Below are 115,343 nucleotides of genomic sequence, written 5' to 3'. Positions count from 1 at the left end.
AAATTACCTACCCACGGTTGAGTACCGGTACCACTACCAACCATCAGCCGAATGATTTCTTTATCATGGACCGCTCTTTTGTAAGGCTCAAAAACATAGAGCTGGCCTATAATTTCTCCGGTAGCTTGCTGAAAAAGGCTGCCATGAAAAACATCCGCGTATACGTAGGCGGCCAGAATCTCTTTACCTGGGATAAACTACGGATGAATCACCTGGACCCTGAAACCAACAGCAGTCTTGGTTATACCGTGACAAAGATGATCAACTTCGGTTTAAACGCTAGTTTCTGATTCCACAATATTCCAATTATGAAAAGGATATACATATACAGTTTACTCTTGTCGCTGCTGGCTATGGGGGCGTGTAAAAAGGCCCTGGATATGGCGCCCGACGGCAAGATCTCTATAAACGATGTTTTCGCAGACAGCGTGAAAGTGGGCGCTTTCCTGAATACCTGTTATGCCAATCTGCCGGTTAAAGGCACCCGCTATTTTTTCTGGAGCCGTGGTCCCGTGGCCTGGAGCGATGATGCATGGGATACCGATGCCGAGTCGGAACCTACATTGATGGCAGGCCGCCTGTACAACGGCGACGCTACAGCCGGAAATCATCCTGCGCTGGATATCAGTACAGATGCGGGCAACGGGAAGTACTGGGAACGTTACTGGACCTCTATCCGCAATTGCGCATTGTTTATCAGTCGCATTGATAGTGCGAACGTCAGCAACCCGACTGACCGCAAACGTTGGCGGGCAGAAGCCCACCTGCTCCGGGCATATTATTATTCAGAGCTGCTGAAATGGTTCGGCGCCGCAGTGCCCGTAGAACGCGAGCCGCACAACTTCACCGACGACTTCTCCAAACTCAAAAAAGAGAGCTACTACAACGTGGTGAAGTTTATCATGGAAGATTGTGATGCCGCGCTGGCTACAGAAGAACTGCCCTGGAGAATTACCATCTCGGCAGAATCAGGCCGGGTGACGAAAGCACTGGCAGAAGCCATCAAATCCAAAATGATGCTCTTTGCAGCCAGTCCTTTGTATAACGAAGGGAAGAACTACTGGGAGGAAGCCTACGCCGTAAATAAGGCATCACTGGCCAGTTTACGGGCCAATGGCTATGCGTTGTACAACAAGGTAAACCTGCCGCATATTTATCTCGCGGAAGAAGCTTACCTGGGACCGGATAAGAATCCGTATACTGCCTTATACAATGAATACTTCACCCAGGTAATGGCTTATGCCGATAACCCGATAGATAAGGAAACTATTTTCCAGAGCCGGGATGGACAAGGCAATATCTGGAACATTGATGGCATCGGCGCACAGGATGGTTATAAATCAGGTACCTGCCCCACGCAGGAACTGGTAGATGCATACGAAACCATCAACGGCCAGCCCATACTGAATCCGGATAATCCTTATCTCGATGAAAAGCATACCCAGCCTAATTATAACACCGCCAATACACAATACAATCCGGCTAAGCCATACGAAAACCGTGATCCCCGTTTTTATGCTTCTATCTATTACAACGGCAGCAAAAGAAAGGCATGGTGGGGTTTTTCAGAAGTAAAGGAGTCATACGAAAACTACCCTGCGCCTATCGGCAATCGTACCAGGGTGGTGGCTACTTACCTGGGAGAACCGCAAACCGGTATTTCTCCTTCGGAGAGAAAAGCCACGCGCACCGGGTACTTTGAGCGCAAATTTTTACATCCCAATTCCGGTAATGATAACCCCGTAGGAGGCGCCAATTACAAGTATTTCCGGCTGGGAGAAGTGATCCTCAATTTTGCAGAAGCCGCAGCAGAAGCAGATAAACTGGGAGAAGCCAGAACGGCAGTCAATGAAATCCGCGCCAGGGCCGGTATGCCCGATCTGCCTGATATGCCAAAGGCACAGCTGATCCAGCGCATCCACAATGAAAGAAGGGTAGAGCTGGCGATGGAAGAACACCGCTACTTTGATGTGCGCCGCTGGACATCACCTACCGGTGATCTTTCCAAAACAGGCAAATGGGTAACGGCGATGGAAATTACCCGCAAGCCCGATGGTACGTTTACGTATAAACGCCGCCCGGTCCGGGAAACAGAAAGAAGAAACTATACCAACCGTTTCCTCTGGTTGCCGGTGCCATTGGCGGAAGCCAACCGTCTGTTGTCTATCACCGGCGCTAACTGGCAGAACACCGGCTGGTAAGAAATCCTTTTGTAAATGCTTCGTAATACCAAATCAGATGAGATCAAAAATAGCTATCTATATTATTTGTATGGGCGCTTTCCTGCTGGGAGGTTCGCTACAGGCGCAACAGGTGTCGGTGGTGGTAACGGGTAAAGTGCTGGATAAATACAACCGCCCGGTGCCGGGTGTAACGGTTAATTCCGCGAACGGCCGGAATGGTACAGCCACCAATGCTGCCGGCGATTTTACCTTACAGGTAGATGATAACAGCGAACAGCTGCGCTTTTATGCGAAAGGTTACGCCAGGCAGTCAGTGTCCGTGGCCGGTGGCGCTCTGCCACCGGTGATCCTGCAAACGGATGCACATAAACAGGATGAAGTAGTACAACTGGGCTACAGTTCGCAACTCCGCCGGGAGGTAACCGGCGCGGTGGCAACTGTAACCGGCGACGTGCTGGAAAGATCACCCGTGGCCAATCTTACGCAAACGTTGGCTGGCCGTTTACCCGGACTCACCACCATGGAAACGTATTCAGAACTGTCCAGAGCCAATACCAACCTGTTTGTGAGGGGCATATCTTCCGCACGGCAAAATGGTCCGCTGGTGATCATCGATGGCATCATGTGCGCCTATAACAGCAACCAGACACTCGAATATATTTCTGCCAATGAAATTGAATCCATCTCCATACTCAAAGATGCCTCTACACAGGCCTTATATGGTATCCAGGGCGCCAACGGTGTGTTGGTAGTCACCACCAAAAGAGGACAGAAAGGCGATCTGAAAGTGAACGTAAGAATGGATCAGTCGTTCCAGGAAGTGACCACCAAACCCACTTTCTATCATTCATTTGATTATGCCTCCATGAGAAACCAGGCAGCAGAAAACGACGGACTGGGCAAGAACTACCTCTTCTCTGAAGAGCAGCTGAAAGGATATAAGGACGGTAGCAACAAAGAATTATATCCCGATAATAACTGGTACGAAAAGTACATGAACGATCTGGCAATGATGCAACGTGTAGCCGTGAACGTATCGGCGGGTAGTGATAAGGTGCAGTTCTTCTCCAATATCAACGTAATGCACCAGGGCGGACAGTTTAAGACAGACCAGACCAAATACAACCCCAACGCCAACAACGTGTGGGTGAACTACCGTTCCAACCTCGATATGACGCTGAACAAATACATCAAAGCATTTCTTCGTTTAAGCGGCAACGTTAAACGGGAACGTACTCCCGGCTCCGGTAACTCTACCATTTATGGCAGTTTCTTCCAGATGCCGCCTACTACCTACGGCCCATTGACACCAGTGGTAACAGACCCCGCTACCGGTAAGATCATTAATCCCGGCGGACAGGTAATCACCACCAAAAACGTTGGTGCGCCTACGTATGGCATGCTAAATCGCTCCGGGTATTACCGTCACACCGTAACCAATATCTATTCGCAGGTAGGACTGGATGTAGACATGAGCTTTCTTACCAAAGGGTTAAGTCTCACTGGTACCTTTGCGTATCAGACCAACTCCGTAGGCAGTCTGGGCACCACGCAGAACTATGAACGCTGGATGCGGACAGACGATCCCGACGAATTAACCTTTATCAGAAAAGGCAGTGAAAACAATACCCCGCTGGCATACGGTAAATCGCATTCTTACTACTATCACCTTACCTACAATGCAATGCTGAACTACCAGCGCAGCTTCGGCAAGCATAGCATTAACGCCCTCGGCTATATGTTTTTTCAGAACCTCACCAAAGCAGATGTAGGCGCGCCGGCATTGCTGCCTTACAACAGGGTAAGCTCAGGCGCGGAAGCCGCGTATGCCTACGATAGCCGGTACTTCCTGAAACTGGATGTAGGCTACTCCGGTTCTGAACAATACGCCCGGAATGCCCGCTATATTGCCACACCGGCAGTTGCGGTTGGCTGGGAAGTGGCCAATGAACATTTTATGTCGTCGCTGGATTGGCTCAGCCAGTTGAAGCTGCGCGCTTCCTGGGGACAAACCGGCAACGACCAGAGTGGCCTGGCCCGTTTTGCTTACCTGGATAATGTGTCGATCAGCGGTGGTGGCCCGATCGGCTATTTGCAATATGTCATCAAAGAAAATCAGACTGGTAATCCGAATGTTCAGGCGGAAGTATCTACTAAAACCAACGCCGGTATTGACCTCGGTTTGTTTCATGCGCTGACTATTTCAGTAGATGTATTTAAGGAAAAGATGACTAATATGGTAGTAGCCGTATCGTCCAAAGTGCCGCTCTACCAGGGCGTTCCGTTGGGTAACTATCCCCGGATGAATGCCGGCACCTTTGAAAATAAAGGCTATGAAATTGCCCTGAACTATACCAAAGACCTGAGCCGGGATCTCAATATCTCACTGTGCGGGCAGTTCAGCTACCAGAAAAATACCATCATCAACTGGAACGAGGCTAACAGAACTGCGGACTATGCCTACCGCAAAAGAGAAGAAGGCTTTTCTTTCGGTCAGGAATTTGGTTACCTCGTAGACTATAGCAATGGCAATGGTTTCTTTAACTCTGCGGAAGAAATTACCAGTAGTAAACTCAGTTACAGCATGGGGAAACCCAGGGTGGGAGATCTGATTTACAAGGATCTGAATGGCGATCATATTATCGACGACCGGGATAAAGCGCCCATCGGAAATGGCATGTTGCCACGGCAGGTATATGCTATCAGTGGTGGTGTACGGTACAAAGCTTTTGATCTGAATTTCCTGTTCCAGGGCACCGGTGAATTCTCTTCGATCTATGGCGGACAGGGTGTGTATGAAACCGACTATGATGGCGTGTTTGGAGCGCGGCATGCCAATGCCTGGACTCCGGAAAGATATGCCAACCAGGAGCCGATCAGCTATCCGGCATTGTCATTGAAAAAATCTGTGAGCCAGGAAGCGAACGACTTTTTCAGCTACAACCGCTCTTATATCCGGCTGAAAAATATCGAGATCGGCTATACGTTGCCGGCATCGGTTGCACGGCGCATTACTGCGGAAAAGATCCGGGTACTGCTGAGTGGACAGAACCTGTTTACCTGGCACCACATGAAATCGGATGATTTTGGCCCCGAAGGTGGCGGCTACACTTCTTTCCCGGTTTATAAAGTTTATAATATAGGCGTGAGCGTTGGTTTCTAATAAAATTAATTCTACTGGTATGAAAAAATATATCTTCCTGTTATTGGCTGTTGCGGGTTTATCGGCCTGCAATAAGCAACTGGATCTGCCCAGTGATGGCCGCATTACCATGAATGAGGTGTTTAATGATTACGACCGGGTAAGAGGCTATCTGAATTCCTGCTACGGCTATTGCCCGGGTCCTTATATGGATCGTTCGTCCTATACAGATGAGGCCCAGGATGCCGATGACATTACGCCCAACTCGAAATACAGCAACTGGTATGTAGGCAGTGTAACGGCACAAACTTATGTAAACGTGTCTATGGATGGAAGCCCCTGGGGCCGGCTGTATGAAGGCATCCGCAAGTGTAATTATTTCCTTAATAACATCGGTGCATCTAAAACGATTGCGTCGGATGCAGAGAAGGCTTCCTGGGTGGCACAGGCGCATGTGTTGCGCGCATTGTACTACCTGCAGCTGATCAAGCGTTACGGAGCAGTACCATTAATTGATCAGCCGCTGCTGGTGGATCATAATTTTTCGAAAGATAAGAAGGCCAGTTTCAGCGAAGTAGTCACTTTTATTCTCAAAGACTGCGATACAGCACTGATGGTACCGGCTACCCGGGTGGGTTTTCCCTGGGGGATTTATGATAACCAATATGGCATTATGTCGAGAGCCGTGGCCTATGCCATTCAATCACAGGCGGTGACCTATGCTGCCAGCCCTTTGTGGACAGACGGCACTTACAGCTGGGATAAGGCCAAAACCATCACTGCCAATGCTTTGGCGGAGTGCCTGGCCAATGACTATAAGCTATTTGATGAAAAACCGGCGGCAACGATTGCACAGAATGGCTATGCGCTCTATCATTTCATCACCTCCAACGATCAGCGTACCCGCGATAAGGAAACCATTCTGCAGGTAGCGGGACAAATGCAGGTCTGGAAATACGCAGGGTTGCCTACTACACCCGGCATGGATAAAGCGGGGCCTTGTCCTACCCAGGAGATGGTAGACCGCTACGAGATGGCCAATGGCGAAGCACCTGTTACCGGTTATGCCGATGCGGGCAGATTATCACCCATCATTAACCCGGCTTCCGGTTATAACCCGGCAGATCCTTATGCAGGGCGCGATCCACGGTTCTATGCGTCTATATATTATAACAATGCTGTCCGTAGCCTGGATCAGCCCAATGGTAAAAAAGTGGAAACGTTTGTTGGTGGAACAGAAGGGATATCGGCTACGAACAGAACGTTTACCCGTACCGGTTATTATCTCCGGAAATTCAACAATTATAAATCCGCACAGAACAATGACGCCGATGGTGCTATCCGCCTGTTCCGCCTGGCAGAACTATACCTCAACTTTGCGGAAGCAGCGTACCAGTCGGCCGGCCCCGATGCGCCTGTAACTGTTGGCAATTTCTCGATGAGCGCCCGCGATGCCGTGAGTGCCGTACGCGCCCGTGCAGGTATGCCGGCATTTCCATCAGGTATGTCGAAAGAGGCCTTTGAAAAGAAGTACCGCAATGAAAGAAGCGTGGAACTGGCTTTTGAAGAACACCGTTACTTCGATGTGCGCCGCTGGAAGATCCTGGATCAGACAGATAAATTTGTTACCGGTATGCGTATTACAAAGAGTGGCAGTACGCTGACGTATACACGTTTCCGGTTTACCGACCGGGCCACTTTCTCCGAACGTTTCCTCCTGTACCCGATCGATCAGTCGGAGATCAATAAAGTATTCGAGTCTACCGGCGAAAACTGGCAGAACCCGGGCTGGATGGACTAATTTTCAAAAAAGGAAAGGCGGCGCCGGATTTTGGGCAGCACGTAACAAAACATTTTGTACGTTTATCCGGTGCCGCTATTAGTGTTTCATTAAAAAGCGCTGCATAGTATAGTTATGAAAAAGATGTATTTCACCTGGCTGTTGCTGTTACTCGGCACAGCCATTGTTGCTGCTGCCGGTAAACCTTCCGTGCTGCCGGTCCGTTTACGTTGTGAATACCTGCTGAACCCCAGGGGAATTGATGAATTACAGCCCCGTTTAAGCTGGACACTGGCCGCCACGGATTCCAACGCCCATGCCCAAAGCCAGAAGGCATATCGTATACTCGTGGCAGTTACAGAACAGGAACTGCGCGAGAATAAAGGTTCCATATGGTCCACCGGCTGGGTCAATTCAGATGAAATGCAGCACATTACCTATAAGGGAAAGCCCTTACAGTCGGATCAGTCCTATTATTGGAAAGTAAGCGTAAAAGATGAACAGGGCCGTATCTCCGATTGGAGTGACGTGGCTTCCTGGACAACAGGGCTGCTACAGGCCACCGACTGGAAAGCTACCTGGATTGGCAGTGATGAATATTTCAAACCCGGAAAACAGGAGTGTAATATTTTTGATCCCTGGCTCCGCAAAACGTTCGACTTGAAAGCCGCGCCGGAGAAGGCCAATATTTTTGTGGCATCCGTTGGCTATCATGAGTTGTATGTAAACGGGAAAAAGATGGGCGACGGCGTAATGGCGCCGGCAGTCACCAATCATACCAAAAGGGCGAGGTATGTGGCCTATGATATTGCATCGGCGCTTCGTCCGGGCAGAAATGTGGTGGTACTCTGGCTCGGTGCTTCCTGGTCCATTTTTGGGCCGTATAACACACCGGATAAGCCAAAAGCACCCATCGTGATAGCACAGGCAGCTATTTATAATAAAGGCAATGTGGCGCCTGTAATGCTGCTTAAAACCGATGATTCCTGGCATACGCAGAACAGCCCGAACAGGCTGGCAGGTGTATGGGACTTCGGCCGCATGGGGGGTGAAATCTGGGATGCCAATCACGAAAACCCGGACTGGGACAAGGCATTATCGCCTGATGATAAGTGGCGCAACGCCACCGCCTATCATCCCAACCTGGTGTTATCTGCCCAGATGGTAGAACCCAATAAGGTGATGAAGGAAATAAAACCGGTGTCTGTAGAAGCCAGACCGGATGGAAGTTTTCGTGTAGACATGGGCGTGAACTTTGCGGGTTGGACTGCCGTCCGTGTAAAAGGACTGCCCGGCGAGCGGATTGATTTCCAGTATTCCGAAAGAGCGAAAGATGATATGACGTTCAGTTTGCACAGTGCGTATATCATTGGCCCTTCGGGAGAAGGCGAGTTCCATAACCGTTTCAATTACAGCTCCGGCCGCTGGATCACCATCCGTGGCCTGAAATACAAACCCTCCCTGGAGGATATCCGTGGCTGGCTGGTACGCACGGACTATGAAACAGCCAGCACCTTTGCCTGCTCCGATTCCCTGCAAAACTGGATCTATGACCGCGTACGCTGGACCTACGAAAATTTATCGCTGGGTGGTTACGTGGTGGATTGCCCGCAGCGGGAACGCCTCGGGTATGGCGGCGATGCGCATGCCACCTGTGAAACGGGGATGTACAATTATCACCTCGGTGCATTCTATACGAAATGGATGGAAGACTGGCGCGATGTGCAGGGCTCAGAATCTATCGTCGGCAATATGTTCGACACTACCTGGGCGCATAAAGGCGTGATGAGCGGCCGCGCGCTTCACAAAGGCATACTACCGCATACCGCACCTACGTATATGGGTGGCGGCGGCCCGGCCTGGGGAGGTATCTGTGTATCACTGCCCTGGTTCCTGTATCAGCAGGAAGGCGACCGCCGGGTATTGGAGAGGAATTTTGAGATGATCAAAAACTGGTTGTCCTTCCTGGATACCCAGACCAAAGATCATCTGCTTCAGCGTTTCGGAGGTGACTGGGACTTCCTGGGCGACTGGCTCTGGCCGGGCGCTACCGCCGAAGGAATGAATAATAACAAGCCACAAACCGTTTGTCTGAATAATTGTTACCGTGTATTTAATCTGCGCACAGCAGCGAAGATTGCGCGTGTGATCGGCAAAACAACGGAGGCCGCACAATGGGAGCAACAGGCAGCCTTATCCAGCAAAGCCATCAACGATAGGTTTTATAACGTGGCAGATCATAGTTATTCCGATAGCTCTATGGCCAACCTGGCAGCGGCTTTGCTGGCAGAGGTGCCACCGGCATCTTTAAGGGATAGCGTGATGGCGAGACTGGAAAAAGAGATACTGGTGAATCATAAAGGCCACATCAACGTAGGCATCACCGGTGGCGCCATCCTGTTTAAATTATTACGCAACGAAGGCAGAGACGACCTGATTTACAGCATGACTTCCCAAACTACGTATCCTGGTTGGGGTTATATGAAGGCCAATGATGCCACCACTATCTGGGAAATGTGGGAGAAGGATCTGCCGGGGCATTCCCTGCTGCATAGTTCCTACCTGTATCCCGGTGCCTGGTATATCAACGGGGTAGCGGGCATCCGCCAGGATCCGCAGTCAGGAAAAGGTTTCCGGCATTTTGTGATCCGTCCGCCATTGCTGACGGCTTCGCAGCTTAGTTGGGCGCATGCTTCCTTTGCCTTTTCGGCAGGGGAAATAAAAACGGCCTGGCGCCGCGATGGTAGCGGGTTGTCGCTGGAGGTAACGGTGCCGCCTAATTGTAGTGCCGTACTGGAATTGCCACAGCAGCAGGCGCAGCGAGTAACAGAGCCGAGTGGTTTTATGAAAGCGAAGGGAACGAAGAACGGCTTTGCATTGTTTGAATTACCGGCAGGAAAATACAGCCTGCGTACTTTATAATTTTTCCCTCATCATCATGATTAAAGCGCAGCATTTTTTAGTGCTGCGCTTTTTTATCTGCCGGAGGCAGTTTTACTGCTTTTACAATCCACGGTAGAGAAATACCTTGTCCGATCAGCGTAATCAGTACCACTACCACCGAAATAAAAATAATCGCATTGCGGCTGTCGCTTTCCACGGTCATCGGTAAGCCAATGGCAATGGCCAGTGAAACGATGCCGCGCATGCCGGACCAGCTGATGATCAGGCTGTTTTTGAAATCCAGCAGAGCGTTTTCAGTGATGCGTCCTTTACCTTTTTTAAAGGCCTGGTCTAAGTTGAGCTGTTGTGAAAACACCCTGCCCATGCGCAGGAGGAGGGCTACAAGTGTGATGAGAAAACCGTAACCGATATATGGCCAGATCAGGTTACTCGGAATATTTTTGATCACGTAAGGGAACTGTAATCCGATCAGGATGAAGATAAGTCCATTGAGCAGGAAGATGATAATATCCCAGATAGCGCCGGACTGTTGCTTTAATTTCTCCGGAAAAACCTGTCCGCTTAAACGGCCCATCCGGAGGCCCAGTACCACTACGGCGATCACCCCGGAAACATGAATTTCCTCCGCCAGCAGGTAGGTCACAAAAGGCATCAGCAGCATCAGGCTGATAACGACCATATCATTTTTACGGAGCATTCTCAGGAGCACGCCCAGCATTTTCGCCATCAATGCGCCCAGGAATATGCCTCCGGCCATGAGTACGATAAATTCGAAGGAAGCTTTCCAGAATACAAAAGCGGTACCAGTAACGGCCATAATGGCGAAGTGATAGGTTACCAGTGCAGAAGCATCGTTGATCAGGCTTTCACCTTCCAGGATAGTAATGGTTTTATGCGATAGCCCCAATCCTTTGGTGATGCTCATGGCGGCCACAGCATCCGTGGCAGACAGGATAGCGCCAAGTACAAACGCCAGGGGCCAGGTCATGCCGGGTATCAGGTAATGGGCAACCACCGCTATAGCCGCCGCCGTTAGAAACACAAGACCGATCGCCAGTGTACCGATGGTATTAAAGTTGGTCCTGAATTCTTCCGGGGAGATGTTGAACGCAGCGTCATACAGCAATGGTGGGAGAAACAACAGGAACACTACTTCCGGGTTCAGTTCTATGTTGGGCAGCGCCGGAATGAAGCCGATACCGATGCCCGCAGTAATGAGCAGTACCGGGTACGGCAGCCTGATCTTGTCTGCTACTGCAGACAACAGGATCATAAGTGCCATTATAAAGATGACGATGCTGTAGTTCTCCATACCATACATTTGTGTACAAATGTATACAAAACATGTTATGAAGCCTTACTGACCTGTTGCTCCCGCCATTTGATGAATTGGATATAGTGAGCAAGCTCCAGGTACAGGTGGTCTTCCAGCATTTCAAGCAATAACATTTTCCGGCTATCGCTGTCGGCTGCTGCGTGTTTGAGCCGGTCGTACAGCGCGAGTTGCTGCAATAAAGCGCTTTCCATATTTGCCAGTAAAGCCGGGAAAGCAGCGAAGGGGGTACCGGAAATCAGTTTTCCTTTAGGCGTTTGCGTTAGTTCCTGTATTTTTTCGTGGGTCAGTACCGGCATTTTAATGCCGGGGAGGTGAAATATATTGTTTGTTTTCATATACTGGATAAGTTGCTTAACCGGTTAAAAAAGAGTGCGCTGTTTATTAGAGTGAAAAAAATGAAGATGGTTACAAACTTTTTGTAACTTTTATTTTCTTTGATCATCCAATAATGAGAACCATGACCATACATCCGCAAACAGACGCAGAAATAGACAATGATTTAATCAATAAAGTACTGGCTGGAGAAAAACGATTGTTTGAACAGTTGATGCGCAGGCATAATACCAGTTTATTCAGAATTGGCATGGCGATGCTGGACAATGATGCGGATGTGGAAGACGTGATGCAGATTACCTATATCAATGCTTACCAGCACCTGTCCGGCTTCCGGCAGGAAGCCGCCTTTGGTACCTGGCTGAAAAGAATACTCATCAATGAGTGCAGTCAGCATCTGAAAAAACGGGGCCGGTTGGTTAGCGAGGATGTGGCGGTTTTAACAGATCATCATCCGGCAAATACTGCCGGCATAAAAGAATCACCGGTGGCCAAAGTTATTAATAAGGAACTGGGCAGGGTACTCGAACTCTCCCTCTTGCAGATTCCGGAGAAATACCGGCTGGTTTTCCTGTTGCGGGAAGTAGAAGGCTTAAGTGTCGCTGCCACGGCGGCAGCGCTTAATATTTCAGGGGTGAACGTAAAAGTCCGTTATATCAGGGCCCGGCTGATGCTACGCGGCAAGATCTCCGATTACTATAAAAACGACCTGGTATTTCCGTTTCATCTTACGCGCTGCGACAGAGTGGTGTTTGGTGTGCTGGGCAAACTGGGCATCGAATAGCAGCCCTAACGGGACGATTGTTCTACCAGGCTTATTTTGATACGTTTATACATGCTTCTTTCATCGAGGGATTTTTCCAGTTCGGAGAGCAGCTGTAAAAGATCTGCGCTGGCTTCGGCCAGCCATTTTTTATTTTCCTCCTTAATTACCAGTAGTACTGGTCCTATTTTTTTATGCATTTGTTTACCCGCAGGGGTCAGGGAAATGAGCCGTCTCCGTGCATCTTTCGGATCTACCGTGGTTTTTATCAGGCCATGGGTCAGCATCTGTTCGGTGAACTGTACCACTGCGGCATGGCTCAGCTGCAATGAGGTAGCTATTTCGGTAACGGCCATCACTTTTTCCCGGCTTAATAATTCCAGGATGAGATACCATTTGGCCTCAAAGTCGAGGTCTGATTCTTTGTAGATCTGGCTAACATCCTGCGACAGGCGTTCGCCTAATCGTTTTAAGCGGGTGGCCAGGGCCAGTTCTTCCAGTTCGGTGACTAAATTCATGCAATAAATGTATAAATTTTTAGCCTGCCCTGCGCTTTTCCTCTTCCGCACCGGTCTGCCTTTTGTTACCGGACGAGGAGCCACCGCCAAATTTATAATTGAAAGTAAGGGTGAGCACGCGGGTATCCCTTTTTTGCTTAAACGTTTCCCCGTATCCTGTTAAACGTGTTACCGCATTGGTTTGATTGGTGAAAAAGATATCGCTCAGATTCAGTTTGAGAGACGCTTTTTTATGCCATAACTGTTGTTGCACCCCGGCAGACACGAACCAGAAACTGTTTACATCAAGGAAACCATAGTAAGAGCGGCTTTCATAGCTGCCGGTAATTTCCATGGTGGTGAGTGGCCGGAGTGTAATGGTATTAACCGAGTTGAAATTAAAAGATACGCGGCTCACGTTCAGGTGGGTGTTTACCAGGTCGCCCTTATAGTTGCCATAGTAAAGGAGGGCCGTATTGGTGCTGCTGAGCCATTTACGGATCGTTACCGGAAAGCCAAAACTGAGATTGTAGTAATCGTACATCGCGAGGTTTCTGCCTGTTTGCAGAATGGTATTAGGTTCTGTATCCGGAGATAGCACGATGAGGATATTATCACGGGTACGGCTATATCCTATTTTAGTGGTGTATTGTTGCCTGAAAGTATGAGTGAGTTCAAACGAGTTGGTTGTTTCCGGTAGCAGGAAAGGATTGCCGGCCGCTGAGGTGAGCGGATCCAGGAACACTTTGAACGGATTCAGTTGCCGGTAAGAGGGGCGGTCGATGCGGCGGCTCATGGATAAACCAAGGTCGTGCGTAGTATTGAATTCATAACCGATGTAACCACTGGGAAACAGCTGCGTATAGTCGCGGTTGAATGTTTTGGCGCCGATTACCTGGAATCCGTTTGTCTGCGTGTTTTCAGCCCGGAGTCCCAGTTGCAGGCTCAGGTGGCTCCATTTTTTTGATACGTTTACATACGCGGCATTGATATTCTCTTTATAGATGAAGCGGTTGCTTTTGCCTTCATCCAGTACATTCCCGCCATTGCTTCTATCAAAAAACTGTACATCATTATCCGATTTTACCCAGCTACTTTTGATGCCGGCCTGCATGCCGGCGCCTATTATTTTTAATGGTTGCGTGTAATCGATTTTCACTGACCGGATGCTTAGGTCGCCATTCAGGTCTCCAAATAGGGCGTAGGGTGTTTTGTTTTCCCATTGCTGCGTATCAAAATAACGGGTCAGGTAATTTTGTGTTTCAGCAGAATTGAACCTTGCGTAATCCAGGTCAGCGGTGAGTTCCCTGCCGCTGGTGTCCAGCGTGTATTTATAATTGAGATTGATACTGGTGTTGTTCCTGTGCGGTTGATTGTTGCCCGTGGTAATAAATGATCCTGTATTTTCCTGTTGGGCATTCAGTGTTTGTGCTACGCTGTTGGTCGTGATATTACCCTGGTAGAATATACCATTGGCAGCAATGCCTATCATCATTTTTTTATTGATAGTGTAATCGGCGCCGATACGTGTATTATGGCTGTTGTTCCGGTATTTGAAGAGGTTCTGGTAATTATTTCCGCCGGTATATTTATTATCCGCATCATAAAATTGCCGGTAGATGGTCAGGTCGTTGATATCTTCCCGGTAGGCGTAATTATAGGAACCAAAGATATTGAGGTTTTTATGTTTGCTGTTGAAATTGAGAGATGGATTTAACTTCGGATATCTTCCCTGGCTCAGGCTGAGCGACAGGTTTCCATTGGTGCCGGAGGTTTTCCCTTTTTTCAGCCGTATATCAATAATGCCTGCATTACCGGCCGCATCGTATTTGGCGGAGGGGTTGGTGATCAGGTCGATGGTTTCGATCTGGCTGGCCGACATATTTCTCAGCATATTCGCCAGGTCCTGGCCCGTCATAGGTACCTGTTTGCCATCTATCATCACCAGTACGCCCTGGCGTCCGCGCATGGCAATGTTATCGTTCTGATCGATGGTAATGCCCGGTGCTTTTTCGAGCACTTCCAGGGCGGTGCCACCTGCGGCAGAAATAGAGCCGGATACATTGAGTACGGTTTTATCGTACTGCTGCTGTATGAATGGCTTTACCGCAGTTACCGCTGCTTCTTTCAACGCCGTAGGGGCAGGCGTAAGTGTAATAACGCCGAGCTGTGTTGTCTGCTGGTGGAGGAACGGGGCAGATTCATATCTCCCGAAAATCATACTCTGCGTAATAATCACATAGCTGCCTGCCGGAATTTGCTGAAAGGAAAAGGCGCCGAGGCTATCGGCATATTCAATTTTAACGAGCTTTTTATTGCTGGCCTGCACCAACTGAATAGCTACCTCTTTTAATAAGGCGCTTTCATGGGTAGTCAGCTGTCCGTTGATATTGAATGCTTTCGCCTGCGAAAAGCAGGTATTTATGTAAGTAGTAACGGAAATTAACAAGGCAATAAAAAAGAGCGATTTCTTTTTCATCTGAGGGGTTTTAGTACTACTAATGTAGATTATTGGCTGATTTTAGCGATGTTTTCAGATGGGTTTTACAGGAGATATAGGTAGTTGCTTACTGAATGTTTTAAATAAGGATAAGTGGTAGCATCTTCTTATCGGGTTGTGGGAACAGGGGTAGTCTGGCTGTTGGTTATATCAATCTCCACCCTCTGTAAGCCCTATCTTATAGGAACGGTTTATAGGGCGCCCGGATAGGGGGGAGATAGGGCTAGGATAGGGATTACCTGACAATTCGGTGACAGTATAAAGGGTGGTTTGGGCGTAAAAAGAACAGCCGGAAGAGAGGTTCTTCCGGCTGTCATTCGTTATTTTTTTATCAGGAAAGGTCAGGCTTTGGATTTGTGAGGTGCTTTGTATTTTAGATCTGTCAGAATGAGACCCATGATCTCCTGAGGTGTTACCTCAAATAAATCCGCTAATACAATGATTTCCTCAGCTTTCAAGAGGCCAGGTTGATAGATCTTTCTATGCAAGGTAGCATAATGGATGCGCGCATCGGTTTTTACGACCGTAACGGGTATAATTTTAAAGACTGCTTCCAGGCTTTTGATGTTGCCTGTTTGAATTAAATGCCTCACTGCTTCGTATCGGGAGTCTTTAGATGTCGCCATAGTTAGATTAAAACAGAAATATAATATTCATAACACTATTTTAATTCTTTTAATAATAAAATGGACATGTAAAAATTAATAAAAGATTATTTTTATAATAAAATTGACATAAATTGTTTATTATTGTGATGTGGAAATTGTAACATCCAATAACAATAAATATTTATTTATGAATGGTCATGTAAATACACCTGCGTGGCATCAACAAACATATTGCCTGACGCCTGAGGAAATATCAAATCCTGTTGAAGTATTAACAACTTTTTGTTGGGAGTATTCTCCTTCGGAAATACGGACGAAACTGAAGGATTGGTATGCTGCTTCTTTATCTGATGAGGAGGCCGACAGTAAATCTATTTTTGTCGTTTATGAGAACATTGAAAAGCTCATTGAGGCTGTTTATCTGATCAATGCTCAGAACAGCCTGTTGGTAAATAAATTATAGTCTTCTATCGCGTTGCATTCATTTGTCATTAATAATCATTTCAACCTTAAAATTATGGATAACGCGCAAAATGTTTTATTAAAGATTCATACTTTACTTTCCAGTACCTCTTTATCTTTCAGGCAGAAAGTTTGCGAAGAATGCAACTGGAGTATTCCTACTTTTTATAGGCGTATAAGATTGATAAATACGCCAGATAAGGAGGGCAAATTATCAACCGCAGTCAGTAGCGCCGAAGAGGCTATGATCATCAAAATAATGAATACGGTTTATCAGGAGTTGAGCAACGAACTTCAGCAGATTCAATAAAAGAGCATAACCGGGCTGATAGTCCGTCAGCCCGGTTATACTCTTTTACTGCTTCACATAATGCAAACACACCACACCCGAACTCTCCAACGAAGTGCTTTTCACAAGTTTCAGCTCTATATGTTCCTTAATCCCTTTAAAATAGGGCATTCCTTCACCCAGGATCACCGGGTTCACAAACAGCCAGAATTCATCTACAAGGCCATGCTGAATGAGTGACTGTGTTGCGCGGGGACTGCCAAATATCACGATTTCTCCTCCTGGCTGTGCTTTCAGTGCTTTGATTTGTTCCACGAAGTCATCGCCGATCACGGTGGTTTTATCCCGCTGCAATCCTTTCAGGGAATGCGACAGCACTATTTTATTTACTTTATTATACCAGGCGGAATGTTCTCTGTCGTGTTTGGAGGCGTTGGGTTTGTCGGCAGCGGTGGGCCAGTAGCCTTCCATCATATCATAGGTAACCCGGCCGTAAAGGGCGGTATCGGAGGCATTGGTGCGTTCAGCGGCAAAGTCGAATAATTCTTCATTGACATGGATCCAGTTCATTTCTCCGGCGGGTCCTGCTACGAAGCCGTCGAGGGAAAGGTGCATAAAGGAAACGATCTTTCTCATGGTATGTGCTGTTTTATGAAGCAAACATACCGCAGAAATTCTGTTTCTGATAGGTGCAATTAAGACATTTGTAGGGGGGATTCCGTCAGGGGGAAGGGAGGGTGCAAATGAAAAAAACAGCCTCCCCGCAGGAAGGCTGTTTGCAAGTATGACTTAGAGTAATTTCAATACTTCTTCACCCATGGCATCGGTGCCCAGGATTTTATCAGCAGGAGTAGACTTATCAGCGATATCTCCGGTACGGAAACCCGCTTTCAGCACACCATCCACTGCACTGATCACCGCTTCTGATTCTGCTTTCAGGCCAAAAGAAATATCCAGCAGCAGGGCGGCAGATAAGATAGAGGCCAGTGGGTTCGCTACCCCTTTACCGGTAATGTCGTGTGCAGAACCGTGGATAGGCTCATATACACCAGTACCGTCGCCGATAGAGGCGGAAGCGAGCATGCCCATAGAACCGGCAATCTGGGAAGCTTCATCGGTGAGGATGTCGCCAAACAGGTTGGCAGTTACCACTACGTCGAAGCGGCGTGGATCTTTGATCAGCAGCATGGCGGTGGCATCTACAAACTGGTGTTCTACTTCCACGTCAGGGTATTCCAGTGCTACTTTCTGTACCACTTCTCTCCAGAGACGGGAGGTTTCGATCACGTTGGCTTTATCTACAGAGCAAAGCTTTTTTCTGCGGGTTCTGGCCGCGTCAAAGGCTTTGCGGGCAATACGTTCTACTTCGTAGCGACTGTATTCCGCGATATCGTAAGCGGTATCGCCATCGTTCTTGCGGCCTTTTTCACCGAAGTAGATGTCGCCCGTCAGTTCACGGAAGAAGAGGATATCCGCGCCTTTTAATATTTCAGGTTTGATGCTGGAAGCACCCAGTAATTCATCAAATAATTTGATGGGACGGAGGTTGGCATACAGACCGAGTTCCTTGCGCATTTTCAGCAAACCCTGTTCTGGTCTTACTTTGGCAGAAGGATCGTTGTCGTATTTAGGGTGACCTACAGCGCCGAACAGTACGGCGTCGGAGTTACGCATTTTTTCGAGCGACTCATCCGGTAAAGGATTGCCGGTGGCTTCGATCGCTACGTGGCCGATCAGGGCTTCATCGTAGGTAAAGGTATGTCCGAATTTTGCAGCGATCCTGTCCAATACTTTTTTTCCGACTGCAGTTACTTCCTGTCCGATTCCATCACCTGGAACTATTAAAATATGTTTAGTTGCCATTCTGTTGTTATTGATAGTTTAGATTAGGTTCAGCATTTTTTGTGTGGCCTTGATCGCAGATACCGTCTGGTCGCTGTCCAGTCCCCTGGTTTTGAATTGTTTGTCGTTCAGGCTCCAGGTAATGATGGTTTCACACAACGCATCACTTTTACCACCGGGAGGTATCCGAACGGCATAGTCCGTGAGGACGGGAAGGTCCTGTTTCAGCTTTTTATATACCTTTTTCAGAGCGTTCATAAAAGCATCATACTGACCATCGCCCTGGGAGTGTTCCTCGTACATTTCGCCATTTACGGAGATCTGCACGGTCACGGAAGGGTTCAGATTTTTGGAGTGGGTGAGTACATAGTTTTCTACAGTCACCTTTTCCTCGATCCGGTTGCTGTCCAGTACATCCGAGATAATATAGGGAAGATCCGCCTGCGTAAGCACTTCTTTCCGGTCGCCCAGTTCGATGATGCGCTGCGTTACTTTTTTCAGATCGGGGTCCGACAGTTTGATGCCCAGTTGTTGCAGGTTGTTTTCTATATTGGCTTTACCGCTGGTTTTGCCCAGGGCATATTGCCGTTGCCTGCCAAAACGTTCGGGCATCAGATCGCTGAAGTAGAGCTTATTCTTTTTATCGCCATCTGCATGAATACCGGCGGTCTGGGTAAATACATTTTCGCCTACAATCGGTTTGTTGACCGGGATGCGGAAACCGGAAAATGTTTCCACCAGTTTACTCACGGTATACAGCGAGGTTTCTGCGACGGATGTTTTCACTTCGGGCAGGAAATCATTCAGCACAGCGATGGCGCTGGCCAGGGAGGCGTTACCGGCTCTTTCACCCATCCCGTTGATGGTGAGGTGAATGCCATGAGCACCTGCCTTTACGCCTTCAAGCACGTTGGCGGTGCCGAGGTCGTAATCGTTATGTGCGTGAAAATCGAAATGACTGTTCGGATAGCGTTCCACAATAGCGGTTACGAATTCCTTTACTTCGTCGGGCGTAAGTACGCCCAGTGTATCCGGCAGCATGATCCTTTTTACAGGTACCTGTTGCAGGAAATCGAGGTATTGAAAAACATACTCGCGGGAGTGGCGCATGCCGTTGCTCCAGTCTTCCAGGTACACATTGCATTCGAGGCCTTCTTTATTGGCCAGGGCCACTACGGCGGCTACTTCTGCAAAGTGTGCTTCCGGCGTTTTCTTTAACTGATGGGTTAAATGATTGAGCGAGCCTTTGGTGAGCAGGTTCATGACTTTAGCGCCGGCCTGCAGCATCCATTGCACGGATACATCGCCATCTACAAAAGTCAATACTTCTACCTTGTTTAAAAAGCCGTTTTCTGCGGCCCATCCGGTAATTGCCTTTACCGCAGCAAATTCACCATCCGAAACACGGGCGGAGGCAATTTCAATTCTGTCCACTTTTACCTCTGTCAGTAAAAGCTGTGCAATGGTTAGTTTTTCAGAGGGTGAAAAAGAAACTCCGCTGGTTTGTTCACCGTCACGGAGTGTGGTGTCCATTATTTCAACGTGGCGCTGGGTCACTGGCATAATACTTATAGAATGTTTAGTACATGCTCTTGTCGGCGAAAACTTTTATTTCGTCCTTCATGGCTTGTAAGTAATCAATATCATCAAAGCCGTTCATCATGTTATGTTTTTTGTAGCTGTTGATGGCAAAGGATTCGCTGTCACCGGTGGCCGGGATAGTGATGGTCTGTGTTTCCAGGTTCACTTCTACTTCCGCTTTGGGATCGGATTCTATCGCTGTGAATATTTTATCGAGGAATTCGGGGCTTACCTGTACGGGTAAGATACCGATGTTTAAGGAGTTGTTTTTGAAGATGTCGGCAAAGAAGCTGGACACGACACAACGGAATCCGTAGTCGTAGATAGCCCATGCCGCGTGTTCACGGCTGCTGCCGCTACCGAAGTTCTTACCCGCTACCAGTATTTTACCGGAGTAGATAGGATTGTTTAATACGAAATCTTTTTTAGGCGTGCCATCTGTTTCATAGCGCCAGTCGCGGAACAGGTTGTCGCCAAAACCTTTACGTTCTGTTGCTTTCAGGAATCGTGCAGGGATGATCTGGTCAGTGTCCACGTTTTCAATGGGCATGGGCACTGCGGTACTCTTTAATATGGTGAATTTATCGTAAGCCATTTTCTGTTGATCGTTTAAAGATGTTGTAATAAGGGGAATGATTAAGCAATCAGTTCTCTTGGGTCAGTCACTACACCGGTTACTGCGGCTGCAGCGGCTACCAGCGGACTGGCCAGCATGGTGCGGGAACCTGGTCCCTGTCTGCCTTCAAAGTTCCTGTTACTGGTGCTCACGGCGTATTTGCCGGCGGGCACTTTATCATCGTTCATGGCCAGACAAGCAGAACATCCGGGCTGACGCAGCTGGAAACCGGCTTCTGTCAGGATATCCAGGATACCTTCTTCTTTGATCTGCTGTTCTACGATGTGGGAACCGGGAACGATCCAGGCAGTCACGTGTTCTGCTTTTTTCCTTCCTTTTACAATAGAGGCAAAGGCACGGAAGTCTTCGATACGACCGTTGGTGCAGCTGCCGATAAATACGTAATCCACTTTTTTACCGATCATGGCTTCTTCCTCATGGAAGCCCATGTACTGCAATGACTTTTCGTAGCTGGTTTTGCTATCGCCGGCCAGTGCAGCAGGAATATGTTTGGTGATACCCATACCCATACCCGGGTTGGTACCGTAAGTGATCATTGGTTCAATATCCGCAGCGTCGTAGGTGTATTCCTGGTCAAACGCAGCGCCTTCTTCTGTGCGCAGTGTTTTCCAGTAAGCGAGGGCTTTATCCCATGCTTCTCCTTTAGGCGCTTTTTCGCGGCCTTTGATATAATTAAAGGTGGTTTCGTCCGGTGCAATAATGCCACCGCGCGCACCCATCTCGATACTCATGTTACAAACGGTCATACGACCTTCCATGCTCATGTTTTCAAATACATCGCCGGCATATTCCACGAAGTACCCGGTAGCACCGGCTGCAGTGAGTTTGGAAATGATGTAGAGCGTCACATCTTTTGGGGTGATACCTTTACCCAGCTGACCATTTACATTGATCCGCATTTTCTTTGGTTTGGGCTGCATGATACACTGGGAACTCAGTACCATTTCTACTTCAGAGGTACCGATACCAAATGCAATGGCTCCAAAAGCGCCGTGGGTGGATGTGTGGGAGTCGCCACATACGATGGTCATACCCGGGAGGGTAATACCGTTTTCAGGACCTACCACGTGCACAATACCGTTCTTCGGATTACCCAGTCCCCAGTGGGAAATACCATATTTATTGGAATTGGTTTCCAGGGCTTTCAGCTGGTTGGCGGAAAGCGGGTCCTGTACCGGTAAATGCTGGTTAATAGTTGGCGTATTGTGATCGGCTGTGGCAAACGTCTTTTCAGGAAACATTACCTTTAAACCCCTGTTTTCCATTCCAAGAAAAGCCACAGGGCTGGTTACTTCATGAATAAAATGGCGGTCGATAAAAAATACATCCGGACCATCTTCAATTTTCCTCACAACATGTGAATCCCATACTTTGTCAAATAAGGTAGCGGGTTTATTGCTCATTTTTTAAAATTTTAAAAGTAGCTACTTGATTGTTCAAATTTATTCATAAAATCTATTTTATTTCAATATTTTTTCTAAGGATACCCTGTAAATAGTGGTAAAACAGCAGGAGGGACGGGCGTTTGAGCCTGTTTTGAGGTGCATTTTGCTGATAGTCAGTGATTTGTAATTTTTATTGTTCTGACTTGGAAAGCATTTATTTTAATATCATAGGGAGATATATACATATAAAAATGTAATGTGAGGCAGGCGGTGGCACGGAATAACATGAAAAAAGCGGTGACCTTTTTAGGGAAGATCGCCGCTTAATGTCCTGTAAAATGACAGATGGATAATTTTTATGTCATCAGCTTGTCTTTCGGTAATTAAAAATAGCCCAGCCATTTAACCCCGCTGCAAACAGCAACAGGTACACCAGCTCTTTCTGTACATCGGCAAAACCGCTGCCTTTCAGCACAATCATCCGGATCACTTTAATGAAATGGGTGACCGGCGTCAGGTTGGCAATCAGCTTCGCCCAGGGCGGCATACTGTCTACCGCCGTAAACAGGCCACTCATCAGCATAAAGATCATGATGAAAAAGAAAGCCACAAACATGGCCTGCAACTGGTTACTGGTATAGGTAGAGATCAATAGACCAAAGCCCAGCAGGGCCACCAGGTAAATAGCGGCAAACACATACATGGTCACGAAGCTACCTACCGGCCAGATGCCGTATACGCCCCAGGCTACCCCCAGTCCCAGCGTAAATACAATCATCCCCACTACCCAGAAGGGGATCAGTTTACCCAGGATAAATTCCCATTTGCGTATAGGCGTTACGTTAATCTGCTCTATAGTGCCCACTTCTTTCTCCCGCACAATATTGAGGGCCGACATAAAGCCACCAATGAGCGTAAGCAGCAATACCAACACTGCCGGCACTACGTAGAAACGGTATTCCGCCAGGGGATTAAACCAGTTGGAATAGGTAATATCGATAGCCCCCGAAGGCATATTACGCCCGGCATTGACAGGGATCTGCTGGTTGAAATCATTGATCACAGACAGCAGGTAATTACCGCCTATCGCTGCCTTGGTGCCATTGATGGCATCTACGGTTACACCCAGTTTCTGGGTGCCTTCCCTTACCAGGTTGCTTTCAAAATCGGCTGGTATTTCCAGCACCAGGTCGGCTTTTTCCTTTTCTATATAGGTAATAGCCTGCTGGAAAGAAGGCTCAGCGGCCACGATATTAAAATAACCCGATGCACCGATCTTTGAAATGAGTTGCCGGGAATAGGAACTGTGGTCATGATCCACTACTGCCAGGTTCACGTGTTTTACGTCAAAGTTCATGGCCAGCGGAAGGATGATCAGCTGGATAGTGGGCATGGCAAACATCATGGCGATGATGGTTTTATCCCGGAAAATCTGTTTGAACTCCTTCTTCAGTATATAGCCCAGCACTATCATGATAACCTTGTTTTAAAGTTTTTGAGCGCAATAGTGAGTGCTACGGTAGTCATCCCCAGCAGTACCAGCGTTTCTTTCCAGATATAACTAAAGCCAAGTCCTTTCAGCATCACCGATTTTACAATCAGGAAATACCACCTGGAAGGGATCACATTGGAAATAATCTGGAAAGGCTTTGGCATATTTTCCAAAGGAAACATAAACCCGGTGAAGATCATGGTCGGGATCATCATACCCATCATAGATAACAGCAGCGCGGTTTGCTGGGAATTGGTGGTGTTGGAAATCATCAGTCCAAGCGATAAACAGGTAATAATAAATAACATGCTTTCCAGGAACAGTAATACAATGCTGCCCTTAATACCCACATCCAGTACAAACACCGCCAGTACGAGGATCAGGATGAAATTGGCAAGCGATAATATCAGGTAAGGGATCGCCTTTGCAATGAGTACCAGTAAGGGTTTAAAGGGAGATACCAGCAATATCTCCATAGTGCCCAGCTCTTTTTCCCGTACCACCGATACGGAGGTGAGGGCGGTACACACAATCATCAGTACCAGCGCCATCACACCGGGAATAAAGTTCAGCGAGCCGTTGCCTTCTTCGTTATAGAGCATTCGTGATTCTGTAACAATGGTGTAAGGCAGCCGGGGGCCCGGACTGATCTGTTGCTGATAGGCCGTAGTAATAGCGGTGATATAATTGATCACCGTTTTGGCGGTGTTGGGATCAGAGCCATCGGTAAGCAACTGTAGCTGCGCTTTGCCACCATGCTGCAGGTCGTTGCCGAAATTGGGCGGGAAGATCAGTGCGCTTTTCGCCGTACCTTTTTTAAACGCATCTTCTATCTCATTATAATCGACCGATGTTTCATTGACGATGAAATAGGAAGAGGATTTTATTTTACGGATCAGCTGTTGTGTATTTACATCTCCCGATTGGTCAATTACCGTAAGGGTAATATCTTTTACTTCACTGGTGAGCGCGAAGCCAAACAGTACAATCTGCGCTACGGGCAAACCAAACATGATGAGTAAGGTCCGCCTGTCGCGGAATACATGGAAGAATTCTTTCCTGATAAAAACAAGGAATTGTTTCATACAAATGTTTTAATCGCCCGACCGTTTGGCGCCACGGGCCAGCTGGTAAAATACTTCGTCCATATTATTGGCTTTGAACTGCGCTTTCAGGTTGGCAGGAGAATCCAGTGCTTCCACTTTTCCGTCTACCATAATAGTGACGCGGTTACAATATTCCGCTTCGTCCATGTAGTGAGTGGTAACGAAAATAGTGATGCCGGTGGCAGCCGCCTCGTAAATCATATCCCAGAACTGCCGCCGTGTTACCGGGTCTACGCCGCCGGTGGGTTCATCCAGGAATACAATCCTGGGCTGGTGAAAAATGGCCACCGAAAAAGCCAGCTTCTGTTTCCAGCCTAACGGCAGCGACCCTACGAGTTTCTTCGCTTCTGCTGTCAGCCCCAGTTTTTGTACCAGGTTGTCGCTGCGCTTGCGGATTTCAGCCGATGGTACGCCATAAACCCCACCAAAAAACTCGATGTTTTCCAGCACCGTCAGGTTCTCATACAGGGAGAACTTCTGACTCATATAACCGATATTCTTCTTGATGGCTTCTGTTTGTTTATATACATTGAAACCCGCCACCGTAGCTTCTCCGGAAGTAGGGTAGGAGAGGCCGCAGAGGATACGCATCGCCGTCGTTTTGCCGGCGCCGTTAGCCCCCAGAAACCCGAAGATCTCTCCTTTGTTTACCTCAAAAGAGATCTTGTTGACGGCGTAAAAATCGCCGAAACGTTTGGTGAGATCTTTACATACAATCACTTTTTCTTCCATAGCGCCTTATTTTGAGTCCTGGTTCATGAAGCGGATAAAACTATCTTCAATACCGGGCTGAATAACTTTAATGGTTACGTGGGTGTGTCCCCGTTGTTCAATGGCTTGCTGCAAAGCAGTGGTATCTGCCCGTTCATTCTTCAGCGTCAGATGGATGTACTCCCCGAAAGCAAAGCTGGTATCCACTTCCGGCATACTCCTCAGGTCTGTCAGCAGGCGGTAGATGTTGTCGGCCTTAATAGCATAGAGCTTCACCGGGTAAGCGGCAATAATTTTTTCCGGTGTATCCACCGACATGATCTTTCCATTCTGTATCAACGCAATCCGCTCACAGAGCATCGCTTCATCCATATAAGGGGTAGATACCACGATGGTGATGCCCTGTGTTTTCAGCTTTTTCAGCATATCCCAGAACTCTTTTCGGGACACCACATCCACTCCGGTAGTAGGCTCATCGAGGAACAGCACCTCTGGTTTGTGGATCAGCGCACAACACAGTGCCAGCTTCTGTTTCATGCCACCGCTGAGTTTACCGGCACGACGGTCATTAAAAGGCTTTATCTGGTCGTAAATATCTTTGATCAGGTCGTAGTTGCTTTCAATGGTGCTGCCGAAAAGTGTGGCGAAGAAATCCAGGTTTTCTTTAACGGTGAGGTCCTGGTACAGGGAAAAACGCCCTGGCATATAACCGATCCTGCTGCGGATTTCCCGGTAGTCCTTTACGCAATCGTAGCCCTGTACGGCAGCGCTGCCTTTATCCGCCAGCAACAGGGTGGTGAGGATGCGGAAGATGGAGGTTTTACCGGCGCCATCCGGACCTATCAGGCCAAACAGCTCACCTTCGGCCACCTGGAGGGAGACGTCGTCTACCGCCAGCACCTTGCCTTTGTCGTAGGTCTTGGTGATATGATCCAGTGTTACTGCACTCATTTGGTTGCGTTATTGATCAGCATTTCGCCATACATACCTATTTTCAGATAGCCGTCGTTCTTCACCCTTACTTTGATAGCGTATACCAGGTTGGCCCTTTCGTTTTTTGTCTGAATGGTTTTGGGTGTGAATTCTGATTTATCAGAGATCCAGGTAATTTCGCCGGGATAGGATTTGTATTGTTTTTCACCCTGGTCTATTCTCGCCGTCACTGCCTGTCCCAGCTTGATTTGCGGCAGGGTTACACCGGTTACATAGGCCTTCAGGTACAGTGTATCAATATTGGCTACCTTGTATAAGGGCTTGCCTACAGTGGCCATTTCGCCTTGCAGCGCGTATTTCAGCAACACCACTCCCTTGATCGGGTTAATGATTTCTCCTTTATGTATCTGCTCTGCATATTGTGCCAATGACTTTTCCAGTGGCGCTTTTTCGCTGAGAATAGTTCGGTTCTGCGTGGAGGTGTTAGAATCATTCAGCTTCAATTGCTGACGGGTAACGCTGAGTTGACGTTCCAGCTGCACGATCAGTGCGTTGATATCGTCCAGTTGTTTCTGGGTGGCGGCATCACTTTTAACGAGGTTTTCGGTACGCGTTCTTTCCCGGTATTGCTGTTGCAGCTGTGCTTCCTGTACCAGCAATTGTTTTCTCACCAGTTCTGTTTGCGGCACCGGGTCGTGGGTTTTTTCTTTCAACGCATTGATAGATGCCTGTACCTGCTCTTTTTGCAGGGTAGGGATGGTCACGTCTATTTGTCCGACGGTTTGACCGGCGTTCAGCTGATCGCCTTCTTTCAGTGTGAGCGACAGGATCTGGCCGGTTTGTTCTGCGGATACAATGACTTCATCTGCTTCAAAGTTGCCCGAAGCATCGTAATTGTTTTTGCCTTTGCCACAGGCGTTGATCAACATTATCGTAGCTATACCAAGTATCAGGTTGTATTTCATATACAATAATTATCAGTTGCCGGATGTGTTTTTATAATTGTATTGTGCCTGCAGCAGTTGAATGCTGTGAAGGATGCGCGATTGTTTTGCCAGGTTTTCTGCATTCAGCTGGGAAATGTATTCGTGTACGGTGATAACGCCGTTGTCCAGCTGCGCCTTCGCTGATTGGAGAACTGACGAGCGCAGGGTAATGGCATTATCATCCTGTTGTATCAGGGCGCCGAATTTATCGATGTCCTGGTGCTGCTGTTGCAGGCTCATACTGGTATTGAACAGGAAAGTTTCCTTATTGACATCGAGGTTTTGGCGGTTGATGTCCAGCAGTTGCCGGTTGTTTTTCAGGGAATACAAGCTGCCGAGCGACCAGTTCAGCCGAACGCCGCCGATCCACCAGGGACCGAATTTATTATCTACAATATTCAGGGTGGGGCGGCCATAGGCGCCTTGTATAAAGGCATTCAGTTTGGGCAGGTAGTTGGACTGCAACTGTTTTTCCTGTACATCAAATGCTTTTTTCTGTATATCGTAGTAAGTAATTTCCGGGCGATGGATACCTTCCTGTGGCGTTGCGGGCGCGGGCCATGCCAGGGCGGTACTGTCAGACAAAAGCTGATGAATAAAAGCGGCCAGCATTTTCATATAGGCCTGCCGGTTAGTACTGAACTCGGTGGCGGCCATTTCTGTATTTACGATCTCTGCTTTCAGTTCATCTACATTACTGCGATAGGCAACGCCGTTGGCGAGGGCTGCCTGGGCTTTATCGGCCGCGCTTTGCAGGTCTGCTCTCCTTAATCCGTTTTGTTTCAGTTGGGCTTCCATCAGGAGAATGCCGAAGTAGAGTTGCGTAATCCGGTCGCGGATCGCATACAGGTTCACTTCCAGCTGTTGCTCCTGTATCGCAGCATTCGCCCTGCTGCTTTCTTTCTGTAGTTTGCTGACGCCGCCATCATAGAGCTGCTGGGAGATCTCTGCCTGGATCTTGTACTGGTCTTTGCTCAGCGACGGGATCTGGATACCGGGAATAGTGGCGGGGATCACATCGCCGAAGTTAATGGTCTGCGACTGATACGTCGCCTGTCCGCTCACGCTGAGTTGCGGCAGGTATAACTTACCGGCATTTTCTACGGAATAACGGCTGCTGCGGGTGATCAGGTCGTATTGTTTTATCAGCGGGTAATTTTGTCGCGCCAGCGTATAGCACTCTTCCAGGGTAAGCCTGGTTTGCCCCGATGCGGCTCCGGATAAGGTGCCACATAAAAGTAAACAGCTCAACGCTTTTAATACATTCATAGCGTAATATTCAGTTTGAATGATTGTTTTGAAAAGTTGTTCAATTCCGGGGCAAAAAAAATGCGGCTATTTCAGCATGCCTTTAATCCATGCGGGGATCAGTTTTCTCCGTTCTTCCATCAGTGCCTGGAACTCATTGTTTTTTATCACCTTATTTCTTTCCAGCAGTGGCCTGGCAAGGAATGGCATTACCACAAACCCGATGAGGTTCATCATGATATGAAGTGGATGGATGCTGAGTTTCCCTGTTTTCTGTAAAGCAAATAACTGCTTAAAGAAATGCGACTGGAAGATGGCGTTTTTACGATTGTCTTTGAACAGGTCATCGGTGCCGGCAAAAATCTCATTGACCATAAATATCGGGAAGTCCGGATTCTTCAGGAGGAGGTTGATATAGTGATCTGCCACTTGTTCTATCTGCTGCTGCAGTGTGAGCTGTTCATTGTTGAGCACACCGATCACGGCATTGATCAATTTATCCACCACCTCAGCCATTACCAGCTGAAACAGTTTTTCTTTGCTGCGGAAGTAATAGTTGACGAGCGACAGGTTAATATCTGCTTGCGCCGCAATGTCCCGGACTTTGGTAGCCTGGAATCCTTTTTTGGTGAATACGATCCTGGCAGCGGCTTTGATCCGTTCTTCCGTAGAGGCATCCATATTTACTTTCTTATCACTGACCGGCATAATGAAGCTCCTTGTTTATGCAAATATACAAAATTGAACAACTTTTCAAAACAATTGTTCAATTTTGTAGCATACGCTATAAAAAGCACTGATAATGGGTTGGAAGATCGTTATTTGGAAAACCCTGATCCGTTTCCCGGCCTACGTTTGGAGAGGGAATCCACCGGAACTTTGGCGTGGAAGGATGTATCAGCTTCCTTTTTGCCAGAAGTCCCGCCGGGCGGATGCTTATAAAGATATACACCCAATCTGAAGAGAATTAAAATAAGCGCACCCAGGTAAATATATTTATTATTGTTACCCCGTTTTTTTTCGATGGTCATAATAGGAATAAATACTGCTTTATAAATATCATCGGCGTAAATATAATTTATTGTGAAAACGCGAAAGAGAATTAGATGCAGTTACTTTTCATGTAACCGTAAAAGTGTTAAAACATGACAGGAATAGCTTAACTTTAAGAATATCCTTACCTATATGAGACTTCCCGTTATACACGGTTATATAGACCGCCGCATCCTCGTAAATTTTGCTGTAGACCCAGCCGCTGTAAAAACATTACTACCGGCGCCTTTCCGTCCCAAACTTTTCAACGGCAAAGCCATTGCAGGTATCTGCCTGATAAGACTGAAACATATCAAACCCAAAGGCCTGCCCGATTTTATGGGCATCAATTCAGAGAATGGGGCGCACCGCATTGCAGTGGAGTGGGAGGAAAACGGTGTTACAAAAGAGGGCGTATATATCCCACGCCGGGATACCTCTTCCCGGTTGAACGCTTTTGCAGGTGGCCGGTTCTTTCCTGGAAAACATCATCATTCCCTGTTTCATGTGGAAGAGAAAAATGATCATTTTCATGTGGGCTTCACCAGTGAAGATAAAACCAGCATTTCCATTGAAGCCCGGCGCACAGAAGTATTCCCGGAGAATTCTGTTTTTGGAAGCCTGGAAAACGCTTCCGCTTTCTTTGCCGCCGGTGCTGTGGGCTATTCCCCCAATCCCCAGGATAGTCTGGATGGACTCATATTAAAAACCTATGAATGGAAAGTAAGTCCATTGCATTTGCTGCATGTAACGTCCAGTTTTTTTGAAGATACCCGCATCTTTCAGAAGGGTAGCGTGTCTTTTGATAATGCGCTGCTGATGACCAACACAGAACACGAATGGCATTCTGTTCCTGGCTGCCCCGGCGGTTTTTCCGGTCATAAATAATAACCTTGCATTATTGAGAATGTTTTTTATTTTGTTCGCGGAACAATGTAAAACCCACTCAATCTTGTTATAAATGGACTCACGCAGAGAATTTCTGAAAAAATCTTTCTTGTTATCAGGAGCTGCCGGTTTGTCGACCATGATGCCTGCATCCATTCAACGGGCACTGGCGATAGATCCTGCGCCCGGTAGTACTTTCCTGGATGCAGAACATATCGTTATCCTGATGCAGGAAAACCGCTCTTTTGATCATTGCTTTGGTTCACTGCAGGGTGTTCGCGGTTTCAATGATCCACGTGCGGTATGGCTGCCGGATGCAAAGCCGGTATGGTTCCAGACAAACGAAAAAGGTGATACCTATGCTCCCTTCCGGCTCAATATCAAAGATACCAAAGCCACGTGGATGGGCGCCCTGCCGCATTCCAGGCCCAGCCAGGTAGATGCTTACAACAACGGCCGCTACGATAAATGGCTGATTGCCAAAAGGCCGGGTAACAAGGAATACGCCGCGATGCCGTTAACAATGGGGTATTACACGCGCGAAGATCTTCCCTTCAACTATGCCATGGCAGATGCTTTCACGGTATGCGATCAGAATTTCTGTTCCGCCATGACCAGCACCACACCTAACCGCTCCTTTTTCTGGACCGGAAAAATAGTACATGAAGAAGACGGATTACCCAAAGCGCATATCCGGAATGATGATTACAGCTATGGAAAATTACCCTGGAAAACATTCCCGGAACTGCTGGAAGAAAATAATATCGCCTGGAAATTCTATCAGAACGATATCAGCTGTGGTGGCGGATTTAAAGGAGAAGAACGTGCCTGGCTGGCGAACTTCGGCTGTAACCTGCTCGAATTCTTTGCCGCCTACAACGTGAAGTTTTCCGACCGCTATATCAATGGTATGCTGAAACAGGTGGAAACCCTCCCGGATGAAATCAATAAGTTACAGGAAGCCAGTCCTTCGTCTGAGGAAGCCGCCACAAAGATCCGCACCGATATCTCCAAAAAACAGGCAGCGCTGGATAATGCCACCAGCGAATTGCTGAAGTGGAATAAAGAGAGTTACGAAAAATTGACACCGCAGCAGCAATCGCTTTATCAGCGGGCGTTTGTAGTGAACAGACAAGATCCGGATTTCCGGAATGTGACGCAGGTGAACTATAAAGATGGCGCCACAGCACGCACGGTGACCGTCCCCGCAGGAGATGTTTTGCATCAGTTCCGCAGCGACGTGAATGGAGGAAAGCTGCCGGCAGTGTCCTGGCTGGCAGGACCGCAGAACTTCTCCGATCATCCCAGTGCGCCCTGGTATGGCGCCTGGTATATTTCCGAGATCCTGGATATTCTCACTCAGAAACCGGAAGTATGGAAGAAAACGATCTTCATCGTTACCTATGATGAAAATGATGGCTACTTCGACCACGTTGTTCCGTTTTCCATCTGCGATAATAATAAACCTGGTACCGGGAAATGTTCTGCAGGAATTGATACAGAAATTGAACAGGTACGACTGGCACATGAACTGAAACAGGGCGTTCCTGAAACACAGGCGCGTGAAGCGCCGGTAGGACTGGGTTTCCGGGTGCCGATGATGATTGCTTCTCCCTGGAGCAGAGGCGGTAAAGTATGTTCCCAGGTATTTGAACACACCTCTACCTTACAGTTCCTGGAAACATTTTTCAACAGGAAACTCAATAAGAAATTACACCTGGAGAATATCAGTCAGTGGAGACGCACTATCAGCGGGGATCTCACGGCAGCTTTCAGTCCGTTTAATACCAGCACGCCTGATAAAAAGATCTTCCTGGATCAGCATCGGGTGGTAGAAACGATTTACAACGCCCGTTTTAAATCTGTGCCTGCCGGATTTAAGAAGATCAGCAATGAAGAGGTGGCAGCCTTTGCAAAGCGTAACGGCAGTGATATTTTGCAGCAGGAAAAAGGTACACGTCCGTCTTGTGCACTCCCGTACGAGTTACTGGCCGATGGTCAATGGAACGCAGGCGCAAAGCAGCTGACCTTGAAAATGACGGCCGCTAAACAACTGTTCGGCGACCGGGCTTCCGGCGCCCCTTTTACCGTATACACGCCGCTGGCTTATAAAAATGAAGCACCCGGCAGACGCTGGGCCTTTGCAGTGGCCGCAGGTGATACGCTGACGTATGAATGGCCGGCATCCGACTTTGCCGATGGTCTTTACCAGCTGCATTTGCATGGCCCTAATGGTTTTTACCGGGAGTTTGCCGGATCTGAAAAACATCCGCAGCTGGATGTGCAACTGGGGTACGAAACAACGGGAACTTTGAAGAAGAAAGCCACCGGTCAGCTGGTATTACGTGTAACCAATACCGGTAGTAGCGCCCGTGATTTCAGCATTACTGATAATGCCTACAACGGAAAACTGATCCAACGTCAGGTGGCGGCAGGAGCTACGCTTGAACTGGTATTGCCTTTGCAGAAAAGCCGGGGTTGGTACGATTTCAGTGTGCAGGCAGCTGGCTTTGATACTTTCCGTCAGCGATATGCAGGAAGAGTGGAAACTGGTGCAGAAGGGATTTCGGATCCTTACATGGGAAGAGTATAACTAAACAACAGCGGGATTTCCGTTTACCGGGAATCCCGCTGAAATATATTATTGTAGTATTTCTTTCACTGGTTTACCCACACAGCCGCTAGGCATCTGGATACGCAGCATAGCTGCCAGTGTAGCCGCGATATCTGTCATATGCACCGTTTCATTGGATGTGCCATGTTTTACATGCCATCCCATAAACACCAGTGGAATATGGATATCAAACGGATTCCAGTTACCATGGGTCGTTCCTCTCATAGAACCTTCAAACCATCCTGGCTCAGGAATCACAATCACGGAACCGGTACGTTTACGGTTGTATCCATTGATCGCCATCGTATTGATTGGCTCTGGCAAAGGATTTACGCCGATATTGTCCAGGTCTGCCGCAAACTGGATACCTGGTTGTGCTTCAAAATATCTCACGGTTTCTTTTTTCACGGCGTCGTAGTCCAGTTTGGATGCGGTGATTTTTGCTTTGTCGAAGCTCACATGGTAATTCATAAAGGAGGTGACCAGTTTGCTGACGCCAAAACGTACATTCAGCGTGCTATCCAGGCCGGCGATCAGTTTCTTGCCTTCTACCGGACCTGCTGGCAGTTTGTGTTCCTGCATGAATTTAATGGCATGAGCGGCGCCGTGATCTGCTGTGAGGAATACGAGGTAATTGCCTTTACCCACTTTCTGGTCGAGATAGCTGAAGAATGCCGACAGGTCTTTATCCAGGCGCAGGTAAGTGTCTTCTACTTCAATGGAATTAGGTCCGTATTTATGGCCTACATAATCTGTAGAGGCGCAGTTGATGGTCAGGAAATCGGTCACGGTATTATTTCCCAGGTCGTATCCATCCACGGCCGCTTTCGCAAAATCCAGTGTCAGCGTGTTGCCGTTGGGGGTAGATCTCAGGCTGCCCGGATCTTTCTTATAAACATCTTTTAAGGCGTGAGGAAAAACAGGTGCTTTTTCACCGGAGAAAGTGCCTTCCCAGGCTACATTATCTTCACTGCTCTGTACATAGGTGTTGATAGGGTACAAGGTTTCCCACGGCTTCGACATCAGCTGCTGTGGCTCCTTGCGATCATTGAAACGCTTAACCCACTCCGGCAGGTCATTCATATAATAAGTGCTGGTAATAAAACTACCGTTGCTGTCATCCAGCCAGAATGCGCCATTGGCGGTATGTCCGGCGGGAAGGATAGAGGCGCGGTCTTTCAGCGACACACCTACTACTTTGGAGCGGAAGTTGGTGGCCAGTTTTATTTCGTCTGTGATGGTAGATGCCAGCAGGTTACGTGGCGACATTTTTCCTGCGGAACTATTGCTGCCAACGGATTGTACGGAGGTATCTTCGGTGCAGTACCATTTTCTGCCGGTAAGCTGATCTGGCCAGTCGTTGCCGGTAATGCCATGAATGGCAGGCACACTACCGGTATAAATAGTACTGTGACCTACTGCGGTAAAGGAAGGGAGATGACTGATGAAAGTATTTTCACAGGAAAAACCTTCGCCCAGCATGCGTTTGAAGCCGCCGGCCTCATAGCGGTCGTAGTAACGGTATAAATAATCCCAACGCATCTGATCTACTACGATTCCAACAATCAACTTGGGTTTCTCATTAGACTGAGCCACTGCCGTAAGTCCCTGTAACGCTGTGAATGCGCTCAGGACAACAGTCGCCATAGATTTTGTTATTCCATTCATAAACTGTCTTTTTTCATTTTTTAGGTTCACACCCCAAAACGGGAATCGACAAACGTAACAAAAAAAACAATAAAATCCGGGCGCTTTTGGGTGAACGGTAAAAAAAGATCCGCATCTTTGCAGCGCTACCATAACCCGGAAATCAGATGAAAAAAAGATATTTATTAGCAGGACTCCTTTTAAATACGGTTAACCTCTCCGCACAACAACCCGCTCCAAACCTTCGCCTGGGCCGCTTTGATGGCCAGTTTGCACCTGTTATGGTGAACCAGGAACGGCAATGGTTACATATATCCGGCGCCGTTATGGTAGATAAAACGGAAAACTTTGGCCTGTATAATACCGTGGTAGCGGTGAAGCATAATGCTTACGGCGCTATCAACAGCGCCGGCAAAATCATTGCACCTTTTAAATTCGACGGCATTTCCGTAGAAAACGAAAAAGACGATAAAGACACGGCAAAGAATTATTGTCTCGTTATCACACAGCTGAATGGAAAGTATGGTGCCGTAGATACCCTGGGCAATATTATCAGCGAACCTGTATACAGCGAAATGAATGTAGTCACCACCCGGGTGGCGGCCGTAAAGAAAGATGGCCGCTGGGGCTGGATAGCGATCAGTAACGGGGCCGTCTTACAGGCACCCCTATACGAAGCGGCCGATAAAAGCTATGTCCGCGAACATACCTTACAGATAAAGAAGGGTGGGAAAGTAGGACTGGCAGCGGAAGATGGCGCTATCATCGTTCCCGCAGAATATGATTCTTTTGAATATCTCAATAGCCAGGACAGATACTTTGGCTTTACGGTCAACGGTAAGTCCGGTGTCATGGACAGAAACGGGAAGATTGTTGTGCCAGCTGCGTATGAACGTTGCAGTATGAATGCCGGCAATGACCTGTTCAGCGTGGTGGCAAAAGGAAAAACAGGTTTCGTTAATGCGCAGGGCAAAGAGCTATTGCCTTTACAATACACTGCTGTAGCAGAGTTGGGCGATGCCGTGAAAGTAAGTGTTGGTAATAAAAACGGCGTAGTAAATGCGGAAGGAAAGGAAATCATCCCCGCACAGTATGATGATATTAAGGCCATCAACGCTGCCGGTCAGGAAGCATTCAGAAACCTTGTACCCAGTGGGGCCGACAAAACCGTTTGTTTCCTCGTAAAACAACAGGACAAAATCGCAGTGTTTGATCCAGCCGGAAAGCAGTTGTCGCCCTTTATCTATAGCGAAGTAACACCATTCTCCCGCTATGATACGCCTTTTCTGGCGGTCGCCAGGGATGGGAAGGCCGGCGTATTGCGCCCTGATGGGAAAGTAGCAGTACCTCCTGTTTATGAAGGTATCGCAGCCGGTTATCTTTCTAATTATTCTTATGTAGAAGAGGAGGCCGGTGCTGACAAGGCCGACTTTATGCCTGTACTGAAAGGAGAAGGTCTTGGCTTGTTTAATATGGCTACCGGGAAGGAAGTATTACCACCGGTGTATAACTGGATCCAGTGGCAGAACGGGGAGTTCCTGTTCCTCCGGAATGGCGACAGCACAGCCATTACCGATAAAACCGGTAAGTTCATCCGTGCTGCAAAAAAATATGGATTTTTTACGTCGGTCGGCAATAACCGGATCGTAGAAACGCAATACCAGGATGATGGTACCATGCGCACCATGCTCTCGGATCTGGAGGGCCGCGTACTCTATACCAACAAATACTGGGATTTTAAAGACGAGCGGACCAGCCGCCTGCTGATACCCGAAAATGAACGTCGGAGCAGCCGGATACAATTCCGTGACGGGTTGCTGAAAGTATGGGGGGCACCGAAGGAAAACCTGTTCCTGGATGAGGCAGGGAAAGAAGTGATTTTCGATGAATATACTTTTGTGGGCGACTTCTGGAATGGCCTTGCCATAGCTGGTAAAGAAACAGGAGAGCGGCAGATGTTGTATGGGATCATCAACCGAAAAAAAGAAATCGTATATCCGGTTACAGCCGGCGATTTTAATGCCTTCGGCGATTACCTGCTGGTGAAGAAAGATACCGCCCGGGGATTGATCAGGAAAAATGGCACGATCATCTTCCCGGTAAGTTATGACGATATTTCAGTGGTAAATGATGCGCCTTTTTATAGCGTATCACAACATCATCTTTATGGTATCACAGATTCCCTTGGAAATGTGATACTACCTCCCGTTTATGATGAGATCAATTACCGGAAGGAAGTACAGCTGTTTGAACTGACAAAGGCCGGCAAACAGGGATGGGCCGATGTTTCCGGGAAGATTGTTATCCCGGTGATCTATGATGAAATGGAGTTGAACCGGGGATATGACAACAATATTTTTCCCTTGCTGGTGAAAGAAGGTAAGTGGTACTTTTATGTTGGCAGAGATGGGAAACCATTTCAGTACCGCTCGCTGAAGAAAATGGGATATAACGATTAAATATATTACGGCGATGCATATACGACATTTACTGACAGGCTGTTTTTTATTGCTATCACAAACGGTAGTTGCCCAGGAAGGCTCTCCGTTTAAGTATGGCTTTGCGTATGTTTATACCGGCGATAAAGGCTGGTATATAGACACTACAGGGAAGAAAGTTTTTGATGTAATCATAGGATCTTATCATCCGGTGAGCACCACACCAGCGGATGGGAGCGGCCACTCCAGGATTATTCCTGATGAAAAGCAGGACATGATTATGGTACGGAGTGGCAATAAAAAGGGTATTGTAAATAACGGCAAATGGGTAGTGCCGGCAGTATACGATTCCATTGAAATGAAATGGAGAACAACGTTGGTGCTTCGCAGTGATGGTAAAATGACCTACGCCGATACCTACGGTAAGCTGTTGCTGCCAATGGAATTTGAGGACGCCGGCATACTGGATGATGATCATTTTGATGTGAAAACGGGCGGTAAGTGGGGCGTTTACAGCACGCCGGCCAAAAAACTCATCATACCTGCCATATATGAAGGATTTGATTACTGTGGTGGTTGCGGCCTGAAAGGAGATTACCTGTTTGCACAGAAAGATGGCAAATGGGGCATCATCGATTTCAACAACAATGTACTGTTACCTTTTGAGTACGAACATGAACATAGTTTCATGCGCAGCGATAACTGGATACGGGCGTTGAAGAAAAACGGGCAGGAACTGGTAATTAATCTCGCGTTGAAAAAGGAATACCTGGCGCCGGAATTTTCGGATATGTCGATCATCGGCAACGGCCTGCTGAAGGCCCGGAAGAACGGGTACTATGGCCTCATTGACGAAGACGGTAAAATAGTAGCCGACTTCCGCTATGATGATATCCGCGAAAATGAATCCAATCCTGGTCCGTATTTCGAAGTTACGGAGAAGGGTAAAACAGGTATCCTGCGGGAAGATGGCAAAGTAATATTACCGGCTGCCTATGAGGGCGATATCACCGCCTACGCCGATTGCTTTATTGTGCAGGTGGATGGCAATTATACTTTGCTGGATACCACCGGAAAGCAACTGCTGAATAAAGCATACAGTGAGATAACGCCTATGGGTACTGCTTTTGAAAGATCAGCATCCCTGCCGCTTTTCAAACTCAAACAGAAAGCATTGTATGGTTTCTATAACCCCGCCAATGGGAAAATAGTGGAACCTGCTTTTTTTGAAATAGAGCGAACCTCCGTGACTTCACCCGCCACTGATTTGCTGGAGGTAAGTTATAAAGAGCGGAATGGCCTGTATAACCTGGCAGGAGAGGAAGTACTCCCTGTTATCTATCAAAAGCTGGAAGATATAACACCCGGATTTGTGAAAGTACGGGAGGCGGGCGGCACAGGAATCTTTGATATTTCACACCGGCGTATGTTGCTTCCGGCAAAGTTTGAGAGTATTTATGTAGCTGAGGCAGACAGCAATCTCTGGGTTACTACCAAACCAGGCCAGCAGAACGATATCTACTACAACCACAAAGGCATGGTGGTGCCTGCTCCAAAAGAGAAGCGGGGGGTGGTAAAAAAATCGGGTGGGTTGATAGAGAAGAAAACCGCCGGAGATGGTATGTTGTATGGTTATACCGATAATAACGGGAAAGTGATGGTGCCAGCGGTATACGAACGTTTGCTGGTAGACAAAAACGGACGGGGTTTCCTGGCGCAGAAGAATAGCCGGTTTACAGTATTCAATGGCGCAGGACAGGCAGTGAGTAAACAAACCTTTGAGGATGTGATGCTCGATGTAATGCCCACATATGGCTCTTCTACCGTTGAATTTACATTCCCGCTGCTTTGCCGGGATGGCGATATTTACCGTTACCTGACCATCGACGGACAGTTTCTGCCTTTTGAAATAAGAGATATTACAGCCTTTAGTCCATTCGGGATTTACGCCATTCCGGAGTGATAGCAAATTTTGAGGGCTGCTATTAATGCGCTATTTTAGTGAGGAGAATGTAATCAACAGCAAAGTACCAAAGCCCCCCGGTTGTCATAAAGTCTCATGTAGTTACCTGTAACAGATCAACTATATGCGGAAGTCACTTTTATTGTTTGTCGTGCCACTGGCACTGGTTTTTTTATTGCTGGTCCTGTTGTTTTTTTCCGGCTATAAGATCCATCACCAGAGCGGTCAGAAACTACTACGCGCGACAGACACCCTGATGTTGGAGAATCCTTCCATTCATTTAATGGATTCGGCGTTGTTTACGCTGAATGACGCGGAGAATAATTTCCGGCTGTATACGGTATTGTATAAACGAAAATATCTGGAGACTTTTTCCACAGAACTCGGACAGGTATTATCCATGATAGACACTGTGAGCGGGTCGTTGAGCGGTCAGTCTTCCAATTTCGCGTTTACCAGTCTGATGAAAGAAAAAGAAGGTCTTTCCGACAGAATAGCTACCCTGAAACTGACAACAGATTCTATGTTGACGCATTCCATAAAAAATGAGATGGTCGACAGGTTGCTCCGCAGTATCCCGGTATATACCGTGGAACAGATCAAAAAAGAACCGGTAACCATGGATACGCTGAATAGTATACAGCAGGCCAATACCGGTAAGAAAGGGATTTTCCGAAGACTGGGTAATGCAATCGCCAACAGGAATGATACCGTAAACGCACAGATCAGTATTATCGTCAAAACGAAGGGAGGCAAGGTCATTGACAAGGAAACCTATGATGCGTTACAGTTGAGAAAGATTGTAAAAGATATCAATACTTATTATAAAAACATCCTGACACAACAGTTGAATAACCGGATAAAGCTGGATGAAGAGGAATCCACACTTGCCGGAACCAACATCGCGATGATGGAGGAACTGAAAGTGCTGTTGACGGCGCTTCGGGAACACGCCACGGCGCAGAGCCGGGAGAAGAAACAGGCAGCTCATCACATTGTCCGGGGGAGTGCCACAAAAATGCTTGGCATCGTGATCATCGGTTTAGTTGCCTTGCTGGCATCGCTGGCAGCTATTGCCGGTGCTACCTGGATGATCCGCAGAAACAACCGGTTGTTGAAGGCGGGCAAACTGGCCGCAGAAGAACAAACACGGGTAAGAACCGATTTTTTAAATAATATGAGCCACGAAATGCGTACCCCCTTGAATTCAGTGGCTGGTTTTACAGAGCAACTGTCTTATACCGCACTCAATCCTGCCCAGCAGGAAATAGTAAACTCTATCACGGTCGCTACCCATATGCTGGTGCAGGTGGTCAATGATGTGCTGGATTTTTCCAAACTGGAGCGTGATTATATTTCGCTAACGCCACAGCCTTTTGTATTGTACCAGGTATTCAATGAGGTGGTAAACATCATGCGGATACAGGCGGTACAAAAGAACCTGGAATTTAATGCCAGCTTTGAAGGAGACAAAAACGGACAGGTGAAAGGCGACATTTTCCGGTTGAAGCAGATCCTGTTAAATCTTATCAGCAATGCCATTAAATACACGGAGAAAGGAACAATCACGGTAACGGCTACACTGGAACCGGTATCTGATAGGCAATCGTATTTCGATTTTATGGTGGCAGATACGGGTGACGGCATTGCGCCGGAAGCTTTGCCACATCTGTTTGAGCGCTTTTTCCAGGCAGGAACATCAAAGAGTCATCTGAAAGGAACCGGTTTGGGGCTGGCTATCACGAAGCGATTAATCAATTTGCAGGGAGGAGAGATTGAAGTGAGCAGTGAGTTGAAAAAAGGTTCCCGCTTCACCGGTCGTATTCCTTATGAGAAAGTAACGGTACCGCTGATGGTACCGGCAGTCACCAATGAAATCCCCACCATTACCGGTGCGCATATGGAAGGACGTTATGTATTGATTGCAGACGACCAGGAAATGAATCTGCTCCTGCTGAAACTTATTCTCACCCGTTGGAAATGCCGCTTCGATATGGCTACAGACGGGCAGAGTGCTTTAGAGCTGTTTCGCGGGCATCATTACGACCTGGTGCTACTGGATGTGCACATGCCTGTTATGGATGGCATCCAGGTATTGGAAGAAATCCGGAAGGATAAAGATCCCGGAAAGGCTGCCGTGGTGGCGTTGGCGCTAACGGCCAACATTTCCGCCGATGATGAAACCGCCTTCGGGAAGGCAGGCTTCAACGGTTGGCTGATGAAGCCTTTCCGGGAGAAGGAAATTTACGAGGTGATCATGGCGCATCTGAAAGTATGAAGCCGCCTGTAATTACCTGCTTAGTTCCAGCACTTCCCTGATCCCCACTTCTTCTGTAAATGCAGCGTCGTGCGAAATCAGCACCAGCGTGCCCGGATAGGCCTGGAAGATTTGCGTCAGCATCCGGATGTTCTGGAGATCCAGGTTGTTGGTGGGCTCATCCAGGAAAATAATATCCGGTGCTTTGTTTTGCAGGCTCATGCTGCAAAGCGACAGGCGCAGCATTTCTCCGCCGCTGAGTACCGCACAGGATTTATCCCAGGTATCCGGTCCGAAGAGGAAATTTACCAGGGTGGTTTTTACCATAGACACTTCCAGGGCGGTATCATTGAAAGATAGCGCCTGCTGTAGTACCGTTTTGCTGCGGTCTACCAGCGTATAATCCTGATCCAGCAGGAGTCCGCGCTGAGGCGCCCGGTAAAGTGTACCCGTTGCCGGTGTGAGCTGTCCGAGCAGCAATTGCAGCAATGTAGATTTGCCACTGCCGTTCCTGCCCGTAATAGCAAGGCGATCGCCACTGCGGATAGTAAAAGAGAGCGGGGCCTGCCAGAGCATTGCTGCCGGTTTTTGTATTTCTTTATTATGGCCGGTTGCCGCAGGGGGAGTTGCCGGACTTTGTTCTGCCGGCGCCCATCCAAAGTTTACCGCATTGGCTTCCAGCAGCACTTTTCCCTTGTGCAGGTTGGATTGCTCAAAATAGCCCTTCATCATCCGTTGTACCTGTGTCATGGCGGACAATTCCTGCCATCCGGCCTGTAGTTCCGCCACTTTTTCCTGGTGTACCTCTTTTAATTTTGCGGTGGAGACTTCTGCGTTATTTTTTCGCGTATTCAGCAAAATTTTAGGCAGTCCGGCGCTTTTGAGGTGTTTCCTCGCCTGTGAATCGGCATGTTGTTTTCGCTCCATGGCTTCCTGCTGCTGTTTTTTAGCCTCTTTCAGCGTCTTTTCCTGGTGGGCAACTCGTTGCTGCAACGCGGCTGTTTCGATCGCTTTCTGTGCCGCGTAGAAGTCGTAGTTGCCGCCATAGGCCCGGATACCATCCGGCTGCAGTTCCCAGATAGGCTGGCAAAGTCGCAATAGCTGCTGATCGTGACTGACTACCAGTAAGCTGCAGGAAGTATGGGCGATCCATTCGTATAGCTGTTCCCGTGCTTTGTAGTCGAGGTGATTGGTAGGCTCGTCGAGCAGTACCACGGCAGGATCGAGGATATCGATGCCCGCGAGGAACACGCGTGTTTTTTCGCCTCCGCTGAGATTGGCCAGCAGTTGATCCGGCGGGATACTGGTAAGTCCCCATTTTTCAAGCGCCGCTTCGGTGCGGGCAGCAATATCCCAGTCGTCGCCCAGCACATCATACAGATGCGGATCGGTGCTGCCTTGCAGGATGGCGTCGAGCGCCTGTTGTTTTTCGGCTACACCGCAGGCCTGCGCTACCGTGAGCCCATTAAAATGCCCGAAGTGCTGCGGTACATAGTAAAAAGTGTCGTTGATCTTTACTGTACCGGTAGCTGGTTTTTCCTGGCCGGCAATGATTTTCAGCAGGGTAGATTTACCCACGCCGTTATTACCCGCAATAGCGGCTTTGTCACCTTTCTGCAGCGTGAAATGGATGTCCTGGAATAATATCTCCCGGGAGGGAAGCTGGTAACTGATATTTTGTACGCTGATTAGCATGTGGATTCGTTTTAAATGTAACAATCGGTGTAACAGGTAACGCCCTGTTGGCATGGCTGGAAATGAGGATAGTCATTTTCATGTCAGTAAATTTTGATGAAAAAATGCAGCGTATGCCGTAGCATCACTGAGATATAAATAAAAAGTAAGAAACGGAAAATAAACACGCCGGAACGGCATGTATCAGGCGGACGCCCGGTTTGATATGTAGATGATTATCACATGTAAGCACAAAGGTAGAAAAAAAATCTTAAATTTTAGGTGATATGTAACCGGATAACGACACTAGTATATAAAACCAGGCTCATATGCGTACTCAAGAAGATCAATGGTTGGAAAACCTGTACCGGCATACCCTGCCCCGTGTGGCCGCTATGGTATACCGGATGGGCGGCCACCTGGAGATGGCCAAAGACGTGTTCCAGGATGCGGTTATCATCTACCTGGAAAAACAACAGGCGCAAAAGCTGCCTCCCGGGGTGTCTGCGGAGGCTTATATTACCGGTATTGCCCGAATTCTCTGTATCCGGCAGTTGAAAAAATCCGGGCCGGAGCTTTCTCTTGATGAGATGACGGAAAATATCGGTGTGCCTTCCGATTATTATGCACCTCCGCCGGTAGCCCGGCCGGTGCTGGACTACATAAGATCCGCCGGAAAACGCTGTCTGCAGCTGTTGCAGGCATTTTACTACGATCAACATTCCCTGTCGGACATTGCGGCCGGTTTTAATTTTAAAACCCTGCATTCTGCCAGCGTACAGAAATACAAATGCCTGGAGAAAGTACGGGAACAGCTTAAACAATCAGACTATGCGGAAACTCTTAGCTGAAACACAGGAAATTGAGCAATACCTGCTCCACGAAATGCCCGCATCAGCGCGCCTGCTCTTTCAGGCCAGGATGCTGGTGGCGCCCGCGCTGCGGGAAAAAGTCAGGTACCAGCGTAAAACCCTGCAGCTGATCCGCTGGCTGGCAAGGGAAGAAAAACGCCGTAAACTCGACGATTTACTGGAGCGGTTAATGAAAGAATCTTCTTTTCACCATTCTATCACTTCTATTTTTAAATAATATGGCATTTCTGATCCCAACAGTCATCGACGGCGATAGTCGCGGTGCGTTTGATATATACAGTCTCTTGCTGAAAGAACGGATCATTTTCCTCGGCACCGCGATCGACGACCAGGTGGCAAACCTCATTGTAGCGCAGCTGCTGTACCTCGACAGCGAAAATCACCGCCCCATTAATATGTATATCAATAGCCCGGGAGGCGTGATCTACGCCGGCATGGCGATTTATGATACCATGAAAATGCTCAAATCACCGGTATCTACGATGGCAGTGGGTTTCACAGGTAGCATGGGAACTATTATTCTCACGGCAGGTGCTACCGGTCAACGGTATGCACTTCCCAATGCCACTATTCATATGCATCCCGCCGGAGGCGGCGCAAAAGGGTATACGGAAGATGTGCGGATTGCTTTTAATGAGCAGGAACGTTTGCAACAGAAAATATTCCGGGTGATTTCGCTGCAATCCGGTCGTACGGTGGAAGAAGTGGCACAGGCGTTTAAAAATGATCACTTCATGGATGCCGAAGAAGCGCGCGCATTCGGACTGGTAGATGAAGTACTGAACCCATCGGCTGCATTGCCTTTATTTCCGTTCCGCCAGGAATTATTGCCAGCCGCCGCCCAGCGCACGGTATAAAAACACCACCGCCTGTAATTGTTGCAGGTGGTCATTGATACGGCTCAATTGTGCGGACAACAGGCTTTGCTGTGCATTCAATACTTCCGTGTAATTGGCAAACCCATACCGTACCAGTTCCTGCGTGTAATCGACCGACAACTGCAGGTTCTGTAACTGCAATCGCCTGGAATTACCTTTCTCTGCAGCAGTCTGATAAGAAAATAATGCGTTGGATACTTCCTGCCCGGCAGTGAGTACTGCAGTGCGAAAATCAAGTGCGGCCTGTTGCTGTTGTTCCTGCGCTACTTTCAGCCTTGTCCTGTTAATGCCCTGGTTAAAGATGGGCTGGGTAAGTCCCGCCGTGAGGTTACTGATCCAGGAGCCGGGACCGGTGAGCGACAGATAGCTGGTATATCCGCCGGAGGCGCCAATGGTAAGCGCCGGATAAAAATAGGCGCGCGCCACATTGGTTTGTTCAAAGTAATACCGCAGGTTATATTCTGCCGCCTGTACATCCGGCCGGTTGGCCAGGAGCTGCGCCGGTACACCGGTTTTCAGCAGCATCACCGGATGCTGGTCGTCCATGCCGCTACGGGCAATTGGCCCGGGAACTTGTCCCAGTAGGAGATTGAGCTGGTTCTCTGTTTCGCGGATCGATTGTTTCAGATCGGGAATAGTCACTTCGGCGGCATACCTGCTGGCTTCACTCTGTACCACAGCGGCGCCGGTGACTACATCCGCTTTTTTCAGTTCCTTCATCACTTCCACGGTGGCTTTCCAGTTGACCACGGTTTGCTCCGTGATTTTTAGTTGCTGGTCCAGTGCAGTGAGGGAATAATAATTATTCGCAATATTGGCGATGAGCGCTGTTTGTACAGCCCTGGCGTTGGCATTGGCCTGTAGCAGCGATGCCAGGCTGGCGCGCCGGCTGCTGCGGAGTTTTCCCCAGATGTCTGCTTCCCAGGTAGCAGTAAGCCCCGCATTGTATACCTGCGGACTAACGGTTTTGCCTGTACGTTGTTGATTGGAGGCGCCTGCATAGGTCGCATTTACATCGCCGCTTACCGAAGGATATAAGGCCTGCCGGCTCTGTGAATAGCTGGCTTCCGCCTGGCGGATCCGGGATAAAGCCACCTGGAGATCCAGGTTATTTTTGATTCCTGTGGCAATGAGTTGTTGCAGCAGCGTATCCGTAAACATTTCCTGCCAGTGAACCGTGGCAAGCGTGTTGGTGTCTGAAGTGGCCACGTCACGGAACAGGTTATTGTCTGTGATCACCGGTGAGCGGTAAGGCTTTGTGATATGACAGGCGGTCATACATCCTATGATCAGAACGCTGTAGCAGATATATATGTAATGTCGACAATTCATGTTACCAGTTTTGAAATCTGCCGGAGCAGGACAATTGTTTAAGGTGCGGGTGCAGCAGCCGGTGGCTGTTCTTCTTCGTCCTCCTCTTTCTCCGGTGCACGTTTTATTTTTTCCTGTAAAGTCTGGAAGATGATAAACAAAGTAGGGGTGATGAAGATACCAAACACGGTACCTACCAACATACCGCCCACAGCGCCGGTACCGATAGAACGGTTACCGTTGGCGCCTGCGCCGGAAGCCAGCATCAGCGGAATAAGTCCGAGTATGAAAGCGAACGATGTCATCAGGATAGGCCGTAACCTTGCCTGGGCGCCGCTAACGGCAGCTTCGGTAATGCTCATGCCGGTGCGTCTTCTTTCTGCCGCATATTCTACAATCAATATCGCATTCTTTGCCAGCAACCCGATGAGCATGATCAGGGTGATCTGTACATAAATATTATTGCTCACGCCAAACAGCATCGCAAAGAGAAAGGCGCCGAAAATACCCACGGGAATAGCCAGCAGGATGGCAAACGGCAATACATAACTTTCGTACTGCGCACTGAGCAACAGGTATACGAAAATGAGGCAGAGCAGGAAAATAAAGATCGTCTGACTGCTGCCAGCCAGTTCTTCGCGGGTGATTCCTGAGAACTCAAATCCAAAGCCGGTGGGCAATGTTTCCGCCGCAGATGCCTGGATAGCCGCAATGGCTTCACCGGAACTGAAAGAAGCATTGGGTGTACCATTGATGCTGATGGAATTAAAGAGGTTAAACCGGGTGATGGCCTGTGGGCCGTAGGTTTGCGTGAGATGTACAAACTCTGTAACAGGTACCATCACACCTTCGCCGGTGCGAACGAATACCGCATTCAGACTTTCATCCGTCATCCTGAATTCCGGCGAAGCCTGCACCATCACGCGGTATTGCTGCCCGAACTGGTTGAAGTTGGAAGCGTAGATACCACCGTAGTAGCCTTGCATCGCATTCGTAATATCGGTTACATTCAATCCTGCATCCTTGATCTTCGGCACGTTGATATTCATCATGTATTGCGGAAAATTAGGATTGAAAGAAGTGGTCGCAAACTGAATCTCCGGGCGTTGGTTCAATACAGTCAGAAAGTCTTTGCTCACTTTATAGAAGTGCGCAATATCACCGCCGGTTTTATCCTGCAATTGAAAAGCAAAACCATTGGAAGCGCCGAAACCCTGTATGGTGGCTGGTGCAAAGAACTTGATCTCAGCCTCCGTCATATCCGCAGTTTTCTTATTCAGTTCTTTGATGATCTGCTGAATAGTTCGGCTGCGCTGATTCCAGGGTATCAGCCGCATTACCACCATGGCGTAGTTGCTGCCGGTGCCGGATAGTTGTCCACGGCCGGTAACTGCCAGCACGTTGTTGATTTCCGGGATGGTACCGGCGATTTTTTCAATTTTACGGGCCACGATATCGGTGCGTTGTAGAGAGGCATCGGGCGGCAGACTGATATTACAGTTGATCGTACCAAGATCTTCTTCCGGTACAAAAGCAGTAGGTGTCATACGCGCGAGCACAAATAACCCCACACAGAAAGCGGCGAGCACCAGTACCGGGATCCATTTATGCTTACCGAAGAAGCTGAGGGTACCTGTATATTTTTTTGTGAGTCTTTCGAAGCCCACATTGAACGCATGATAGAAGCGTTGCAGCAGGTTCATTTTCGTATGCTTCTCACCGTGGGGACGCAGGAAAATGGCGCAGAGCGCAGGGCTCAGCGTCAACGCATTAATAGCGGATAACACGATGGCGATAGCCAGCGTAAGGCCGAACTGTTTATAGAAGATACCCGAAGAACCACCGATAAAACTCACGGGGATAAACACGGCCGACATCACGAGTGTAATGGAAATAATAGCGCCGGAAATTTCATCGAGTGCGTCGATACTCGCTTTGCGGGCAGATTTATAGCCGGTATCGAGCCGGGCATGTACTGCTTCCACGATTACAATAGCATCATCTACCACAATCCCGATAGCCAGGATGAGGGCAAATAATGTCAGCAGGTTAATGGTGAAACCAAATAGTTTAAGAAAAAAGAAGGTGCCGATAATCGCCACAGGAACGGATATAGCCGGTATGAGCGTGGAGCGGAAATCCTGCAGGAAGATAAACACCACGATAAACACCAGTATAAATGCTTCGACAAGGGTATGTAATACTTTGTCGATCGAGGCGGTAAGAAAGTCATCTACGTTTTGCAGCACTACATATTTCACGCCTTTGGGAAACGTTTTGGAAGCGTCTTCCATTACCTTCAGCGTTTGCTGGATCACATCGCGGGCATTGGAGCCGGCTACCTGTGCCACGCTTACGGATACGGCAGGGTAGCCGTTGGTGCGGGTACTGTTGAAGTAGCTGAGGGCGCCCAGTTCAATACGGGCTACGTCTTTCAGTCGTAGTAAGCGGCTGCGCAGGTTGCTCCGTAATACGATATTACCAAACTGGGTGGTATCGATGAGGGTGCCGGGGTATTGGATGACGTATTGAAATGCCTGTCCACCGCTCTCACCAAACTGTCCGGGGGCCGCCTGGATATTCTGTTCAGCCAGGGCGGCGGTAATATCCGCAGGTACCAGTCCGTAAGAAGCCATGGCCTGGGTATTTAACCAGATACGCATGGAGTAGTCCATGTTACCGGAGGCAGAAGCATCGCCTACACCGGGAATACGTTTGATCACCGGGGTGATATTGATATCGGTGTAGTTCTGGAGAAAGGTCTGGTCGAAGGAGGGGTTGGTACTATACAGTGAAAAGATGAGCAGGTTACTGGTTTGCTTTTTCTGTACGGTTACGCCGGAGCGGGTAACTTCCTGCGGAAGTAAAGGCGTGGCGCGGGACACGGCGTTCTGCACGTTCACCGCTGCCATATTGGGATCGCTGCCTATTTTAAAGCTGACGGTAATATTGGCGGAACCATCGTTGCCGGCGGTAGAGGTAATATAGTCCATGTTCTCCACGCCATTGATCTGCTGTTCCAGCGGAATCACCACGCTTTTCAGTACCACATCGGCATTGGCGCCGCTGTAGGAGGTTTGCACCTGGATGGTGGGAGGCGCAATATCAGGATATTGGGAGATGGGTAAGGATACCAGTCCCAATATACCCAGCGTGACAATAATGATAGACACCACTGTGGACAATACCGGCCGCTCTATAAATCTTTTTAACATACTGTTTTTTTAAATGGATCAGAGGCTTTTGTACACGCTGTCGGCGTTCACGGCGCGGGGAGTGATCAGCTGATCTTCCCGCAGGTTGCTGATCCCGTCTACCACTATTTTATCGCCTGCTTTTACGCCGTGCTGTACCACGAACGATTGTCCTGCTGCACTGGCGTTGGAGCCGATGTCTACTGATTTCACTTTATTGTCGCTGTCCATTACATACACAAACAGTTTTCCCTGGATCTGGAAAGTTGCTTTCTGAGGTACCAGCAGGGCGGTGTCTATGGGTTGTGGAATGCGTACGATGGCGCTGCTGCCGCTGCGTACCAGTCCGTCCGGATTAGAAAAGGTAGCCCTCATATTGAGCGCACCGGTAGAAGGATTGATCAATCCGCTGGCCGTTTCCACGCGTCCCTGCCGGGGTAACGTGATGCCATTGGCCAGTACCAGTGTAACGGGTGGCAGTGTAGCCAATTTATCCTGCATGGTAGCGCCTTTGGAAGCCAGGAAGAAATCAAGTCCCTGTCTTTCGTTGATGGAGAAATAGGCGTAGATCTGCGTGATATTGGATACAGTGGTAAGCGGATTGGCGGTGGTACTGCTCACCAGGCTGCCGATCTTATAGGGTAGAATGCCTACTACGCCATCGGCCGGACTATAAATAGTGGTATAACTTAAATTGGTTTTAGCGTTGTTGTAGGCTGCCTGGGCTTGTGCCAGTGCGGCTTGTTTCGACTGGAGGGTGTAGGCGGCGGCTTCGAGTTCGTAGGCGCTGACAATATCTTTTTCTACCAGGGGTTTCACTTTGTTTACCTGCATCTGGGCGGAGTTTACATCTGCTACGGCTATTTTGATGTTGGCCGCTGCGGTGTTCACATTCTGTTCATATTGGGGCGCGCTGATGCGGAACAATAGCTGCCCTTTTTTAACGGTAGCGCCTTCGTCGATATAGATGGCATCTACATAGCCGTCTATTTTAGGCCGGATCTCAATGTTCTGGATGCCCATAATGGTAGCGGGGTAGTCGGCGTTGATGACCGCGTTCTGCGGTTTCAGGGTAATCACCGGGTACGGCTTGGGGGTGGCGTCTTTCGTGCCACTTTTATTGTTTTTACAGGCGCCCAGTAGAATCAGGAGAAGAAGAGCCATTGTAGACTTACTCATAGCATTTGACGGTTCGTTTAATAATACAGACAGCAATCAGGTACTTATGAGTAACTATCCGCCGGAATGGATTGTTCAAAAACCGGCGATAATTATTCCGTAGCTGGCTAACAGGGAGTTAGACGAACCCGGTATGCATTAGTTTATTATGACAGTGTTAAACACTGTTAAACCGGGTTGGAAGGTGGCGGTTTGTGCATGAAAAAGCCGGTTCACTGGACGTGGACCGGCTGTATGTATGTGGTTCCTGTAATGGTTATCAGCCCTGTTTAGGGTATTCATAATTGATCAGCCAGGAAATACCGAATTTGTCGTTCAGCATACCAAAGTAAGCGCCCCAGGGAGCTTTGCCCATTGGCATAATCGGTTGTCCGCCTGCTGAGAGGTTTGTAAACAGTTTATCGGCTTCTGCTTCGTTCTCTGCAGCAATAGCAATATTGAAAAGATCGCCGGCGGTACCTGGACCAAAATGTGCCGGACGGTCGCTGCCGAACAGGTAGGAACCGTGGCCAAGTGGAATAGACACGTGCATGATCTTATCTTTTTCGCCTTCTGCGCAGGTATTATCCATTTCGCCGAAACGGGTCAGCACTTCAAAAGGTACGCCGAATGCGTCTTTATAAAAGTTGAATGCTTCTTCACAATTGCCGTTAAAATTTAAATAAGGATTCACTGCTGCCATGATGTTATTTTTTTGTTTAGGAAGATGACTTAAAGGTACGTGGCTTCCGGGCATCATCAGGAGGGCATATACGCCAATAACAGGGTCAGTTGCGACAACCTGCCTATTCCCATTTAAACAGTTTGATGGAAAGGATGGAAATGATGGCGCCCCAGATGATCAGCCCTGCCATTTGTACCGGGATCTGCCAGATATGTAATCCTTCAAAGGCAATTTTTCGTAATCCGTCTACAAAAAAAGTAAGGGGCAGCATTTCACAAAAAGTGCGGAGCCATACCGGGTAATTATCTATCGGAAAAAACAGGCCGCACAGCAGGATCTGTGGTACGGTAAGCGTGTTGGCCACAGGTGCAATAGAGCTTTCATTGCGGATGATACCACTGATGATAAACCCGATGCCCATAAAAATGACCAGCCCGAAAACCGACAACAGCAACATTTCCAAAAAGGTGATCAGGCCATTTACGAGCGTGAAGTGGAATGCATAGTAGCCCAATGCGGTGATAATGATAAAGCAGATGATCTGGAACAGCAGGCGGCTGATCATTTCACCCAGCAGCAATGCCGCGCGACTGATAGGCGTAACGTATATGCGTTTCAGTACGAGGGTGTACCGCAGGTTGAATAATAAAAAAGCCGAACTGAATACGCCTGCCATGAGCAGGGAAAAGCCCAGCTGGCCGGGTAAAATAAAATCGATCTGCCGGTATACCCTGCCGGGAATATTTATTACCTGTATACTGGCGGGTAAGGGTTGATCCGGCAATACTTTCCGGTTTACCTGACTGGCAGCTTCCTGCAGGGCGGCCTGTATCAATGGCATCTTATCTGCTACGGCGCTGCTGCCGAGCAGGTCGGTGCCAAACTGGGGCACCCCGTTGGTAATAATGGGCGGGTGCAGGTACAAGATGCCGGCAATCCGTCCTTTTTTGAGATCGGCCAGCATAGCGGCGGAGTCGCTGCCATGAGAAAGGTCAAAGATGCTGATGGCTTTGACGGCGGCATACATCGGGCTGCTGGTATCGCTTTGCGGCGATAATACGATCTTTACCTTCACGGCGGTATTATCTACCATCGCGCCGAAAACGGTGACAAAAATAATGGGGAACAACAGGGCGAATACGACGGAAGTAGGACTCCGCAAAGTGGCAATCAGACTTGCCTTTGCCAATACCAACGCTGCTTTCAACTGACTATATTTCTTTGCCATATGCTGTTACCAGATAAAAGGGAGTAATGCTTTTCTGTTGGCCGGGTATTCCGGAAACTGTTGCTGGTACCACCGGTGATTGGCCAATGCACGGGGTACCAGGTTCGCGCAGGTCCAGATGAAAAAGGCCAGTGCCGGTAAACTCCAGGTAAGTAATGCGTAACCGCCCCATTCCAGAATCTCGCCGGTCAGGTTAGGAGAGGAGATATACCTGAAAAGGCCCACCTGAGGTATTTTATAACCGGTTTCGTGTTTTTTCCGGAGATGGATCAGCTGGTAATCGGAACGCCAGTTGATGAAAAGCCCGGTGAAGAACAGCAGGATACCGGCAATAAATGCTGGTGTGAAATACCAGTTGTCCGGATAATTTGCAAACACTGCAAACCAGATCCCCAGCAACGAACCATTCACGGTATTAAACAGCATAGCCGAGAGCATGATCACCACCGGCATTTTTTTGCCTTTGGTGCGTATCAGGAACGGATATACGAAACTGCGGTGTATATAATGCAGAAAGAAAAGACCGATCATTACACCGGAGGGTGAGTTCCACGGAAAGGTGCGGACGGGGATCCATACCAGGAAGGTGACCAGCACTGTGGCTTCCATGAAAAGCCAGCCCAGTTTGTTGGAGATCATGGGGCCCCATTGATCACTGCTGTAGCGGCCGTAGGGGGCATCTTTACGCAGCAGGTAGATGCCGGCGCCGATGCCGGTAGCTGCCCAGCAGCAGATAAAGAGCACGTAGTTGTGTAGTGGTAAATAGTTAATCATTTGATAGCGCCGGTTTGTCTGAACCAATCAATGGTATCACGTAAGGTTTCCAAAAAAGGGCGTGGGCGGAAATCGAGTTCGGCCGTTGCTTTTGAATGATCAATTTTTTTATTGCTGTAAATCAGGTTATACACCGACCGCCGCGTATAAAAAGGCGGTCCGCCGCTGATGGCTGCCAGCATTCTCACGATTGGCAGCAAACTGAACACCAGCCACAAAGGTACTACCCGCAGCGTTACCGGCCGTCCTTTTATCCGGCTTACTTCCTTGTGAAGGGTAACGAGGGAGGCCCATTCCCCGCTCAGCAGGTAGGCGCCTGGGCTACCCCGGTGCAGGGCGCTTACAATAGCGCCGGCTACATCCCGTACATCTACAAAATCAACCCCACCGGGAAAGAGGGCGGGTATTTTCCCTTTGTACATATTGATAACGGCTTTGCCGATCAGGGAGGGCTGCCGGTCGAACGGGCCCATGATGGCAGTAGGCGCCAGCACCACGACTTCCATACCATGCCCGTTATGTTCGAGTGCAATAGCCTGTGATACCGCTTTCGAGTAGTCGTATCCGTATTGTGTGGTTACTGCGGGAGCACGGTTTTCCGTCATAATAGTATCGTACGGTGCCTGGTTATAGGCGGTAACAGAACTGAGATGAATGAACCGTTTTACCCCGGCATGTTGTGCTGCTTCCGCCAGTAGACGGGTGCCGCCGGTATTGATGCGGAAGAGGTTTTCATCCGGTTTATCATCTACCGAAATCATAGCTGCCAGATGGATAACGGCATCAACGCCGGCCACGAGTTCATGAAGTGCGGCTGCCGCTAACAGGTGCCCCTGTACGAAAGTGAGTCCCGCAGGTGCATCGTCCGGGATCGCGCGCCGGGTCAGCAAACGAAGGGTATGTCCATCGGAAAGCAGTAGTGGAACCAACACCTGGCCTATATAGCCGGATGCACCCGTGATCGCAATTTTCATCTTTAAATATAAAATATAATCAACTAATAGGTAACGCTGATTAGTAGCAATGGTTGACTTTTTTTAATATTTGTATATATTTGTTCACGTACTGAATACCTATAGCCGAAGAAGTCAATGAAGTCGAAAATATATAAGCCACACCCTGCGCTGCAGGATTTTGTGAACTGTATAAGTATCTATGGGGTCGATTTTACCAAGACCCAGTCCCTGTCCAATATCTACCGGTTTGTACCTGCCTACCAGCGATATATCATTTTTTACCTGGAAGATCCTATCAAAGTATTAAAGCCCGGAAACGAAGCATATATCACCAAAGCCGTTTGCGTAACAATTGGTCCGCAGGACCAGGCCGTTACACTCGATATGGGTAACCGCCACCTGGCGCTGTGTGTTGCTTTTCAGCCCAGTGGTTTGCACCGGCTCCTGAAAGTACCGATGTCTGAAATGTATGAACAGGATTTTGATACCCGTTTATTCCTTGGCAGCGAGATTGAAGAAATCACCGAACGCCTGAAAGAAGCAGACGACTGGGACCATATGATCAGTATTATTGAATTTTACCTGCTGAAGAAGATCTCCAGGTTAAAACCTCTGCTGCCGGTAGATCAGGCCATGGCCGAACTGGTAAGCACCGGCGGAAATGTAACAATGGAACAACTGGCTTCCCTGGCCTGTCTGAGCCTGCGCCAGTTTGAACGCAAATGCACGGAGCGGCTCGGGATGCCGCCAAAACAATATGCCCGCCTGATCCGCTTCTGTAAAGCTTACCAGCTGAAAGAACAGTTCCCGCAAAAAACATGGACGGAAATAGCCTATAACAGCGGCTACTATGACCAGATGCATTTTATCCGCGACTTCAAAAAATTTGCGGGTATTACCCCTTCCTTTATTCATGAGGAAGAACTTAAAACCACGATACGCCTGCATAAAATCATGGAGTAAATCTGAAATATGTCGTTTTTGTACTATGATGAGGTGGTTAATCACGATAACTTTGCCTCCGTAATCAGTACACGACCTTTCACCATGAAGATTAACATCCCGATATACCTGACCAGAACGCCATTCTAAAGCCGGGTAATGTCATTCAGCGTTGGTTACCCCAAAAAATATTAAGCTGTTTTTTACGTGACTTCTGTCTTCCCGATCCGCCTTTTTTTCGGAGACGGGAAACGGACTGTTGCCTGCACTGTACAAGGTATTAACCTTTCGCCTTACCATTTTTATCAACCATTGCGCTCAATTTTAGAAAATATTCTCCCCGGTATTTATTACAATTGTAGAAATTGACAGAGCGATATGCGGTTTAAACTTTATTCCACGTTACTACTCAGCATGGGGTACCTGTATGCAGGCGCCATGGTAGCCGACACAATTCCTCCAACAGTGGCTGCAAATGCCCAACTGGAACTGATTTCAAAAGAGTTCGCTTTTACAGAAGGTCCTGCTGCCGATAAAAAAGGCAATGTTTTTTTTACCGATCAGCCCAACAATAAGATCTGGAAATACAGTACCAAAGGACAACTCTCTGTTTTTGTAGAAAAAGCGGGCCGCTCCAACGGGATGTATTTCGATGGTAAAGGCAACCTGATTGCGTGTGCGGATGAGAAAGATGAACTTTGGTCCATCTCTCCCAAAGGAAAAATAAAAGTGCTGGTCAATAACTTCGGAGGGCACCGGCTCAATGGTCCCAATGATGTATGGGTAGCGCCCGATGGTGGGATGTATTTCACAGATCCTTACTACCAGCGCGATTACTGGGAACGTAAACAGCCCGATCTGAAAGAAGAAAATGTTTATTACCTAGCACCCGGTGCTAAAGAAGCCGTGGTAGCCATTTCAGATATCAAAAAGCCAAACGGGATCATCGGTACCCGCGATGGCAAGCTCGTATATGTAGCCGATATCGAGGCCGGAAAAGTGTTCCGCTACCAGGTGAATAAAGATGGTAGTCTTTCCAACCCATATCTGATGGCCAATAAAACCACGGATGGCCTGGCGCTGGATCAGGAAGGCAATCTTTATCTCTGTGGCAGCGGCATTACTGTGGTGAATAAAAATGGCGAAAAGATCGGTCAGATAGCCGTGCCCGAAGGCTGGACTGCCAACGCCTGTTTTGGCGGGAAAGACAATAATATCCTGTTCATCACTGCCGGGAAAGGCTTTTACCGCATACTGATGAACGTAAAAGGAGCGGAATAACCGGGCTATTTTTCCGGGAAGTTGTAATATTGCGCTCAGAAAATATTACATTATGTCAGTTGCGATGGATATCATGCGTGCACTGGATCCTGCGGGATTGGAAAGGTTTAAGATAAACCTGGATACCCCGGTGGCGCCGGAAAAAATAGGAGAGGTGTGGACCTTGAAAGTAGTACCTTTTGAGCAGACAGAAACCGCCAGGAAAGCCTTTAATCAGCAGTTCGATAACCAGAAGACCGCGAAATCATGGGTGGTGGAAAATAAGGAAGAAGCGATTGCGGTGGTGCAGGAATTGTATCTCCAGTATGCAGATAAACTGCCTTTGCCTTTTGACGAAACACAGCTGCATATCGGGCATTACCCACCTACCGGACGTTATTCTATCCTCATTCATATCAGGGATATCTGGGAATAAAAAAAACAGGTTCCTGCATATGGAAAATAGTACCCGCTGCATCTGAAAGACATGAGACGTTTTAAAGTATGGAGCGGGTGGCTGTTGGTAATTATTTGCCTGGCTGCCTGTAAAGAAAAAAGCAGTCCTTCGCATGTCACCGCCCCGGTGACTATGGTAATAAAACCGGTAATGGCGCCCGATGAAGCCCTTGTGCATCAGAAAGCACAGGCATTGGCACTATATGCAGGCAGGCATGGTTTCAATACACATTACGCCTTTCTAATCGACTTCAATGTGTTTTCAGGTGGCAAACGCTTCATTTGCTACGACCTGCAACAACATAAAATAATTAGTGCTGGTTTGGTGGCGCATGGCCAGGGACCTGATTTTCGCGCAGAAAAGGTCGTCTTTTCCAATGTACCCGGCAGCCGTTGTTCTTCCCTTGGAAAGTATCGTATAGGTGGCAAATACAGCGGGCAGTTTGGGATTGCCTATAAATTGTATGGATTGGACAGCAGTAACAGCAAAGCGTTTGATCGTTTCGTGGTGCTTCACAGTCATGCCTGCGTACCTGCTGCAGTACAGGAGCAGGGCATTTGCCGCAGTGATGGTTGTCCTACTTTGAACCCGGACTATTTTGCGGGTTTGCAGCACTACATGGATGAATCGGCAAAACCCATGCTGTTGTGGATCTACAAGTAATGATTCATGGGCGCCGCTTTTTAGGAACTAAAAAGGGCGCCGTTATAATTACATCCGTCTATTGCAACTTGTGCAGGGGCAGATTTAATCTCATCACCAGGTCGGTTTGTTTTTCAGTGCCCAGTTGAAAGGCATGGGTGGCAAATTCTACGAAACCATTTTTCTGGTAGAAAGCAATGGCTTTTGTATTATGTTCCCATACACCCAGCCACAGGAAGGGCGCACGGGCCTCCATGGCGAGTTGCAGGGCCTGGTTGAACAGTTGCTGGCCGATCTTTTGTCCCTGGTGTGATTTTAATACGTATATCCGTTCCAGTTCTACTGCGCGGCTGTTGTACAATTCGGATTGGGCGGACCGGAAATTGACTTTCAGGTAGCCTACCGGTTGGTTTTTCAGCATGGCAAAATAGAACTCAGAATCGGGTTCACTCAGTTCCGCTGACAATTTTTGAATACTGAAATTATCCTGAATGTATTGCTTCATATTTTCCGGTGTGTTGTCAGCGGCAAAGCTTTCCTGGAAGGTCTGACGGGCAACTTGCTGCAGTAATTCCACTTCTGCGGTAATAGCAGGCACGATAAGTATTTCGTTCATTTTTGATGGCTTATATAATAATAGGATCTATTTTTATAAAAATGTCGGGTTTATGTCGGGTTTTAAAAAGGTGTTGCTATCAGTATTGTTATTGTTGGCCCTGGTCACAGGCGTTGTGCTGGCAGCGCGAAATAATTTAACGGGCAAACATCTCACCAAAAAAGTATCCGCTGGTATTCCTGCTGTACAGGAAGGGGATATTATTTTCCAGGTGTCCGAATCAGATCTGAGCACGGCCATTCAGTTGGCTACACATTCCAAATATAGTCATTGCGGGATAATTTTTAAGAGAGATGATCAGTGGTATGTATACGAAGCGCTGCAACCAGTGAGATATACGCCTTTGCAGCAATGGATTAACCGGGGTCAGCGCAGGCATTTTGTGCTGAAAAGACTGAAAGACGCGGCCACCGTACTTACGCCTGAGGTGATCGGGCGCATGAAAACCGCAGGGAAGCAATATAACGGGAAAGATTATGACGCTTATTTCGCCTGGTCTGATACCCGGATTTACTGTTCGGAGCTGGTATGGAAGATTTACAAAGCAGGTACCGGTCTTGAGATAGGGGAGCTGCAAACCATGCGGGACTTCGACCTGAGCAGTCCGGCTGTGAAGAAGATCATGAAAACCCTTTATGGCGACCATGTTCCGCTGGAGGAGCGCATTATCTCCCCGGTCAGTATGTTTTCGTCGCCATTGCTGGTAACGGTGGCGCAGGGCGGGAATTGATCCCACCCTGTACCACCGCAAAGAGAAGTGTCTTATACGGTGACTTTTTCTTTTTCCAGGTAGGCGGGTAGCGCCTTGTCCAGGAAATGATGCCAGCCATTGGAGAAGCTTTCCGGTACAAAAGCCCGGTCTGTAGCATACGGGAAACTGTGTATACCCTTATGCGTTAGCTTCAGCTTTGTTTTATCTCCTTCCGGCGATAGTTCCCATATTACCTCAGATGATCCTGCCACGCCCTGGTATTGCCAGGTGTAACTGAGTTTTTTACCGGTGATCACATCGGTGATTTTGCAGAGATGTACAAACTGCCGCTCGTTCATTTCTACGGTGAAGGTGAATTCAAATCCTATCTGAGGTTTGAAATCGGCAATGTCGAAATACCATTGTCTTATTTTTTTGTTGTCTGTAATAGCATCCCATACTGCTTTTACAGGGGCGTCAAAGGTACGTTCAATGACCAGTGGGGAGTTACTCATGGTGAACTTTTTATAGATGAATAATTAAAATGACTACTGTTTTTTTCTGCGGTTCCTGGGAGACCTGGTAAGGAAATTGTCCAGTGCATCCAGTTTACCGTTCCAGAATTCACGGTATTGTGCGATCCATTCAGCTACTTCTTTTAGTTGCTGGAGATCGGCGCTGCAAAGGCGTTCGCGGCCATCCTGCCGGATCGTGACCAGTCCGCATTCCGTGAGTATCCGGATATGCTTGGAAATAGCCGGCCGGCTGATATCAAAATTATCTGCGATGGCATTGAGATTAAGGGAACTGGTGGCCAGTAACCCGATGATCTGTCGCCTGGTGGGATCGGCTATTGCCTGAAATACATCTCTTCTCACGGTAAAAGTTTTATGTTATGTAACCTTTCGGTTACAAATATATGTAACCATTTGGTTACGGAAAAATATTTTTTTAAGCAGGAAATACTGACTTATCCGTTGAAGGTGTTATTTTGAAGTTTGAACCTTTACTATCATGATGAAAAAGTTATCCGTTGCCCTTTGCTCCGGCATATTACTGGCGGGTATTTCCGCAGTAGCACAAACCAAAAAACTGGACATTGTTTTTATTGGCAACAGTATTACACAGGGAGGCGGCCTCGAACATCCACTTACCGAAGCGCCGCCGGTGAAAGCCATAGAATGGCTGAAACAGGCCATGCCGGGTACCGTGATCAATTACAGTAACCAGGGTGTAAGCGGTTCTACTACGGTGGATTTTTTACCTGCTACCAATCGTTTATTCAACAACGTAGTAAAGGCGGCCGACGTGTATAAAAACGATACGGATGCCACGCTGGTATTTTCCATGGTGCTGGGTACCAACGACAGCGCCATAGAAGGCCCTAACGGATCGCCGGTATCGCCGGAACAATACCGCACCAATGTGAAAGCTATACTGGATAAGCTGTTCAGTAATTACCCGCGCGCCATTGTTATTTTACACCGCCCTATCTGGTATAGTGCGAATACACAAAACAGCTCCCGCTACCTTGCAGAAGGACAGGCCCGTCTGCAATCTTATTTCCCGGTACTGGATGCGATTGCCGCCAGCTACCGGACCACACATCCCGGCCAGGTGTTTATCGGCTATAAAGATGGATTCACCTACTTTCAGAAGCATCCGGACCTGTTCATCCAGGAACATGGCGGCGCAGGCATTTTTCAGCTGCACCCGAATGCCAAAGGAGCGGAAGTACTGGGTAGCCTGTGGGGGAAAGCCATTAAACAGGTGGTGAGTAAATTAAAATAAACAGCATCCTCATGAAAGCCGTGCTTACACTCATTTGTACGTTACTGTTACCGGATTTTCCTTCTGCATCCGCCATCGAATACCAGGATGGAAGGCTGTACCTGATCGGCGATGATGCTACCAGCATCCTTGTGCTGGATACCGCCTACCAACCAGTGAAGCAGATCTCCATTGCCGCCTCCGCAGAAAAGCGGATACCCAAGGCCGTGAAGGCGGATTACGAGGCGTCTGCGTTGATTCCGTGGTACGGATATACGTACCTGATGGCATCCGGCTCACTGGCTACAGAAAAGCGTCGGCAGCTGCTCCTGGTGCCGCTCCCGGCGGCCGACAGTCATGAGATATTACCTTATCCGGCGGCATTCATCGCACAATTGCAGCAAAGCGCTATCAAAGAGCTGAACATCGAAGGTGCCACGCTGATCGGCGATCACCTGCTCCTGAGTAACCGCGGTAACAATACCTGGCCCGAGAATCATTTTATCCTGACAAAGCCGGGCTTCTGGGAGAAAGATTTCCCGCTCAGCGTAGTACCGGTTACGTTAGTAACGCCAACGCCTGTATTTGCAGGCATATCTGAGTTGTGTTATGTGGCAGGGAAAGATCTGCTGCTGTGCACCTTCTCTTCCGAAGCCACCGCCAATGCCTATGATGACGGCGCCATCGGCGATAGTTATATCGGATGGATCAGTAACATCTCCCGGAAATTATCACAAAACACACTGGCGGTAGACGGCCTGCTGAACCTGACAGCCACGGACCCCGCCTTTAAAGGGGAAAAGATAGAAGGGATCTGCGTGGAAAGTATACAGGACAACCAACTGACGCTTCACCTGGTATCCGATAACGATGCCGGATCCAGCCGTTTATTTAAAGTAAACCTTATCTTTAAGGCGGAATAAAATTATTCGTGATATGGATATACAGTTCGACGAACGTACCCTGTATGTAAAATATGATGAGGGTATTGATAACACTATTTTCTGGGCAGATGTGATCCACATTGCCGGATACAAAGTATATGCGTATCCGGGAGAAGCGGCTTTCCTGGCGTTTAAAACACTGGAAGGAGAAACACTGGAAGTATCTGATGAAATGAGCGGTTGGCTGGAGTTACTCGGTGGATTGGATAAAATTTTCAAGCTGCCTCCCGGTTGGGAAGAGCAACTGGCCGACAGCGAGCCGGATGGCGAAGACGTTGTATTTTTTGTAAAATAATATACACTTATAAAGGCGCTATCATGGCGCCTTTGTAAGTATTGTTCTGATGATAGGGTTATTCCTGTTGCCGGCGTTGAGGCAGCTACTGATATCGCCCTCTTTTCCAACGCAGATTTCCGCTTTCCCTTTGTGATAAGTGAATACAGGAGCTAAGAAAATACCCACCTTCTTCCCGCTGATAATCAATAGATAGTGCAACTAATTGAACCCCTGCTTGTCCGTTTTCCGGGGAAATCGTTTGTTTCCGGACAGGGCTGCTTTGATGATGCATACTTTAGCAGTACATTGCCGTCGTATAAACCCTTTGAATTTATCTACTGCAAAATAACCGCGCCTTTATTAGTCTATTGATTTGGTAGACTAAAAACTTGTTGTTACTTTTAATGCGGTAAACTGAAAATCCAATATCACAATTCAGCCATCATCAAATTTGTCAACAGTTTTATAACTGGCCCTGGAAATAACGGTAAGCATTAAAACGCGTGCTTACGCTACCGCAGACATGGCAACCACCTGCGCGGGGCCTCAAAATTTACCTATGGACTTTTTTTACATTCGTTCTTTAAAGGAAAAATGGCGGAGCGCCATCTTATTCCTCGCATTCGTAATCCCATTGCAGCTGCTGGCGCAGGAAAAGCATACGGCCGTTACCGGTACGGTGCAGAATGAAAAGCAGGAAGCCCTGCCGGGCGTATCTGTCGTGGCCAAAAACGAAACGACGGGTGCCACGGTTTCTGCACAAACCAATGCCAGCGGTACTTTCCGCTTTCCCAACCTGACTGTTGGCGGGCCTTACACCTTCCAGTTTACCTCTATCGGCTATGAACCCGGGCTGGTGGCCGGTATTACGCTGAGCGAAGGGCAGCAGTCGCCTGTCAGCATCCGCCTGAAAGAATCCACTTCCTCCCTGAACCAGGTAGTGGTAGTGGGGTATGGTGTACAACGCCGCCGGGAAATCACCGGCGCGGTGGCATCTGTAAGGGCTGCTGATCTGAAAGATCAGCCGGTAACCAGTTTTGAACAGGCCATTGCCGGTAAAGTACCCGGTGTGCAGGTGTTGCAGAATACAGGCGCTCCGGGCGGAAGCATCAGCGTACGTATCCGTGGGCTGAACTCTATCTCCGCCGGTATTGATCCGCTGTATGTAATAGACGGGATACCGTTGTCGAACGACCTGAAGAATTTACAGGGAGCCACGGATATGGTGAACATCACCGGACAGGCGTCTTTCCAGAAATCTCCTGATCCCCTCAGCACCCTGAACAGCGACGATATTGCGTCGATAGACATCCTGAAGGATGCTTCCTCCGCCGCTATCTATGGCTCCAGGGCATCCAACGGTGTGGTGCTGATTACCACCAAAAAGGGAAAGACCGGCGGTCTTCCTTCCTTTGGTTATAGCATGTATGCCGGGTTCCAGGAAGTCAGTAAAAAGATTAAGCTGATGGATGCCTACCAGTGGTCCAAATTCAGCTTCGATGCTAAAAACAATGCGTACCTGGATTCCAAGCCAACAGGTAGCATTACCGATGATAACGCCACCAGGGGCAATTCCAATTTCCAGATTCCACCGGAAATACTGCCTTACCTGGCAGGACAACAGGGACTTACCAATACAGACTGGCAGGATGCGCTGTTCAGAACCGCACCTATCCAGAATCATACGTTATCTGCTTCGGGCGGCAGTGAAAAATTCCAGTACTATATCTCCGGTAACTATCTCGATCAACAGGGAATTATCCTGGGCTCCGGTTATAAGAGATATGGACTGAGAGCTAATCTTACAGCGGAACTGACTTCCCGTTTAAAGATAGGCGTTACCGTTAACCCGACCGTAGATCACTATGACCTGATCAATAGTGAAGGTCCGTGGACATTCGACGGCATTCTCAGTAATGCCCTGAAAGCGTCCCCGGTATACCCTGTATATAATCCCGACGGTTCACTTGCCACTAATCGCCAGAACATCTGGGCCTATGGCTACTCCGGTGGTGAAAACCCGGTAGCACTGGCCACCCAGATCAAAGATAAACTGGATCACGTGCGCAACCTGGGTAGTGCCTGGGCCGAATACGAGATCATCAAAGGACTGAAGTTTAAAACTTTCTTTGGTACTGATATCAATCATTTCAGCCGTAATTATTTCCGGCCTTCCACATTGGGTAGCTACAAGCCAATACAACAGGCAGCTCCCACCATTCCAAAAGGATCTGCGCAAACTGCGTTATCTGTAAACTGGCTCTGGGAGAATACCCTCAACTACCAGTTCGATATTCACGGCAAACATAAATTCGATGTGCTGGCAGGGTACACTTCCCAGAAGAACACCACCAAAGCCAACGAAACCTACGGTACCGGCTTCCCTAACGATGCCGTACAAACGCTGAATGCCGCTACCATTACCAGCGGTACTTCCACAGAATCGCAATGGTCGCTGTTGTCCTACCTCGGAAGGGTGAACTACAACTACGACGATAAATACTTTGTATCTGCCAGCATCCGCAGCGACGGATCTTCCCGTTTCGGCGCCAACAACAAATGGGGTTATTTCCCCGCAGTATCCGGCGGATGGCTGATCAGCAACGAATCATTCTTCAAGGTAAAAGCCATCTCTGAACTGAAAGCCAGGGTGAGCTACGGTACTTCCGGTAATTTCCAGATAGCCAACTACGCCGCATACGATCTGCTGGCTTCCAATGGCTATGTACTGGGCGGCGGCGCAGGTACAGCAGTAAACGGGGTAGGACTGGCACAACCGGCGAATCCTGATCTTACCTGGGAAAAAACGGTACAACTCAATGCCGGGTTAGACATCGGCCTGTTCAGCAACCGCATTTATCTGAGTGCCGATTACTATCGTGCTACTACCTCCAACCTGTTGCTGGAAGTGCCGGTGGCACTGAGTTCCGGTTTTGGTAAGGCATTAAAGAACATTGGTAAGGTGCGCAACAGTGGCGTGGAATTCGGTTTAAATACCCGCAACTTCACCGGTCCTTTTGTATGGAACACCAGCTTTAATATTTCGGCCAATAAAAACGAAGTACTGCAACTGGGTGCCAACAATGCCCCCATCATTTCTGATGGTGGTAACGGTACCATCTCACAGCTCTATATCACCAAAGTGGGCTCACCGATCGGTAGCTACTATGGCTATGTGAATGGCGGTGTATTCAAAGACCAGGCTGCCATAGACGCTTATCCGCATTATGCGAGCACGAAGCCCGGCGACCGCCGTTTTGTGGATGTAAACGATGACAAGAAAATCGATGCGAACGATCGCACAGATATCGGCAGCTATTTCCCTAAATTCATCTGGGGACTCAGCAACGAATTCCGTTACAAAGGCTTTGACCTCACCATCGCTTTACAGGCGGTAAACGGTAATAAAATCATGAACCTGCAACGCCGTTTCCTGTATAACAGTGAAGGAAACGCCAACCAGATGATTGAAGAAACCGGTTACTGGAAATCCCCCACAGATCCGGGTGATGGCAATACCATGCGCCCTAACAGGGTAACTACGGGTAACAGTACCCAGCCCAGTTCCTTCTTTGTGGAAGATGGTTCGTTTGTACGTTTACGTAACCTGACCATCGGTTACACCTTTAATCAACGACTGTTTAATAATAAGATCCAGGGCCTGCGGGTGTATTTGTCCGGACAGAATATTTATACCTGGACCGACTACACCGGGTACAACCCGGAAGTGAATGCCCGTCCTGATGCCCCATTGTCGCAGGGTGAGGATTACGGCACCTATCCGCTGCCAAGAACATTCACCGCAGGTATCAATCTTTCATTCTAAAAACAGGAACTTATGCAGTTAAATATTATAAAAGCAATAGCAGGGTTGTCGCTCGTAACCGTCATAGCTTCCTGCAGTAAAGACTTTATCAATCTTCCGCCGGTATCGAATCAAACGACATCCACCTTCTTTAAAACCACGGCCGATTTCCAGCAGGGAGTAAATGCCATCTACGACGGATTGCAGAATACCCGCAGCTATGGTAAATCCGCTTACTACCTAATGGAAGTACGCAGTGACAATACCGATATCCTCGATCGTGGTGCATTGGGTGGCGTAGCTTCACAGATAGATCTTTTCACAGAAACCACTACCAATCCATTCCTCACCGACGTATATGCGGGAGCGTATCTCACCATTTCCAGGGCCAATGCCGTACTCGACAAAATAGATGCTTCCGCTATCCCGGATTCTTCCAAAAAACAATTCAAGGGAGAAGCACTGTTCCTGCGGGCTTTTGTGTACTTCGACCTGGTGCGTTTGTATGGAAAAGTACCTTTGGTGATCCGTACAGAAACTACTTCGGAAGCGCAGAACGACAAGCGGAACGACGTAACAGAAGTATATGCACAGATAGAAAAAGACCTGCAGGCTGCTGCCAGCTCACTTCCCGCAGTATACACCAACGCGAACGACTATGGCCGTGCTACGGCAGGCAGCGCGAACGGCTTACTGGGAAAAGTATATGTGACGGAGAAGAAATGGGCTGCAGCGACTACCGTGCTGAAAAACGTGACCGGCTATACGTTGCTGACAGATTATGCCGCGTTATATAACCCGGCTGCAGCCATTAATCCGGAAGTGTTGTTTACCATCCGGTTTAAAAAAGGATTAAGTCCTTCGGAGGGTAACTACTTCTTTACAGACATGGTGCCGTTTTCCTTCTACTTTAACGGTGTCGCCTATGGCGGTTCCAACAACAACCGGCCTACACATGATATCGTATCGGCCTATGAAACGGGTGATAAAAGGCTGATTGCCTCGCTGGACACCGTTTCGTATAAAAACGCCACTACCACACAACCTGGTAACTATGTAAAGAAATACCTGGATCCTCCGGGCGCTACCGGTGATGGTGGTAATAGTTTCCCGGTATTGAGATATGCAGATGTATTGCTGCTGCAGGCGGAAGCACTGAATGAGCAGGGATATAGCGCCGCTACAGGTCCGGGTTCTGCTTTCGACTTCCTGAACCAGGTAAGAAGAAGGGCAGGATTGCTTGGTAAAACACAGACGGAACTCCCGGATCAGGGCAGTTTCCGCGATGCCATCTTCGCAGAGCGCAGGGTAGAACTGGCCTTTGAAAACAACCGCTGGTTTGATCTGATCCGCTATTCAAAAGGATTGGCCATTATGCAGGCACACCTCAAGAATGAGTACAATCTTACTTCACCGGTGTTGACCCCGAACAGGTTATTGTTTGCCATACCGCAAAGCGAAATAGATATTCATAACGATCCAACCAATTTCCCTCAGAATCCATGATGGCAGGCGGTTTGAACTAAACAGAGCAGGATGAAGCGAATTATTTTTATGATGCTGGGAGCACTTATGGTGCTCCCGGCCTGGGGGCAGCATGCCGTAGATTCCGTATGGATAAAGGAACATTACAACAAAGAGGAGCACCGGATCGCGATGCGTGATGGTATACATTTATTTACTACCATCTATTCACCAAAAGATAAAAGTGAAAAGCACCCGGTTTTAATGACCCGGACGCCCTATTCTGCTGCGCCTTATGGTGCAAAGCAATTTACTCCTAACCTCTGGAATACTTACTGGCGGCGCTATGTGGCGGAGGGGTATGTCATCGTTATACAGGATGTACGTGGACGCTGGATGAGTGAAGGACAATTCCAGGATATCCGTCCGTTTAACCCCGATAAGCAGGGCACTGCGATTGACGAGGCCAGTGATACCTATGATACCATCGACTGGTTGCTGAAAAATGTTGCGGGCAATAATGGTAAGGTGGGTGTTTTCGGTATTTCCTATCCCGGATTTTATACCACCATGGCCGCATTGAGCGCACACCCGGCCCTGAAGGCGGTGAGTCCGCAGGCGCCGGTGACCGATTGGTTTCATGGCGATGACTTCCACCATAACGGCGCCTTTTTCCTGATGGATTGTTTTGGTTTTTATACCAAAGGGTTTGGTTATCCTCATCCGGCGCCGGTTTCGGTAGCGCCTGTACAGGCGTTGCAGCTGCCTTGTGCAGATAATTACAGTACATTTCTCAAGATAGGTACCATCAAAAACTTTACCCGGTTAACGGGCGATAGTCTCGCTTTCTGGAAAGAAATTGTGTCGCATCCGCACTATGATGATTGGTGGAAAGCCCGGGATCCCCGTAATTATGTAAGCGCGTTGAAGCCGGCGGTGCTGGTGGTAGGCGGCTTGTTTGATGCGGAAGATTGTTATGGCGCCTGGAATTTATACAAAGCAATAGAGCAGAAAAACCCTGCCACTCATTTTAATAAACTGGTGATGGGCCCCTGGTATCATGGTCAATGGGCGGCCAACGACGGCACGCACCTGGGCAATGTACAGTTTGGTGAGAATACCTCCGCCTGGTACCAGGAGCATATAGAAGTGCCTTTCTTTAATTATTATCTCAAGGGAAAGGGGCAGTTGGCTGATGTGGCCGAGGCGAATATCTTTTTCAGTGGGGAGAACAAATGGCGTCAGTTTGACCGCTGGCCGCCGGTGGCCGAAGAAAAGGAAATATTCCTGCAGGATAATGGCGGATTATCGTGGCAGAAAGGGAATACCGGTTTCAGTGAATACGTGAGCGATCCAGCGCATCCTGTGCCTTATACGCAGGACGTGCATTACATCCGTACCCGGGATTATATGACGGATGATCAGCGTTTTGCTTCGCGCCGCGCGGATGTGCTGACCTTTGAAACAGAGGTGCTGAAGGAGGATCTGACTATCGGAGGCACCATTACTGCGGATCTGCGTGTAAGCATCAGCGGTAGTGACGCGGATTTTGTGGTGAAAGTAATTGATGTATTTCCGGATGATTTCCGTTATCCGAATACGCCGCCGCCCAATAAAACCCGTGATGCAGGTGGTCCTTATCCATTGGGAGGGTACCAGATGCTGGTGAGGGGAGATATTTTCCGGGGACGCTTCCGGGAGAGTTTTGAAAAGCCGCTTCCCTTTACACCGGGTCAGGTAACGCCTGTTAAGTTCCAGTTGCCCGATGTGGCGCATACTTTTCAGAAAGGCCACCGGCTCATGATCCAGGTACAGAGCAGCTGGTTTCCTTTGGCTGACCGGAATCCGCAGCAGTTTATCAATATTTATGAAGCAGACGAAAAAGATTTTGTAAAGGCTACCATCCGTATTTATCATGATGCCGCGCATTCTTCGGGGATCATTTTACCGGTGTTGAAGTGATCAGAGTCGCCGGAAGTAGATTTCCAGCTTCATCTGACGCTTTTGCTTTTTAAATACTTCCTGGTCTTCCCGGAAAATGACCAGTTCGTCCTGGTTCATGGTCCGGATTTTAAAGGTGATACCATCGCCATTGGGCTCTGACAGGGTCAGTTCTTTGGTTTTCAGGTCGATGGTATAAGCATCATATCTTTCTCCGCCATCGTCCAGGGTACCGTTGTCTTTAAATACCATGATGTCCATGGGGGTGAAGCTGGAATCAATTTTTTCGAAGGATTTTTTGCCGTCTTCTATGCAGCTGATGATCGACCTGACCGGGAGCCATCTGCCGGCAATGCGGCCGGGGCTTTGATTGGGCTTTGCATTGGTGCAGGCCAGGTTGATGAGTGTAGCAAATAAAAGAGCGTATATGCTGTTCATGTTTTCGTATCTTTAATATCAACAAATTGTTTAGCCTGGCGCACAGCATATGCTATCGCCATGGAGCAGTTACAATCATTTACGTGTTGACAGTTGTGGGACGTGCGTGCTTAATATAGCCGCTGTATGGTCAGATTTGCTGGAAGACTTCTCTGTAGCATCGTGTGGTACGATGGAATTACATTATCCGATCTTTTTACACCGCAAATGTACTGTAATATAAAATTGGCACAAGTTTTTTTACGTTAATCCGTATAATTTTTTTTACCCGGTAAATTTTATGGTTATGGCAGATAATATTGCAGCACCTTTTATTCCGGCACAATATACCGGCGAAGCCACTACTACCTCGCATTCGAAGGAGCTGGTACATGAGGCGGCCGCCCGGGAGTTTTTTAAAGCGGCGGTAGACAGGCTGGGGAATGTGAATCAATGGGCGGAGATCAGCGGGAGTATGTCGTCGGGGTTCCAGTTGACCGATCTGGCCGGGAAGCCGGCAGACGGGGTGGCGGAAACGGGGATGTATATCAGGATAGATATTCCAGGGCCGGGTACCAATGCGGGGAAGGGATTCGACTGGGTAAAAATTGAGCAGAAGGAACATGTGGTGCTGAATGAGCACCAGGAAGTGTTTTTTATCAGGGCCCGTCCGGCGGAGCATCCGATACAAAAGAGCGCTGGTATTGCACATTTTCTGCGTAAGGAGGCCAGCAGCTCCTTTGTACTGGTGCGTAACGCTACAGAGATCACCGCTACTGTTTATGGGCGTAATGAGGTGCCCAATACACAAACGGCCGATCTGGGCGATAAGATCCGGAATGCCGTGGTGGGATCTACCGGGGCCATCGGCATCTCCAAATTGCAATGGAAGGCATTGGTGAAGGGCCTCCTGACCTGAGGCTACAGTTGCAGCGCCCTATCCAGGAAACCAAAGGATTTCATTTGTTGCTCCACTTCTTCAATAGCCTTCATCAGGTTATTCTTAGTATTTGTTAAATCCGTCAGTGCAATTACCATCTTTTGCCATACCGGCTGCATGTCATTAACGAGCGCTTTCCCTTTTTCTGTGAGCTGGATCAATCTTTTCCGTTCATCCGCCTTGTCCTTTTTTGAGCGGATCAGCTTTTGCTTTTCCAGCTCCTTCAGCAGGCTGATGGTAGAAGGGTGGGAGTACCCGATTTCCACGGCAATTTCCACCACACTCAGTACGGGTTTCAGGTGCAGGGTATAGATCACGGGAAACCATTTAGGTTCGAAGTCAATTCCGTTGGACTTATAGATCTGCAGCCCGTCTTTGCGCAGCTGATCACTCAATCGCTGTAGCCGTGTGGAAATAGCGAGTATCCCCGATTCGTCAATCACATTTGTCATGCCGCTTAGTGGTTTAGGTGTAAATGATAGAATACGTTGTCCGCATTCATCAGGGGAAAATACGAAGGCAGATCCGATTTTTTTACTTCAACAAAATGATTGCGTTCGTAGAAGCGGCGCGCGGCAGCGAGCTTATCGACGGTACCGAGGTAGAGGTCTGTGATACCGGCCGACTGGCAATAGGCAATCAGGTCGTTGAGCAGTTGCTGCGCAATGCCATATTCCTTACCACGGAATTCCTTTTTTACAAACATCTTCCGGATGGCGCCTGCGTTGTGGCCTATGCCTATGAGCGCAATGGTGCCGGCAAGTTCCCCGTTCACAAATCCTCCCCAGAATCCTCCGCCAGTTTGGTGATAATTGGCTTCTATATCGAACAGGTCTGGTTGGTCTTCTATCGTAATGGGTACGTTGAATTCAATCTGCTGGATAGGCAGGATAATATCGATTATTTGCTGACAATATTGATTATCAATAGTTCTGATAGTTGGTACTGTGCTCATCTGTATAGATTTATAGTACAAAACTACGTAGTTGACTACATAAAATAAAATATTTTTTATTTGAGTGCGCAGATGGGTTGCGTAGGAGGGGTAGTTCTTTGTGAAAGCGGTTTTGCTCATAGCGATTATTTACATACAATCAAATTGCGGAATTTTATGAATGATGACATTGATTTTTTGTTAATGCTACACAAGCACGGATGGACAACTTTTTTGGTTAACCTGAATGGGACCATTCATCAGGTTGGCGCTTCCAGTGTACTTAGCAGTCCATTTCATGACATTACTAATATGTTGCTTTCCTTGTTAAATAATGAAAATGAGATTATCATCAAATGGTTTGATGAGCCGGGATGGAATGTAATACACGTAACAAGAGATAAAACTGAACGGCATATTCTCTCTGTAGAAATAGGTAGTTGTTTAGACCAGTCGGGGAATGGGTATGAAAAGGTGGCAGACTTTAAAATTAAGCTCAAGCAGCTATTGGTGACTATGTTCTATCAATTGAAAAAGAATTATCATTTGCTGACGGAGAAAAGTTTTGCAAAGGGACGGGAGAATGAATTTGCGTATGAACGCTATCGTCAATTGGTAAAAAAGATTCATTCCGATTTCCCGGGGATATTGTAAACTCAATTTCCATCTCTTGATATTTCCCCGGCATTAAGGAACGAAGAATTGTATCAACAGATTAATAGCAGCATTTTTGAACGGACAGTAATCTGTAGTTCAAAACGCTCAGTAGCGCTTCGGGAAATTTATACTTTCGAAGTATTAAGATAATATGGGTATGACAAAGCCATAAAGGGATTGCATGGCGGGTTTCAAACCCGCCATGCAAAATTAATTTAACCCGCATACGCCGCTGCAAAGCGCTTCGCAAAATCCTCCAGCTTCACATTCCCCCGGCTCACCTGTCCGCTCTTCCAGTAATCCTCCTGCATAATACCGGTACGCAAAGCCTTGCCCATATCACGGTAAAGTCCCGCAAAGCTTTCGTTCAACCCATTTTGCAACATGGCATTGTAAGTATCTTCATCTGAAAAAGTAACCCATGGAAGGTTTTCCCTGCCAACAGCGGCGCCAAGAACAGCTGCAATCTCATCAGGACGACGTTCATCACTGGAAATGTAGATGATCTCCTCCGCTGCGTTAAACGGCGAAAGCAACGCTGCTGTGGCTACTTCGGCGATATCATTGGTATCAACCAGTACTATTTTCTCATCGGTGCCGCCAAAGTTGCTACCGGTAATACCAGCCTGCTTAATCAGGCCTATCTGGCTAAACAGGTTATTGAAGAAATAGGAGGGACGCAGGATTTTTACCTGTAAACCCGGTACTGCAGCCAGTTCTTCTTCGAGATAACCCAATGCGTCAATTGGTCCTGCTCCTTTGCGTAAATGGGCGCCGATGCTGCTGAGCAGTACTACTTTCTTTATGCCGGCCAACTTGATAGCTGAAATATACTTATCGGCTACCTCGCGCTGGAAAGTAGCATAGTCGGCTACGGAGAAGTCGGATGGGATCATCAGGTAAGCAATATCGTTGTCTTTGAAGGCGGCTTCCAGGAAAGCGGTGTCCTGTACGGAACCGATGGCGGCCTGGGCGCCCAATGCTTCTATAGCTGCTTTTTTATCTGTATTGCTGCTGATAACGGTCGCTTCATGGCCCGCTTTTATAAGGTTTTGTGTAACCGGAAGACTGATATTGCCCAGTGACCCTGTGATGATGTATTTCATGTTTTGCTTTTTTGATGCCACAAAGCTATATTTGTACTTACTTTTTAACAAGTACTTACCCGAGAGTATGTATGACAAAAATTAAAGAAAACTCCACCTATCACGCAAATCGTGAAATCGTAATGCAGGAATGCCCGGTGACCTATGTCATGAACAAGATCGGCGGCCACTGGAAGCCGATTATCCTGTATCATTTGCTGTCAGGCAGCAAACGATACAGCGAAATAAAAAAGGCCATGCCGCATATTACGGAGAAAATGCTGATCCAGCACCTGAAGCAGCTGGAAACCGATCACCTGCTGGTCCGTGAAGCCAGACCGGTAGTGCCGCCCTATGTTACTTATACGCTTACCGAAAGCGGGCGGGAGCTGGAAATGGTGATCAACGCCATGGCGGAATGGGCTTATCGCGATATGAAACGCCATGGCGTGGATGTTGTAATGACGATGGATTGACGCAATGTGTCATCATAACATCTGCGTCAGCTGGATATTATTCCCGCAGGTATCATCCAGCACCGCTATCATCACCGGTCCCATTACTTTGGGCGTCATGGTAAACTGTACCCCGGCGGCCGTCAGTCTTTCAAATTCCTGCTGTACATTATCTACCATAAAAGATGTCAGTGGTATCCCCGCATCTTTCAATGCCTGCTGATAAACCCGCGCAGGCCCGAATGCCATAGGTTCCAGCAGGAGTTCCACGCCATTTTGTTCATTTGGTCCCACTACCGTCAGCCACCTGTGCTCGCCCATAGGAATTTCCGTTTTCTTGATGAAGCCTAATTTTCCGGTATAAAATTGCAGGGCCTTTTCCTGGTCATCTACCATAACGCTGGTTACATGAATGCGGATCATATCTTTTATTTTAGGAGTACGAAGCTACTGATTTGAGGCCCGGGTTACTTATTCCGGATTGCTATTTTGTTGGGCGAGGTATTCCTTTGGCGAAAGGCCGGTACCTCTTTTAAACACTCCGGAGAAGGTAGAAGTACTCTGGTAGCCCACTTCATAACATACCCTGGCCACCGGAATGCCTTTTCTGAATAGCTCCATGGCCTTGTGAATCCTGACATCGCGGAGGTATTGCCGGGGCGTAACACCGTAAACCGACTGAAAAAGCCGGATGAAATGAAAACGGGACATACAGGCTGCTTGAGCAATTTGGGTTAACTCAATTTTTTCGGCGTAACATTTTTCCATAAATGCTTTCGACTGCCTTACCTGTATATATTGATATTCGGGCAGACCGTACCGCGCAGCTATTTTTTCCACTTCCAGCTCATAGTATGTTTTCTCCCTGATCATACTTGTTGGGTATTCCTGAATATGAATAATATGTAAAAGTAAGTTTTTTCTTTTTTCCTGTAAGATGTTGATCTTTCGTTGTTTGTCCGGTGTTTCATATCATTCTCCTGCGCTCCCGAAAAAAAATAATATTCCTGCTTCACCCTTTTTTTCTTTTCAGTTGCCTATACTCATAATGATAGTTAAATGAAGCCACCAGTCATTCATGATCGGAAAAAAAATACATCAACAGCATAACGCAGTACTACAGATGATGGAAATAAATCCGGATTTTATTATACTTTGTGCGGATAACAATGAAGCGACAAAGTGGTTTATGTATCAACCAAAATCGGGTGAAGTGGTTTCTTTTGAAGAGCAATTTAAGCTTCATTATACCTTTCTGTGCACAGCGGCCTATTACGTGGTAGAAGATGAAGACGCCGCCAGGGACATCGTACAGGATTTCTTCCTGTATTGCTGGAGTAAACGGGATATCATCCGTATTACCCATGATTTCAAGAGCTATGCTGTTCGCGCCATCCGCAATGCATCCCTGAATTATCTCAAAAAATCCGGTAAAACATCTTTGCAGGAAATTGCTGTTATTGAAAATATGACACAACATTTTCCGCTGGAAGATAATGAAGACGAAACAGACCGGAATGCAGCCCTGTGGGCGGCAGTAGCCAGACTACCCGAACAACGGCGCAGGATTTTCCTGCTCAGTAATCACGATGGACTAAAATATAAAGACATCGCGGAAACACTCGGGATATCTATCAATACCGTAAAAACACAGATAAAGCTGGCCTTGCAGTTCTTACGGAAAGAATGCCGGTGGATGACGTCACTGATCACTTTCCTGTTTTTTTTGAAAAAATAAAGGAGGGCCTTCACCCTTTTTTCATGATCGTTTGCCTTTGTTATCGTAGAATATGAATAAGCACGAAAATCATCACGAAATAGACTGGGATAAGCTGCTGGACAAATTGGACGGAAGCAAGGCCAATACCTCCCTGAATGAGGAGGAACTGGCCATGCTGGCTGCCGCAAAGGAAATGCAGTCCAGGATAGGAGCGGAGAAGTTTCCGGCAAACGCTGGATGGGAAAGCTTTGTGCAGGCAAGGGATCGCAAACGTGCACGTCGTTTTTCTTTGGTGAAACTCGCAGCTGCCGCCACACTGGTACTCGCCATCGCCACCGTATGGTGGATGCTCAGCCGCCGGCAACAGGCGCCGCAACTGGCCAATGAAATGCCCGCAGCCAGCGTACGCCTTAAATTGGCAGACGGACATACCGTTACACTCGGCGATAATAAACAGGTAATTCCCCACAATGGTATAGCAGCCATTAAAGCAGACCAGCATTCGGCCGTATATGATCCTGCTGCAACGCAGCATGCTGTAACGGGCATGGATACACTGGAAGTTCCCCGGGGATTACAGTTTAGCCTGCAACTCTCGGATGGCACACGGGTGCAGCTCAATGCCGGCACTACCCTGATCTATCCTGCCGCCTTTAACGGTGCCACACGCGAAGTTGCTGTAAAGGGAGAAGCGTATTTCGAAGTCGCCGCAGATATACAACGGCCATTCACCGTTCATGCAGGTATGGTAACAATGAAAGTATTAGGCACTGCTTTTAACGTAAACACCTACACGCCGGAGTTACAAACCACCTTAAGCAGCGGTAAACTACTCGTCGCTGCCGGTCAGCAACAGACCCTGCTTTCGCCCGGTGAGCAGTCTGTTTATAACAGTCAGAGCACCACCCTGCAAAAAAGAACCGTGGAAACAAGACTCTTTACTGCCTGGGCCGAAGGTGATCTGTTTTTTGAAGATGCCAGTTTACGCGATATCTCTACTTACCTCAGCCGGACTTACGACTATACTTTCATTTTTGAAGATCCGGCACTGGAAAAAGTAAGCTTTACCCTCGATATGCGCCGCCCGCCTGCGTTACAGGATGTGTTGAACCAGATCAGCCGCAGTATGGGACAACTCCGGTTCAGAACAGAAGGCAGAACAGTATACATCATGAAATAATAACAGTGAATAATATCAACCGGAATCAATCAGATTGTCAGCAACCACCGGTTGCGCTTTAAACCATAATATCAAACCAGAATGAGAAAATTATCGGGCTTGTCCTTCTGCTGGAAGGAAGCGCAGGGCTATGTCATGCGGTTACCTTTCGGGTTATTGCTTTTACTGATGCTGGCCGGCAACGGATTGCCGGCACAAGGCCAGGAAAAGCCGGAAATACTCACCAGGAAGATCTCTTACCAGGCCAACAAACAGCCTTTAAGCAAAGTATTAAAAGATCTGCGCACGCAAATGCATATACGCTTTACGTACAACAGTGAATTGATCCGCCGGCAGGCGCCGGTCACCGTTAAAATGGACGGCGTTCCCCTTGAATCATTGCTCCGCCAGGTACTACTCAATACCGGCTTGCAGTTTATCGTGGAAATGGGCGGCATCATCATCTATGAAGCGGAAGCCACTACACAGAAACCTGGTAGTTTATCCATGGTGGTTAAAGGAAGGGTAACAGATCCTCAGGGCCAGCCCCTGGGAGGCGTAAGCATCAAAGGCCTCAGCTCCCGCGAAATGACCATTACCCAACCGGATGGATTCTTTATGCTGATTGCTACACAACAGGAACAGATCAGTCTTTCCCTGGTGGGTATGAAAACTTTACTGTACACAGCGAAACCCACCAAAGAAGAACTGGTTTTTTTTCAGATGGATACCGTTGCCAGGGCTATCCAGGAAGTAGTAATAAATGGCTATCAGAAAATTGATCCCCGCCTGGCTACCGGATCAGTGCTGAAACTGAACGCAGCAGATATCCTGCAACCCGGGCAGCCTTCTGTAGACAGAATGCTGCAGGGAAAGGTTCCCGGATTGATGGTGATCAACAGCTCCGGCAGCGTAAATGCGAAACCTACCTTGCGCATCCGGGGTACTTCTACTTTAATAGGCAATGCCGCGCCACTATGGGTAGTAGATGGAATGATACGCCCTGACCCGGTGAATGTTTCATCAGCTATCCTCAACAATCTCCTGAGCGGTCCCTCCCAATCCAATTTCGATATGATGGGAAATGCCATCAGCGGCCTTAATCCCTATGATATTGAAAGTATCACTTTCCTGAGAGATGCGGGCGCCACTTCCATTTATGGCACCAGGGCCGCAAATGGCGTGATCGTGGTCACCACCAAGAGAGGAAAGGCCGGCCCGGTGTCCATCTCCTACAACACCAATGTCTCTTTCCAGGCACGCCCCCGTTACAGCAGTTTAAACCTGATGAACTCCAAAGAACGGGTTGCGTTCTCTAAATCATTAATTGAAGACGGAGCCCTTTACAGGGGAGATATGAGTGGCTTTGATGAACAGTTCTCCTATGAAGGATTACTAAGGGCGCTGTACGCCAGGCAAATCACAGAGACGCAATTCGGGGAGAAAGTAAACACAATCCAGACACGCAATACAGATTGGTTTAAACTATTGTTCAGAAACCAGATGAGCATGCAGCATTCCCTGAGTATGAGCGGTGGCGTTGGTAAAACCACTTACTATGCTTCCGTGAACTATGCTGATGCCAAAGGTGCCGCCTTGCTGGATGGAAAGAAAACCTACGGCGCTAATATCGGCATCACCTCACAGATCGGTAAACGACTGAACCTGGATCTGTCGATGCAAAGCAACTATATCAAATCTTCCGGGTATTACCAGGGAGTAGACCCTATGAGTTACGCTTTACAAACAAGCCGCATCTACAGCCCGGATGATTTTTACCCGGTACGCCCTCCCAATAACCTCTCCGTGAGCCAGCCATTGCAGTTACGCAACCAGCCATTTGGTTATAATATCCTGAATGAAATCAATCATTCAGAAAATAACAGCAGTACCCAATCTACCAGCGTCAACTTAAACATGATTTACAAGATCAGTAAACACTGGTCTTTTAACAATACCTCCAATGCTATGATCAGTAGCGCCGACGGATTAGCAGCGGCAGACGAGAACACCACGGCTATGGCTGTTATCCGGGGATGGGACAGCAAAGTGACACCCACAAAGGATATGTTGCAGACAACGGATCTGCCCAACGGCGGACTGGCTTATATGATGAACCAGAAAAGCCTGGCACTCGGATTAAGAAACAGCATAGATTACAATACAGGCTTCTTTAAAGACCGCGACCAGTTCAGTTTTACCTTTGGTAATGAAGTGAGAAGTGAAACTTCCAACGGCCTCATATCTGTAGAACCAGGGTATTTTCCTGACCGTGGGAAAATGTTTGCCCCTACAACAGGAGGCCGGCAGCGGTTTAGCTCGGAAACTATTACCGGCGCTATCAACAATTCCCTTTCTTTTTATAGTTCCGCCACCTACAGTATGATGAACCGGTATGTATTGAGTGGTAACGTCAGAACAGATGGTTCCAACAGGTTCGGACAATACGCCAACTCCAGGTTCCTGCCCAATTACAGTATAGCGGCACGCTGGAATGTAACTTCCGAAAACTGGTTTCCTGCTACTTCCCTCATCAGCGATCTGCAGTTCCGATCATCTTATGGTACACAGGGAAATGTGATCGACGTGGTAGGCCCTAACCTTATCGCTACCTATGCCAATCCTGGTACCGTAAGCAGTGTTACCGGAAAACCATATATGCATATCAAATCCATGCCTTACCCGGACCTCCGCTGGGAGAAAACATATCAATGGAATATCGGTACACAGATAGCTATGTTCGACAACCGCTTCTCTGTAAACGTGGACTACTATTCCAAGAAAACGGTAGATGTACTGGATATGATCAATATTCCCTTCGAATACGGTATGAACGGAATGTACAGAAACGGAAGTACCTTGTTTAACGGAGGACTGGAAACCCGTATCAACATAGACGTCATCAGATCAAAGAACACGTTGCTTTCCTTTCTTTTCACTGCCAGCAAAAATATCAACCGGGTGTCCGATCAGCTGGTTCCGTATAACTATTCCTCATTTTTTAATGGTAGCGGACATCTGCCAGGAAGGCCTGTCAGCGGGTTTTACTCCTATATTTACAATGGGTTGAGCCACGACAAAGGCTTGCCTACTTTCAAAAACCTGAACCTGAAAGAGCAAACCACCAACCCCGATGATTTTCTGGTATACTCCGGGCAAATGCAACCGCTTTTTACCGGTAGCATTCAACCCACTTTCCGGTATAAATCCTTTTCAGCGGTAATGTCGGTGTATGTAAGTCTGGGTAGCAGCAAACGACTCAATGACCCTTTCCTGCAAACATCCGATGGTAACGGTACCCCGGCGCCTTTCACCAATCTGGGCAGGGACTATTTCGGTCGCTGGAGAAAACCAGGAGACGAGTTAAAAACAGATATTCCGGCCATGACTGATTATCCGGCCAGTGAAAATAAGTTGAAGATCCCTTACAGGGTACCTGGTACCAACAATATCGGTACCACCACCACGATACTCGTAGATCCGATGGTAGCTTATAATTCATCTGATTTCAGAACCATCCGCAATAATTATCTCCGGTGTAATTTCCTGAATTTGAATTACAACATTCCTTCCACCAGACTTACAGGTACAGGAATTAAAAATTTAAGCATAGGCGTTACGGTCAATAATGTTTTTACCATCGCCAATCCGCAGCTGAAAGGCCAGGATCCGGAAATTGATGGTGCAGGAAAAAATGCGCTGCCCCTTACCCGGCAATATGCCTGCAGCCTGAACGCCAGTTTTTAAAATATTTCATATCAATTATCCAGCATGAAAAAATTGTTGTTATTCATCATAGGGGCCATGTGTCTGATATCCTGTAAGAAGTTCCTGCAGGAGTATTCACCAACAGACGTAACACCTAAATCGACCACTGATTTTGGAGAGATCCTTTATTACGACGGATACCCCACCGTCAATGTAACGCTGCAATCATGGATGGCATTTTTAGATGATGACACCCAGGGATACAACGGCCCGCTTTATGCCAATTTAAAACTGCAATATCCGGCGGCGCCTATTTATCAATGGCAGCCCGACTTTGTAGCCAGCAGCAATGCAGCCGGTTTTAATATGAATTTCAATACCTGGGGCACCTACTACCAGCTGCTGTTAGGAGTGAATGTGGCGCTTCAATACCTGGATAATTCCACCGGCCGGCAATCGGATAAGGACCAATTCAAAGGAGAAGCCTATACGCTGAGGGCATTCTACCATTTTATGCTGGTGAATATTTATGCAAAGCCCTACAATGATTCGTTAAGCACGCCCGATAAAAATCCGGGAATACCTATCAGGAAATCAGCCGACTTCTCCAATGACCTGCTTACCAGGAATACAGTGAAAGAAGTATATACCCAGATTGTGAGCGACCTCGATAGCGGCATGTATTTGCTCGATAAACAGAAAACAGAACAGGTGCCTTACCGGATCTCCCATGTAGCCGCGCATTTGCTGGCCAGCAGGATTTACCTGTACATGGAGGACTGGGATAAAGCCATCAGCCACGCCGACGAAGTGTTGAAGTATCATCCGCAACTAATGGACCTGAATACATGGGGCGGAGAACCCGACCTGGATCACAAGCTGCTGGTAGGTGCTGCGAATGTGGAAAGTATCTGGAGCTACGGAAATTCTGTTGAACAGTTACCGGTTAGTTATGATGAAACGTATAATGTATCACATGACCTGGCCGACTGTTTTGAAGAAAATGACCTGCGCCAGCAAATAGCTTTTCTTTATACACCGGATTTTCTGAAAGATATTATCAACCAGGATTATTCACAAATGAAAAATACCAGCAACGTGAACTCCGGTAATGGACAACTCAATAACTCCTGGAGAAGTGCGGAAGCATATCTGAACCGTGCAGAAGCCTATATCCAGAAATACAGGAAAAGTGGCGATGTAAATGGCGCTACGCAGGCATTGCTGGACCTGAATACACTCCGTGCCAACCGGTTGGATAAAGCTTCCTTCACCCCCTGGACATTACAACCGGGCGATAAACTGCTGCAGATGTGCAGAACAGAACGCCGCCGCGAACTGTTCCGCGAAGAAATGCACCGCTGGTTCGATCTGAGACGCTATGGTATGCCATCTATCAAACATGTATTTCCTACCAGCCCTACAACCGCAGAGATATACCGCCTCGCTGCCCGCGATCCGCAATATGTGATGCCTATCCCGGATGAGGTATTGTCGCGTAATCCGGCATTGGTTCAAAATCCGCAGTTTAACGGTAAACGCTTACCAGAATAACTTCTTTCCAACTATCAAAAGACGATATATGAGATTATATTATCTGCTTATCATACCCTTCCTGCTGACGGCCTGTGGCAAAGAAGCAGCATTGACGCCCGACCCTGTAATGCCGATGTATACACTACCTCAGGGTAATCAGGTGTATGATGATACGATTGTAGCCTGGTACAAACAATACAATACCTACGTCCTGTATAAATTTACACAGCTCGACTACGCTTATAACTATACAGAGATCCGGAAGGATAGCGCATTCAGCGCCAATCCGGCGTATATAGCTGCCAGTCTGAAGTTCCTGAGAACAGAAATACTCAATACCTACCCGGATGCTTTCTTAAAAGCAACCATGCCGTATAAAATTTTATTGGCTTCCTGGATCGGTGGAAATGGGAAACGTTCTGTTACGGGATTTGCTACTACCAGCAGTATGCTGGCGATGGGATGGGTAGACAGCACCCTCACACAAAAAACACCTGCTGAATTAAAACTGGTACGCGGATGGCTGCATCGCGCCTACATGGAATGTGCTTTCCGTACGGGTTATCTCACCATTCCTGATGCGTTCAAACTCCTGGCGCCGCGCTCTTATCAACCGGTGGAAGCTTCCAACATGTATTCCTTTGGTATGCTGGAACCCAACGACGGCAACATGAATGTGGTGACCGATTTCCTGAAATATATCGAACTGCTGACCAGTCAGTCGAAAGCCGACCTGGAAGCCGGTTTATGGAGCAAACGGGTAGATGTGAATGGATTGATCCGGAAAAAATCAGCCGTAGTACTTGCTCATTTTCTTAACAACTACCAGATAGACTTACAGGCGATCGGAGGGAGACTTTAACCGCATCGCCTTATCAGCAGCATGTTTTACCCGGCAGAACGGAAATGTGATTTCCGTTCCGGGACCCTTTTGTCCTTGTATCAGCTATTCATTGCATTAATATTTTTTATATGAAAAGATGTAAAGGAGCGCAACTCCTGTTATTGAGCGTTTGTACTGCATTTACCGGCCTGACCGTAAGGGCGCAGTCGCCCGATGATCCTGCCGGTCAGCAGGCTTATCGCAGCGCCGTCATCACAACGGTCATGAAAAAAGTGAAGAAAGATCATTTCAGTCCGAAAGCCATTGACGACGCCTATTCAGCTGCGGTGTGGCAGAAATTTCTCCGGAACATGGACCCCAACAGCAACCTGTTTTTACAGGAAGATGTGGCCCGCCTGGCAATATACAAAGATCAGATCGACGACCAGCTCAACACCGGCAGCACCGCCTTCTTTGATGCTGCTTACGCATTGTACGCGCAACGTTGTGAAGAAGCCAGCCGCATCTGCCAGCAGGTACTCGCTACTCCATTTGACCTGAAGCAAAAAGAAAGGGTAATGGCTGCACGAAAAGACCAGCCATTTTGTAAGGATAAACAGGAACGGGAAGAGCTGTGGCGCAAACTGTTGAAATATTATACCCTGCGTCACTATATGGAAATGCGTGCTGCAGGAGGGGATACCACCACCCGCATCGTGACCGTTGACGCTGCGCTGGAAGCCAAAGCCCGTACGAAAGTGCGTAAATGGTACGAAGATTATTTCCGGCAGTCGTCCGGAAAACGCGGAGCGGACGACAAATTCGCCTGGTACATCAATACCGCCATGTTTGAAATAGATCCGCATACTACCTATGCCGCGCCGGAAGACAGGTCATTGAACGAGGCGCTGAATAAACGTTACTTCGGCCTGGGAATGGAACTGGGCACCAGGGAATCGGATTACTATGTAAAAAGATTATTGCCTGGTGGCTCCGCTTACCGCAGCGGACAGGTGAAAGAGAACGACAACATTGTGGCTATTGCAGATAAGAAAGGCGAAATGCTTACGGTGAGCGGTTTACCAGCCAATGAGGTAACGGGTATGATCCGGGGCGAAAAAGGTACCTCCGTTAAACTGACCCTGCAACAACCCGGTGAGAAATCAAGAATAGTGACGGTGAAAAGGGAAGAAGTGATCGACGTAGAAAACAAAGTCAAAAGCGCGATCATCGAGAAAAACGGGAAACGTTTCGGATACATCTACCTGCCGCTGTTTTACATGGATCCCTCCGGCGCTAAAATCAACGGCGCTTCCGGCGACATGGCCCGGGAAGTAGAGAAACTGAAAGAACAGGAAGTAGACGGTATTGTGGTAGATCTTCGCGGCAATGGCGGCGGCTCACTGGATGAAGTAGTCACGATGGGCTATTGTTTTGTACCATCAGGTCCTATTACCTGGTTAAGGAAGAAGGATAATATCAACCGGTATTCTTCACCGGATATGGCGCCGTTGTACGAAGGCCCGCTGACCGTACTGGTAGACGAGGGCAGTGCTTCTGCATCTGAAATATTTGCTGCCGCCATACAGGATCGTGGTCGTGGGCTGATCGTCGGTACTTCGTCTTCTTTTGGAAAAGGAACCGCGCAGATGAATATCAACATTGGTAAAATGGGCGATGCACAGAAAGGAATCGCTGATGTAAGTTATGGCAGCATGCGGCTCACCGTGGAGAAATTCTACCGCATCAATGGCTCGTCTACGCAATTAAAAGGCGTGGTGCCTGATGTGGTGCTCCAGGACAGGATGCAGTGGCAGGCTATCACAGAAAAAGATTATTCTTCTGCACTCGTTTGCGATACTGTTGGCCTGCCGCCATATGACCGGCTCGCCTGGCATTTTAATTATGAAAAAGTAGTAACACGGGCCGGGGTGCGGATCCGCAATAACCCCGCTTATGCTGCCATCACTGCAAATACCCGCCAGCTGAAATCATTACAGGAGCAACCGGCGAAACTGGATCTGTCATCTTTTGCAGCCAACTATCAGCAGGCTGCCCGTTATGAAAAAGAGATACAGCAGGCAAAAGAACTGAAAGGGGAAAATGTTTTAAAAATGATCCCCGCCACGGAGAGAAGCATCAACCCTGCGATGGTAAAAACAGATGCCGTGAGCGCCGCCCGCTACCAGGAGTGGCTGGATAAGCTGGGTAAAGATATTTACCTCTCCGAAACTATTTCGGTGTTGGAAGATATGGTGACTAATCCGGTTAAAAAATAATAATTAATTCATCACAGGCTTCACCCGTTTTGAAAAGCGGATTGCCTAATATTTTAAAGCACTTTATCATGATCAGAAAACTGTTTGCACTCACTTTTTGTATGGGGAGCGTGGCTGCATATGCACAGCAACAGGACGTTGCCATTATCACCGCAAAGCTGGATAAATCGCCCAATGATACCCTCGTCAATCTCTATGAGCCGTATTCCGGTGATACTGCTACTGCTGTTATCAAGAACCACCAGTTCAAAATGACGATGCCGATAGCAAAGGGTGGCAGCGTATATATTATGCAGATAGGCAGTAATCCGGAACTGGGAGGTACCCTGGTGTATCTTGAAAAAGGAAAAATGAATATCACCGGTAAAGGCGGATACTTTAAAGATGCTACTTTTTCCGGCGATGCCTGGGTGAAGGAATGGCAGGAAGTGATGAATCTGACCGCTCCCGATGCCGGCGATGGTAAAGCATTAGCCGACCTCGAACAAAAATATCGCAAGGCCATGGAAGTGGGTGATGAAGATGCCGCGGAAGAATATAATAAGCAGGGAGCCATCCTTCAGAAAAAACAAAAGGACGTACTGGGTAAATGGATGCAGGAGCACCGTAATTCCGGTGTAACGGGCTATGTAATGACCATCTATTTCAATACCCAGCGAGAAATGGATTCCCTCTATGCAGGATTGGGTGAACATGCAAAAGCATCCAGGATTCTGCAACGCTGGAAAAATCCGGGTAAGGTAGATCCCTCTATTGTTAACGTGAAGGTGGGGGCAGAAGGGGAAGCCCCAGGTACGCCGGGCAGCGTGAAAATAGGCGGTCCTGCGCCGGCATTCAGTATCCCGGACATGGATGGTAAAATGGTATCGCTGGCAGATTTCAAAGGGAAATACGTATTTGTAGATTTCTGGGCCAGCTGGTGCGGCCCCTGCAAACCACAGATTCCTTTCCTGAAAGCGGCGAATGATAAATTCAAAAATAGCAACTTCGTGATGTTAGGTATCTCTTTGGATTCAAAAAAAGAAGCCTGGGTAAAAGCAGTCGCCAAACACGAACTGAACTGGCTGAACCTCTCCAGCCTGAAAGGTTGGGGCGATGCTACCGCATCCGCCTACGGCGCCAGTTACATCCCTTTCAATGTATTGATCGGACCTGATGGAAACATTGTGGCGAGAAATTTATATGGAGAAGAGGTAGATAAGAAATTGTCGGAACTAATGCCACAGGCAGCGTTGACCGCCATTCCCCAAAAATAATCAGCGTTCTTTCCGCCAGGGGCAATGGCACTATGAATGTGCTGTTGCCCTTTTTTCTTCACTAAAACAGGTCTTGTTTTTATGCGTTCCATCTTTAAAATTATCGTTTGCCTGCTGCTTCCCCTGTATAGCCTCGCGGAAGAGGGATTTGTGATCAAAGGAAAAGTAAGCGGGATTATCAGCGGATATGTATCCGTAACAGATCCGGCAGGTAAGATACAGCTGCCGCCTAAAGTCCGTATCGTCAATGGCGAATTTACCTATAGCGGCCAGCTCGATCATTCTGCCCTCCTGGATCTGAAAATCAGCACAAAGAATATAAGAGTCTTCCTGGAGAATACCACCTATACGATAGATTGCAGCCTGGATTCGCTGAATGCCAATGCTATTAAAGGCGGTACATTAAACAACCAGATGAACGCCTTCAATGAAAGTCACCTGCCTCCGCTGGATTATATAAAGGCCAACCCCGCACAGGAACTCTCTGCCTGGTTTGCCATGAAATATACAAGCACACTGGAAAAGGCCACCGAAGTGTATCAACTCCTCAGTCCTGATAACAGGAATACCTGGGAAGGGAAAGCCATCCTGGAAAAGATCAACGCGTTTAAAAACACCGGTGCAGGCGCCGCTATGCCCGATCTGCAACTCACTGCCCCGGACAATAAACCGATTTCGCTCCAGGCAATGACCGGCAAAATTGTAGTACTTGATTTCTGGGCATCCTGGTGTGCGCCCTGTCGCGCCTACATTCCCACCATGCGTGAACATTATAATAAGTTCAAAGATAAAGGGGTGGTATTTATGGCCGTATCGGTAGATGACAACAAAGAGAAATGGAAGGAAGCAATGGCCGAAACTAACATGGAATGGCTGCAGGCCCTTGCTGCAGGCGGCTTTAAAGCAGGGGGCGGCGTACAGGAAGCACTTAATATCAGCAGCATTCCACATGTGGTGATTGTAGGGAAAGATGGCCGGATTGCGGCATGGCTGGACTTCTACAAGAAAGATCAATTGGAAAAAGAGCTGATCAGGCTGTTGCAATAAAATAAGATATGAAAAAAATCACCCGCATTTTTGCTGCAGGACTTATCATGACCATATTTTTTTCCGGTTGTACCCTGTTTAAAACACCTGAAGCACGACTACCCAAAAAACTCGGCGTCAGGATTTTTAATATCACACCGGAAAGGGCCGCCATGAAAGTAGAAGGCATATACTACAACCCGAACAGCTTTGGATTTACCTTTAAAAGTGGTGATCTGGACCTGATGCTGGATACGTTTTACCTCGGACACGTGCATCTCGACACTATCATTAGGGTGCCTGCCCATGCATTATTCACCATACCGGTAGTACTTCAGCCCGATTTTAATAAACTGGGTCAAACGGGCATCAATCTGAACGATTCTGTGTGTATTTCCTTCAAAGGTACCATGAAAGGAAGCGTGGGATGGTTTTCCCGGACTATCGAAATCAAGTATGAAGGCCGGCATTACCTGGACCTGCAAATGAACTGACCCCATTGTTATCTATATTAAAAACGCCTTGTAACCTGTTGGTTGCAAGGCGTTTTTTAGTATAGGCGTACACGTATCATTGCAAAAATTCCCTTATCTTTCCGGTTGTCTGAAATGTAGCCATTACTTATGTTTAAACCCAGAAAGTTGTTTATCATCATCCTGCTCATTGTGGTAGCACTGCCGTTTGTAGTGTTGCTTGTTAACAAGCTTATCAGCCTGTCTTATAACCGGTCTTTTAAAGACATCAGGGAAACGGTATCTTCCGATAACTATACGCTCGTAAAAGTAAAGGTGCCGGGCAATACCTTCCAGTATACCTTTGCGTCGAGATTTGCACCCGAGGGAGATCCGCGCCTGGAAGAGAAAGATCCGGCAGAAGGATACCTGTGCTACGATGTTGTTAAAAAGCAACTCGTCATGGAAACGGAAGAGTATGTACTATCCGAGGAAGAAGGTGGTAGCCCCGATAGACTCGTTCACTTTGTCAATATTGATCTGGATGGAAATATTACGGCAGATAAGAAGGGGCTTTATCTACAGGATAGCACCGCTTTTCAGCACGCCATTGTTTTAAAGGATCATATAAAAACGTTTCATCACTGGAATGATAAAAACGAGGAAGTATCTCTCCGGCATTTTTCCATGGACAATTTCAACAGTAATTGTCTGAACCCTCTTCGCGGCTTCGGCAATCCCAATGGTAGCGGCGTATGTTACGCCTGGTCTGGCACCGGGTATTATGTGATCCGGATGAACAATGAGTTGCTCAAGGTGAAAATTCCCTGTCGCCGGGAAGGCATATTGATCCCGGAAGAATATGAATATAATACGGGATTATCGTTTTATAAACTGCCTGCCGATGCCAACCAGCCGGATGTGGCATTTCTGGTCTATACGCCCCGGTTCCAGCCGAATGAATTGTATATCCTCAAAAAGAAACATTGAAGCAGCTATACTTTGTAACTTTCCTGTTATTCATACTGACTGCTACAGCCTGTAAAACGCAGCATTTCTACCGGCAGGAAGAGTACTCCTTTTATCAGAAAAACTTCCCGTTGCCGGATACTGCGCTGCTTCGCACAGATGGGGTGTATGTGCTGGATGTGATCCGCACCGGAGATACTGCAAGAACCATTGCCAGCGCTGACCGGCAAATTTATAAGTTCTATCCCGGCGGACAGGTAAACCTGGTATTGAACCGCTATGATTCGCTGGAATCTGCGGATGATTACCGGGATGCCTTTAATAAAAGGCCGGCAGGACGTACTCTGTTTCAGGGGTATTATAAAGTAACGGGGAATAAACTCGTTATACAACAGATGTCTACTCCCCGTGCGCAGTTTTATTACAGCTATTTCCGCCTCACACCGGACAGTATTATCCAGGTGAGCAGTACGTTGCAGGGAAAAGGGACTATAAAGGCCAGGCATTACACCGGCAACTATGAGGCGCTCTATCGTTATGTGCCCGTTGACGGTGTGTTTGTGACGCCCAACTGGTAGTTACTTTTTCCTTCTGGCGTTCAGGTAATTCCTCACAGGAATATCATACAGCACCATCGCCAGCCAGGCAAAGCCGAGTAATATCAACGTACCAACGATCACCACTAAAGTTAACTGGGCGTTGCCCGGTTTATAGGTATTGTAATAACCGGCAAAGATCCACATGGCTACATAGTGAGTCATATAGAGCGGGTAGGAGATATTTCCGGAAAACACACAGATCTTTTTTAATGCAGGTGATAAGACAGCGCCAGCTCCCAATGCAATCAGTAAAGGGAAATATACCAATACCACCAGCACTTCGGCCAGCCAGTTCCATTTGAAATGAGGCATCATCAGCGCTGCCAGCAGGAGTATCGTTAAACCTACAAAACCCAGGCGGTTTTTGATGATCAGCTGGAAGCGGAAAATGAGCAATCCGGCTAAGAAAGAATACGAAATACGCGCAGCGCCATGCCAGAACGTATCTTTACCCCATCCTCCCATTACATTTCCTGCATGATAACCCACATAAGTGAGCCCTGCTGCGGAGAGAATGGCCAGCACAATCAACCATCCACGGCTTAACCTGCACAGAACAAAAGCGTAAACGATATTGGCTACATACTCCCAGAACAGCGACCAGGCCGGTGCGTTAAAGCTAAACAGGTTAAACCAACGGTCAGGCATGACAGGGTAAGGAATCAGCAAAACGGAACTGAGGAATATCAATCCTATTTTAGCAAGACTGTAAGTAGCCGGAGGGCCGCCAAACGGGTCGAGGAAGAAGCCCAGTAAGCCCAGCACAGAGCCAAGTATTACCAGCGGATGCAGCCGGATGATCCTGGATTTAAAAAATTCCAGCACGCCCATTTTTTCAATCCGGTTGTCGTACGCATACCCGATCACAAAACCGGATAAACAGAAGAAGAAGTCTACCGCCAGAAAGCCATGTCCCACAAAGTTTTTACTGTAATCGGAGTACACAATTTCCATAAAATGGAAAACTACTACGGTGATGGCTGCAATTCCCCTGAGGCCATCAAGGATGTCAAAATGTTGTTTCGTTCCCAGCAGGCCCGGGCTTAATTTGTTCATGTTCATCGTTCCTTTTAATGTCTGCAGGACATTCATATGTCCTGAAATGCGCGACAAGATACATGGAACATTCAGTATTTCCGCTACTCCTGTGGAATATTGCTGTAAAAAATGATGCTACCGGGAGATGTAGAACGCCCACAGGCCTGCTTACATCCGGATGTTGCGTCATGTTGCACGGTGCAGTTGAAGCGCTTCGTCCAGAAAGGCGACCTGTTTTTGGTTGAGCAGTAATTTTGCGGCGTCATAGGTAAACCAGCCGGCTTTATCCACCTCAGGATAAGTTTTGCGTTTGCCTGATTTGGGCGGCCATTCTATTTCAAAGGTATTACTGGTAATTTTTTCCGGGTCCGGCGCTCCTGTGGCAGCCCAGCAAAGTACCTGCTTGCCGCCTTTCTGTACCACCGGTGTGAGCGGCGTAAAAGGGCCCACCGGCTGGTAGCCTGTTTCTTCTTCAAATTCCCTGATAGCCGCTGCCAGCGGCTCTTCGCCGGGCATCAGTTCTCCTTTGGGAACCGTCCACCAGCCTGCATCTTTGCGGGCAAAAAAGGGACCGCCCGGATGAACCAGGAAAAATTCCGGTGTATCATGTACATAGCGGATCAGGAGTATACCGGCGCTTTGTTTCATAATAGGTCAAACATACAACAATCCGGGCAGGTGAAGGGGATGGGTATTATAGCTATCTTCAACCAGCCTAAGCCTCATGAATCATGAATATTTTTAATGCTGTTAAAGCCATCTTCAGAAAAAAAAGCGATGCTGCTGTAGAAATCCCTCCCGAAAGAGACAATAAAATCAGGGATGAACGGAACTGGCTCAAAGAGTTGAACAAGCGGGTGAATAAACGACTGGTATGGGCCGAAGCCCAGACCCCCTGGCTGGAGGAGGCTTATGGGCAGGACTTCTACGCCTTTTTATATTCACCGGACCTTGATCATACGATCCGCACAAAGGTACTGCAAAGACTATGGGATATAAACAACACATATGATTGCCTCGATAATAATCATTGGGAGAAGAAGCATCCGTTTAATTTCCCGGGTCCATTTTACACGGGTGAATCCGACAGTTGCGGAACCGGTGACGGTGCGGCTCCTTTAAACGTATTGTATGACGACTGCGCGCAGGAGTATGTTTTCAGGCAACCCCGGAATTATGCAGAACTGGTATGTGTGCTGGAGGCGGCTGCAGTGGAAGTATTCGATAGTTATTCCAGCGACGGCAATGAATTATGGACTTATCAGGAATGCAAAGCCTGGTGGAGCAACAAAGCATCGCTGATACATGAACTGAATCAAGCAGGTTTATGTGAAGTAAACGGCGGCCGGGAAAAAATGTACCTCGAATATCTCCGGACGGATGCGGAAACCGACCTCAGGAAGTATTGCTATTTCCTCGAACATCAGCATTACCCGGCTCATGAAAAGATAGTTTTACCGGATTTGTAAGGATCACTTATGGGGTCCCGCCATTAAAAAGATGGGCTCAGTCCCTGTTCAGCCCCTGATAAGCCCTATCCCAGTGCCATATAACCGGTATTTGTTAGATACGGGTTATATGGCGCTCAACTTTATTTTATTAAGGTGATCTGTACCTTATGTGGTTGCCCTGAACAGGCATGTCATTACTTGTTATCCTGTAGTTTATCCTTGCCCAGGTAGGTGAAAATCTCTTCCACCGCTTTTTTATAACCGCCAGCTTCCCGGAAGGAGGCACTGATCTTTTTGATATTTTCCAGGTAGCCTGGTTCATCGATCACTTTCTCTACCGCCAGGCGCAATGTTTCCGGGGTAAGCGTGTCCGCATTCAGGGAAATGGCTGCACCCAGTTCTTCCGCTCTCTTAGCCAGCAGTGGCTGATCCGCGCCTAGTGGAAGGGCTACAAAAGGAATGTCGTTATACACCAGGTCACTGATACTGTTCATGCCGGCATGTGTGATCGCGGCAGCAGTATAGGGCAGAACGGCCGACTGCGGCACATAATTTCTCACGATAAAATTCGCAGGAATATCAAACCCGGAAAGATCCACTTCGTAGGCCGCCATTACTACCACTACATCCTGGTCTGCAAAAGTCCTGAAGAAGATGTTATACAGTTCATGATTGTGATTACTGAATATAGTTCCCAGTGAGATGTAAATGACTTTCTTATTTTCCAGCAACTCAAAAGGAAAATCCATATTTTCTTTGCGTTCAAATACGGGCGGCCCCACAAATTTATAGCGATCGTCGAAGTATGCTTCGTCGGGTGCAAAATACCTGGAAGTATACACGAGATTGATATCCCCGGTATTCAGGATCAGTTGAAAGAAGTTTTCCGGCAGCTGTACACCGTAAGTATCATTAATGCGTTGTGATGTTTGCTGGTAGGCATCTATCATTTCCTGCATACCCGGAAAAAACGGATCTTCCGCTGTATCCGATGCTTCAAAGAAATCCCGCAATCCTGCAAATACCGCCAGTGATGATACGGTCGGGATTTTTAACAATGGCGCCAACACTTTTGTAAAAGGAAATGCAGCAGAGTGGATAATATAATCGAATGAATGATCTTTAATCTGGTACAGGATATCAGCTATAATTTTATCGGCAGATGTGATCACGCGGACCATCGGATCATCGCTGCCATCGCCGCTGTCTGGTTTAAAGATATTGAGGTCCTCTGCATAGGCGGCAAAAGTAGCGCCGGCCGCCTCTATTTTCTCTTTAAATTCCAGGGAAGAAAAGTAAAATATTTCCTCTCCCTGTTTTACTAATTCGCTGACCAGTCCTAAGGTTGGGTTAACATGCCCATGAGAAGGCAGACCCAGAAAGAGCACTTTTGACATATAAGTTTTATTAAATGATGGTGGAGCAATGGCTTTTTTAGCGGTTGCCTGTAGTGTAGACGGGCGAGTCAGCTTTTTATTTTAGCAGAGAGAAAAAGTAATGGGAATGTTACTTTTGTGAGGATATGAAAGATGCATACAGCAGAATACGGGATAATAATTGTTTTGTTCTTTATGCAGCGAACGAAATGCTTTTACTGGGTGGGGTGCATGAAGAGGGATATCTGCTGAACGAACATACGAGGGAGGTGTTTTCGTTGGGTTGGTTTTACGGCAATCCTTTGTGCGGGCTTATTGCAGGTGACAATACCTGGGCGTTGATGGGGGGACGGAGCAACTGATCATCTGGAAGCAGGGAGTGATATCGGACATTGATCTGAAAGTGGTGGTTGATATGCGTCAGCTCACGGAACAGAAAGTACATTGTTTAACCGATCCCTGGAGTGTAGACGCCGCAGTGTGGGAAATCGATACCAATACCCTCACAACAAAAAAAATAAAACCTTTTACAGATTACTTTCATCAACCTTTTACGGAAGATGTAATCTGGTAAAAGTCCGTTTATCCGCAACCGTTAGTCCGTTTTATCTCACATGTCTGGTAAATCTTTTTTAATATGAACACAACATCAGCTAACCGCGCAGCAGCCTTCCGTGCGCTCCATGAGCAACCGGATATTTTCGTAGTGGCCAACCCATGGGATGCCGGTTCCGCCAAGGTACTGGCTGCACTGGGTTACAAAGCACTGGCAACGACCAGCGCCGGATTGGCCTTTTCTCTCGGAAAAACGGATGGTCACGCATCTATCACGCGGGAAGAAACCCTGTTGAATGTACAGCACATCCTGGATGCTACACCCTTGCCGGTATCTGCTGATCTGGAAAACGGATATGGCGATGATCCTGCCACCTGTGCGGAAACGATTCTGCTGGCAGCCAAAGCAGGACTCGCCGGCGGCTCTATAGAAGATGCCACCGGCCGCCCCGGAGATCCGATTTATCCGTTTGAACTGGCATTGGAAAGAGTAAAGGCTGCCGTTGCTGCGGCGAAGAGTTTAGCACATCCCTTTACGCTCACGGCGAGGGCTGAAAACCTCATCTACGGCAGGCCCGACCTGAAAGACACGATCCGCCGCCTGGAAGCCTTTGCAGATGCAGGTGCAGATGTATTGTTTGCACCAGGACTGAAAACCTACGAGGAAATAGCTGCGGTGGTAAAGGCAGTAGCACCCCGGCCCGTGAACGTAGTCATGGGACTTTCCGGCGGCAATTTCTCGCTGGAAGGTTTGCAAAATATCGGTGTGAAAAGGGTGAGCCTGGGCTCTTCCCTGGTGAGAGCGGCTTTTGGCGGGATGTTCAGGGCAGCGGAAGAAATTCTGCAGCAGGGAACATTCACTTATGCTGAATCAGCGAAGCCATATGCAGCGCTCAATCAGTTATTCGGAGAGTCGCTTTGACGGAACATACTGACCATATGATCGATGGCGCCTGCTGAATGCAGCGCTTCGGTTTGTTCCATCGTCATTTTTGCAATGGCGGAAGCACGGGTGCGCATCTGCTGCTCATAGCCGGCAATAGCGCTGCGAAGGTCTGATACTGTTTCGCTGGTGAGCCATTCACTTAATTCCAGTGCATCGAGCATGGCCATGTTTACACCTTCACCGGCAAAGGGAGGCATCAGGTGTGCGGCATCGCCCAGCATGGTAAGATTGGATTGTGCTTCCCATTGCTGATCCAGCGGCATGCAGTATTGCGGCCGTACGATAAATTTCGGCAGGCCCTGATCAAATATTTCCAGCCAGGAAGCATCCCATCCGGCATAGGTATCTTTAAACCAGGCCAGTACCTGCGCTTTATCGCTGAAATCAATGCCGTTATCGCGGTACCAGTGTTCATCGGTTTTGACGCCGGTATAGAACACAAGACTACCATCTCCTTTGGCGCTGAAAATGAGTGTTTTTTCATCTCCCATAGCGAAGATTTTGCCGCCATTCACCAGCTGATGCAAGGTAGGCGCAACAGTAGCGGAATCATATACCACCCCTTCTACCATGGTTACACCAGAATAGAACGGACGGATAGGGGTGAGGAATGGCCGTATTTTGGAGTTGGCGCCATCTGAGGCAATAACGATGTCGGCATAGGCGGTGTGGCCGTTTTGAAATACGAGCTGCCAGCCTTCGCCGTCGCTGCTCATCGTAACAAACTGACTGTCCCATATCACCGTACCTGGTTGCAATGATTCCAGCATAATTTTTCTCAGCGGACCACGGTCAATTTCCGGACGGAAATATTCGCCACTTTCGGGTTCATTTTCTCTCTCGTCTTCGTCCATCACGATGTGCGCATGTTTATCCATGATACGCAGCTTATCGGCGCCGGGGCGGTAATTCGCCTGGAAAGCTTCCATCAGCCCCGCTTTTCGTAATGCTTTCAACCCGGAGTCGTCATGAAGGTCGAGGGTAGCGCCTTGTACACGTACATCTTTGTTGAGATCCCTTTCGTACACGTGTACATCTGCCCCACTTATTTGTAGCAGTCTCGCCAGGGTAAGTCCACCCGGGCCACCGCCCACGATAGCTATTTTTTTGTTGTTCAGAAGGTGCATATTAATAGTGATTATGTTATAATAAAATACTTTTGATCACGCTGTCGCAGCATTCCAATATTACAGTTTCGCTGATGATTTGTTTGGGCCGCTGCTGGTAATCGAAATACTCATTCATCAGCTCAAAAACCGGGGAAAACAGTAATGCCAGGTATATTTCATGCGGGTAATGTTTGATGATACGGGCAGCTGCCTGCGATTCAAAAAAGCGGAGAATTGGTGCGAAATACTGTCCTTCTCTGATATTCCGTTGCTGGAACGCTTTGTTCAAAAGGGGAGAGGATTTCCCGTACTGCATCAGCCGGAAGGCCGGTTGGTGCTGCCGGAAGTAATGGAAGATATTCAGCCAGAGCTTTCTCATACCGGTTTGAAAATCCATTGTATCGCTGAAACCATCAAGCATGGCGGTTTCATAGTTGCCCAGTACTTCTTCTATAAAAAGCTTGATCAGAAGGTCTTCCTTATTCTCATATTTTATATAAATAGTACGGGGAGATACATTCGCCGCTTTAGCCAGCTTCTGCATACTCAGGTTCTCCAGGCCTTCTTCCGAAATAATCTGTAACGCAATGTTACGGATAGCGGCTTCCTTGTCTAAATCTTTAGGTCTCATATTATCATCCGGAAGGGGGATATCTTCCTGCTGATACAAAGTAAATGAACATTTACTTACTGGCAAAATGTTTTGCAAAAAAAGATGTTAAGCGTTTGTGAAGAGAAGTTTGTTGAAATATCCGGGACAGGTTGCAGTGGTCATTTTACCTGCAGGGGGAATAAATTTTTTTAGTAAGCGAATGGTACCTTATAAGGAAGGGAGTGTATTATATAGTGTGGAATTGCAGGGAATGCTTTTTTATATACTTATTAAAGATAAAAAGAATGTCTATGGATGTATCAATACCCGACTATATATTTTATGAGCATCTGCTAACTGCAGCATAACCGGAGACATTTTCAGGGAAGGGAAGTTAAACCCAATTGCCCCTATATTTTACCCATTTTCCACATGATTGACCTATATTTTTTGATCCCATTATTTGTTTAAAATGAATATTCAGGTGAGTGGTTGTTAAGTTTTGTTGAACGCCTTAAAAGTGGCTGTTCAGGTTGTCGTATGTCTTCTTTACAGAGATACGGCATAAACCCATGTTACCTGTCATGCTTAATAATTTGAATGATATGTCTTCCGGAAAATTTTTCTTGCAGTTATTAATGTGTATGAGTATAATCCTTCACGTAGTTGCACAGCGTGATTACAGCAAGTGGGTATACGATCGTCGTGTAACCGGAAATTCAGGCTATCAGTTTCGTTCAAAGGATGAACGTTATGAAGGCCTGTTTAATCCAGACTTTGTAGGGGAACGGTTTAAATTGGTGGCTGTATTGAGGGGCGACTTTTCCTACGAACTTGCAGATAATGCCAACCTGGTATTTCAGTTTCCTGCTAAAATAAAATACGATCGCATTGGTATCATAGGGGAAAGTTATGGGCTCGATATCAACTATCATCTGGATCTGATCGTGAACCGGAATGAGCGCAAAGTGGTTCCGGTTAAGTCGGTCTTACAACCCCAGCACATCTATGCATCTAATCTGGGTATTTATGGCTATGTAGGAGATCCGGAATCGCCTGAACTGTTTATCCCGGTAAACATTGATCCCGGAAAGCAGGGCGATATTTCCGTAACAATTGTGGCCGCAGAAGATGTGGAGAAAGTGATGTGGAGATATGCCAAAGCCAGAAATGGTGTTTGTGAAGGGTATGGAAACTGGAAGGTAGTCAATGATTTTTTTCCGCAGCACGAGGGCATTAACATACCACTGGAAATAGGAAGCGAAGTGGATACCGGGGAGGAGATATGTGTTGATATGCAGTTCCAGGTGAAAGGAAGAAGTGCGCCGTTGTCAATGAAAACGTTTAAGATTTTAATTATTCATTAACGGATATTCCAGGAGAAAAAAAATGCCAGTACGCAGAAGTTGGAAGGCAAATATGGCCAGGAAAAACAGTGTTTGCGGAAGTTTTTTTACTGCTTTTATTCTGTTTTTCAGGCATAACAGGGCTATCAGGAGGGCTAACAGGATCTACTGGGATAAGGGCCCCTTCGATAGCACCTATCTTAAAAGCCGGAAAGATATCCAGGACATAGATGAGTTATTTTCTATTAACCTGGGATACCTGATCAACTGGCTGATTCCTGTATTCATGGGGATGGGCTGGTATGCACTTTTGAAGGTTCCACATACCAGGTTGGTGGCTGATTTGCAGGTGGCGGGTGTAAGTTGGGAAACCAGTGCCCGAAATCATGCATCCGCAGAAATAATTCATCTGAATATGGTTTCCAATGATACGGCCCGTCTTTACATACCGCCGGCACATGTCACAGAAAATACTGGTTCGCATACGTATCCGGGTACCGTGTCCATGATGTTATGCCGGAGTGATACACCCAATCCCATTTATCTTAAGTATATCCGTTTCCCTGATAACAGCAAATTGGCAGTATACAGAGACGACCCAAAGTCGTTGTCCATTTGGGTGGCCAGGGGGCAGGGTAACCCGTTGGATTCAGTTTTTGGCTTTAGTCTCGAATTCAAAGAGAAGAACATTGTTCACAGCCATGATACGAATCCGGTGGGAGATGGCATTACCCTGCAGAAACTAAGTTTCGAAAAATCATTGACAGATCTTAAATGGTACCGGTTATCATTAAGTGATCCTGAAGATTGGTATGCAGAACAAATTTTTTTTACCAGTCATCCGGTATTTCATATGGCCAGGAATGCCGGTGAGCCTGTGGTGTCGTCTATTATATCTGGCAAGTTGTTGTTACCCGAAATAAATGATCCTCCCATTCAATTAAATACAAAGGATGAGGTAAAACTGGTATTTAAAAATCCGGTTGAATTATCCCTGAAGAATAATAGCGAAGGATTATTCGTACACATGGAGGGAGAAGCAACGGAGATTGTTTGTGGTCACGGACAAGATGGTAAAGGCGATAACCGGATGCCAACGCAGTTGAAAGTATGGAATGAAGGGGCACCCTACCTGGGGGCGGTACTTGCAGGTGCTATACCATTGATTTTAGCATTGTTTTTCAGACAACGGAAGGCGTTATGAGGATACTTTACTGTTTACCTTCTTTATTACTATTGGTTTCTCTGGCGGTGGCACAAAGAAAGGAATCTGCTATTTCATTGAGGCCTATGTTGGTCCGCATCGTCACGGAAGAAGCAAATGGAAATGGTTTTGTAGTGGGTAAAACAGGCGACTCTATCTATATTGTTACGGCACGGCATGTAACAGAGACAGTAAAAGATAAAAACCATATACCGCTCGATTTCGGCGGAAACGAAAAGGATATCATTGGCGGCCAGGTGGTGTATACCGGCGAAGGAGATGATGATGTGGCACTATTGGCGGCTTATCAGCCAGCGTTCAATTTTACGCCGCTTTCCATTGAGGAGCGTCCGGATTTTAATGCAGACCTGTTCTATATCGAGACTTTTGGAGCGAAAGATACGCTCCCGTTGGATTTTAATGCCTCCTTTAAATGTGCCAATGATGAGAAATACAGGTACCAGGTTTACCTGAGGGGGCTTAGCGGAGGACATTCAGGTGGCCCGGTGTTCAATGCTGCTACCAATTGTATCATTGGAGTCGTTTTAGAGGGTGGCTATCCGGCAATACTCATGCAGATCGAGCGGATCCGGATGCTCATACAGGATAAATTCAATAGTCACTGGCAATTAAAACAATATTGATATGATGAAAAGTGGTGTAGCAGTTAGCTTTTTCTTCCTTTTAACCACGGCTGTTGCCGCGCAAACTAAAGTGAGCAGAACCCTGCAGGATAATATTGTTAAGGTTACCGGGACTGCCGGCACCAATAAAGAGGATCCAAAATATGGCCTCGTAGTAGGAAGTAATAAAGAAACAAGTGATACCTTGTATTTCATCCTGATCTATTCCAAAAAACAGCGGAATAGCTTAAAGAAAGAAGTCAATGTATTATTCAGTACCGAAAAAAGCGCAACGAAAAAAGATAACAGCGCCAAAGGCATAGGCGTCGAGCGGAATAACCATATTGAGATAGGCGAATACGTAATTGCACTGTATGCAGCAGCTACACGTCATCAGATCGCAAAACCTTTCTTTGCTGCCATTAATCCCAAAGTAACAGATGGATATAAGATTTATGATGACCGTAATGATGAACTCAATAACTTTTACGCATTTCTGAGCAAACATAAAATCAGTAAACCGGAAGTGAAAGCGAATGGTTCAAAGCAATATGGCTTTATGCTGGACAGACAGGACTTTGCCCTGGCGCGTAATGGCTTGCCGGTGGTAGACTCAAATGGGATATTGATTGGGGTTGCTGCCGAAAATCAGCAGCAAAGATCCTTCTCTGTACTCGATATGATGGAGATCCGGAATAAACTGGCGAGGGTAGCAGGCAGATACGAATGTAAGTACTTTAATCTTATAGAGGAAGGACAGCAGCGCACTCCCTGCGAACAACTCGCCCTGGATGTTCTTAATAACGATAAAAGAAAACAGGCGGAAAAAGACCGCATAGACAAACTTAGCAGACTTGAAAGGAGAAATGAACGGCGGGATCGGGATTACCTGATTGCTGTTAGTTTGGGCGGCAACCTGGGTGCTGGTTCGCTTAGAATGAATAACTCTTCAGGCATCGACCTGAAGATGGGGTATGGCTTTGGTGCCAATATTCATATCCGCCCCGATAGCAAGGGACTGGGATTTACACTAAAGCCCCGCTACAACATTTTCGAAGTGGGCCTGGGCGATTATCAGAATGAGGCAAATACTTCATTTAAGGTCACCAGTATCAAAGCAACTTCCTATGAAGTACCGGTGATGCTGGCATTGACCAACAGGTATCCGGATGGCAACTATTTTTATGCCATCGGATACGTAGGAGGGATTCAAAAAATAACCTCTTATACGGCATCTATTGGTCAGGAGGATCCCCAAAGCCGCCCTGTAATAAGTTATCCCCAGACCATTCACAAAGGGATGCTGGAAATCGGATGCGAATCAGGAATGCTCAGGTATAGTTTTTGGGCGGCGTATCAGTTTAGCCCGTTGCTTTACAACGACTACCAGATAATCGTAGATGGTAAGTACTTCAAACCATTCCAGGAAGTGAAAACAGGCCATTACAGCTTTGGAGTTGATGTAGCGCTGCGGCTATGGGGCAGATGGAAGAATGGTAACAAAATATAACCACTCTTATTTATCTGCTGGTACAAATACTTTTTTCCAGCTATAGGTGGAAGCAGAGCCCGCTGCTGCGGCTTTCTGTGTAACGATCAACCTGTCTTCTGTCAGTTCTTCTACCAACATGAGTTGATTAATCTGATTAACGCTGTCTAATGTGTAGGGCGCATTCATCATGTAGAGATAGATTTTATTCTGATCTTCCAGCATCCAGAAGCCTTTATCAGCTGCCTGTGTTTTGCCGCAAAAATTTCTGCCAATATAATATTGGTAAGAATGACTGGTATCAGCCTCACTATTTCCAAAAATCATTTCCTGGTCGGTGTAACAGTTCTGGTTGATACTGGTGTACAGTTCGAAAATATCCGTAAAATATCTTGTTTCGTTGGTGAAATCATAAGGAAACGCAGGGCTGGATGTCCAGGATTGTAGTTTCCAATGATGTTTTCGTAGTAAGGCATTGACCGTAGGAAGATCTTTCTCTTCTTTACAACTTAACACAAATAAAAACGGAAATAAGTAGGGGAGGAATGGGGGGCTTTTTTTCATCACCAAATATACTGAAATATGTATAATTTGCGCACCAATTTAGGACTATGAAAAAGATTGTACCTGTTTTATTTTTCGCTTTTTTTATTGCTTGCCAGGAGCGGGTGGAGAAAACAACTGATACTTCAAAAACGGATACCACCTTACCGGTAGCTGTTGCTGTACCACCGGTTGCTGAAAATGAGGAAGCGGCCCGTTATCCGGGCGATAGCGGCTATGCCGGAAGCATTCTTACTACGGGTGAGTTTCATGATGATGAAGTAAAAGAAAGCGATGCGAAAAAAAACTGGATAGGTATTTTCAGCAATGATACCGGTTATTATCTGGCCCCCGCCAATGTAAAACTGAAACGCGTTAACGATGCGGTGGTTGATGAAGAAGGACAGATGACAGGTTGGGAAGTAAAAACGGATCATAAAGATAGCGTTGTATTGTTGATAGCCGGACTTGATCTTCTTCGGGAAGGGCCTCTTACCCGGATTGCTTTATCAAAGGACCAACTGCAACCCGGCGATAGTCTTCCATTCCGTTTTTCAGGGGTTAACTACGTATTGCATGCCTCCGGTAATCGTGTCAAAAGAGACGGGGATTACCAGGTAGAAGACTATAAACTGTTTCTTTCTGTTGAGAAAGACGGACATCGCACTACAGAACTACTGGCGGCGCAGCCCAATTTTGATGATAATATGATCCGGATCCTGTTTGCCGGCGATATAGACGGCGATGGCAAGCCAGATCTGTTGCTGGACGGCTCCTGGCATTACAATGTGACCGCACCTACGCTATACCTGTCGAAGCCTGCAGAAGCCGGACATCTGCTGAAAGTAACTGCCAGGCATACTGCAGTTGGCTGCTGACCAGACGCATACCGGTACGCGGCACAGATATTGTTTGTGGTTTAATCCAAACAACAGATATCATGAATGTAAAACGGCTCTTTGGCAGCATCCTCACTATCCTGGGTATCATCGGCCTCATTTATGCAGGTTATGGTTTTATCAAACAAAACATGCAGTGGCGGGAGCTACTGGTGGCGGCAGTGATAGGCCTCGTATTTTTTGTATCGGGTATAGGTCTGGTAAAGAATACAAAGGACGAGGCATAGCCCGTCTCTTAAATTCATTTATCTTCTCTATCTTGTAGCAAAACTTACACACTCAAACCTATTTCCGATATGGGATTTTTTTCAGGTCTCCTGGGCAACGCCGCTAATGTTAGCCAGGAGCAGATTATCAAAGATTATGGCAAGCTTTTGATCGATTCAGAGCATGTGGAACTCGGCTTTAAACTGATCCGGGATACTTTCATTTTTACCAACAAACGTCTCATTCTGATAGATAAGCAGGGACTTACCGGCAGTAAAACAGAGTACCGGAGCATCACCTATAAAAGCATTTCCAGGTTCAGTATTGAAACAGCAGGTACCTTCGACCTGGACGCGGAACTGAAGATCTGGGTCTCCGGTGAAATCAATCCCAGTGTAAAGAAACAGTTTAGTAAATCGGTGGATGTATACGAAGTACAGAAAGTACTCGCGCACTATGTACTGAACTAATCCTTTATTCAGGTGTTGAATAGAGCAAAGCCACCATGGGTGGCTTTTTTGTTGCACTTAAACGTGTATATTTAACCTCGCTAAACATATCAGTAATGGAAGTAGGAATAGATAGCTTTGCCGCTACCAGTGGTTTACACAACAAATCATTGGCGGAAAGCAGTATGGATGAAATGTCAGATCTGCTGGACAGAATTGTACTGGCAGATCACGCCGGGCTGGATGTATTTGGTATTGGAGAGCATCACCGGAAAGAGTTTCTTGATTCTGCGCATACCGTTATATTGGCTGCTGCGGCTGCACGTACCAAAAGGATCCGGTTGGCCAGTGCTGTTACGGTGTTAAGTGCAGCTGATCCGGTAAGGGTGTTCCAGAACTTCGCTACCCTCGATATTATTTCCCGTGGCCGCGCCGAAATTGTGGTTGGTCGTGGTTCCTTTATAGAAGCTTATCCGCTGTTTGGCTATAGTTTACAGGACTATGATGCCCTTTTTGTGGAGAAACTGGACCTGTTGCTTAATATCAGGAGTCATGAAGTGGTGAACTGGAAAGGAAAGTTCAGGGCGCCTATCAATAATATTCCCATTTATCCGCGTCCCATCCAGGACCCCTTGCCGGTATGGCTGGGAGTGGGTGGCACGCCACAATCTTTTGCCCGTGCAGGCACGCTTGGGTTGCCGCTCATGGTGGCCATTATAGGTGGCGAAACGCACCGTTTCCGCCCGTTGATAGATCTATACCGGGAAGCTGGCCGCAAAGCCGGACATGGCCCCGAAAAGCTCAAAGTCGGGATACATTCCCTGGGATATGTTGCCGGAGATCGCGAACAGGCTATTAATGACTATTTCCCCGGTTATGCGAAAACATTCACCAAAATTGGAAAGGAAAGAGGATGGGGACCGGTCACCCGGCAACAGTTCGATGCGCAAACTGGTCCTACTGGCGCTTTGCTGGTAGGTGATCCCGAAGAAGTAGCCGCGAAGATCCTCCGTCATAGCGAAGCATTGGGCGGTATCTCCCGGATTACCTTCCAGATGGACAATGCAGGGTTATCACACGAGAAGCTGATGAACGCCATTGAGCTGATCGGAAAGTACATTGTTCCTTTATTGAAGTAGTAACGTCTTTATTTTTTCTCCCGTTCCTGCCACTTCGCCAATACCTTCTTTGTTTCCTCCGGGTAAATACTGATCAGATGTGTACGGATGAAATCCGGTACCGGCTTGCTTTGCCCGTCAGTGAGAAGGGTAATGCCCCGGGAGGGCAATGCCGGCATATGACAGTCGATGCAGTTCGCTGCCAGTAAAGCGGCAGGCATATCCTTATTAGAGCAGAAATTATGCTTCTCAGTGGTATGGCAGTTCATACAGCGCTGTGAAAACGTGGCCACATCATTTGTTTCTTTTGTATGCGGCTGATGGCAGGAAGAGCAATTCATATCTGTACTGCGGATCGCACACTGACTGGCCGTGAACAGCTGGTATTGCGTGCCGTGAACATCCATTTCCGTAGGTTTGGCTGGCTTGCCCGTTGCCGGAAAAAAATAATCGGAGAGCGGATCTCCAGGTTTATAGGTAAAGGCAGGTTTCTGTGGCGCTTTCAATCCTGAATGACAAAGGCCGCACATATCCAGCCGTTGCTGATTATTCAGCGAGGAAAAAGTGGTGATATACTTTGGCTGTTTTTCTTCCGGATGCGCGGTCTGGAACTCCACATGCGCAGCTGCGGCGCCATGGCAGCGTTCACAGTCGATGCCATATACCAGCTCATTCTTTTCAAATGTTTCGGTCAGTTGCACGCCTTCGATTTTGCTGTCTTTAATGCCCACTGCAGAACTATGACAGCCAAAACAGGTGCTGGGGATTACCCGGTTAAACCGGGGATGATCTGCCGGAAAACCCGGACTGTTGGCCCAGCTGGCCGCCGGTACCAGGTAAGATAGCGGCAACTGGAAATATTTATCTGCTTCCCAGTAAAGATAGGTCTGTGCCTTTGTGCCGGAACCAATGGCAATATCAAATCGATGACGCTCCCGGAGGGTGTCGTTCCGGTAGGCCGACTGATAGAGGGCACTATCCAGCGTTTCCATCTTCAGGACCTCCCCATTTGCGTATCTGAAAATATTATCGGGAGAAAGAAAGGATCCTTTAACCGTGGTGGCAGAAGCAGGGGAAGAGGTATGATGATGCGCCGAAGCAAGCCAGGCGTCATATACATTTTTGTGGCAGCCCATGCAGGTGGCGGCGCCGGCAAAGGCCTGGCCTCTGAGATCTTCTTTACGGGAGGGCCGGCTGATACACTGTGAAAGAAGGATAATACAAGTTAGCAGGGACCCGGATACAAACAGTAAACGTTTACTCATAACGTGGAAATGTATCTAAAGATACAAATCCGGACGACAAATCCATTAGCTGCCGAGTTGGGTGGGCAAACCGTCCATGCTCACCAGGTTTTTCTCCGCCTTGTAAATCTCCAGTCCTTCAGGCCCCTTATTGGCAGCCCATTTGGCGGCATGATCCCGCTCACCGGTATAATCGTATAATGGCACGCCGAAACCGCAGGAGGTTTGCACCTTATGTATATCGGCCACAATGATCTGCCGGGTGGCCGGCAACAGGTGGAACATTTCAGACAGGGAAGGCCACTCCGGATCGTCCGGCAATACCGTATAGCCCTTACCGTATAAACGGAGAATATTGGGCGGTCCGTCGAAAGCACAAAACATAAAGGTAATGCGCCCGTTTTCGAGCAGATGTGCAGAGGTTTCATTACCACTGCCCACTATATCGAGGTAGGCAACCCGGGTCGCAGAAAGCACGCGGAAACTGTCGAGCCCTTTGGGCGAAAGATTAACATGGCCGCTTTCACTGAGCGGGGCAGACGCTACAAAGAACATTTTCTGTGCAGCAATGAAGTCCTGGTGCGTTGACTTGATCTCATCAAAAAACTTTCCCATAAAAAGCAGCATTTAAGGGGAATGATCCGTTAAAGATACGCATTTTTTTAGGGACAGATGCCGTACATTTGAGGATCACAAAGTACCAATGAAGCACTGCCAGTATCGCCTGGCAGGAAAAATATACTACATGAAGGCTGTCAACATATTATTGCTCCTCTGCGTACTATCCTCCTGCAAAAGCAAATGGGAAAAGACACATCCGGTGGAAGAAAGCATTACGGAATCTGTGTACGCTTCCGGTGTTATTAAAAGCAGGCATCAATACCAGGTGTTCTCCAAGGTCAACGGATTGATCGTCGATATTCCTGTTACCGAAGGGGATACGGTGAAAAAGGGAGATGCCATCCTTCGCATTCTCAATGAAACCGCGAAACTGAACACGGAAAATGCTGCACTCGCTGCCGCCTATTCCGCCGTAGGCGCCAATACTCAGAAACTCAACGAACTAAAGGTCAATATCGATCTTGCCAGGATAAAGCTCAGCAACGATTCCCTGCTGCTCGAACGGCAACGCCGTCTCTGGCAACAACAGATCGGCAGCCAGCATCAGTTAGAACAAGCCGAACTGGCGTATAAAAGTTCCCGGACCTCTTATGATATTGCCCTGCTTAAATACAATGACCTGCAGAAGCAACTGGATTTTGCAGCAAAACAATCCGGTAAAAACCTGGAGATCAGCCATACACAAAGCGATGATTACATTGTGAGGAGCGACATCAACGGCAGAGTATATAGTTTACCGAAGAAGGCAGGGGAAATGGCCACTACACAAAATCCTGTGGCCATCATCGGTGATGCCCGCGATTTTTACCTCGAACTCCAGGCCGATGAATACGATATTGCCCGCATCCAGCTGGGACAAAAAGTGTTTATCACGCTGGACAGCTATAAGGGACAGGCTTTTGAGGCCAGCGTGGAAAAGATCTACCCGATAATGAATGAACGCTCCCGGTCTTTCACCATCGATGCACACTTCGTTAAACAACCGCCGGTCATTTATCCCAACATGACCCTGGAGGCCAATATCGTTATTCAACAGAAAGATAAAGCGCTCACCATCCCCCGTAATTATTTACTGGATGATGACCAGGTATTGCTGGAGAATAAAGAGAAGAAGAAAGTAGTAACAGGACTGAAAGATTATCAGAAAGTAGAAATCCTCAGCGGACTCACTCCTGCGGATGTCATCATGAAACCTGCGCCATGAACCACAAACTGATCTTCAGCATATCATGGTCGCTGATGAAGGCGCGCTGGAAGCAAACGCTGATTGCAGCGGTGGGCGTAACTTTCAGCATCACCATGTTTATTGCATTGCTCAGCTTCATGACGGGGCTGAATGGTTTGCTCGACGGGCTGGTACTGAACAGAACGCCGCATGTGCGTATCTACAATGATATTAAACCCAGTAAACATCAGCCGGTTAACCTTTCCGGCGAATACAAACAATCTTACAACTTTATCAAGTCCGTAAAATCCGCCAGCGGACGGCAGGAGATCTATAACAGCGCTGCCATTCTGCAACTGTTAAAAAATGATAACCGGGTAGTGGGCATTGCGCCTAAGATCATTGCCCCGGTGTTTTTTAATGCCGGAACCATCGATATTACCGGTGTTATCAACGGCATCGATGTGCAGTCGGAAAGTGCGTTGTTTCATTTCAACGATTATATCATTACCGGCAAGGCCATTGATCTGAAAAATGTACCCAACAGTATTATCCTGGGCAAAGGCGTGGCCGATAAATTACTGGCAGATCCCGGAGACGTACTGCAGGTGACCACTTCACAGGGTGATATCATGCCGTTGAAAGTAGTGGGTTATTTCCAGTCGGGCCTGCAGGATTTTGATAAAGTGCAATGTTATACGTCTATCAATACGGCGCAGAAGTTATTGGGGAAACCGAATAATTACCTCACCGATATCCAGGTGAAGCTGACAGACCTGAACCAGGCGCCCGTAGTGGCAAAAGAGTATGGCGCGTTGTTTCAGGCAGATACGGAAGATATCCAGACGGCCAATTCACAGTTTGAAACGGGTAGTTTTATCAGGACGCTGATTTCTTATTCCGTAGGTATTACGCTGTTGATTGTAGCGGGTTTCGGGATTTATAATATCCTGAACATGATGATCTACGAGAAAATGGATGCCATTGCCATTATGAAAGCCACTGGTTTTTCGGGGAGTGATGTGAACCGGATTTTCATCGTGATTGCCCTGAGCATCGGCTTTTTCGGCGGTGTGATCGGGTTGTTCCTGGGTTTTGGTTTGTCGGTGGTGATCGACAATATTCCTTTCAGAACGGCAGCGTTGCCCACTATTACTACGTTTCCGGTGAATTATAACCCGGCATTTTATTTTATAGGTGCAATCTTTTCACTGGTGACTACCTACTTCGCCGGCTATTTCCCTGCGCGGAAGGCCAGCAAGGTAGATCCCGTGATCATCATAAGAGGAAAATAAAGATGAGTGAGGTTATTCTGCAAGCCAGTCATATCAGTAAATCATTTCATGATCCGGTGACGATACCGGTGCTGAATGACCTGAGTCTGTCTATCAATAAAGGGGAGTTTGTTTCGGTAGTCGGGAAGTCCGGCTGCGGCAAATCTACCTTGCTCTATATCCTGTCTACCATGGATACGGATTATGAAGGGCAGTTGTGGATTGATCAGCAACTGGTCACCAACCAGAAAGAAAAGCAGCTGGCGCGTATCCGGAATGAAAAGATCGGGTTTGTGTTCCAGTTCCATTATCTCCTGAACGAATTCAGTGTACTCAGGAACGTGATGCTGCCCGGATTAAAGCTCAATAAGTACGGAGAGCAGGAAATAGAACACAGGGCCATGGAGCGGCTTAAAATGCTGCATATCGATGATCTTGCACTGAAGAGTGCCAACCAGTTGTCGGGCGGACAAAAACAACGGGTAGCTATTGCCCGGGCGCTGATCAATGATCCTGCTATTATTATGGGAGATGAGCCTACCGGTAACCTCGACAAGAAAAATGGCCAGATCGTGTTTGACATCTTTAAGGAGCTGTCTTTAAAATACCAGCAAACCCTGCTTATTGTCACACACGACCCGGAGTTTGCAGAAAATACCAACCGTATTATTGAAATGGAAGATGGCCGGATTATCCGTCAGTAATTATAACAGTTTCTTCGCGGCATCTTCCCAGTTCAGGATCCGCTCATAGCCTTGTTCATGCACATTATGATGACCATGATACAGGTAAGGCTTTCCTTTGAAGTTGGTGAAATTGCGGGTCAGGTCATCGATCATGATGTCGGTCTGTACAATAGATTTATCGCCGCAGAGGCAATACTGGCGCCAGTTGAGGAACGAAAAATGCTCCTGCAGCCAGTCGTATTTATCTATCAGCGAGGTGGGAAATTCCATCGCAGCAGATACGATATATAGCTTATATTTTTTATTCAGTTCTTTCAGCACTTCTACTGCATTGGGAAAAATCTCCAGGTCGCGGAAGAAGCCCGGTGTATTCAGGTATTCCTTGATCTTTGCTTTATGTTCTTCCGGAAGAATATCTGATAATGTTTTACCATGTAGTTCCTCGGTGGTAAATGTTCTTCCAAAATCTCTGAAATACCATTCCCTGGCCTTTTTGATTGGGTCTGCAATGGTTTCGTCCATGTCGATGGCAATAGATAGTTGCATTGTTTCCTGTTTTTTGTGTAGCTAATATAATGAAAATGTGGAGAGCGTGCTTTCGGTGCTTTTTGTGTTTTATGGAGAAGAAACGGGTTATGCCTGTTGGGGTGGAATGATAACGGGGAGACAAAAGCGGATGCGCTTCATATCTCCCCGGTTATCGGCCTAAAAAATAAAAAAAAACTCAAAACAACACAATCAAAATTGGTATCCTTTGCTGGTCCTGTAGCGCAACTACAGACTTTTCAGCATAATATCGCGGTATTCTACTTTCATGGGTGGTCCTACGTGTACCTGCACACCCAGTAAGCCTTTGGCTTTACCGTTCTTCGTGTCGTTGTCGGTCACGTCGCTCATCAGCACACCGTTTACGTAATGCTGGAGGTGATTTCCTTTCACTACGAGGCGGCATTTATTCCAGTCTTCGCTTTTAATCAGTGCTTTCAGGGAGTCGGAACTGCCCAGGGAACCGTTTACAACGGCCGGGCTCCAGGCGTTGTTCTTCACACCGTTCTGCAAAGAATCTGTGGCTTGCGGAATAGTGGTGATCTGTCCGCGATAGGCGAGGGTAGTACGGCCTCTTTCTTCGTAGTTCTGACCGGTGTAATTGTTGGCGCCGTCAATATCGGCCTGGTAGCCTTTCAGGGCGTGTGGTACATTCTCTACCATCACGCTGCGGTAGTTGATACCGCTGTTGCCGCCGCTGGTGATTTTGAATTCGCAGGTGAGTTCAAAATCAGCCGGCTGATCGCCCTGCCAGATAAGGAAGGTATTGGTTTTAAGCAATGTTTCAGGTGTTACTTCTCCTACCAGGTGCCCGTTTTCCGCGCGCCAGTGGATGGAGTCGCCTTCCCAGCCCTTTAGTGTTTTACCATCAAAGATCTGCACGAAGCCTTTATCGGCAGTAGTGCTGTCGCCGGCCGGAGCGGTTCCGGACTGACAGCTGCCACCGGTAAACAGCAGCCCTATGGCGGCAAACGGCATTAACAGTGCACTGGTTCTTTTCAGCATAGTTGATATTTTATAAGGTTTTATTTTTTCGTATATCCCAGGGAGATAGTAAGCGTTTTAAAGGGCCTCTGTATCTTTCCAGGCGCCGGATGCAGCGGAATCCAGGACGGCCTGGCATACCTTCTGTGTTTCCAGCGCTTCTTTAAAGGTAGGAGAACAGGGGGCGCCAGTTTCCAGGCTTTTCAGGAAATCTGCGGCCTGGTGTACAAACGAATGTTCGTAACCGATGCCCAATCCGGGTACCCACCATTTATCCATATAAGGCTGATCGCCATCTGTTACATGGATGGAGCGCCAGCCGCGCAGCGTAGAGTCGTCTGCGTTATCGAAATACTCCAGCCGGTTCAGGTCGTGCAGATCCCAGCGGATGGAAGCATTTTCCCCGTTGATTTCAAACGTGTACAATGCTTTGTGTCCGCGTGCGTACCGGGTGGATTCAAACAATCCCAGTGATCCGTTGCTAAAGCGGCAAAGGAAGGAGCAGGCATCGTCGATATTTACCTTTTCCACTTTGCCGGTCAGCTGATGCATGCGTTCTTTTACAAAGGTTTCTGTCATGGCAGTCACGTTGGTGATGCTGCCATTCAGCCACAGCGCCGTGTCGATACAATGGGAAAGCAGATCGCCAACCACACCGGAACCGGCTACGTCAGCATCCATGCGCCAGAGGGCGGCGCCGCCCTGGGGCAGGTCTGCATTGATGGTCCAGTCCTGCAGGAAATTGGCGCGATAGTGAAAAATGCGACCCAGTTTACCGGAGTCAATAATCTGTTTGGCCAGTGTAACAGCCGGTAAACGGCGGTAGTTATACCATACGGTGTTGGCCACGCCGGCTTTTTCAATGGCATCTACCATGCCCTCTGATTCCTTCAGTGTGCGTGCCAGTGGTTTCTCACAGAGGATCATTTTACCGGCGGCAGCTGCTGCAATCGCTATTTCTGCGTGCATATCGTTAGGCGTACAGATGTCTACTGCATCAATGTCGTTGCGGGCAATCAATGCTTTCCAATCTGTTTCTACCGATTCGTATCCCCATTGTTCTGCGAAGGCGCGTGCTTTACTTTCGGTGCGGGAGCATACCGCTTTCAATACCGGCTGGTAAGCCAGGTCCGGAAAGAAGTTTTTCACCCGCAGGTAACCATTGGAATGGGTGCGGCCCATGAAACCGCATCCGATGAGTCCTATCCTTAATTGTTTCTTTGTGCTCATAGTTGACTATTGTATCAGGTAAAAACTACTCCTGCCAGCCATGTTGCTGTCTTACAGCGATCATAGCGGCCAGTATATCATTCCAGGTTTTAGGCTGGGTCATCACTGCATTGGGGAACATGCAACCATCCCAGCAGATATGCCGGAATGCTTTGGTCAGTTCGCCTTTTTCGTCGCGCAGCCAGAAACCGGCATCTGTGGCGATGTCCAGCTTGCCGTTTGGATCGGAAGCCAGGCAATGCCTGCCGGTTTTATCGTGCGAGCCGCTGCCGTGTACGGTGCCGTCATTCTGTGCCACATGGAAATCGATGGTCCATGGACGAAGGGCAGCCGTGAGTTTACGCAAACCTGCGGTCAAAGCTTCCCGGTCTTTCCAGTCAAAATCAGCCGGCAGGATCCTGTCTTCCGGGCTGTTATATCCCAGCAGGTACAGGAAGGTATGCGACATATCTGCCTGGAAGCCGATATTCGGACGGTCTGTTGCTTCGAGGGTATCCAGCATGGCTTTCCAGCTGTGCATACCACCCCAGCATATTTCTCCTTCTGCTGCCAGTTTTTCACCGTAATCAGCCGCTACGTCGCAGGCTTCACGGAAGGTTTGTGCAATCAGTTTGGTATTGCCGGCCGGGTCTTTGGCCCAGTCTTCCGGACTACAGGCAGAGTCGATACGCACCACGCCATTAGGACGGATACCCAGGTCGCGGAGACGCTTGCCTACGGAACAGGATTTGCGTACCTGTTCTACAAAACGGGCGCGGTCTTCTTTGCTGCCCATGGCAGAACCGCCGCTGGGAGGCCATATAGGCGCTACCAGGCTGCCTATTTCCAGGTTATAGGAAGCTACTTTTTCTACCAGTCTTTTCAGGTCATCGTCTGAACTGTCTACCGGTACATGCGGGTCAAATAACCCGATATCAATGCCGTCGAATTTTACGCCATTCACTTCCGCTGCTGCAGTCATTTCCAGTAAGGTATCAAACGGAATGATGGGTTCTGAACCATCTCCTTTGCCCACGATGCCAGGCCAGGTGGCATTGTGTAGTTTTGGATAATTATTTTCTTTCATAACGTAGCGTTTTTAATGGATTACAACACGAGATCCGGGTTACCTGGACCAAAATGTTTCAGCATTACAATCGGATCGGTGGAAGAGCGGTTTACGATCGTTACACCAGCCACGGCGGCTTCTTCTGTTACGAAGAATTCATCACTGGTGAGTTGGCCGTAGCGGATCAGCGCCGGGGTATCAATATCCCATACACCCATTTTGCCATGTCCCTGCATCAGGATGAGGCCATAGGCAGCGGCATCTTTGATCACCACGGTAGCGCCGGGTGCCACGGTCAGTTCTTTTGCGCTGAACGCATCTGATTTATAGCATACCCAGTTTTCCGTGTAACCTTCTCCGTTAGCAGCCGGAATGGGCGGCATGAAGCGGTTCTGGAACTGGTTGGGATCTACGTTCAGGTCCCAGTCGATGACATCCATCAGCGCATCAAAATCACCGATGCTTTCTTTAGGCGTACCGTTCCAGAGTAATACTTCAGGAACAATGGCTTCGTTTACGAGCGACTGGTACATCGCGAATACATCGGATGCTTTTTGTGGCTCGTAGGTACAGAGACTACCCGGTGCATGCAGCAATCCTGGTGGTACATCCCAGCCGGTGCCGGGTTCCAGCCGGTAAGCCTGGGAGTAGTTGGTGATTTTGTTATCGCCCTTGGTGAAGTTCACGAGGCATTCTTTGATCTGTTCGCGGGTAGTACCGGGGGCAATACCCATAAACGTATACGGGAAATCGCCGCCATGATTATTCAGCTGCGGTGGAAAGTAATAGGCTTCGGGTTTGCCGGCCTGTCCGATCAGCGCTGCTTTTTCATCATTATGGTGAATATGGTGGGGGAGTGGTCCCATATTATCGAAGAACTTGGAATACATCGGCCATGCGCCATAGGTATCCCACAATCTTTTGCCGATCACTTTATCTTTCAGTTCGCTGATGGCATCTTTCAGCAGCACCTGCTGTGTGCTGTCGCCATCATTCACTACCACCATGCTTAAACCCTCATTTTGGCCCGTTAAAGGGCCGTTTTTTGCCGGGGTGGTAGACGACAGCCAACGCTCATCGATGCCGCCACGTTCGCCTCCCAGGACGTAATAATCGTCCGGGTGTAATTTGATCCGCCGGCCTGGCACACAAAATGATCTGGGAACCCAGTTTGGTGCCAGTCGGAGGATTCCTTGTCCCTGTTCGAGTGCTTTTTGCGCTAAGCTTATTTTTTCCATGGGCTTTAAAATGATGTATCTGTGAGAAATGAGTTGATGCTTGTTTCCGTATGCAGTAAGTCGATCTGCATTTCATACTGCCGGCTTTCACCGGGATCTAAAAATAGCAGGGTGCCGTCGCGTCTGGCTTTGGCCTGCCCGGTGGGCGGATGGGTGCCGGGTTCCAGTCCCATTACATATTCGCCTTTGCCCCAGTGCTGCCAGTTGGTGAGCACGGGTAATTGTTCTTTTTTGAAGCGGAGGGAAAATGCCAGCTGCAATGCAGCGTTGTGTACCCCGCAGGTACACCAGCCTGCCGCATCGGCTACCGGGTCAATGATGGCGGCTTCTTCGCCGCTGCCGGCGTGACTATCCATCGGCGCCATGCACTTTTTATAATCGTGTGTGGCATTGAACAGATGATCCGGGTTGCCCTCGCGGGATACCCAGTCGCCTTTCCAGCAGATAGCTGCGCCTTCATCTACCAGCGGCCAGCCGAAGTTGAAATGATACAACAGCATATGTGGGGCGGTGGTATTGCCACGGTTTGTCACTTCATCATGTACCCGGATCTCCGCTTTACCCAGCGTGCCCGAAATGGTCCGTTTTAAAGTGAGTTTGGCGCCTAATACGCTTACCTGCCGCATGATACCGGTAATGCTCATCTCCATCTGGCCCGCTGCCGGATCGGGTTGTATAATAGAAATAATTTCGGCAGATGTGTTACTGATAGGGCCATGCAGGCCACGTTCACCAAAGTCGTCTGTTTCCGGACCGCCTACATGCATCAGGCCGCAGGTGGTCATCAATCCACCACCAAAGGTTTGGAGCCAGTCCAAACCTTTGTCAGCAGCGTGATTGGGTGCAGTGATGCCACCATGACTTAACCAGGCCAGGCTATGCTGATGATAAAAAGCATCTGCAATATCCATGGCCCGGTCTATGACCACTTTATAACGTAACCCGGTACCGGTATTGATCCAGGCGATGCGGGTGCCCCTGCCGGGGCCATTGTCCAGCACCGCCGTTTCAATACCGCCCAGTTGTGCATGATTCGACAGCTTATGTTGCCATGCTTCGTTTTTTAATGCCATCCGCGCGTGATTTATCTTTCGGAAAAATTATTTACTACCCAGTTGTTTACCAGCTTTGTAAACAGAATCTTCTTTATTACCACCGGCTTTCAGGTAAGCCATCAGGTCCCGCAGTTCGTCCGGATTCAGCCGGTTGATCAGTCCTGGCAGCATCACGGAAACCGTAGACGCCTTGGTG

At 47.8% G+C, this 115,343-nt stretch carries 105 protein-coding genes (2 of these 105 running past the window's edge); 55 read left to right on the top strand and 50 right to left on the bottom strand.

Going from position 1 to position 115,343, the window contains the following annotated elements; all coding sequences use genetic code 11:
• The 5 genes from BMW79_RS20700 to BMW79_RS20680 all read left to right on the top strand — a co-directional run.
• Positions 1-290: the final stretch of a SusC/RagA family TonB-linked outer membrane protein gene (locus BMW79_RS20700; RefSeq protein ID WP_218150392.1), read on the top strand. Its footprint begins 2,884 nt before the window's first position; only the last 290 of its 3,174 coding nucleotides appear in the window; its start codon lies off the left edge, out of view; the stop codon is at positions 288-290.
• Between the two features lie 18 nt (positions 291-308).
• A complete protein-coding gene (locus tag BMW79_RS20695; protein ID WP_089897667.1) occupies positions 309-2,201 on the top strand; it encodes a RagB/SusD family nutrient uptake outer membrane protein in 1,893 nt (630 codons plus the stop codon).
• A gap of 37 nt (positions 2,202-2,238) precedes the next feature.
• Complete coding sequence (locus BMW79_RS20690) at positions 2,239-5,346, top strand: SusC/RagA family TonB-linked outer membrane protein (protein ID WP_089897665.1); 3,108 nt, start codon at positions 2,239-2,241, stop codon at positions 5,344-5,346.
• Positions 5,347-5,365: 19 nt separating this feature from the next.
• Positions 5,366-7,126 carry a RagB/SusD family nutrient uptake outer membrane protein gene (locus BMW79_RS20685; protein ID WP_089897663.1) on the top strand — a complete coding sequence of 587 codons (1,761 nt, stop codon included), beginning with the start codon at positions 5,366-5,368 and terminating at the stop codon, positions 7,124-7,126.
• A gap of 114 nt (positions 7,127-7,240) precedes the next feature.
• Positions 7,241-10,027, top strand: a complete 2,787-nt coding sequence (locus BMW79_RS20680; protein ID WP_089897661.1) for a family 78 glycoside hydrolase catalytic domain — start codon at positions 7,241-7,243, stop codon at positions 10,025-10,027.
• Between the two features lie 37 nt (positions 10,028-10,064).
• Here the strand turns inward: BMW79_RS20680 and BMW79_RS20675 are convergent, their stop codons facing one another.
• Together BMW79_RS20675 and BMW79_RS20670 are read right to left on the bottom strand one after the other, a co-directional pair.
• Positions 10,065-11,321, bottom strand: coding sequence for a Na+/H+ antiporter (locus BMW79_RS20675; RefSeq protein ID WP_089897660.1), 1,257 nt, complete (start codon positions 11,319-11,321; stop codon positions 10,065-10,067).
• 35 nt (positions 11,322-11,356) lie between these two features.
• Entirely contained in the window at positions 11,357-11,680 is a 324-nt protein-coding gene (locus tag BMW79_RS20670) for a hypothetical protein (protein WP_089897659.1), read from the bottom strand.
• Positions 11,681-11,802: 122 nt separating this feature from the next.
• Between BMW79_RS20670 and BMW79_RS20665 the strand changes: the two genes are divergently transcribed.
• Positions 11,803-12,462 carry a sigma-70 family RNA polymerase sigma factor gene (locus BMW79_RS20665; RefSeq protein WP_177192264.1) on the top strand — a complete coding sequence of 220 codons (660 nt, stop codon included), beginning with the start codon at positions 11,803-11,805 and terminating at the stop codon, positions 12,460-12,462.
• Positions 12,463-12,467: 5 nt separating this feature from the next.
• Here BMW79_RS20665 and BMW79_RS20660 read toward each other — a convergent pair whose 3' ends face one another.
• The 3 genes from BMW79_RS20660 to BMW79_RS20650 form a co-directional block, all read right to left on the bottom strand.
• Positions 12,468-12,959 carry a MarR family winged helix-turn-helix transcriptional regulator gene (locus BMW79_RS20660; protein WP_089897657.1) on the bottom strand — a complete coding sequence of 164 codons (492 nt, stop codon included), beginning with the start codon at positions 12,957-12,959 and terminating at the stop codon, positions 12,468-12,470.
• Between the two features lie 19 nt (positions 12,960-12,978).
• Complete coding sequence (locus BMW79_RS20655) at positions 12,979-15,417, bottom strand: TonB-dependent receptor domain-containing protein (RefSeq protein WP_089897656.1); 2,439 nt, start codon at positions 15,415-15,417, stop codon at positions 12,979-12,981.
• A 362-nt stretch (positions 15,418-15,779) separates the two neighbouring features.
• Positions 15,780-16,064, bottom strand: coding sequence for a hypothetical protein (locus BMW79_RS20650; RefSeq protein ID WP_089897655.1), 285 nt, complete (start codon positions 16,062-16,064; stop codon positions 15,780-15,782).
• 169 nt (positions 16,065-16,233) lie between these two features.
• On the opposite strand from BMW79_RS20650, the gene BMW79_RS20645 reads away from it, so the two are divergent.
• Positions 16,234-16,509 carry a hypothetical protein gene (locus tag BMW79_RS20645; protein WP_089897654.1) on the top strand — a complete coding sequence of 92 codons (276 nt, stop codon included), beginning with the start codon at positions 16,234-16,236 and terminating at the stop codon, positions 16,507-16,509.
• 54 nt (positions 16,510-16,563) lie between these two features.
• Positions 16,564-16,818, top strand: coding sequence for a hypothetical protein (locus tag BMW79_RS20640; RefSeq protein WP_089897653.1), 255 nt, complete (start codon positions 16,564-16,566; stop codon positions 16,816-16,818).
• Positions 16,819-16,863: 45 nt separating this feature from the next.
• On the opposite strand, the gene BMW79_RS20635 is transcribed toward BMW79_RS20640, so the two are convergent.
• The 12 genes from BMW79_RS20635 to BMW79_RS20580 all read right to left on the bottom strand — a co-directional run bounded on the left by BMW79_RS20635 (position 16,864) and on the right by BMW79_RS20580 (position 29,426).
• Positions 16,864-17,433 carry a dihydrofolate reductase family protein gene (locus BMW79_RS20635; RefSeq protein ID WP_089897651.1) on the bottom strand — a complete coding sequence of 190 codons (570 nt, stop codon included), beginning with the start codon at positions 17,431-17,433 and terminating at the stop codon, positions 16,864-16,866.
• A 153-nt stretch (positions 17,434-17,586) separates the two neighbouring features.
• Positions 17,587-18,660 carry a 3-isopropylmalate dehydrogenase gene (gene leuB, locus BMW79_RS20630; RefSeq protein WP_089897650.1) on the bottom strand — a complete coding sequence of 358 codons (1,074 nt, stop codon included), beginning with the start codon at positions 18,658-18,660 and terminating at the stop codon, positions 17,587-17,589.
• An 18-nt stretch (positions 18,661-18,678) separates the two neighbouring features.
• Positions 18,679-20,202 (bottom strand): alpha-isopropylmalate synthase regulatory domain-containing protein, encoded by a 1,524-nt coding sequence (locus BMW79_RS20625; protein ID WP_218150391.1) that lies wholly within the window; start codon positions 20,200-20,202, stop codon positions 18,679-18,681.
• A gap of 16 nt (positions 20,203-20,218) precedes the next feature.
• Positions 20,219-20,815 carry a 3-isopropylmalate dehydratase small subunit gene (gene leuD, locus BMW79_RS20620; protein WP_089897649.1) on the bottom strand — a complete coding sequence of 199 codons (597 nt, stop codon included), beginning with the start codon at positions 20,813-20,815 and terminating at the stop codon, positions 20,219-20,221.
• Positions 20,816-20,856: 41 nt separating this feature from the next.
• Positions 20,857-22,260: a 3-isopropylmalate dehydratase large subunit gene (gene leuC / locus BMW79_RS20615; RefSeq protein WP_089897647.1), complete on the bottom strand. Its 1,404-nt coding sequence runs from the start codon at positions 22,258-22,260 to the stop codon at positions 20,857-20,859.
• Positions 22,261-22,606: 346 nt separating this feature from the next.
• Positions 22,607-23,716 carry an ABC transporter permease gene (locus tag BMW79_RS20610; protein ID WP_089897645.1) on the bottom strand — a complete coding sequence of 370 codons (1,110 nt, stop codon included), beginning with the start codon at positions 23,714-23,716 and terminating at the stop codon, positions 22,607-22,609.
• Positions 23,713-24,819 carry an ABC transporter permease gene (locus tag BMW79_RS20605; protein WP_089897642.1) on the bottom strand — a complete coding sequence of 369 codons (1,107 nt, stop codon included), beginning with the start codon at positions 24,817-24,819 and terminating at the stop codon, positions 23,713-23,715. The genes BMW79_RS20610 and BMW79_RS20605 overlap by 4 nt, the downstream gene beginning before the upstream one ends.
• Positions 24,820-24,828: 9 nt before the next feature.
• Entirely contained in the window at positions 24,829-25,572 is a 744-nt protein-coding gene (locus tag BMW79_RS20600) for an ABC transporter ATP-binding protein (protein WP_089897640.1), read from the bottom strand.
• A gap of 6 nt (positions 25,573-25,578) precedes the next feature.
• A complete protein-coding gene (locus BMW79_RS20595) occupies positions 25,579-26,502 on the bottom strand; it encodes an ABC transporter ATP-binding protein (protein WP_089897638.1) in 924 nt (307 codons plus the stop codon).
• On the bottom strand, positions 26,499-27,449 hold the full coding sequence (locus BMW79_RS20590) for an HlyD family secretion protein (RefSeq protein WP_089897635.1): 951 nt from the start codon (positions 27,447-27,449) through the stop codon (positions 26,499-26,501). Before BMW79_RS20590 ends, BMW79_RS20595 begins: the two co-directional genes overlap by 4 nt.
• 12 nt (positions 27,450-27,461) lie before the next feature.
• Positions 27,462-28,739, bottom strand: a complete 1,278-nt coding sequence (locus BMW79_RS20585; protein WP_089897632.1) for a TolC family protein — start codon at positions 28,737-28,739, stop codon at positions 27,462-27,464.
• Positions 28,740-28,805: 66 nt separating this feature from the next.
• Positions 28,806-29,426, bottom strand: a complete 621-nt coding sequence (locus BMW79_RS20580) for a TetR/AcrR family transcriptional regulator (protein ID WP_089897630.1) — start codon at positions 29,424-29,426, stop codon at positions 28,806-28,808.
• Positions 29,427-29,903: 477 nt separating this feature from the next.
• Here BMW79_RS20580 and BMW79_RS20570 point away from each other — a divergent pair, with 477 nt between their 5' ends.
• Positions 29,904-30,638 carry a DUF2071 domain-containing protein gene (locus tag BMW79_RS20570; protein WP_089897627.1) on the top strand — a complete coding sequence of 245 codons (735 nt, stop codon included), beginning with the start codon at positions 29,904-29,906 and terminating at the stop codon, positions 30,636-30,638.
• Between the two features lie 73 nt (positions 30,639-30,711).
• Positions 30,712-33,231: a phosphocholine-specific phospholipase C gene (locus BMW79_RS20565; protein ID WP_089897625.1), complete on the top strand. Its 2,520-nt coding sequence runs from the start codon at positions 30,712-30,714 to the stop codon at positions 33,229-33,231.
• 48 nt (positions 33,232-33,279) lie between these two features.
• Here BMW79_RS20565 and pafA read toward each other — a convergent pair whose 3' ends face one another.
• Positions 33,280-34,920, bottom strand: a complete 1,641-nt coding sequence (pafA, locus tag BMW79_RS20560) for an alkaline phosphatase PafA (protein WP_089897623.1) — start codon at positions 34,918-34,920, stop codon at positions 33,280-33,282.
• Positions 34,921-35,066: 146 nt separating this feature from the next.
• Between pafA and BMW79_RS20555 the strand changes: the two genes are divergently transcribed.
• The 3 genes from BMW79_RS20555 (at position 35,067) to BMW79_RS20545 (ending at position 41,578) form a co-directional block, all read left to right on the top strand.
• Positions 35,067-37,358 carry a WG repeat-containing protein gene (locus tag BMW79_RS20555; RefSeq protein ID WP_089897621.1) on the top strand — a complete coding sequence of 764 codons (2,292 nt, stop codon included), beginning with the start codon at positions 35,067-35,069 and terminating at the stop codon, positions 37,356-37,358.
• Positions 37,359-37,371: 13 nt separating this feature from the next.
• On the top strand, positions 37,372-39,300 hold the full coding sequence (locus BMW79_RS20550) for a WG repeat-containing protein (RefSeq protein WP_089897618.1): 1,929 nt from the start codon (positions 37,372-37,374) through the stop codon (positions 39,298-39,300).
• 124 nt (positions 39,301-39,424) lie between these two features.
• Positions 39,425-41,578, top strand: a complete 2,154-nt coding sequence (locus tag BMW79_RS20545; RefSeq protein ID WP_089897616.1) for an ATP-binding response regulator — start codon at positions 39,425-39,427, stop codon at positions 41,576-41,578.
• A 12-nt stretch (positions 41,579-41,590) separates the two neighbouring features.
• Here the strand turns inward: BMW79_RS20545 and BMW79_RS20540 are convergent, their stop codons facing one another.
• Entirely contained in the window at positions 41,591-43,252 is a 1,662-nt protein-coding gene (locus tag BMW79_RS20540) for an ABC-F family ATP-binding cassette domain-containing protein (protein WP_177192263.1), read from the bottom strand.
• Positions 43,253-43,560: 308 nt separating this feature from the next.
• Here BMW79_RS20540 and BMW79_RS20535 point away from each other — a divergent pair, with 308 nt between their 5' ends.
• The 3 genes from BMW79_RS20535 to BMW79_RS20525 are packed head-to-tail and all read left to right on the top strand — an operon-like array spanning position 43,561 to position 44,960.
• On the top strand, positions 43,561-44,082 hold the full coding sequence (locus BMW79_RS20535) for an RNA polymerase sigma factor (protein WP_089897613.1): 522 nt from the start codon (positions 43,561-43,563) through the stop codon (positions 44,080-44,082).
• Positions 44,063-44,320, top strand: a complete 258-nt coding sequence (locus BMW79_RS20530) for a hypothetical protein (RefSeq protein WP_089897611.1) — start codon at positions 44,063-44,065, stop codon at positions 44,318-44,320. Before BMW79_RS20535 ends, BMW79_RS20530 begins: the two co-directional genes overlap by 20 nt.
• 1 nt (position 44,321) lies before the next feature.
• Positions 44,322-44,960, top strand: coding sequence for a ClpP family protease (locus BMW79_RS20525; protein WP_089897609.1), 639 nt, complete (start codon positions 44,322-44,324; stop codon positions 44,958-44,960).
• Here the strand turns inward: BMW79_RS20525 and BMW79_RS20520 are convergent.
• The 7 genes from BMW79_RS20520 to BMW79_RS20490 all read right to left on the bottom strand — a co-directional run bounded on the left by BMW79_RS20520 (position 44,928) and on the right by BMW79_RS20490 (position 54,305).
• Positions 44,928-46,313 (bottom strand): efflux transporter outer membrane subunit, encoded by a 1,386-nt coding sequence (locus BMW79_RS20520; RefSeq protein ID WP_089897607.1) that lies wholly within the window; start codon positions 46,311-46,313, stop codon positions 44,928-44,930. The two genes, BMW79_RS20525 and BMW79_RS20520, sit on opposite strands and share 33 nt — an antisense overlap.
• Before the next feature lie 38 nt (positions 46,314-46,351).
• Positions 46,352-49,507 (bottom strand): efflux RND transporter permease subunit, encoded by a 3,156-nt coding sequence (locus BMW79_RS20515; RefSeq protein WP_089897605.1) that lies wholly within the window; start codon positions 49,505-49,507, stop codon positions 46,352-46,354.
• Positions 49,508-49,525: 18 nt separating this feature from the next.
• Positions 49,526-50,665: an efflux RND transporter periplasmic adaptor subunit gene (locus tag BMW79_RS20510; RefSeq protein WP_089897604.1), complete on the bottom strand. Its 1,140-nt coding sequence runs from the start codon at positions 50,663-50,665 to the stop codon at positions 49,526-49,528.
• 259 nt (positions 50,666-50,924) lie between these two features.
• Complete coding sequence (locus BMW79_RS20505; protein ID WP_089897601.1) at positions 50,925-51,347, bottom strand: VOC family protein; 423 nt, start codon at positions 51,345-51,347, stop codon at positions 50,925-50,927.
• A gap of 103 nt (positions 51,348-51,450) precedes the next feature.
• The gene (locus BMW79_RS20500; protein ID WP_089897598.1) at positions 51,451-52,557 is read right to left on the bottom strand and encodes an ABC transporter permease; all 1,107 of its coding nucleotides are present in this window, start codon (positions 52,555-52,557) and stop codon (positions 51,451-51,453) included.
• Positions 52,558-52,563: 6 nt separating this feature from the next.
• Positions 52,564-53,331 carry a DUF1295 domain-containing protein gene (locus tag BMW79_RS20495; protein WP_089897596.1) on the bottom strand — a complete coding sequence of 256 codons (768 nt, stop codon included), beginning with the start codon at positions 53,329-53,331 and terminating at the stop codon, positions 52,564-52,566.
• Positions 53,328-54,305, bottom strand: coding sequence for an NAD-dependent epimerase/dehydratase family protein (locus BMW79_RS20490; protein ID WP_089897593.1), 978 nt, complete (start codon positions 54,303-54,305; stop codon positions 53,328-53,330). Before BMW79_RS20490 ends, BMW79_RS20495 begins: the two co-directional genes overlap by 4 nt.
• A gap of 117 nt (positions 54,306-54,422) precedes the next feature.
• On the opposite strand from BMW79_RS20490, the gene BMW79_RS20485 reads away from it, so the two are divergent.
• The 4 genes from BMW79_RS20485 (at position 54,423) to BMW79_RS20470 (ending at position 57,609) form a co-directional block, all read left to right on the top strand.
• Complete coding sequence (locus tag BMW79_RS20485) at positions 54,423-55,250, top strand: helix-turn-helix domain-containing protein (RefSeq protein WP_089897591.1); 828 nt, start codon at positions 54,423-54,425, stop codon at positions 55,248-55,250.
• A 357-nt stretch (positions 55,251-55,607) separates the two neighbouring features.
• A complete protein-coding gene (locus tag BMW79_RS20480) occupies positions 55,608-56,510 on the top strand; it encodes an SMP-30/gluconolactonase/LRE family protein (RefSeq protein ID WP_089897589.1) in 903 nt (300 codons plus the stop codon).
• A 52-nt stretch (positions 56,511-56,562) separates the two neighbouring features.
• A complete protein-coding gene (locus BMW79_RS20475; RefSeq protein WP_143059231.1) occupies positions 56,563-56,925 on the top strand; it encodes a hypothetical protein in 363 nt (120 codons plus the stop codon).
• A gap of 51 nt (positions 56,926-56,976) precedes the next feature.
• On the top strand, positions 56,977-57,609 hold the full coding sequence (locus BMW79_RS20470; protein WP_089897586.1) for a murein L,D-transpeptidase catalytic domain-containing protein: 633 nt from the start codon (positions 56,977-56,979) through the stop codon (positions 57,607-57,609).
• Positions 57,610-57,667: 58 nt separating this feature from the next.
• Here BMW79_RS20470 and BMW79_RS20465 read toward each other — a convergent pair whose 3' ends face one another.
• On the bottom strand, positions 57,668-58,204 hold the full coding sequence (locus BMW79_RS20465) for a GNAT family N-acetyltransferase (protein ID WP_089897583.1): 537 nt from the start codon (positions 58,202-58,204) through the stop codon (positions 57,668-57,670).
• A 52-nt stretch (positions 58,205-58,256) separates the two neighbouring features.
• Here BMW79_RS20465 and BMW79_RS20460 point away from each other — a divergent pair, with 52 nt between their 5' ends.
• Positions 58,257-58,934, top strand: coding sequence for a YiiX family permuted papain-like enzyme (locus tag BMW79_RS20460; RefSeq protein ID WP_089897581.1), 678 nt, complete (start codon positions 58,257-58,259; stop codon positions 58,932-58,934).
• Between the two features lie 32 nt (positions 58,935-58,966).
• Here the strand turns inward: BMW79_RS20460 and BMW79_RS20455 are convergent, their stop codons facing one another.
• Both BMW79_RS20455 and BMW79_RS20450 read right to left on the bottom strand, forming a co-directional pair.
• Positions 58,967-59,410, bottom strand: a complete 444-nt coding sequence (locus BMW79_RS20455) for an SRPBCC family protein (protein WP_089897579.1) — start codon at positions 59,408-59,410, stop codon at positions 58,967-58,969.
• A gap of 33 nt (positions 59,411-59,443) precedes the next feature.
• A complete protein-coding gene (locus BMW79_RS20450) occupies positions 59,444-59,773 on the bottom strand; it encodes an ArsR/SmtB family transcription factor (RefSeq protein WP_089897576.1) in 330 nt (109 codons plus the stop codon).
• Positions 59,774-59,909: 136 nt separating this feature from the next.
• Here BMW79_RS20450 and BMW79_RS20445 point away from each other — a divergent pair, with 136 nt between their 5' ends.
• The 6 genes from BMW79_RS20445 (at position 59,910) to BMW79_RS20420 (ending at position 69,117) form a co-directional block, all read left to right on the top strand.
• Positions 59,910-60,686, top strand: coding sequence for a GDSL-type esterase/lipase family protein (locus BMW79_RS20445; protein WP_218150390.1), 777 nt, complete (start codon positions 59,910-59,912; stop codon positions 60,684-60,686).
• A gap of 11 nt (positions 60,687-60,697) precedes the next feature.
• Positions 60,698-61,588 (top strand): DUF6929 family protein, encoded by an 891-nt coding sequence (locus tag BMW79_RS20440; RefSeq protein WP_089897573.1) that lies wholly within the window; start codon positions 60,698-60,700, stop codon positions 61,586-61,588.
• Positions 61,589-61,601: 13 nt separating this feature from the next.
• Positions 61,602-61,904 (top strand): hypothetical protein, encoded by a 303-nt coding sequence (locus BMW79_RS20435; protein WP_089897571.1) that lies wholly within the window; start codon positions 61,602-61,604, stop codon positions 61,902-61,904.
• A gap of 541 nt (positions 61,905-62,445) precedes the next feature.
• Complete coding sequence (locus tag BMW79_RS20430; protein WP_177192262.1) at positions 62,446-65,712, top strand: SusC/RagA family TonB-linked outer membrane protein; 3,267 nt, start codon at positions 62,446-62,448, stop codon at positions 65,710-65,712.
• Positions 65,713-65,724: 12 nt separating this feature from the next.
• Complete coding sequence (locus BMW79_RS20425) at positions 65,725-67,197, top strand: RagB/SusD family nutrient uptake outer membrane protein (protein ID WP_089897568.1); 1,473 nt, start codon at positions 65,725-65,727, stop codon at positions 67,195-67,197.
• A 30-nt stretch (positions 67,198-67,227) separates the two neighbouring features.
• Positions 67,228-69,117, top strand: a complete 1,890-nt coding sequence (locus BMW79_RS20420; protein WP_089897566.1) for a CocE/NonD family hydrolase — start codon at positions 67,228-67,230, stop codon at positions 69,115-69,117.
• Here the strand turns inward: BMW79_RS20420 and BMW79_RS20415 are convergent, their stop codons facing one another.
• Positions 69,118-69,534, bottom strand: a complete 417-nt coding sequence (locus tag BMW79_RS20415) for a hypothetical protein (RefSeq protein ID WP_089897564.1) — start codon at positions 69,532-69,534, stop codon at positions 69,118-69,120. It abuts the gene before it with no gap.
• Between the two features lie 286 nt (positions 69,535-69,820).
• On the opposite strand from BMW79_RS20415, the gene BMW79_RS20410 reads away from it, so the two are divergent.
• Positions 69,821-70,432 (top strand): hypothetical protein, encoded by a 612-nt coding sequence (locus tag BMW79_RS20410; RefSeq protein ID WP_089897562.1) that lies wholly within the window; start codon positions 69,821-69,823, stop codon positions 70,430-70,432.
• Positions 70,433-70,434: 2 nt separating this feature from the next.
• Here the strand turns inward: BMW79_RS20410 and BMW79_RS20405 are convergent, their stop codons facing one another.
• Together BMW79_RS20405 and BMW79_RS20400 are read right to left on the bottom strand one after the other, a co-directional pair.
• Entirely contained in the window at positions 70,435-70,905 is a 471-nt protein-coding gene (locus BMW79_RS20405; protein ID WP_089897560.1) for a MarR family winged helix-turn-helix transcriptional regulator, read from the bottom strand.
• A gap of 5 nt (positions 70,906-70,910) precedes the next feature.
• Positions 70,911-71,408 (bottom strand): GNAT family N-acetyltransferase, encoded by a 498-nt coding sequence (locus tag BMW79_RS20400; RefSeq protein WP_089904006.1) that lies wholly within the window; start codon positions 71,406-71,408, stop codon positions 70,911-70,913.
• 60 nt (positions 71,409-71,468) lie between these two features.
• Here BMW79_RS20400 and BMW79_RS20395 point away from each other — a divergent pair, with 60 nt between their 5' ends.
• Positions 71,469-72,041: a hypothetical protein gene (locus BMW79_RS20395; protein WP_143059230.1), complete on the top strand. Its 573-nt coding sequence runs from the start codon at positions 71,469-71,471 to the stop codon at positions 72,039-72,041.
• Between the two features lie 218 nt (positions 72,042-72,259).
• On the opposite strand, the gene BMW79_RS20390 is transcribed toward BMW79_RS20395, so the two are convergent.
• Positions 72,260-73,150: an NmrA family NAD(P)-binding protein gene (locus BMW79_RS20390; RefSeq protein WP_089897555.1), complete on the bottom strand. Its 891-nt coding sequence runs from the start codon at positions 73,148-73,150 to the stop codon at positions 72,260-72,262.
• Positions 73,151-73,221: 71 nt separating this feature from the next.
• Here BMW79_RS20390 and BMW79_RS20385 point away from each other — a divergent pair, with 71 nt between their 5' ends.
• Positions 73,222-73,605, top strand: a complete 384-nt coding sequence (locus BMW79_RS20385; protein ID WP_089897553.1) for a winged helix-turn-helix transcriptional regulator — start codon at positions 73,222-73,224, stop codon at positions 73,603-73,605.
• Positions 73,606-73,617: 12 nt separating this feature from the next.
• Here the strand turns inward: BMW79_RS20385 and BMW79_RS20380 are convergent, their stop codons facing one another.
• Positions 73,618-74,007 carry a VOC family protein gene (locus BMW79_RS20380; RefSeq protein WP_089897551.1) on the bottom strand — a complete coding sequence of 130 codons (390 nt, stop codon included), beginning with the start codon at positions 74,005-74,007 and terminating at the stop codon, positions 73,618-73,620.
• Positions 74,008-74,055: 48 nt separating this feature from the next.
• Positions 74,056-74,457 carry a helix-turn-helix transcriptional regulator gene (locus BMW79_RS20375; RefSeq protein WP_089897549.1) on the bottom strand — a complete coding sequence of 134 codons (402 nt, stop codon included), beginning with the start codon at positions 74,455-74,457 and terminating at the stop codon, positions 74,056-74,058.
• A gap of 316 nt (positions 74,458-74,773) precedes the next feature.
• On the opposite strand from BMW79_RS20375, the gene BMW79_RS20370 reads away from it, so the two are divergent.
• The 11 genes from BMW79_RS20370 (at position 74,774) to BMW79_RS20320 (ending at position 89,090) form a co-directional block, all read left to right on the top strand.
• Complete coding sequence (locus BMW79_RS20370) at positions 74,774-75,322, top strand: RNA polymerase sigma-70 factor (RefSeq protein ID WP_177192261.1); 549 nt, start codon at positions 74,774-74,776, stop codon at positions 75,320-75,322.
• A 52-nt stretch (positions 75,323-75,374) separates the two neighbouring features.
• The gene (locus BMW79_RS20365) at positions 75,375-76,484 is read left to right on the top strand and encodes a FecR family protein (protein WP_089897545.1); all 1,110 of its coding nucleotides are present in this window, start codon (positions 75,375-75,377) and stop codon (positions 76,482-76,484) included.
• A gap of 81 nt (positions 76,485-76,565) precedes the next feature.
• Positions 76,566-80,210, top strand: coding sequence for a SusC/RagA family TonB-linked outer membrane protein (locus BMW79_RS20360; RefSeq protein WP_089897543.1), 3,645 nt, complete (start codon positions 76,566-76,568; stop codon positions 80,208-80,210).
• A 24-nt stretch (positions 80,211-80,234) separates the two neighbouring features.
• Entirely contained in the window at positions 80,235-81,725 is a 1,491-nt protein-coding gene (locus tag BMW79_RS20355; protein ID WP_089897541.1) for a RagB/SusD family nutrient uptake outer membrane protein, read from the top strand.
• Positions 81,726-81,753: 28 nt separating this feature from the next.
• A complete protein-coding gene (locus tag BMW79_RS20350) occupies positions 81,754-82,569 on the top strand; it encodes a hypothetical protein (RefSeq protein WP_089897539.1) in 816 nt (271 codons plus the stop codon).
• A gap of 110 nt (positions 82,570-82,679) precedes the next feature.
• Positions 82,680-84,809 carry a carboxy terminal-processing peptidase gene (locus tag BMW79_RS20345; protein WP_089897537.1) on the top strand — a complete coding sequence of 710 codons (2,130 nt, stop codon included), beginning with the start codon at positions 82,680-82,682 and terminating at the stop codon, positions 84,807-84,809.
• Between the two features lie 68 nt (positions 84,810-84,877).
• The gene (locus tag BMW79_RS20340) at positions 84,878-86,065 is read left to right on the top strand and encodes a TlpA disulfide reductase family protein (protein ID WP_143059229.1); all 1,188 of its coding nucleotides are present in this window, start codon (positions 84,878-84,880) and stop codon (positions 86,063-86,065) included.
• Between the two features lie 81 nt (positions 86,066-86,146).
• On the top strand, positions 86,147-87,112 hold the full coding sequence (locus BMW79_RS20335) for a TlpA disulfide reductase family protein (protein ID WP_177192260.1): 966 nt from the start codon (positions 86,147-86,149) through the stop codon (positions 87,110-87,112).
• 8 nt (positions 87,113-87,120) lie between these two features.
• Positions 87,121-87,585, top strand: coding sequence for an NDR1/HIN1-like protein (locus tag BMW79_RS20330; protein ID WP_089897531.1), 465 nt, complete (start codon positions 87,121-87,123; stop codon positions 87,583-87,585).
• A 129-nt stretch (positions 87,586-87,714) separates the two neighbouring features.
• Positions 87,715-88,533: a hypothetical protein gene (locus tag BMW79_RS20325; RefSeq protein WP_089897529.1), complete on the top strand. Its 819-nt coding sequence runs from the start codon at positions 87,715-87,717 to the stop codon at positions 88,531-88,533.
• On the top strand, positions 88,530-89,090 hold the full coding sequence (locus BMW79_RS20320) for a hypothetical protein (RefSeq protein ID WP_218150389.1): 561 nt from the start codon (positions 88,530-88,532) through the stop codon (positions 89,088-89,090). Before BMW79_RS20325 ends, BMW79_RS20320 begins: the two co-directional genes overlap by 4 nt.
• Here the strand turns inward: BMW79_RS20320 and BMW79_RS20315 are convergent, their stop codons facing one another.
• Together BMW79_RS20315 and BMW79_RS20310 are read right to left on the bottom strand one after the other, a co-directional pair.
• On the bottom strand, positions 89,091-90,167 hold the full coding sequence (locus BMW79_RS20315; protein WP_245752616.1) for an acyltransferase family protein: 1,077 nt from the start codon (positions 90,165-90,167) through the stop codon (positions 89,091-89,093).
• A 168-nt stretch (positions 90,168-90,335) separates the two neighbouring features.
• A complete protein-coding gene (locus tag BMW79_RS20310; protein WP_089897525.1) occupies positions 90,336-90,797 on the bottom strand; it encodes an NUDIX domain-containing protein in 462 nt (153 codons plus the stop codon).
• Between the two features lie 83 nt (positions 90,798-90,880).
• Between BMW79_RS20310 and BMW79_RS20305 the strand changes: the two genes are divergently transcribed.
• A complete protein-coding gene (locus tag BMW79_RS20305; RefSeq protein WP_089897523.1) occupies positions 90,881-91,618 on the top strand; it encodes a hypothetical protein in 738 nt (245 codons plus the stop codon).
• Positions 91,619-91,794: 176 nt separating this feature from the next.
• Here the strand turns inward: BMW79_RS20305 and BMW79_RS20300 are convergent, their stop codons facing one another.
• Positions 91,795-92,997, bottom strand: a complete 1,203-nt coding sequence (locus tag BMW79_RS20300; protein WP_089897521.1) for a macrolide family glycosyltransferase — start codon at positions 92,995-92,997, stop codon at positions 91,795-91,797.
• 358 nt (positions 92,998-93,355) lie between these two features.
• Between BMW79_RS20300 and BMW79_RS20290 the strand changes: the two genes are divergently transcribed.
• Complete coding sequence (locus tag BMW79_RS20290; RefSeq protein WP_089897517.1) at positions 93,356-93,550, top strand: hypothetical protein; 195 nt, start codon at positions 93,356-93,358, stop codon at positions 93,548-93,550.
• A 63-nt stretch (positions 93,551-93,613) separates the two neighbouring features.
• Positions 93,614-94,453, top strand: coding sequence for an isocitrate lyase/PEP mutase family protein (locus BMW79_RS20285; protein ID WP_089897515.1), 840 nt, complete (start codon positions 93,614-93,616; stop codon positions 94,451-94,453).
• On the opposite strand, the gene BMW79_RS20280 is transcribed toward BMW79_RS20285, so the two are convergent.
• Together BMW79_RS20280 and BMW79_RS20275 are read right to left on the bottom strand one after the other, a co-directional pair.
• On the bottom strand, positions 94,429-95,604 hold the full coding sequence (locus BMW79_RS20280; protein WP_089897512.1) for an FAD-dependent oxidoreductase: 1,176 nt from the start codon (positions 95,602-95,604) through the stop codon (positions 94,429-94,431). The genes BMW79_RS20285 and BMW79_RS20280 overlap by 25 nt on opposite strands.
• Positions 95,605-95,620: 16 nt before the next feature.
• Positions 95,621-96,217 carry a TetR/AcrR family transcriptional regulator gene (locus BMW79_RS20275; RefSeq protein ID WP_089904000.1) on the bottom strand — a complete coding sequence of 199 codons (597 nt, stop codon included), beginning with the start codon at positions 96,215-96,217 and terminating at the stop codon, positions 95,621-95,623.
• 605 nt (positions 96,218-96,822) lie between these two features.
• On the opposite strand from BMW79_RS20275, the gene BMW79_RS20265 reads away from it, so the two are divergent.
• Genes BMW79_RS20265 through BMW79_RS20250 form a run of 4 tightly spaced genes read left to right on the top strand, consistent with a single transcriptional unit; the run spans position 96,823 to position 100,861 of the window.
• Positions 96,823-97,545, top strand: a complete 723-nt coding sequence (locus tag BMW79_RS20265) for a hypothetical protein (RefSeq protein WP_143059228.1) — start codon at positions 96,823-96,825, stop codon at positions 97,543-97,545.
• Positions 97,546-97,567: 22 nt separating this feature from the next.
• Entirely contained in the window at positions 97,568-98,728 is a 1,161-nt protein-coding gene (locus BMW79_RS20260) for a hypothetical protein (protein ID WP_143059227.1), read from the top strand.
• A complete protein-coding gene (locus BMW79_RS20255; protein ID WP_089897503.1) occupies positions 98,725-99,372 on the top strand; it encodes a S1 family peptidase in 648 nt (215 codons plus the stop codon). Before BMW79_RS20260 ends, BMW79_RS20255 begins: the two co-directional genes overlap by 4 nt.
• Before the next feature lies 1 nt (position 99,373).
• Entirely contained in the window at positions 99,374-100,861 is a 1,488-nt protein-coding gene (locus tag BMW79_RS20250) for a hypothetical protein (protein WP_089897501.1), read from the top strand.
• 6 nt (positions 100,862-100,867) lie between these two features.
• Here the strand turns inward: BMW79_RS20250 and BMW79_RS20245 are convergent, their stop codons facing one another.
• Complete coding sequence (locus tag BMW79_RS20245) at positions 100,868-101,356, bottom strand: hypothetical protein (protein WP_143059226.1); 489 nt, start codon at positions 101,354-101,356, stop codon at positions 100,868-100,870.
• Positions 101,357-101,451: 95 nt separating this feature from the next.
• Between BMW79_RS20245 and BMW79_RS20240 the strand changes: the two genes are divergently transcribed.
• The 4 genes from BMW79_RS20240 (at position 101,452) to BMW79_RS20225 (ending at position 104,077) form a co-directional block, all read left to right on the top strand.
• On the top strand, positions 101,452-102,261 hold the full coding sequence (locus tag BMW79_RS20240; protein ID WP_089897496.1) for a hypothetical protein: 810 nt from the start codon (positions 101,452-101,454) through the stop codon (positions 102,259-102,261).
• A 62-nt stretch (positions 102,262-102,323) separates the two neighbouring features.
• On the top strand, positions 102,324-102,509 hold the full coding sequence (locus BMW79_RS20235) for a hypothetical protein (protein ID WP_089897494.1): 186 nt from the start codon (positions 102,324-102,326) through the stop codon (positions 102,507-102,509).
• A 69-nt stretch (positions 102,510-102,578) separates the two neighbouring features.
• The gene (locus BMW79_RS20230) at positions 102,579-102,959 is read left to right on the top strand and encodes a PH domain-containing protein (RefSeq protein ID WP_089897492.1); all 381 of its coding nucleotides are present in this window, start codon (positions 102,579-102,581) and stop codon (positions 102,957-102,959) included.
• 95 nt (positions 102,960-103,054) lie between these two features.
• Positions 103,055-104,077, top strand: coding sequence for an LLM class flavin-dependent oxidoreductase (locus tag BMW79_RS20225; protein WP_089897490.1), 1,023 nt, complete (start codon positions 103,055-103,057; stop codon positions 104,075-104,077).
• Positions 104,078-104,085: 8 nt separating this feature from the next.
• Here BMW79_RS20225 and BMW79_RS20220 read toward each other — a convergent pair whose 3' ends face one another.
• Together BMW79_RS20220 and BMW79_RS20215 are read right to left on the bottom strand one after the other, a co-directional pair.
• Positions 104,086-105,321 (bottom strand): multiheme c-type cytochrome, encoded by a 1,236-nt coding sequence (locus BMW79_RS20220; RefSeq protein ID WP_089897488.1) that lies wholly within the window; start codon positions 105,319-105,321, stop codon positions 104,086-104,088.
• Positions 105,322-105,366: 45 nt separating this feature from the next.
• Entirely contained in the window at positions 105,367-105,915 is a 549-nt protein-coding gene (locus BMW79_RS20215) for a pyridoxamine 5'-phosphate oxidase family protein (RefSeq protein ID WP_089903997.1), read from the bottom strand.
• Positions 105,916-106,045: 130 nt separating this feature from the next.
• Here BMW79_RS20215 and BMW79_RS20210 point away from each other — a divergent pair, with 130 nt between their 5' ends.
• The 3 genes from BMW79_RS20210 to BMW79_RS20200 are packed head-to-tail and all read left to right on the top strand — an operon-like array spanning position 106,046 to position 109,064.
• Entirely contained in the window at positions 106,046-107,125 is a 1,080-nt protein-coding gene (locus tag BMW79_RS20210; protein WP_089897486.1) for an efflux RND transporter periplasmic adaptor subunit, read from the top strand.
• Positions 107,122-108,381: an ABC transporter permease gene (locus tag BMW79_RS20205; protein WP_089897483.1), complete on the top strand. Its 1,260-nt coding sequence runs from the start codon at positions 107,122-107,124 to the stop codon at positions 108,379-108,381. The genes BMW79_RS20210 and BMW79_RS20205 overlap by 4 nt, the downstream gene beginning before the upstream one ends.
• A 2-nt stretch (positions 108,382-108,383) precedes the next feature.
• The gene (locus BMW79_RS20200) at positions 108,384-109,064 is read left to right on the top strand and encodes an ABC transporter ATP-binding protein (protein WP_089897481.1); all 681 of its coding nucleotides are present in this window, start codon (positions 108,384-108,386) and stop codon (positions 109,062-109,064) included.
• Here the strand turns inward: BMW79_RS20200 and BMW79_RS20195 are convergent, their stop codons facing one another.
• The 7 genes from BMW79_RS20195 to BMW79_RS20165 all read right to left on the bottom strand — a co-directional run.
• Positions 109,065-109,592: a 5' nucleotidase, NT5C type gene (locus tag BMW79_RS20195; RefSeq protein ID WP_089897478.1), complete on the bottom strand. Its 528-nt coding sequence runs from the start codon at positions 109,590-109,592 to the stop codon at positions 109,065-109,067. It abuts the gene before it with no gap.
• Positions 109,593-109,820: 228 nt separating this feature from the next.
• Positions 109,821-110,597, bottom strand: a complete 777-nt coding sequence (locus BMW79_RS20190; protein WP_089897476.1) for a 3-keto-disaccharide hydrolase — start codon at positions 110,595-110,597, stop codon at positions 109,821-109,823.
• A gap of 57 nt (positions 110,598-110,654) precedes the next feature.
• Complete coding sequence (locus BMW79_RS20185) at positions 110,655-111,806, bottom strand: Gfo/Idh/MocA family protein (RefSeq protein ID WP_089897474.1); 1,152 nt, start codon at positions 111,804-111,806, stop codon at positions 110,655-110,657.
• A gap of 25 nt (positions 111,807-111,831) precedes the next feature.
• Positions 111,832-112,872, bottom strand: coding sequence for a sugar phosphate isomerase/epimerase family protein (locus tag BMW79_RS20180; RefSeq protein ID WP_089897471.1), 1,041 nt, complete (start codon positions 112,870-112,872; stop codon positions 111,832-111,834).
• Between the two features lie 20 nt (positions 112,873-112,892).
• Positions 112,893-114,092 (bottom strand): class I mannose-6-phosphate isomerase, encoded by a 1,200-nt coding sequence (locus BMW79_RS20175; protein ID WP_089897469.1) that lies wholly within the window; start codon positions 114,090-114,092, stop codon positions 112,893-112,895.
• A gap of 5 nt (positions 114,093-114,097) precedes the next feature.
• Positions 114,098-115,165, bottom strand: a complete 1,068-nt coding sequence (locus tag BMW79_RS20170) for an aldose 1-epimerase family protein (RefSeq protein ID WP_089897467.1) — start codon at positions 115,163-115,165, stop codon at positions 114,098-114,100.
• Between the two features lie 27 nt (positions 115,166-115,192).
• Positions 115,193-115,343 carry the end of a c-type cytochrome gene (locus BMW79_RS20165; protein WP_089897465.1) on the bottom strand. It continues 2,546 nt past the right edge of the window, so only the last 151 of its 2,697 coding nucleotides appear in the window; its start codon lies beyond the right edge, outside the window; the stop codon is at positions 115,193-115,195.

Source organism: Chitinophaga arvensicola (assembly GCF_900110835.1).
GTDB lineage: Bacteria > Bacteroidota > Bacteroidia > Chitinophagales > Chitinophagaceae > Chitinophaga > Chitinophaga arvensicola.
This window is presented reverse-complemented; position numbering and strand designations above follow the sequence as displayed.

Bases quoted from the DNA above. Each gene is read 5' to 3' on its own strand.
- BMW79_RS20495 (WP_089897596.1), bottom strand. From the start codon at position 53,331: ATGATTAACTATTTACCACTACACAACTACGTGCTCTTTATCTGCTGC.
- BMW79_RS20315 (WP_245752616.1), bottom strand. From the start codon at position 90,167: ATGAACAAATTAAGCCCGGGCCTGCTGGGAACGAAACAACATTTTGAC.
- BMW79_RS20410 (WP_089897562.1), top strand. From the start codon at position 69,821: ATGGCAGATAATATTGCAGCACCTTTTATTCCGGCACAATATACCGGC.
- BMW79_RS20185 (WP_089897474.1), bottom strand. From the start codon at position 111,806: ATGAGCACAAAGAAACAATTAAGGATAGGACTCATCGGATGCGGTTTC.
- BMW79_RS20255 (WP_089897503.1), top strand. From the start codon at position 98,725: ATGAGGATACTTTACTGTTTACCTTCTTTATTACTATTGGTTTCTCTG.
- BMW79_RS20195 (WP_089897478.1), bottom strand. From the start codon at position 109,592: ATGCAACTATCTATTGCCATCGACATGGACGAAACCATTGCAGACCCA.
- BMW79_RS20465 (WP_089897583.1), bottom strand. From the start codon at position 58,204: ATGAACGAAATACTTATCGTGCCTGCTATTACCGCAGAAGTGGAATTA.
- BMW79_RS20610 (WP_089897645.1), bottom strand. From the start codon at position 23,716: ATGATAGTGCTGGGCTATATACTGAAGAAGGAGTTCAAACAGATTTTC.
- BMW79_RS20180 (WP_089897471.1), bottom strand. From the start codon at position 112,872: ATGAAAGAAAATAATTATCCAAAACTACACAATGCCACCTGGCCTGGC.
- leuC (WP_089897647.1), bottom strand. From the start codon at position 22,260: ATGAGCAATAAACCCGCTACCTTATTTGACAAAGTATGGGATTCACAT.
- BMW79_RS20240 (WP_089897496.1), top strand. From the start codon at position 101,452: ATGAAAAAGATTGTACCTGTTTTATTTTTCGCTTTTTTTATTGCTTGC.
- BMW79_RS20220 (WP_089897488.1), bottom strand. From the start codon at position 105,321: ATGAGTAAACGTTTACTGTTTGTATCCGGGTCCCTGCTAACTTGTATT.
- BMW79_RS20275 (WP_089904000.1), bottom strand. From the start codon at position 96,217: ATGAGACCTAAAGATTTAGACAAGGAAGCCGCTATCCGTAACATTGCG.
- BMW79_RS20380 (WP_089897551.1), bottom strand. From the start codon at position 74,007: ATGATCCGCATTCATGTAACCAGCGTTATGGTAGATGACCAGGAAAAG.
- BMW79_RS20370 (WP_177192261.1), top strand. From the start codon at position 74,774: ATGTATCAACCAAAATCGGGTGAAGTGGTTTCTTTTGAAGAGCAATTT.
- BMW79_RS20285 (WP_089897515.1), top strand. From the start codon at position 93,614: ATGAACACAACATCAGCTAACCGCGCAGCAGCCTTCCGTGCGCTCCAT.
- BMW79_RS20360 (WP_089897543.1), top strand. From the start codon at position 76,566: ATGAGAAAATTATCGGGCTTGTCCTTCTGCTGGAAGGAAGCGCAGGGC.
- BMW79_RS20350 (WP_089897539.1), top strand. From the start codon at position 81,754: ATGAGATTATATTATCTGCTTATCATACCCTTCCTGCTGACGGCCTGT.
- BMW79_RS20400 (WP_089904006.1), bottom strand. From the start codon at position 71,408: ATGAGCACAGTACCAACTATCAGAACTATTGATAATCAATATTGTCAG.
- BMW79_RS20650 (WP_089897655.1), bottom strand. From the start codon at position 16,064: ATGGCGACATCTAAAGACTCCCGATACGAAGCAGTGAGGCATTTAATT.
- BMW79_RS20420 (WP_089897566.1), top strand. From the start codon at position 67,228: ATGAAGCGAATTATTTTTATGATGCTGGGAGCACTTATGGTGCTCCCG.
- BMW79_RS20625 (WP_218150391.1), bottom strand. From the start codon at position 20,202: ATGCCAGTGACCCAGCGCCACGTTGAAATAATGGACACCACACTCCGT.
- BMW79_RS20490 (WP_089897593.1), bottom strand. From the start codon at position 54,305: ATGAAAATTGCGATCACGGGTGCATCCGGCTATATAGGCCAGGTGTTG.
- BMW79_RS20190 (WP_089897476.1), bottom strand. From the start codon at position 110,597: ATGCTGAAAAGAACCAGTGCACTGTTAATGCCGTTTGCCGCCATAGGG.
- BMW79_RS20355 (WP_089897541.1), top strand. From the start codon at position 80,235: ATGAAAAAATTGTTGTTATTCATCATAGGGGCCATGTGTCTGATATCC.
- BMW79_RS20425 (WP_089897568.1), top strand. From the start codon at position 65,725: ATGCAGTTAAATATTATAAAAGCAATAGCAGGGTTGTCGCTCGTAACC.
- BMW79_RS20470 (WP_089897586.1), top strand. From the start codon at position 56,977: ATGAGACGTTTTAAAGTATGGAGCGGGTGGCTGTTGGTAATTATTTGC.
- BMW79_RS20215 (WP_089903997.1), bottom strand. From the start codon at position 105,915: ATGGGAAAGTTTTTTGATGAGATCAAGTCAACGCACCAGGACTTCATT.
- BMW79_RS20250 (WP_089897501.1), top strand. From the start codon at position 99,374: ATGATGAAAAGTGGTGTAGCAGTTAGCTTTTTCTTCCTTTTAACCACG.
- BMW79_RS20210 (WP_089897486.1), top strand. From the start codon at position 106,046: ATGAAGGCTGTCAACATATTATTGCTCCTCTGCGTACTATCCTCCTGC.
- BMW79_RS20565 (WP_089897625.1), top strand. From the start codon at position 30,712: ATGGACTCACGCAGAGAATTTCTGAAAAAATCTTTCTTGTTATCAGGA.
- BMW79_RS20590 (WP_089897635.1), bottom strand. From the start codon at position 27,449: ATGAAATACAACCTGATACTTGGTATAGCTACGATAATGTTGATCAAC.
- BMW79_RS20280 (WP_089897512.1), bottom strand. From the start codon at position 95,604: ATGCACCTTCTGAACAACAAAAAAATAGCTATCGTGGGCGGTGGCCCG.
- leuB (WP_089897650.1), bottom strand. From the start codon at position 18,660: ATGGCAACTAAACATATTTTAATAGTTCCAGGTGATGGAATCGGACAG.
- BMW79_RS20225 (WP_089897490.1), top strand. From the start codon at position 103,055: ATGGAAGTAGGAATAGATAGCTTTGCCGCTACCAGTGGTTTACACAAC.
- BMW79_RS20600 (WP_089897640.1), bottom strand. From the start codon at position 25,572: ATGGAAGAAAAAGTGATTGTATGTAAAGATCTCACCAAACGTTTCGGC.
- BMW79_RS20670 (WP_089897659.1), bottom strand. From the start codon at position 11,680: ATGAAAACAAACAATATATTTCACCTCCCCGGCATTAAAATGCCGGTA.
- BMW79_RS20540 (WP_177192263.1), bottom strand. From the start codon at position 43,252: ATGCTAATCAGCGTACAAAATATCAGTTACCAGCTTCCCTCCCGGGAG.
- BMW79_RS20440 (WP_089897573.1), top strand. From the start codon at position 60,698: ATGAAAGCCGTGCTTACACTCATTTGTACGTTACTGTTACCGGATTTT.
- BMW79_RS20310 (WP_089897525.1), bottom strand. From the start codon at position 90,797: ATGAAACAAAGCGCCGGTATACTCCTGATCCGCTATGTACATGATACA.
- BMW79_RS20695 (WP_089897667.1), top strand. From the start codon at position 309: ATGAAAAGGATATACATATACAGTTTACTCTTGTCGCTGCTGGCTATG.
- BMW79_RS20415 (WP_089897564.1), bottom strand. From the start codon at position 69,534: ATGAACAGCATATACGCTCTTTTATTTGCTACACTCATCAACCTGGCC.
- BMW79_RS20405 (WP_089897560.1), bottom strand. From the start codon at position 70,905: ATGACAAATGTGATTGACGAATCGGGGATACTCGCTATTTCCACACGG.
- BMW79_RS20385 (WP_089897553.1), top strand. From the start codon at position 73,222: ATGACAAAAATTAAAGAAAACTCCACCTATCACGCAAATCGTGAAATC.
- BMW79_RS20525 (WP_089897609.1), top strand. From the start codon at position 44,322: ATGGCATTTCTGATCCCAACAGTCATCGACGGCGATAGTCGCGGTGCG.
- BMW79_RS20675 (WP_089897660.1), bottom strand. From the start codon at position 11,321: ATGGAGAACTACAGCATCGTCATCTTTATAATGGCACTTATGATCCTG.
- BMW79_RS20305 (WP_089897523.1), top strand. From the start codon at position 90,881: ATGAATATTTTTAATGCTGTTAAAGCCATCTTCAGAAAAAAAAGCGAT.
- BMW79_RS20345 (WP_089897537.1), top strand. From the start codon at position 82,680: ATGAAAAGATGTAAAGGAGCGCAACTCCTGTTATTGAGCGTTTGTACT.
- BMW79_RS20485 (WP_089897591.1), top strand. From the start codon at position 54,423: ATGAAGTCGAAAATATATAAGCCACACCCTGCGCTGCAGGATTTTGTG.
- BMW79_RS20535 (WP_089897613.1), top strand. From the start codon at position 43,561: ATGCGTACTCAAGAAGATCAATGGTTGGAAAACCTGTACCGGCATACC.
- BMW79_RS20475 (WP_143059231.1), top strand. From the start codon at position 56,563: ATGTCAGTTGCGATGGATATCATGCGTGCACTGGATCCTGCGGGATTG.
- BMW79_RS20435 (WP_089897571.1), top strand. From the start codon at position 61,602: ATGGATATACAGTTCGACGAACGTACCCTGTATGTAAAATATGATGAG.
- BMW79_RS20515 (WP_089897605.1), bottom strand. From the start codon at position 49,507: ATGTTAAAAAGATTTATAGAGCGGCCGGTATTGTCCACAGTGGTGTCT.
- BMW79_RS20690 (WP_089897665.1), top strand. From the start codon at position 2,239: ATGAGATCAAAAATAGCTATCTATATTATTTGTATGGGCGCTTTCCTG.
- BMW79_RS20520 (WP_089897607.1), bottom strand. From the start codon at position 46,313: ATGAATTGTCGACATTACATATATATCTGCTACAGCGTTCTGATCATA.
- BMW79_RS20550 (WP_089897618.1), top strand. From the start codon at position 37,372: ATGCATATACGACATTTACTGACAGGCTGTTTTTTATTGCTATCACAA.
- BMW79_RS20455 (WP_089897579.1), bottom strand. From the start codon at position 59,410: ATGAGTAACTCCCCACTGGTCATTGAACGTACCTTTGACGCCCCTGTA.
- BMW79_RS20605 (WP_089897642.1), bottom strand. From the start codon at position 24,819: ATGAAACAATTCCTTGTTTTTATCAGGAAAGAATTCTTCCATGTATTC.
- BMW79_RS20665 (WP_177192264.1), top strand. From the start codon at position 11,803: ATGACCATACATCCGCAAACAGACGCAGAAATAGACAATGATTTAATC.
- BMW79_RS20685 (WP_089897663.1), top strand. From the start codon at position 5,366: ATGAAAAAATATATCTTCCTGTTATTGGCTGTTGCGGGTTTATCGGCC.
- BMW79_RS20330 (WP_089897531.1), top strand. From the start codon at position 87,121: ATGAAAAAAATCACCCGCATTTTTGCTGCAGGACTTATCATGACCATA.
- BMW79_RS20500 (WP_089897598.1), bottom strand. From the start codon at position 52,557: ATGGCAAAGAAATATAGTCAGTTGAAAGCAGCGTTGGTATTGGCAAAG.
- BMW79_RS20530 (WP_089897611.1), top strand. From the start codon at position 44,063: ATGCGGAAACTCTTAGCTGAAACACAGGAAATTGAGCAATACCTGCTC.
- BMW79_RS20460 (WP_089897581.1), top strand. From the start codon at position 58,257: ATGTCGGGTTTTAAAAAGGTGTTGCTATCAGTATTGTTATTGTTGGCC.
- BMW79_RS20175 (WP_089897469.1), bottom strand. From the start codon at position 114,092: ATGGAAAAAATAAGCTTAGCGCAAAAAGCACTCGAACAGGGACAAGGA.
- BMW79_RS20660 (WP_089897657.1), bottom strand. From the start codon at position 12,959: ATGAATTTAGTCACCGAACTGGAAGAACTGGCCCTGGCCACCCGCTTA.
- BMW79_RS20555 (WP_089897621.1), top strand. From the start codon at position 35,067: ATGAAAAAAAGATATTTATTAGCAGGACTCCTTTTAAATACGGTTAAC.
- BMW79_RS20640 (WP_089897653.1), top strand. From the start codon at position 16,564: ATGGATAACGCGCAAAATGTTTTATTAAAGATTCATACTTTACTTTCC.
- BMW79_RS20340 (WP_143059229.1), top strand. From the start codon at position 84,878: ATGATCAGAAAACTGTTTGCACTCACTTTTTGTATGGGGAGCGTGGCT.
- BMW79_RS20595 (WP_089897638.1), bottom strand. From the start codon at position 26,502: ATGAGTGCAGTAACACTGGATCATATCACCAAGACCTACGACAAAGGC.
- BMW79_RS20510 (WP_089897604.1), bottom strand. From the start codon at position 50,665: ATGAGTAAGTCTACAATGGCTCTTCTTCTCCTGATTCTACTGGGCGCC.
- BMW79_RS20545 (WP_089897616.1), top strand. From the start codon at position 39,425: ATGCGGAAGTCACTTTTATTGTTTGTCGTGCCACTGGCACTGGTTTTT.
- BMW79_RS20585 (WP_089897632.1), bottom strand. From the start codon at position 28,739: ATGAATGTATTAAAAGCGTTGAGCTGTTTACTTTTATGTGGCACCTTA.
- BMW79_RS20645 (WP_089897654.1), top strand. From the start codon at position 16,234: ATGAATGGTCATGTAAATACACCTGCGTGGCATCAACAAACATATTGC.
- BMW79_RS20205 (WP_089897483.1), top strand. From the start codon at position 107,122: ATGAACCACAAACTGATCTTCAGCATATCATGGTCGCTGATGAAGGCG.
- BMW79_RS20430 (WP_177192262.1), top strand. From the start codon at position 62,446: ATGGACTTTTTTTACATTCGTTCTTTAAAGGAAAAATGGCGGAGCGCC.
- BMW79_RS20580 (WP_089897630.1), bottom strand. From the start codon at position 29,426: ATGCCGGTCAGTGATAAGAAAGTAAATATGGATGCCTCTACGGAAGAA.
- BMW79_RS20570 (WP_089897627.1), top strand. From the start codon at position 29,904: ATGAGACTTCCCGTTATACACGGTTATATAGACCGCCGCATCCTCGTA.
- BMW79_RS20230 (WP_089897492.1), top strand. From the start codon at position 102,579: ATGGGATTTTTTTCAGGTCTCCTGGGCAACGCCGCTAATGTTAGCCAG.
- BMW79_RS20365 (WP_089897545.1), top strand. From the start codon at position 75,375: ATGAATAAGCACGAAAATCATCACGAAATAGACTGGGATAAGCTGCTG.
- BMW79_RS20480 (WP_089897589.1), top strand. From the start codon at position 55,608: ATGCGGTTTAAACTTTATTCCACGTTACTACTCAGCATGGGGTACCTG.
- BMW79_RS20390 (WP_089897555.1), bottom strand. From the start codon at position 73,150: ATGAAATACATCATCACAGGGTCACTGGGCAATATCAGTCTTCCGGTT.
- BMW79_RS20300 (WP_089897521.1), bottom strand. From the start codon at position 92,997: ATGTCAAAAGTGCTCTTTCTGGGTCTGCCTTCTCATGGGCATGTTAAC.
- BMW79_RS20325 (WP_089897529.1), top strand. From the start codon at position 87,715: ATGTTTAAACCCAGAAAGTTGTTTATCATCATCCTGCTCATTGTGGTA.
- BMW79_RS20170 (WP_089897467.1), bottom strand. From the start codon at position 115,165: ATGGCATTAAAAAACGAAGCATGGCAACATAAGCTGTCGAATCATGCA.
- BMW79_RS20260 (WP_143059227.1), top strand. From the start codon at position 97,568: ATGCCAGTACGCAGAAGTTGGAAGGCAAATATGGCCAGGAAAAACAGT.
- BMW79_RS20680 (WP_089897661.1), top strand. From the start codon at position 7,241: ATGAAAAAGATGTATTTCACCTGGCTGTTGCTGTTACTCGGCACAGCC.
- leuD (WP_089897649.1), bottom strand. From the start codon at position 20,815: ATGGCTTACGATAAATTCACCATATTAAAGAGTACCGCAGTGCCCATG.
- BMW79_RS20505 (WP_089897601.1), bottom strand. From the start codon at position 51,347: ATGGCAGCAGTGAATCCTTATTTAAATTTTAACGGCAATTGTGAAGAA.
- BMW79_RS20265 (WP_143059228.1), top strand. From the start codon at position 96,823: ATGAGTATAATCCTTCACGTAGTTGCACAGCGTGATTACAGCAAGTGG.
- BMW79_RS20200 (WP_089897481.1), top strand. From the start codon at position 108,384: ATGAGTGAGGTTATTCTGCAAGCCAGTCATATCAGTAAATCATTTCAT.
- BMW79_RS20445 (WP_218150390.1), top strand. From the start codon at position 59,910: ATGATGAAAAAGTTATCCGTTGCCCTTTGCTCCGGCATATTACTGGCG.
- BMW79_RS20375 (WP_089897549.1), bottom strand. From the start codon at position 74,457: ATGATCAGGGAGAAAACATACTATGAGCTGGAAGTGGAAAAAATAGCT.
- BMW79_RS20655 (WP_089897656.1), bottom strand. From the start codon at position 15,417: ATGAAAAAGAAATCGCTCTTTTTTATTGCCTTGTTAATTTCCGTTACT.
- BMW79_RS20235 (WP_089897494.1), top strand. From the start codon at position 102,324: ATGAATGTAAAACGGCTCTTTGGCAGCATCCTCACTATCCTGGGTATC.
- pafA (WP_089897623.1), bottom strand. From the start codon at position 34,920: ATGAATGGAATAACAAAATCTATGGCGACTGTTGTCCTGAGCGCATTC.
- BMW79_RS20635 (WP_089897651.1), bottom strand. From the start codon at position 17,433: ATGAGAAAGATCGTTTCCTTTATGCACCTTTCCCTCGACGGCTTCGTA.
- BMW79_RS20335 (WP_177192260.1), top strand. From the start codon at position 86,147: ATGCGTTCCATCTTTAAAATTATCGTTTGCCTGCTGCTTCCCCTGTAT.